Source organism: Pseudomonas sp. JH-2 (genome assembly GCF_036231725.1).
GTDB classification, from domain to species: Bacteria; Pseudomonadota; Gammaproteobacteria; order Pseudomonadales; family Pseudomonadaceae; genus Pseudomonas; species Pseudomonas delhiensis.
This window is the reverse complement of the sequence record NZ_JAZAQP010000001.1, coordinates 224,942-334,686: the sequence shown is the minus strand read 5'-3', so window position 1 is coordinate 334,686 and position 109,745 is coordinate 224,942. Positions and strand designations below refer to the sequence as shown.

At 67.3% G+C, this 109,745-nt stretch carries 100 protein-coding genes, 2 tRNA genes, 1 other RNA gene and 1 riboswitch (1 of these 104 cut by a window edge); of the genes, 45 read left to right on the top strand and 58 right to left on the bottom strand.

Annotation, left to right across the window (positions count from 1 at the left end):
• The 8 genes from VV867_RS01520 to rlmE all read right to left on the bottom strand — a co-directional run bounded on the left by VV867_RS01520 (position 1) and on the right by rlmE (position 6,439).
• A tRNA-Met gene (locus VV867_RS01520) sits at positions 1-77 on the bottom strand.
• A gap of 89 nt (positions 78-166) precedes the next feature.
• Positions 167-252, bottom strand: a tRNA-Leu gene (locus VV867_RS01515).
• A gap of 13 nt (positions 253-265) precedes the next feature.
• Positions 266-658, bottom strand: coding sequence for a preprotein translocase subunit SecG (secG, locus tag VV867_RS01510; protein WP_074981335.1), 393 nt, complete (start codon positions 656-658; stop codon positions 266-268).
• A gap of 2 nt (positions 659-660) precedes the next feature.
• Complete coding sequence (gene tpiA, locus VV867_RS01505) at positions 661-1,416, bottom strand: triose-phosphate isomerase (RefSeq protein WP_109934566.1); 756 nt, start codon at positions 1,414-1,416, stop codon at positions 661-663.
• Positions 1,417-1,481: 65 nt separating this feature from the next.
• The gene (gene glmM / locus VV867_RS01500) at positions 1,482-2,822 is read right to left on the bottom strand and encodes a phosphoglucosamine mutase (RefSeq protein WP_109934565.1); all 1,341 of its coding nucleotides are present in this window, start codon (positions 2,820-2,822) and stop codon (positions 1,482-1,484) included.
• A complete protein-coding gene (gene folP / locus VV867_RS01495) occupies positions 2,819-3,688 on the bottom strand; it encodes a dihydropteroate synthase (protein ID WP_328565455.1) in 870 nt (289 codons plus the stop codon). Before folP ends, glmM begins: the two co-directional genes overlap by 4 nt.
• Positions 3,689-3,697: 9 nt before the next feature.
• Entirely contained in the window at positions 3,698-5,617 is a 1,920-nt protein-coding gene (gene ftsH / locus VV867_RS01490; protein WP_275630412.1) for an ATP-dependent zinc metalloprotease FtsH, read from the bottom strand.
• A 198-nt stretch (positions 5,618-5,815) separates the two neighbouring features.
• Entirely contained in the window at positions 5,816-6,439 is a 624-nt protein-coding gene (rlmE, locus tag VV867_RS01485; RefSeq protein ID WP_089390230.1) for a 23S rRNA (uridine(2552)-2'-O)-methyltransferase RlmE, read from the bottom strand.
• Positions 6,440-6,518: 79 nt separating this feature from the next.
• Between rlmE and VV867_RS01480 the strand changes: the two genes are divergently transcribed.
• A complete protein-coding gene (locus VV867_RS01480; RefSeq protein ID WP_109934562.1) occupies positions 6,519-6,833 on the top strand; it encodes a YhbY family RNA-binding protein in 315 nt (104 codons plus the stop codon).
• 52 nt (positions 6,834-6,885) lie between these two features.
• Here the strand turns inward: VV867_RS01480 and VV867_RS01475 are convergent, their stop codons facing one another.
• The 9 genes from VV867_RS01475 to grpE form a co-directional block, all read right to left on the bottom strand.
• A complete protein-coding gene (locus VV867_RS01475; protein WP_109934692.1) occupies positions 6,886-7,290 on the bottom strand; it encodes a DUF4149 domain-containing protein in 405 nt (134 codons plus the stop codon).
• 10 nt (positions 7,291-7,300) lie between these two features.
• The gene (greA, locus tag VV867_RS01470) at positions 7,301-7,777 is read right to left on the bottom strand and encodes a transcription elongation factor GreA (RefSeq protein ID WP_089390228.1); all 477 of its coding nucleotides are present in this window, start codon (positions 7,775-7,777) and stop codon (positions 7,301-7,303) included.
• Complete coding sequence (carB, locus tag VV867_RS01465; RefSeq protein ID WP_109934561.1) at positions 7,774-10,995, bottom strand: carbamoyl-phosphate synthase large subunit; 3,222 nt, start codon at positions 10,993-10,995, stop codon at positions 7,774-7,776. The genes greA and carB overlap by 4 nt, the downstream gene beginning before the upstream one ends.
• 19 nt (positions 10,996-11,014) lie before the next feature.
• Positions 11,015-11,665 (bottom strand): leucine efflux protein LeuE, encoded by a 651-nt coding sequence (gene leuE / locus VV867_RS01460; protein ID WP_109934691.1) that lies wholly within the window; start codon positions 11,663-11,665, stop codon positions 11,015-11,017.
• 26 nt (positions 11,666-11,691) lie between these two features.
• The gene (carA, locus tag VV867_RS01455) at positions 11,692-12,828 is read right to left on the bottom strand and encodes a glutamine-hydrolyzing carbamoyl-phosphate synthase small subunit (RefSeq protein WP_275628573.1); all 1,137 of its coding nucleotides are present in this window, start codon (positions 12,826-12,828) and stop codon (positions 11,692-11,694) included.
• A 243-nt stretch (positions 12,829-13,071) separates the two neighbouring features.
• A complete protein-coding gene (dapB, locus tag VV867_RS01450) occupies positions 13,072-13,878 on the bottom strand; it encodes a 4-hydroxy-tetrahydrodipicolinate reductase (RefSeq protein WP_009613065.1) in 807 nt (268 codons plus the stop codon).
• A gap of 78 nt (positions 13,879-13,956) precedes the next feature.
• Positions 13,957-15,090 carry a molecular chaperone DnaJ gene (gene dnaJ / locus VV867_RS01445; RefSeq protein WP_089390224.1) on the bottom strand — a complete coding sequence of 378 codons (1,134 nt, stop codon included), beginning with the start codon at positions 15,088-15,090 and terminating at the stop codon, positions 13,957-13,959.
• A gap of 122 nt (positions 15,091-15,212) precedes the next feature.
• A complete protein-coding gene (gene dnaK, locus VV867_RS01440) occupies positions 15,213-17,129 on the bottom strand; it encodes a molecular chaperone DnaK (RefSeq protein WP_109934559.1) in 1,917 nt (638 codons plus the stop codon).
• Between the two features lie 89 nt (positions 17,130-17,218).
• Positions 17,219-17,782, bottom strand: coding sequence for a nucleotide exchange factor GrpE (gene grpE, locus VV867_RS01435; protein ID WP_109934558.1), 564 nt, complete (start codon positions 17,780-17,782; stop codon positions 17,219-17,221).
• Between the two features lie 169 nt (positions 17,783-17,951).
• On the opposite strand from grpE, the gene recN reads away from it, so the two are divergent.
• Complete coding sequence (gene recN, locus VV867_RS01430) at positions 17,952-19,628, top strand: DNA repair protein RecN (protein WP_328565454.1); 1,677 nt, start codon at positions 17,952-17,954, stop codon at positions 19,626-19,628.
• Positions 19,629-19,923: 295 nt separating this feature from the next.
• On the opposite strand, the gene fur is transcribed toward recN, so the two are convergent.
• Positions 19,924-20,328, bottom strand: a complete 405-nt coding sequence (gene fur, locus VV867_RS01425) for a ferric iron uptake transcriptional regulator (protein ID WP_009613072.1) — start codon at positions 20,326-20,328, stop codon at positions 19,924-19,926.
• A gap of 96 nt (positions 20,329-20,424) precedes the next feature.
• On the opposite strand from fur, the gene VV867_RS01420 reads away from it, so the two are divergent.
• A complete protein-coding gene (locus tag VV867_RS01420) occupies positions 20,425-20,958 on the top strand; it encodes an outer membrane protein assembly factor BamE (RefSeq protein ID WP_089390220.1) in 534 nt (177 codons plus the stop codon).
• Positions 20,959-21,018: 60 nt separating this feature from the next.
• Here VV867_RS01420 and VV867_RS01415 read toward each other — a convergent pair whose 3' ends face one another.
• Positions 21,019-21,327: an RnfH family protein gene (locus VV867_RS01415; RefSeq protein ID WP_089390219.1), complete on the bottom strand. Its 309-nt coding sequence runs from the start codon at positions 21,325-21,327 to the stop codon at positions 21,019-21,021.
• Entirely contained in the window at positions 21,320-21,754 is a 435-nt protein-coding gene (locus tag VV867_RS01410; RefSeq protein ID WP_058488394.1) for a type II toxin-antitoxin system RatA family toxin, read from the bottom strand. Before VV867_RS01410 ends, VV867_RS01415 begins: the two co-directional genes overlap by 8 nt.
• Positions 21,755-21,986: 232 nt before the next feature.
• On the opposite strand from VV867_RS01410, the gene smpB reads away from it, so the two are divergent.
• Positions 21,987-22,466, top strand: a complete 480-nt coding sequence (gene smpB, locus VV867_RS01405) for an SsrA-binding protein SmpB (protein WP_089390218.1) — start codon at positions 21,987-21,989, stop codon at positions 22,464-22,466.
• A 90-nt stretch (positions 22,467-22,556) separates the two neighbouring features.
• On the opposite strand, the gene VV867_RS01400 is transcribed toward smpB, so the two are convergent.
• Positions 22,557-23,321, bottom strand: coding sequence for an FCD domain-containing protein (locus VV867_RS01400; RefSeq protein ID WP_089390217.1), 765 nt, complete (start codon positions 23,319-23,321; stop codon positions 22,557-22,559).
• Between the two features lie 319 nt (positions 23,322-23,640).
• On the opposite strand from VV867_RS01400, the gene VV867_RS01395 reads away from it, so the two are divergent.
• From VV867_RS01395 to VV867_RS01335, 13 genes are all read left to right on the top strand, one after another.
• A complete protein-coding gene (locus VV867_RS01395; protein ID WP_328565453.1) occupies positions 23,641-25,317 on the top strand; it encodes a lactate permease LctP family transporter in 1,677 nt (558 codons plus the stop codon).
• 69 nt (positions 25,318-25,386) lie between these two features.
• The gene (lldD, locus tag VV867_RS01390; protein ID WP_089390215.1) at positions 25,387-26,532 is read left to right on the top strand and encodes an FMN-dependent L-lactate dehydrogenase LldD; all 1,146 of its coding nucleotides are present in this window, start codon (positions 25,387-25,389) and stop codon (positions 26,530-26,532) included.
• 169 nt (positions 26,533-26,701) lie between these two features.
• Positions 26,702-29,515 (top strand): FAD-binding and (Fe-S)-binding domain-containing protein, encoded by a 2,814-nt coding sequence (locus tag VV867_RS01385; protein ID WP_328565452.1) that lies wholly within the window; start codon positions 26,702-26,704, stop codon positions 29,513-29,515.
• Positions 29,516-30,530: 1,015 nt separating this feature from the next.
• On the top strand, positions 30,531-31,205 hold the full coding sequence (locus VV867_RS01380; protein WP_089390213.1) for a response regulator: 675 nt from the start codon (positions 30,531-30,533) through the stop codon (positions 31,203-31,205).
• Positions 31,202-32,587, top strand: coding sequence for a sensor histidine kinase (locus tag VV867_RS01375; protein WP_328565451.1), 1,386 nt, complete (start codon positions 31,202-31,204; stop codon positions 32,585-32,587). The genes VV867_RS01380 and VV867_RS01375 overlap by 4 nt, the downstream gene beginning before the upstream one ends.
• A gap of 91 nt (positions 32,588-32,678) precedes the next feature.
• The gene (locus tag VV867_RS01370) at positions 32,679-32,930 is read left to right on the top strand and encodes a hypothetical protein (RefSeq protein ID WP_009613086.1); all 252 of its coding nucleotides are present in this window, start codon (positions 32,679-32,681) and stop codon (positions 32,928-32,930) included.
• A 139-nt stretch (positions 32,931-33,069) separates the two neighbouring features.
• On the top strand, positions 33,070-36,345 hold the full coding sequence (locus VV867_RS01365; RefSeq protein WP_328565450.1) for an acetyl-CoA carboxylase family protein: 3,276 nt from the start codon (positions 33,070-33,072) through the stop codon (positions 36,343-36,345).
• Positions 36,346-36,383: 38 nt separating this feature from the next.
• Positions 36,384-36,559: riboswitch (yybP-ykoY riboswitch) on the top strand.
• Between the two features lie 58 nt (positions 36,560-36,617).
• On the top strand, positions 36,618-37,628 hold the full coding sequence (locus VV867_RS01360) for a sodium:calcium antiporter (RefSeq protein WP_328565449.1): 1,011 nt from the start codon (positions 36,618-36,620) through the stop codon (positions 37,626-37,628).
• Positions 37,629-37,733: 105 nt separating this feature from the next.
• Positions 37,734-38,411 (top strand): type 1 glutamine amidotransferase domain-containing protein, encoded by a 678-nt coding sequence (locus VV867_RS01355; protein WP_328565448.1) that lies wholly within the window; start codon positions 37,734-37,736, stop codon positions 38,409-38,411.
• A 73-nt stretch (positions 38,412-38,484) separates the two neighbouring features.
• Positions 38,485-38,840: a transfer-messenger RNA gene (gene ssrA, locus VV867_RS01350) on the top strand.
• Between the two features lie 476 nt (positions 38,841-39,316).
• Positions 39,317-39,571, top strand: coding sequence for a hypothetical protein (locus VV867_RS01345; protein ID WP_328565447.1), 255 nt, complete (start codon positions 39,317-39,319; stop codon positions 39,569-39,571).
• A gap of 57 nt (positions 39,572-39,628) precedes the next feature.
• Positions 39,629-41,470, top strand: coding sequence for an RNA-directed DNA polymerase (locus VV867_RS01340; protein ID WP_328565446.1), 1,842 nt, complete (start codon positions 39,629-39,631; stop codon positions 41,468-41,470).
• Complete coding sequence (locus tag VV867_RS01335) at positions 41,463-43,013, top strand: DNA polymerase (protein ID WP_328565445.1); 1,551 nt, start codon at positions 41,463-41,465, stop codon at positions 43,011-43,013. Before VV867_RS01340 ends, VV867_RS01335 begins: the two co-directional genes overlap by 8 nt.
• 204 nt (positions 43,014-43,217) lie before the next feature.
• Here the strand turns inward: VV867_RS01335 and VV867_RS01330 are convergent, their stop codons facing one another.
• Positions 43,218-44,060, bottom strand: coding sequence for a hypothetical protein (locus tag VV867_RS01330; protein ID WP_328565444.1), 843 nt, complete (start codon positions 44,058-44,060; stop codon positions 43,218-43,220).
• Between the two features lie 23 nt (positions 44,061-44,083).
• A complete protein-coding gene (locus VV867_RS01325; RefSeq protein WP_328565443.1) occupies positions 44,084-44,335 on the bottom strand; it encodes a hypothetical protein in 252 nt (83 codons plus the stop codon).
• A gap of 701 nt (positions 44,336-45,036) precedes the next feature.
• On the opposite strand from VV867_RS01325, the gene VV867_RS01320 reads away from it, so the two are divergent.
• Positions 45,037-45,468, top strand: a complete 432-nt coding sequence (locus tag VV867_RS01320) for an HMA2 domain-containing protein (protein WP_328565442.1) — start codon at positions 45,037-45,039, stop codon at positions 45,466-45,468.
• Here VV867_RS01320 and VV867_RS01315 read toward each other — a convergent pair.
• The 14 genes from VV867_RS01315 to VV867_RS01250 form a co-directional block, all read right to left on the bottom strand.
• Positions 45,465-46,001 (bottom strand): hypothetical protein, encoded by a 537-nt coding sequence (locus VV867_RS01315; protein ID WP_328565441.1) that lies wholly within the window; start codon positions 45,999-46,001, stop codon positions 45,465-45,467. The genes VV867_RS01320 and VV867_RS01315 overlap by 4 nt on opposite strands.
• A 16-nt stretch (positions 46,002-46,017) precedes the next feature.
• Entirely contained in the window at positions 46,018-46,263 is a 246-nt protein-coding gene (locus tag VV867_RS01310) for a FeoC-like transcriptional regulator (RefSeq protein ID WP_328565440.1), read from the bottom strand.
• A complete protein-coding gene (gene feoB / locus VV867_RS01305; RefSeq protein WP_328565439.1) occupies positions 46,260-48,587 on the bottom strand; it encodes a Fe(2+) transporter permease subunit FeoB in 2,328 nt (775 codons plus the stop codon). Before feoB ends, VV867_RS01310 begins: the two co-directional genes overlap by 4 nt.
• Positions 48,584-48,817, bottom strand: coding sequence for a FeoA family protein (locus VV867_RS01300; protein WP_256595878.1), 234 nt, complete (start codon positions 48,815-48,817; stop codon positions 48,584-48,586). Before VV867_RS01300 ends, feoB begins: the two co-directional genes overlap by 4 nt.
• A 21-nt stretch (positions 48,818-48,838) precedes the next feature.
• Positions 48,839-49,072 carry a FeoA family protein gene (locus VV867_RS01295; RefSeq protein WP_109934533.1) on the bottom strand — a complete coding sequence of 78 codons (234 nt, stop codon included), beginning with the start codon at positions 49,070-49,072 and terminating at the stop codon, positions 48,839-48,841.
• Entirely contained in the window at positions 49,069-51,189 is a 2,121-nt protein-coding gene (locus VV867_RS01290) for a heavy metal translocating P-type ATPase (protein ID WP_328565438.1), read from the bottom strand. Before VV867_RS01290 ends, VV867_RS01295 begins: the two co-directional genes overlap by 4 nt.
• A complete protein-coding gene (locus tag VV867_RS01285) occupies positions 51,189-51,629 on the bottom strand; it encodes a hypothetical protein (RefSeq protein ID WP_328565437.1) in 441 nt (146 codons plus the stop codon). Before VV867_RS01285 ends, VV867_RS01290 begins: the two co-directional genes overlap by 1 nt.
• 2 nt (positions 51,630-51,631) lie before the next feature.
• On the bottom strand, positions 51,632-51,931 hold the full coding sequence (locus tag VV867_RS01280) for a hypothetical protein (RefSeq protein WP_109934530.1): 300 nt from the start codon (positions 51,929-51,931) through the stop codon (positions 51,632-51,634).
• Positions 51,928-52,176, bottom strand: coding sequence for a hypothetical protein (locus VV867_RS01275; RefSeq protein ID WP_328565436.1), 249 nt, complete (start codon positions 52,174-52,176; stop codon positions 51,928-51,930). The genes VV867_RS01280 and VV867_RS01275 overlap by 4 nt, the downstream gene beginning before the upstream one ends.
• 2 nt (positions 52,177-52,178) lie before the next feature.
• Positions 52,179-52,892, bottom strand: coding sequence for a ferritin-like domain-containing protein (locus tag VV867_RS01270; protein ID WP_328565435.1), 714 nt, complete (start codon positions 52,890-52,892; stop codon positions 52,179-52,181).
• Positions 52,879-53,226 (bottom strand): hypothetical protein, encoded by a 348-nt coding sequence (locus tag VV867_RS01265; RefSeq protein ID WP_328565434.1) that lies wholly within the window; start codon positions 53,224-53,226, stop codon positions 52,879-52,881. The genes VV867_RS01270 and VV867_RS01265 overlap by 14 nt, the downstream gene beginning before the upstream one ends.
• Positions 53,227-53,848: 622 nt before the next feature.
• On the bottom strand, positions 53,849-55,180 hold the full coding sequence (locus VV867_RS01260) for an OprD family porin (protein ID WP_328565433.1): 1,332 nt from the start codon (positions 55,178-55,180) through the stop codon (positions 53,849-53,851).
• Positions 55,181-55,464: 284 nt separating this feature from the next.
• Positions 55,465-58,122 carry a bifunctional diguanylate cyclase/phosphodiesterase gene (locus VV867_RS01255; protein WP_328565432.1) on the bottom strand — a complete coding sequence of 886 codons (2,658 nt, stop codon included), beginning with the start codon at positions 58,120-58,122 and terminating at the stop codon, positions 55,465-55,467.
• Between the two features lie 248 nt (positions 58,123-58,370).
• Complete coding sequence (locus VV867_RS01250; RefSeq protein ID WP_109933520.1) at positions 58,371-59,405, bottom strand: LacI family DNA-binding transcriptional regulator; 1,035 nt, start codon at positions 59,403-59,405, stop codon at positions 58,371-58,373.
• A 204-nt stretch (positions 59,406-59,609) separates the two neighbouring features.
• Between VV867_RS01250 and VV867_RS01245 the strand changes: the two genes are divergently transcribed.
• From VV867_RS01245 to VV867_RS01230, 4 genes are all read left to right on the top strand, one after another.
• Complete coding sequence (locus VV867_RS01245) at positions 59,610-60,131, top strand: gluconokinase (protein WP_328565431.1); 522 nt, start codon at positions 59,610-59,612, stop codon at positions 60,129-60,131.
• A 75-nt stretch (positions 60,132-60,206) separates the two neighbouring features.
• Positions 60,207-61,559: a GntP family permease gene (locus tag VV867_RS01240; RefSeq protein ID WP_089390200.1), complete on the top strand. Its 1,353-nt coding sequence runs from the start codon at positions 60,207-60,209 to the stop codon at positions 61,557-61,559.
• Positions 61,560-61,595: 36 nt separating this feature from the next.
• Entirely contained in the window at positions 61,596-61,745 is a 150-nt protein-coding gene (locus tag VV867_RS01235) for a hypothetical protein (protein ID WP_177412117.1), read from the top strand.
• A 126-nt stretch (positions 61,746-61,871) separates the two neighbouring features.
• Positions 61,872-63,491 carry an NADP-dependent glyceraldehyde-3-phosphate dehydrogenase gene (locus VV867_RS01230; protein ID WP_328565430.1) on the top strand — a complete coding sequence of 540 codons (1,620 nt, stop codon included), beginning with the start codon at positions 61,872-61,874 and terminating at the stop codon, positions 63,489-63,491.
• 16 nt (positions 63,492-63,507) lie between these two features.
• Here VV867_RS01230 and VV867_RS01225 read toward each other — a convergent pair whose 3' ends face one another.
• Together VV867_RS01225 and VV867_RS01220 are read right to left on the bottom strand one after the other, a co-directional pair.
• Positions 63,508-63,810 carry a hypothetical protein gene (locus VV867_RS01225; protein ID WP_328565429.1) on the bottom strand — a complete coding sequence of 101 codons (303 nt, stop codon included), beginning with the start codon at positions 63,808-63,810 and terminating at the stop codon, positions 63,508-63,510.
• A 97-nt stretch (positions 63,811-63,907) separates the two neighbouring features.
• A complete protein-coding gene (locus tag VV867_RS01220) occupies positions 63,908-64,585 on the bottom strand; it encodes a YceH family protein (RefSeq protein ID WP_109936430.1) in 678 nt (225 codons plus the stop codon).
• Between the two features lie 231 nt (positions 64,586-64,816).
• Here VV867_RS01220 and VV867_RS01215 point away from each other — a divergent pair, with 231 nt between their 5' ends.
• Positions 64,817-66,310, top strand: coding sequence for an aldehyde dehydrogenase (locus tag VV867_RS01215; RefSeq protein ID WP_328565428.1), 1,494 nt, complete (start codon positions 64,817-64,819; stop codon positions 66,308-66,310).
• 685 nt (positions 66,311-66,995) lie between these two features.
• On the opposite strand, the gene VV867_RS01210 is transcribed toward VV867_RS01215, so the two are convergent.
• Complete coding sequence (locus tag VV867_RS01210) at positions 66,996-67,676, bottom strand: type 1 glutamine amidotransferase (protein WP_328565427.1); 681 nt, start codon at positions 67,674-67,676, stop codon at positions 66,996-66,998.
• Positions 67,677-67,960: 284 nt separating this feature from the next.
• Between VV867_RS01210 and VV867_RS01205 the strand changes: the two genes are divergently transcribed.
• The 9 genes from VV867_RS01205 to VV867_RS01165 all read left to right on the top strand — a co-directional run bounded on the left by VV867_RS01205 (position 67,961) and on the right by VV867_RS01165 (position 77,907).
• The gene (locus tag VV867_RS01205; RefSeq protein ID WP_109934015.1) at positions 67,961-69,181 is read left to right on the top strand and encodes a cytochrome P450; all 1,221 of its coding nucleotides are present in this window, start codon (positions 67,961-67,963) and stop codon (positions 69,179-69,181) included.
• Positions 69,178-70,458: an FAD-dependent oxidoreductase gene (locus VV867_RS01200; protein ID WP_328565426.1), complete on the top strand. Its 1,281-nt coding sequence runs from the start codon at positions 69,178-69,180 to the stop codon at positions 70,456-70,458. Before VV867_RS01205 ends, VV867_RS01200 begins: the two co-directional genes overlap by 4 nt.
• Complete coding sequence (locus tag VV867_RS01195; RefSeq protein ID WP_328565425.1) at positions 70,455-70,895, top strand: flavodoxin domain-containing protein; 441 nt, start codon at positions 70,455-70,457, stop codon at positions 70,893-70,895. Before VV867_RS01200 ends, VV867_RS01195 begins: the two co-directional genes overlap by 4 nt.
• A 10-nt stretch (positions 70,896-70,905) precedes the next feature.
• Positions 70,906-71,628, top strand: coding sequence for a glutamine amidotransferase-related protein (locus VV867_RS01190; RefSeq protein ID WP_328565424.1), 723 nt, complete (start codon positions 70,906-70,908; stop codon positions 71,626-71,628).
• A 121-nt stretch (positions 71,629-71,749) separates the two neighbouring features.
• Positions 71,750-73,123, top strand: coding sequence for a glutamine synthetase family protein (locus VV867_RS01185; protein ID WP_109934019.1), 1,374 nt, complete (start codon positions 71,750-71,752; stop codon positions 73,121-73,123).
• Positions 73,120-73,812 carry a substrate-binding periplasmic protein gene (locus VV867_RS01180; protein ID WP_328565423.1) on the top strand — a complete coding sequence of 231 codons (693 nt, stop codon included), beginning with the start codon at positions 73,120-73,122 and terminating at the stop codon, positions 73,810-73,812. Before VV867_RS01185 ends, VV867_RS01180 begins: the two co-directional genes overlap by 4 nt.
• 152 nt (positions 73,813-73,964) lie before the next feature.
• Complete coding sequence (locus VV867_RS01175) at positions 73,965-74,714, top strand: FadR/GntR family transcriptional regulator (protein ID WP_275628541.1); 750 nt, start codon at positions 73,965-73,967, stop codon at positions 74,712-74,714.
• Positions 74,715-75,323: 609 nt separating this feature from the next.
• Complete coding sequence (locus VV867_RS01170) at positions 75,324-76,067, top strand: cache domain-containing protein (RefSeq protein WP_328565422.1); 744 nt, start codon at positions 75,324-75,326, stop codon at positions 76,065-76,067.
• 352 nt (positions 76,068-76,419) lie between these two features.
• The gene (locus tag VV867_RS01165) at positions 76,420-77,907 is read left to right on the top strand and encodes an APC family permease (protein ID WP_109934023.1); all 1,488 of its coding nucleotides are present in this window, start codon (positions 76,420-76,422) and stop codon (positions 77,905-77,907) included.
• 404 nt (positions 77,908-78,311) lie between these two features.
• Here VV867_RS01165 and yjiA read toward each other — a convergent pair whose 3' ends face one another.
• The 4 genes from yjiA to VV867_RS01145 all read right to left on the bottom strand — a co-directional run bounded on the left by yjiA (position 78,312) and on the right by VV867_RS01145 (position 82,366).
• Positions 78,312-79,301, bottom strand: coding sequence for a GTPase (gene yjiA / locus VV867_RS01160; protein ID WP_275628540.1), 990 nt, complete (start codon positions 79,299-79,301; stop codon positions 78,312-78,314).
• A 73-nt stretch (positions 79,302-79,374) separates the two neighbouring features.
• A complete protein-coding gene (locus VV867_RS01155; RefSeq protein ID WP_089390183.1) occupies positions 79,375-79,578 on the bottom strand; it encodes a YbdD/YjiX family protein in 204 nt (67 codons plus the stop codon).
• A gap of 15 nt (positions 79,579-79,593) precedes the next feature.
• A complete protein-coding gene (locus tag VV867_RS01150; RefSeq protein ID WP_328565421.1) occupies positions 79,594-81,660 on the bottom strand; it encodes a carbon starvation CstA family protein in 2,067 nt (688 codons plus the stop codon).
• Positions 81,661-81,859: 199 nt separating this feature from the next.
• Complete coding sequence (locus VV867_RS01145) at positions 81,860-82,366, bottom strand: DUF3015 domain-containing protein (RefSeq protein WP_328565420.1); 507 nt, start codon at positions 82,364-82,366, stop codon at positions 81,860-81,862.
• A gap of 146 nt (positions 82,367-82,512) precedes the next feature.
• Here VV867_RS01145 and VV867_RS01140 point away from each other — a divergent pair, with 146 nt between their 5' ends.
• Positions 82,513-82,884 carry a PilZ domain-containing protein gene (locus tag VV867_RS01140; protein ID WP_109934027.1) on the top strand — a complete coding sequence of 124 codons (372 nt, stop codon included), beginning with the start codon at positions 82,513-82,515 and terminating at the stop codon, positions 82,882-82,884.
• 490 nt (positions 82,885-83,374) lie between these two features.
• On the opposite strand, the gene radA is transcribed toward VV867_RS01140, so the two are convergent.
• The 3 genes from radA to VV867_RS01125 all read right to left on the bottom strand — a co-directional run bounded on the left by radA (position 83,375) and on the right by VV867_RS01125 (position 85,406).
• Positions 83,375-84,748, bottom strand: a complete 1,374-nt coding sequence (radA, locus tag VV867_RS01135) for a DNA repair protein RadA (RefSeq protein ID WP_328565419.1) — start codon at positions 84,746-84,748, stop codon at positions 83,375-83,377.
• A gap of 95 nt (positions 84,749-84,843) precedes the next feature.
• Positions 84,844-85,086, bottom strand: a complete 243-nt coding sequence (locus VV867_RS01130) for a hypothetical protein (RefSeq protein ID WP_089390178.1) — start codon at positions 85,084-85,086, stop codon at positions 84,844-84,846.
• Positions 85,087-85,163: 77 nt separating this feature from the next.
• Positions 85,164-85,406, bottom strand: a complete 243-nt coding sequence (locus tag VV867_RS01125; RefSeq protein ID WP_009613144.1) for a YdcH family protein — start codon at positions 85,404-85,406, stop codon at positions 85,164-85,166.
• Between the two features lie 191 nt (positions 85,407-85,597).
• Here VV867_RS01125 and mscL point away from each other — a divergent pair, with 191 nt between their 5' ends.
• A complete protein-coding gene (gene mscL, locus VV867_RS01120; protein ID WP_009613146.1) occupies positions 85,598-86,011 on the top strand; it encodes a large-conductance mechanosensitive channel protein MscL in 414 nt (137 codons plus the stop codon).
• A gap of 17 nt (positions 86,012-86,028) precedes the next feature.
• On the opposite strand, the gene VV867_RS01115 is transcribed toward mscL, so the two are convergent.
• Complete coding sequence (locus tag VV867_RS01115; RefSeq protein ID WP_109934029.1) at positions 86,029-87,582, bottom strand: TerC family protein; 1,554 nt, start codon at positions 87,580-87,582, stop codon at positions 86,029-86,031.
• A gap of 188 nt (positions 87,583-87,770) precedes the next feature.
• Complete coding sequence (locus VV867_RS01110; protein WP_328565418.1) at positions 87,771-88,547, bottom strand: ferredoxin--NADP reductase; 777 nt, start codon at positions 88,545-88,547, stop codon at positions 87,771-87,773.
• Between the two features lie 127 nt (positions 88,548-88,674).
• Here VV867_RS01110 and VV867_RS01105 point away from each other — a divergent pair, with 127 nt between their 5' ends.
• From VV867_RS01105 to VV867_RS01095, 3 genes are all read left to right on the top strand, one after another.
• Positions 88,675-89,799, top strand: coding sequence for a class I SAM-dependent methyltransferase (locus VV867_RS01105; RefSeq protein ID WP_328565458.1), 1,125 nt, complete (start codon positions 88,675-88,677; stop codon positions 89,797-89,799).
• 84 nt (positions 89,800-89,883) lie between these two features.
• Complete coding sequence (locus VV867_RS01100) at positions 89,884-90,144, top strand: antitoxin (protein ID WP_328565417.1); 261 nt, start codon at positions 89,884-89,886, stop codon at positions 90,142-90,144.
• Positions 90,141-90,551 (top strand): type II toxin-antitoxin system VapC family toxin, encoded by a 411-nt coding sequence (locus VV867_RS01095; protein ID WP_089390171.1) that lies wholly within the window; start codon positions 90,141-90,143, stop codon positions 90,549-90,551. Before VV867_RS01100 ends, VV867_RS01095 begins: the two co-directional genes overlap by 4 nt.
• Before the next feature lie 498 nt (positions 90,552-91,049).
• Here VV867_RS01095 and VV867_RS01090 read toward each other — a convergent pair whose 3' ends face one another.
• Genes VV867_RS01090 through VV867_RS01070 form a run of 5 tightly spaced genes read right to left on the bottom strand, consistent with a single transcriptional unit; the run spans position 91,050 to position 97,193 of the window.
• Positions 91,050-91,625 (bottom strand): nucleotidyltransferase family protein, encoded by a 576-nt coding sequence (locus VV867_RS01090; protein ID WP_328565416.1) that lies wholly within the window; start codon positions 91,623-91,625, stop codon positions 91,050-91,052.
• Positions 91,622-92,590 carry an XdhC family protein gene (locus VV867_RS01085; RefSeq protein WP_328565415.1) on the bottom strand — a complete coding sequence of 323 codons (969 nt, stop codon included), beginning with the start codon at positions 92,588-92,590 and terminating at the stop codon, positions 91,622-91,624. The genes VV867_RS01090 and VV867_RS01085 overlap by 4 nt, the downstream gene beginning before the upstream one ends.
• A 1-nt stretch (position 92,591) precedes the next feature.
• Complete coding sequence (locus tag VV867_RS01080) at positions 92,592-93,833, bottom strand: c-type cytochrome (RefSeq protein ID WP_328565414.1); 1,242 nt, start codon at positions 93,831-93,833, stop codon at positions 92,592-92,594.
• A 2-nt stretch (positions 93,834-93,835) separates the two neighbouring features.
• Positions 93,836-94,369: a (2Fe-2S)-binding protein gene (locus tag VV867_RS01075; RefSeq protein ID WP_089390167.1), complete on the bottom strand. Its 534-nt coding sequence runs from the start codon at positions 94,367-94,369 to the stop codon at positions 93,836-93,838.
• Complete coding sequence (locus VV867_RS01070; protein WP_328565413.1) at positions 94,362-97,193, bottom strand: xanthine dehydrogenase family protein molybdopterin-binding subunit; 2,832 nt, start codon at positions 97,191-97,193, stop codon at positions 94,362-94,364. Before VV867_RS01070 ends, VV867_RS01075 begins: the two co-directional genes overlap by 8 nt.
• 301 nt (positions 97,194-97,494) lie before the next feature.
• On the opposite strand from VV867_RS01070, the gene VV867_RS01065 reads away from it, so the two are divergent.
• Positions 97,495-98,706, top strand: a complete 1,212-nt coding sequence (locus VV867_RS01065; RefSeq protein WP_328565412.1) for an MFS transporter — start codon at positions 97,495-97,497, stop codon at positions 98,704-98,706.
• A gap of 379 nt (positions 98,707-99,085) precedes the next feature.
• Here the strand turns inward: VV867_RS01065 and VV867_RS01060 are convergent, their stop codons facing one another.
• From VV867_RS01060 to VV867_RS01050, 3 genes are read right to left on the bottom strand one after another with little or no spacing between them, the layout of a single operon-like run.
• Positions 99,086-99,235, bottom strand: coding sequence for a DUF2474 domain-containing protein (locus VV867_RS01060; protein ID WP_109935538.1), 150 nt, complete (start codon positions 99,233-99,235; stop codon positions 99,086-99,088).
• A 10-nt stretch (positions 99,236-99,245) separates the two neighbouring features.
• The gene (cydB, locus tag VV867_RS01055; RefSeq protein ID WP_275628528.1) at positions 99,246-100,253 is read right to left on the bottom strand and encodes a cytochrome d ubiquinol oxidase subunit II; all 1,008 of its coding nucleotides are present in this window, start codon (positions 100,251-100,253) and stop codon (positions 99,246-99,248) included.
• Between the two features lie 2 nt (positions 100,254-100,255).
• Positions 100,256-101,692 carry a cytochrome ubiquinol oxidase subunit I gene (locus VV867_RS01050; protein ID WP_109935536.1) on the bottom strand — a complete coding sequence of 479 codons (1,437 nt, stop codon included), beginning with the start codon at positions 101,690-101,692 and terminating at the stop codon, positions 100,256-100,258.
• 451 nt (positions 101,693-102,143) lie between these two features.
• Between VV867_RS01050 and VV867_RS01045 the strand changes: the two genes are divergently transcribed.
• Entirely contained in the window at positions 102,144-102,923 is a 780-nt protein-coding gene (locus VV867_RS01045) for a MetQ/NlpA family ABC transporter substrate-binding protein (RefSeq protein ID WP_109935535.1), read from the top strand.
• 91 nt (positions 102,924-103,014) lie between these two features.
• Complete coding sequence (locus VV867_RS01040) at positions 103,015-103,911, top strand: sigma-54-dependent transcriptional regulator (protein ID WP_328565411.1); 897 nt, start codon at positions 103,015-103,017, stop codon at positions 103,909-103,911.
• A 588-nt stretch (positions 103,912-104,499) separates the two neighbouring features.
• Here VV867_RS01040 and VV867_RS01035 read toward each other — a convergent pair.
• Complete coding sequence (locus VV867_RS01035; RefSeq protein ID WP_109935533.1) at positions 104,500-104,823, bottom strand: hypothetical protein; 324 nt, start codon at positions 104,821-104,823, stop codon at positions 104,500-104,502.
• A 323-nt stretch (positions 104,824-105,146) separates the two neighbouring features.
• Between VV867_RS01035 and VV867_RS01030 the strand changes: the two genes are divergently transcribed.
• The 5 genes from VV867_RS01030 to VV867_RS01010 form a co-directional block, all read left to right on the top strand.
• Complete coding sequence (locus tag VV867_RS01030; RefSeq protein WP_328565410.1) at positions 105,147-105,308, top strand: hypothetical protein; 162 nt, start codon at positions 105,147-105,149, stop codon at positions 105,306-105,308.
• Between the two features lie 368 nt (positions 105,309-105,676).
• Positions 105,677-107,632 carry a choline BCCT transporter BetT gene (betT, locus tag VV867_RS01025; protein WP_328565409.1) on the top strand — a complete coding sequence of 652 codons (1,956 nt, stop codon included), beginning with the start codon at positions 105,677-105,679 and terminating at the stop codon, positions 107,630-107,632.
• 81 nt (positions 107,633-107,713) lie between these two features.
• The gene (locus tag VV867_RS01020; protein ID WP_089390158.1) at positions 107,714-108,220 is read left to right on the top strand and encodes a sigma-70 family RNA polymerase sigma factor; all 507 of its coding nucleotides are present in this window, start codon (positions 107,714-107,716) and stop codon (positions 108,218-108,220) included.
• The gene (locus tag VV867_RS01015; protein ID WP_328565408.1) at positions 108,217-109,179 is read left to right on the top strand and encodes a FecR domain-containing protein; all 963 of its coding nucleotides are present in this window, start codon (positions 108,217-108,219) and stop codon (positions 109,177-109,179) included. Before VV867_RS01020 ends, VV867_RS01015 begins: the two co-directional genes overlap by 4 nt.
• A 100-nt stretch (positions 109,180-109,279) precedes the next feature.
• Positions 109,280-109,745, top strand: the beginning of a protein-coding gene (locus VV867_RS01010; RefSeq protein WP_328565407.1) for a TonB-dependent receptor. The gene runs 1,955 nt beyond the window's last position; only the first 466 of its 2,421 coding nucleotides appear in the window; it begins with the start codon at positions 109,280-109,282; the stop codon falls past the right edge of the window.

Sequence of the window (109,745 nt, the reverse complement as noted above, 5' to 3'; positions counted from 1 at the left end):
TGGTTGCGGGAGCTGGATTTGAACCAACGACCTTCGGGTTATGAGCCCGACGAGCTACCAGACTGCTCCATCCCGCGTCAAAGCTGGTGCGAAATTATACGGTTACACCTTATCCAGGTCAACCGACGCACCGGAAACGAAAGCCCCGCATGCGGGGCTTCGTATATGGTACCGAGGAGGGGACTCGAACCCCTACAGCCTATGGCCACTACCACCTCAAGGTAGCGTGTCTACCAATTCCACCACCTCGGCAAAAACCTTTGCCTTACTTCTGCTCAGGAGCTGCCGGCACGTCACCGTTGCCAGCTGCCGGGGCTTGTTGCTGCCCCTGGGTCGCCGGCACGTCGGAGGTTGCCGGGACCTTCTCCTGCTTCTGCTCCATCACTGCCGGATCAGGAAGTCCGATGTGACGTATCATATCAGCTTTTTCTTTAGCGAAATACGCTAAACCCAAGCTGGTAATGAAAAAAACTGCAGCCAGTACAGCAGTAAAACGACTGAGGAAGGTCGCGGAGCCCTGGCTACCGAAAACGGTACCCGAGGCACCGGCGCCAAAGGAAGCACCGGCATCCGCACCCTTGCCATGCTGAAGCAGGACCAGTACAACCAGACCCAGCGCCATCAGCAGGTGAATCACGATTACAACTGTTTCCAGCATCTTCAGCTTCCCGCGGCGCGACAGATCGCACCGAACTCATCCGCATTCAGGGAGGCACCACCAATCAGCCCCCCATCGATGTCCGGCATGCCGAACAGCTCGACCGCATTCGCCGCCTTGACGCTACCGCCATACAGCAGGCGAACCCCGCGGGCGACCTCGGCATTTTCCGCCGCCAATTGCGCACGGATGGCCGCATGTACTTCCTGAGCCTGCTCGGGCGAAGCGGTCAGCCCCGTCCCGATGGCCCACACGGGCTCGTAAGCCACTACGGCGCGGGAGAAAGCCCCGACGCCCAAATCCTCTATCACCGAACCCAGCTGGCGCCCCACGACCTCGAGGGTCTTGCCGGCTTCGCGCTGCTCGCGGGTCTCACCCACGCACAACACCGGAACCAGGCCACAGGATTGCGCCGCCGCGAACTTGCGACCGATGACCTCGTCGCTTTCGCCCAGAACCTGGCGGCGCTCGGAGTGCCCCACCAGAACCAGGGAACAACCGGCATCGACCAGCTGGCTGGCTGCAACCTCACCCGTGAGGGCACCTTGCATCGGCTCGACTGCGCAATTCTGCGCACCAACCGCAACCGACTTGCCATCCAGCCCTTGCAGGACCTGGTTGATGTACAGACAGGGCGGCAGAACCGCCACGTCGACACCTGTAGGCAGAGCCAGTTGTCGCAAGCCTTTGATCAGCTCCGCAACACTGGAGCGGGTACCGTGCATTTTCCAGTTCCCGGCCACTAAGGGTCGACGCATGCTGTACCTCGCTGAGCAAAGTGGGCGCAGATGTTACTCGACAAAAAGCAGACTGACAAGAGAAATCAAGCACATACCTCGGTAACGACCTTCGCCAGCTGTTCGGCGTAGGCACGCACCCTGCTCTCTTCGTCGCCCTCGACCATAACCCGCACCAGCGGCTCGGTGCCGGACTTGCGCAACAGCACGCGGCCGCGGCCGGCCATGCTTTCGGTGACGCGCGCGCAGGCTTCCTTGACCGCCGGATGCTCGATGGGATCGACGTCCTTGCCCTGGTAGCGCACGTTGATCAGCACCTGCGGGAACTTGCGGATGCCCTGGCGCGCCTCGGCCAGGGTCTGGCCGCGGCTCTTCAGCGCCATCAGCACCTGCAGCGCGGCGATGATGGCATCCCCGGTGGTGGTGTGCTGGGCGCAGACCACGTGGCCGGAGTTCTCGCCACCCAGTTGCCAGCCGCGCCCCAGCATTTCCGCCATCACGTAGCGGTCACCGACCTTGGCGCGGGTGAAGGGGATCTGCAGGTCGGCCAGGGCCAGCTCCAGGCCCAGGTTGCTCATCAGCGTGCCGACCACGCCGCCCTGCAGGCGGTTGCGCTCCTGCATGTCGCGGGCGATCAGGAAGAGGATCTCGTCGCCGTCCACCACCGCGCCGGTGTGGTCGACCATCATCACGCGGTCGCCGTCGCCGTCGAAGGCGATGCCCATGTCGGCCTGCTCGGCGATGACCGCCGCCTGCACCGCGGCGACGTGGGTGGAACCGCAGTTGTCGTTGATGTTCAGGCCGTTGGGCTGCACGCCGATCACCGAGACCTGGGCACCCAGCTCGCGGAACACACTGGGCGCGACCTTGTAGGTGGCGCCGTGGGCGCAGTCGACGACCAGGCGCAGGCCGGAGAAGTCGGTGCTGGTGGGCACGCTGCTCTTGCAGAACTCGATGTAGCGGCCGGCGGCGTCGTTGATCCGCGAGACCTTGCCCAGGCGCGCGGAATCCACCACGGTCATGGGGGTGTCGATGAGCTCCTCGATCATCAGTTCGACTTCGTCCGGCAGCTTGGTGCCCTGGCCGGAGAAGAACTTGATGCCGTTGTCGTCGTGGGGGTTGTGCGAGGCGCTGATGACGATGCCCGCCTCGGCGTGGAAGGTGCGCGTCAGGTAGGCGATGCCCGGGGTCGGCATGGGGCCGAGCAGCATCACGTCGGCGCCGGCGGCCGACAGGCCGGCCTCCAGGGCCGATTCGAACATGTAGCCGGAAATCCGTGTGTCCTTGCCCACCAGCACGCGGCACTTGCCCTGCTGGCGGAAGGCCATGCCCACCGCCCAGCCCAGCTTGAGCACGAAGTCCGGCGTGATCGGCGGCGTGCCGACGCGGCCACGGATGCCATCGGTACCGAAATATTTCCTGCTCATGCTGTCTGTCCTTCTTCCTTAGCTTGTTCCACCGCATCGATCATGCGGACCACATCCACCGTTTCGGCGACGTCGTGCACGCGGATGATCCGCGCACCCTTGGCCACGGCCAGCGCCGCCAGCGCCAGGCTGCCATACAGGCGGTCACCGACCTCGCGCCCCAGGGCGCGGCCGATCATGCTCTTGCGCGACACTCCGACCAGCAGCGGGCAGCCCAGTTCCAGCAGACGCTCCATGCGCTGGAACAACACCAGGTTGTGCACCTGGGTCTTGGCGAAGCCGAAGCCGGGGTCGAGCACCAGGCGCTCGCGCGCGATCCCCGCCGCCTCGCAGGCAGCGATGCGTTCGGCGAGGAAATCATGCACCTCGGCCAGGATGTCGGGGTAGCGCGGGTCATTCTGCATGGTGCTCGGCTCGCCGCGCATGTGCATCAGGCACACGGCCAGGCCGGCATCCACCGCGGCATCCAGTGCGCCGTCGCGCTGCAGCGAGCGCACGTCGTTGATCAGCCCGGCGCCCAGGCGCGCGGTCTCGCGCATCACGGCGGGCGTCGAGGTATCGACGGAAATCACCACGTCCAGTTCGCGGGCGATGGCTTCCACCACCGGCGCCACGCGCTCCAGTTCCTCGGTCGGCGACACCAGGCGCGCCCCCGGGCGGGTCGACTCGCCGCCCACGTCGATCAGGCTGGCGCCGGCCTCGACCATCTCGGCGGCATGGCGCAACGCGACGTCGCGCTGGCTGAAGCGGCCGCCATCGGAGAAGGAGTCCGGGGTGACGTTGAGGATACCCATGACATGGGTACGCCCTAAATCAAGAACCCGGTTGCCGCAAGGCAACCGGGTCGGGTACAGCTCGAAACTCATCTAGTGCTCTCAGTGCTCGCCGGCGGGGCCCCCGATGGGGTTTTCCTTGCGGCCACCCTCGTCGCGGCTGGCGCTCGCCGAACCGGAGGAACCGGAACCGCCGCCCTGCCAGTCGCGCGGCTCACGCGGCACGCGGCCGGCCATGATGTCCTCGATCTGGTCGGCGTCGATGGTTTCGTACTTCATCAGCGCGTCGGCCATCATGTCCAGCTTGTCGCGGTTCTCGTCCAGCAGGCGCTTGGCGGTGCCGTAGCAGTCGTCGATGATGCGCCGCACTTCCTGGTCGATCAGCTTCGCGGTCTCGCCGGAGACGTTGGCATGCTGGCTGCCGGCGCTGCGGCCGAGGAACACCTCGCCCTCCTCTTCGGCGTACATCAGCGGGCCGAGCTTCTCGGACAGGCCCCACTTGGTGACCATGTTCCGCGCCAGCTGGGTGGCACGCATGATGTCGTTGGAGGCGCCGGTGGTGACGCCTTCGAAACCGAGGGTCATCTCTTCCGCGATACGGCCGCCGAACAGCGAGCAGATCTGGCTTTCCAGGGCGCGCTTGGACAGGCTGTAGCGGTCCTCCTCAGGGAGGAACATGGTCACGCCCAGGGCGCGGCCGCGGGGGATGATGGAGACCTTGTAGACCGGGTCGTGCTCCGGCACCAGGCGGCCGACGATGGCGTGGCCGGCCTCGTGGAAGGCGGTGTTCTTCTTCTCTTTCTCGGACATGACCATGGTCTTGCGCTCGGCGCCCATCATGATCTTGTCCTTGGCCAGCTCGAACTCGCGCATGTCGACGATGCGCTTGTTGGAACGGGCGGCGAACAGCGAGGCCTCGTTGACCAGGTTGGCCAGGTCGGCGCCGGAGAAGCCCGGGGTACCGCGGGCGATCACCGCGGCGTCGACGTTGTCGCCCAGCGGGACCTTGCGCATGTGCACCTTGAGGATCTGCTCGCGGCCGCGGATGTCCGGCAGGCCGACCACCACCTGGCGGTCGAAGCGGCCCGGGCGCAGCAGCGCCGGGTCGAGCACGTCCGGACGGTTGGTCGCGGCGATGACGATGATGCCGTCGTTCATCTCGAAGCCGTCCATCTCCACCAGCAGCTGGTTGAGGGTCTGCTCGCGCTCGTCGTGACCGCCGCCCAGGCCGGCGCCACGATGGCGGCCGACAGCGTCGATCTCGTCGATGAAGATGATGCAGGGTGCGTGTTTCTTGGCCTGGTCGAACATGTCACGCACGCGGGAGGCGCCCACGCCGACGAACATCTCGACGAAGTCGGAACCGGAGATGGTGAAGAACGGCACCTTGGCCTCGCCGGCGATGGCCTTGGCGAGCAGGGTCTTGCCGGTACCGGGCGGGCCGACCATCAGCACGCCACGCGGGATACGGCCGCCCAGGCGCTGGAACTTGCCCGGATCGCGGAGGAACTCGACCAGCTCGCTGACCTCTTCCTTGGCCTCGTCGCAGCCGGCGACGTCAGCGAAGGTGGTCTTGACCTGGTCTTCGGACAGCAGGCGCGCCTTGCTCTTGCCGAAGCTCATCGGGCCACCGCGGCCACCGCCGCCGCCCTGCATCTGGCGCATGAAGAACATGAACACGGCAATGATCACCAGGATCGGGAAGCTCGCCACCAGCAGTTGCGTCCAGATGCTCTGCTGCTCGGGCTGCTTGCCCTCGATGACCACGTTGTTGTTGACCAGGTCGCCGATCAGGCCGTTGTCCTGGATCGCCGGGCGGACGGTCTTGAAGGTATCCCCGTCCTGGCGCTTGCCAGTGATCACGTAGCCGTCGACGGTAACCCGCTCGACCTTGCCTTCCTTCACCTGCTGGATGAAGTCCGAATAGTTGAGCGTCTGCGGCTCGCTCGGACTGGAGAAGTTGTTCATCACGGTGACCAGCACCGCCGCGATGATCAACCACAGGATCAGGTTCTTTGCCATGTCGTTCAATTGATTACCCTCTGAAGCCGGCTCCGCCCTGGAAACCGCTTCACACGACGGCCAGACTCCTTCCGGCCAAATTACTACACAACCCCTAGCGACGTAGGAGGCGTCTGTAACCCTTTATGAACCCCGGCGCAAGCCGGTACAAGCCCTACTTGCGTGGAGTGGACGGGCAGACGGCCCATTCGTCGCAGTCTAGGCTCCGCGGAAGCCCCGCGCGAGCAGATATTGCTCGCGGGAACGGTCGCGGGAGGACAGCGGCTTGCGCATCTGCACCTTCTCGAAATTCTCGCGGACCATCTTCAGGTAAGCGTCGAAGCCCTCGCCCTGGAAGATCTTGATCAGGAAATCGCCACCCGGGCGCAACACCCGGGTGCACAGGTCCAGCGCCAGCTCGCAGAGGAACATGGCCCGGGGCATGTCCACGGCGGGCAGTCCACTCATATTGGGGGCCATATCGGAAATCACAAGGTCCACCGGATTTTCGCCGATGGCCTGGAGCAGTTGGGCGAACACCGCATCCTCGGTGAAGTCGCCCTGGATGAAGGTGACGTCCGGGATGCTGTCCATCGGCAGGATGTCCGAGGCGATCAGCGTGCCCTTGTCGCCGATCACCCGGCTGGTGACCTGCGACCAGCCGCCCGGCGCGGCGCCGAGGTCGACCACGGTCATGCCCGGGCGCAGGATGCGATCCTTCTCCTGGATCTCCAGCAGCTTGTAGCTGGCGCGCGAGCGGTAGCCGTCGCGTTGCGCCATCTTCACGTAAGGATCGTCGAAGTGTTCTTTCAGCCAGCGATGGCTAGTCTTGGAACGGGCCACGTATTACCTCGTCTGAGCGGCACCCGGTCGAACCGTAATTCGGGTAAGATATCCGCCTTTTTTCCCCAGGGGTCTGATTATGGCGCTCACTCAGGAGCAGAAGAAACAGTTCAAATCTATCGGCCACCACCTGAAGCCTGTATTGACCGTTGCCGAAAACGGCCTTACCGAAGGCGTCATGGCCGAGCTTGAGCGTGCGCTCAACGATCACGAACTGATCAAGGTACAGTTCCGCATCACCGAGCGCGACGACCGCCGCGCGCTGATCGACGAACTGTGCAGCAACGGCAGCTGCGAGCTGGTCCAGGCCATCGGCAAGATGGCCCTGGTCTACCGCCGCAATCCCAAGCCGAACCGCAACCTGTCGAACGTCAGCCGCTACAGCGGCCTGTGACAGTGCAGGCCGGGCGCCCAGGCGCCCTGGCCAAGGCCCCGCCGGCCGGCGCTCAGCGCGCCGCGTCCCGCCCCGGCACCGGTTGCAGCACCAGCAGCACGCCGCACAGGGCCAGCACCAGGTAGTTGAACAGCAGCCAGCGCTGGGCATCCGGCGCCAACTGGTTCACCACCAGGTAGCTCGCCACCATCGCCAGCACGGTCAGCAGCAGCTGCCCGCGCATCTCGCGCCAGAGGCTGCCCAGGCCCTGCGCCGTCACCAGCACCAGCGCCTGCAGCAGCGCGCAGAAACCGGCGAAGCCGACCAGCAGCGGCGTCAGCGCATCGGCCACCGACTGCACCAGCAGCGGCGCCAGGCCGACCTTCTGCAGTGCCGGCAGGACCACGAAACGCAACAGCCAGAGGCCGCCGACCCAGAAGGTCTGGGCCAGCAACCAGCTGGCTGCGGCGGCTTTCAGCGGACGCGACTCAGGCGTGGCGGACTTCAACGATCTCGTACTCGACGTCGCCGCCCGGGGTCCTGACCAGCACCGCGTCGCCCTCGGTCTTGCCGATCAGCGCACGGGCGATCGGCGAGTTGACCGAGATCTTGCTGCGCTTGATGTCGGCCTCGTCGTCGCCGACGATCTGGTAGGTCACGGTCTCGTCGGTCTCGACGTTGGCGATGTCCACGGTGGTCCCGAAGATCACCTTCCCGGTATGCGGGATGGTGGTCACGTCGATGATCTGCGCGTTGGACAGCTTGGCCTCGATGTCGCGGATGCGCGCCTCGGACATGCCCTGCTGCTCGCGGGCCGCGTGGTACTCGGCGTTCTCCTTGAGGTCGCCCAGCTCACGCGCCTCGGCGATGGCCTGGGTGATCTGCGGGCGCAGAACGGTCTTCAGGTGTTTCAGTTCTTCTTCCAGGGCGCGGGCGCCCTGGACGGTCATCGGGAATTTGCTCATGCGTTGATTCCTGCATGCAGATCCTGCAGCCGGCGAACGGTCTTCTCGGGACCGAACTTGAGCGCCTCGCAGATCGCCTGCCCCGCCGCGATGGTGGTGGTGCAGTAGATCTTGTGCTGCAGGGCGTTACGACGGATCGAATAGGAGTCGGCGATCGACTGGCGACCTTCGGTGGTGTTGATGATCAGGGTGACTTCGTCGTTCTTGATCATGTCGACCACGTGCGGACGGCCTTCGGTCACCTTGTTCACCCGGCGGACCGGCAGGCCGGCCGCTTCGATCACCTTGGCGGTACCGGCGGTGGCGACCACCTCGAAGCCCAGCGCGACCAGGTCACGGGCGACCTGGACGGCCTGCGGCTTGTCGTCCTCGCGGACGCTGATGAAGGCGCAACCGGCGTTCGGCAGGATTTCGCTGGCGCCCAGCTGGGCCTTGGCGAAAGCCTCGCCGAAGCTGTCGCCCACGCCCATGACCTCGCCGGTGGACTTCATTTCCGGGCCGAGGATGGGGTCGACGCCAGGGAACTTGGCGAACGGGAACACCGCTTCCTTGACGCTATAGTACGGCGGGATCACCTCTTCGGTGAAGCCGACTTCGGCAAGGCTCTTGCCGGCCATGACGCGGGCCGCGATCTTGGCCAGGGACTCGCCGATGCACTTGGAGACGAACGGCACGGTACGCGAGGCGCGCGGGTTCACCTCGATGACGTAGATGTCTTCGCCCTGTACGGCCATCTGCACGTTCATCAGGCCGACCACGCCCAGCTCCAGGGCCATTTTCTTGACCTGCTCGCGGATCTCGTCCTGGATGTGCTTGGGCAGCGAGTACGGCGGCAGCGAGCACGCGGAGTCACCGGAGTGCACGCCGGCCTGCTCGATGTGCTGCATGATGGCGCCGATCACCACGTTCTCGCCGTCGCAGACCGCGTCGATGTCGACTTCGATGGCGCAGTTCAGGAAGCGGTCCAGCAGCACCGGGCTGTCGTTGGAGACCTTCACCGCCTCGCGCATGTAGCGCTTGAGCTCTTCTTCCTGGTAGACGATTTCCATCGCCCGGCCGCCCAGCACGTAGGACGGGCGCACCACCATCGGGTAGCCGATGTTCTTCGACAGGCTCAGGGCCTCGTCTTCGCTGCGCGCGGTGGCGTTGGCCGGCTGGCGCAGGTTCAGGCGCTGGACCATCTGCTGGAAGCGCTCGCGGTCCTCGGCGCGGTCGATGGCGTCGGGGCTGGTGCCGATGATCGGCACGCCGGCTTCTTCCAGGGCGCGGCAGAGTTTCAGCGGGGTCTGGCCGCCGTACTGGACGATCACGCCCTTGGGCTGCTCGACGCGGACGATCTCCAGCACGTCTTCCAGGGTCACCGGCTCGAAGTACAGGCGGTCGGAAGTGTCGTAGTCGGTGGAGACGGTCTCCGGGTTGCAGTTGACCATGATGGTCTCGTAGCCGTCTTCGCGCATCGCCAGCGCGGCGTGCACGCAGCAGTAGTCGAACTCGATGCCCTGGCCGATGCGGTTCGGACCGCCGCCCAGGATCATGATCTTGTCGCGGCCGGACGGGTTGGCCTCGCACTCTTCCTCGTAGGTCGAGTACATGTAGGCGGTGTCGGTGGCGAATTCGGCGGCGCAGGTGTCCACGCGCTTGTAGACCGGCAGCACCTTCAGCTTGTGGCGGTGGTTGCGCAGGTTCTTCTCGGTCACGCCGAGCAGCTTGGCCAGGCGCGCGTCGGAGAAGCCCTTGCGCTTGAGCTTGCGCATCAGGTCGGCGTCGATGCCGGACAGGCCGAGGGTCTTGACCTTCTCTTCTTCCTTGATCAGGTCCTCGATCTGCACCAGGAACCACTCGTCGATCTTGGTCAGGGCGAAGACTTCTTCGATGCTCTTGCCGGCGCGGAAGGCGTCGGCCACGTACCAGATGCGCTCGGCGCCCGGCACGGTCAGCTCGCGGCGCAGGATGCCCTCGGCTTCCGGGTCGGCCAGGTCGAGCTTCGGATCGAAGCCGGCAACGCCCACTTCCAGGCCGCGCAGGGCTTTCTGCACCGACTCCTGGAAGGTACGGCCGATGGCCATGACCTCGCCCACGGACTTCATCTGGGTGGTCAGGCGGGCGTCGGCTTTCGGGAACTTCTCGAAGGCGAAGCGCGGCACCTTGGTCACGACGTAGTCGATGGCCGGCTCGAAGGAGGCCGGGGTACGGCCGCCGGTGATGTCGTTCTGCAGCTCGTCGAGGGTGTAGCCGACGGCCAGCTTGGCGGCGATCTTGGCGATCGGGAAGCCGGTGGCCTTGGAGGCCAGGGCCGAGGAGCGCGACACCCGCGGGTTCATCTCGATCACGACCATGCGCCCGGTGTCCGGGCAGATGCCGAACTGCACGTTGGAACCGCCGGTCTCCACGCCGATCTCGCGCAGCACCGCCAGGGAGGCGTTGCGCATGATCTGGTATTCCTTGTCGGTCAGGGTCTGCGCCGGGGCCACGGTGATGGAGTCACCGGTGTGCACGCCCATGGGGTCGAAGTTCTCGATGGAGCAGACGATGATGCAGTTGTCCTTCTTGTCGCGGACAACCTCCATCTCGTATTCCTTCCAGCCGATCAGCGATTCGTCGATCAGCAGTTCGTTGGTCGGCGACAGGTCCAGGCCGCGGGCGCAGATCTCCTCGAATTCCTCGCGGTTGTAGGCGATGCCGCCACCAGTGCCGCCCATGGTGAAGGATGGACGGATGATACAGGGGAAGCCGACCTGCTCCAGCACGCCGTAGGCTTCTTCCATGCTGTGGGCGATGCCCGAGCGCGGGCAGGCCAGGCCGATGGCCTTCATGGCCTTGTCGAAGCGCGAACGGTCCTCGGCCTTGTCGATGGTGTCGGCGTTGGCGCCGATCATCTCGACGCCGAACTTCTCCAGCACGCCGTGGCGTTCCAGATCCAGCGCGCAGTTCAGCGCGGTCTGGCCGCCCATGGTCGGCAGCAGCGCGTCGGGGCGCTCCTTCTCGATGATCTTGGCCACGGTCTGCCACTTGATCGGCTCGATGTAGGTGGCGTCGGCCATGGCCGGGTCGGTCATGATGGTGGCCGGGTTGGAGTTCACCAGGATGACGCGGAAGCCTTCTTCCTTCAGGGCCTTGCAGGCCTGTGCGCCGGAGTAGTCGAACTCGCACGCCTGGCCGATGACGATGGGGCCGGCACCGAGGATCAGGATGCTCTTGATGTCTGTACGCTTGGGCATGGGACTCTCGTTGCAATATTCAGGAAAGGGTTGCGCTGGCCAGCTTCACGCCGAAGCCGACGAACAGGGCGCCGACGCCACTCGAGGCGCCGGCCGCCAGCCGCTGCCGGCGGCGGAACCAGGCCGCCAGGCGCACACCGGAAAAGATCAGGAAGCTGAGGTAGAGGGCGCTGATGACCTCGAGGATCGTGCCCAGCACCAGGAACGACACGCCGGGGTAGGCATAGCCGGGGTCGACGAACTGGATGAAGAAGGACACGAAGAAGAGGATCGCCTTGGGGTTGGACAGGCTCAGCAGCAGCGCCTTGCGGAACGGCTGGGCGACGTCCACGTCCTTCACCGGGGCGGCCTGTTCCAGCGGCTGGCGCAGCTTCTGCAAGCCGCCGCGGAGCATGCCCAGGCCCAGGTAGAACAGGTAGGCGGCGCCGGCGTACTTCAGGCCGAGGAACAGCATCGGCTCGGCCTTGAGCAGCGAGGCGATGCCCAGCGCCGACAGCAGCATCAGGATGGCATCGCCCAGGAACACCGCGCTGGCCGCCCGGTAGCCGCCGGCGACGCCACGCTGGGCGGCGGTGGCCAGCACGAACAGTGAGTTCGGGCCCGGCAGCAGGACGATGAACAGCGTACCCAGGACGTAGGTCCAGAGGTCGGTGATTCCCAGGGTCGGCATCATCTTCGCTTACCTCTTCGCAGATCTCAGCGACGCTCGGCCATGGCCGAGATGAAACGGTCGAACAGCGGCGCCACGTCGTGCGGGCCGGGGCTGGCTTCCGGGTGGCCCTGGAAGCTGAAGGCCACCTTGTCGGTGCGCTCGATGCCCTGCAGGGTACCGTCGAACAGCGACTTGTGGGTGGCGCGCAGGTTGCCCGGCAGGGTTTCCTCGTCCACCGCGAAGCCGTGGTTCTGGCTGGTGATCATCACCACGCCGGAATCCAGGTCCTGCACCGGGTGGTTGGCACCGTGGTGGCCGTGGCCCATCTTCAGGGTCCTGGCGCCCGAGGCCAGGGCCAGCAACTGGTGGCCGAGGCAGATGCCGAACACCGGGATCTCGGTGTCGAGGAACTCGCGGATGGCCTGGATGGCGTAGTCGCACGGCTCGGGGTCGCCGGGGCCGTTGGAGAGGAAGATGCCGTCCGGGTTCAGCGCCAGCACTTCGCTGGCCGGGGTCTGCGCCGGCACCACGGTCAGGCGGCAGCCGCGGGCGACCAGCATGCGCAGGATGTTCAGCTTGACGCCGAAGTCGTAGGCGACCACGTGGTAGGGCAGCTCGGCGGCGGGAATTTCCGGGTGGCTGTCGGTTTCCAGGTTCCACACGCTGGAGCGCCACTCGTAGCGCTCGGTAGAGGACACCACCTTGGCCAGGTCCATGCCTTTCAGGCCGGGGAAGGAGCGCGCCAGTTCCAGCGCCTTTTCCTCGGTGGCGTCGTCGCCGGCCAGGATACAGCCGTTCTGCGAGCCCTTCTCGCGCAGGATGCGCGTCAGGCGGCGGGTATCGATGCCGGCGATGGCGACGGTACCGTTCTCTTTCAGGTAGTCCGGCAGGGACTGCTTGTCGCGCCAGCTGCTGGCCAGCAGCGGCAGGTCGCGGATGATCAGGCCGGCGGCCCAGACCTTGTTCGACTCGGCGTCTTCCGGGGTGGTCCCGGTGTTGCCGATGTGCGGGTAGGTCAGGGTGACGATCTGTTGGGCATAGGAAGGATCGGTAAGGATTTCCTGGTAGCCGGTCATGGCGGTGTTGAACACCACCTCTCCGACGGTCTGGCCGTCGGCACCGATGGCTTCACCGCGAAAAATGCTGCCGTCGGCAAGTGCAAGTATGGCTGGCTTAGTCAAGAAGACCTCCCGTGAATCAAGCCTGGCTGGGCGTGCGCAGGTTGTAAAAAAGCGGGATGACATCTAGAAGAGGTCATCCCGCTTTTTGTATGGTTCATGCTGCGCTGCTTTTAGTGGACACACTAAATCTGTAGTTTACAGAAACGCGACATATTGGTCCACCTTATGCACGACGTATGGCGCTACCACCGGGTCGGTTCGGACCCCCGCCATGCCGACGCGCAGCATTTCGCCGGCCGGCTCTCAGCGCAGGCCGAGCACGTCCTGCATGTCGTACAGGCCGCTGCCCTGCCCTTCCAGCCACAGCGCCGCGCGCACCGCGCCACGGGCGAAGGTCATGCGGCTGGAGGCCTTGTGGGTGATTTCCACGCGCTCGCCCTCGGCGGCGAACAGCACGGTGTGGTCGCCCACCACGTCGCCGGCGCGCACGGTGGCGAAGCCGATGGTCTCGCGCTCGCGCGCGCCGGTCTGGCCCTCGCGACCGTAGACCGCCACCTTCTCCAAGTCACGCCCCAGGGCATTGGCCACCACCTCGCCCATGCGCAGGGCGGTTCCGGACGGCGCGTCGACCTTGTGCCGGTGGTGGGCCTCGATGATCTCGATGTCCACTTCGTCGCCCAGCACGCGGGCGGCGGTGTCCAACAGCTTCAGGCAGAGATTGACGCCGACGCTGTAGTTGGCGGCGAAGACGATCGGGATGTCCTTCGCGGCCTCGGCCAGCAGGGCCTTCTCTTCCACGGAGAAACCGGTGGTGCCGATGACCATGGCCTTGCCGGCCTTGCGGCAGACTTCCAGGTTCTTCAGCGTCACGGTGGGGTGGGTGAAGTCGATCAGCACGTCGAACTCGTCGACCACCTTCGCCAGGTCGCCCGACAGCGGCACGCCGATGCGGCCCAGGCCGGCCAGCTCACCGGCGTCGGCGCCCACCAGGGTGCTGTCGGGACGATCGATGGCGGCGGTCAGGCCGGCACTGCCGTTGGTCTGCTGCACCGCCTCGATCAGGTTCTTGCCCATGCGCCCGGCGGCGCCCATTACGGCTATACGTCGCATAAAAACAGCTCCAGGCTGCAGGCTACAGGCGGCAGGCGGCAGCTCCTGAAGCCTGCCGCCTCCCGCCTGCCGCCGTGGTTAGAGATCGTCGAAGAAGCGCTTCATGCCTTCGAACCAGCCACTGGCGCGGGGCGAGTGGGAGGTGTCGCCCTGCAGGCTGCTGCGGAACTCCTCGAGCAGTTCGCGCTGGCGCTTGTCCAGGTTCACCGGGGTCTCGACCACCACGCGGCACATCAGGTCGCCGGCACCGCCGCCGCGCACCGGGGCCACGCCCTTGCCGCGCAGGCGGAACAGCTTGCCGGTCTGGGTGCCCTCGGGGATCTTCAGCTTCACCCGGCCATCCAGGGTCGGCACTTCCAGCTCACCGCCCAGGGCGGCATCGGCGAAGCTGATCGGCACTTCGCAGTACAGGTGCTTGCCGTCGCGCTGGAAGATGTCGTGCTCGCGCACGTTGACCACCACGTAGAGGTCGCCCGCCGGGCCGCCATGGGCCCCGGCCTCGCCCTCGCCGGTGAGGCGGATGCGGTCGCCGGTGTCGACGCCGGCCGGTACCTTGACCGACAGCGTCTTCTGCTCTTCCACGCGGCCCTGGCCGTGGCAGGTGCCGCAGGGGTCGCTGATCATCTTGCCGCTGCCGTGGCAGCGCGGGCAGGTCTGCTGCACCGAGAAGAAGCCCTGCTGCATGCGCACCTGGCCGATGCCGCCGCAGGTGGTGCAGGTCACCGGCGAGGTGCCGGGCTTGGCGCCGCTGCCGCTGCAGGTCTTGCAGCCGACCAGGGTCGGTACGCGGATGGTCACGGTGGTGCCGCGGACCGCGTCTTCCAGATCCAGGTCGAGGGTGTAGCGCAGGTCGGCGCCGCGCTGCGGGCCGCCGCGGCCGCCCCGGCCACCGCCGCCACCACCGAAGAAGTCGCTGAAGACGTCGCCGAAGATGTCCGAGAAGCTCGCGCCGCCGAAGCCGGCCCCCGCGCCGCCGCCCATCTGCGGGTCGACACCGGCATGGCCGTACTGGTCGTAGGCCGCGCGCTTGCTGGCGTCGGACAGGATCTCGTACGCCTCGTTGGCCTCCTTGAATTTATCCTCGGCCGCCTTGTCGCCGGGATTGCGGTCCGGGTGGTACTTCATGGCGAGCCGGCGGTAGGCCTTCTTCAGGTCCGCGTCGCTGGCGCCACGCTCGACACCCAGTACCTCATAGAAATCACGTTTGGCCATAAATTCTTTGCACCTTGAAAACCTCTCCCCCAGACACGCCGACGCGGGAGCAAGCCCCCGCGTGACGTTTCATGCGCACCGACACGCTGGTCGGTGCGCCGGAGCGCAAGCTTGCACGAGGCTTACTTGTTCTCCTTGACCTCTTCGAACTCGGCGTCGACCACGTCGTCGCCGGCCTTGTGGTCAGCCTCGCCGGACTGGGCTTCGGCGCCCGGCTGCGGCTGTTCGGCGTACATCTTCTGCGCCAGCGGGGTGGACGCCTGGGACAGCGCGTTCATCTTCGCTTCGATCTCGGCCTTGTCGTCGCCCTTCACGGCGGCTTCCAGGTCGGCCAGCGCCTTCTCGATGGCAGCCTTCTCCTCGGCGGTGGCCTTGTCGCCAGCCTCGGTGACCATCTTGCGGGTCGCGTGGACCAGCGCGTCACCCTGGTTGCGGGCGGCGGCCAGCTCCTCGAACTTGCGGTCTTCCTCGGCGTTGGCCTCGGCGTCACGCACCATCTGCTGGATCTCGTCCTCGGACAGGCCCGAAGAGGCCTTGATCACGATGGACTGCTGCTTGCCGGTGGCCTTGTCCTTCGCGCCCACGTGCAGGATGCCGTTGGCGTCGATGTCGAAGGTCACTTCGATCTGCGGCACGCCGCGCGGGGCCGGCGGGATGTCGGCCAGGTCGAACTTGCCGAGGGACTTGTTCTGCGCAGCCTGCTTGCGCTCCCCCTGCAGCACGTGGATGGTCACGGCGCCCTGGTTGTCGTCGGCGGTGGAGAACACCTGGGACTTCTTGGTCGGGATGGTGGTGTTCTTGTCGATCAGCGCGGTCATCACGCCACCCAGGGTCTCGATGCCCAGGGTCAGCGGGGTGACGTCGAGCAGCAGCACGTCCTTGACGTCACCGGCCAGCACGGCGCCCTGGATGGCAGCACCCATGGCCACGGCTTCGTCCGGGTTGACGTCCTTGCGCGCTTCCTTGCCGAAGAACTCGGCGACGGTCTTCTGCACCAGCGGCATGCGGGTCTGGCCACCGACCAGGATCACCTCGTCGATCTTCGACACGTCCAGGCCGGCGTCCTTCAGGGCCACGCGGCAGGGCTCGATGGTGCGGGTCACCAGGTCTTCGACCAGGGACTCCAGCTTGGCGCGCGACACCTTGACGTTCAGGTGTTTCGGGCCGCTGGCGTCAGCGGTGATGTACGGCAGGTTGACGTCGGTCTGCTGGGTCGAGGACAGCTCGATCTTGGCCTTCTCGGCAGCTTCCTTCAGGCGCTGCATGGCCAGCGGGTCGCCCTTGAGGTCCATGCCGGTTTCTTTCTTGAACTCGTCGACGAGGTAGTCGATCAGGCGCAGGTCGAAGTCTTCGCCGCCGAGGAAGGTGTCACCGTTGGTGGCCAGCACTTCGAACTGGTGCTCGCCGTCGACTTCGGCGATCTCGATCACCGACACGTCGAAGGTACCGCCACCCAGGTCATAGACGATGATGGTGTGGTCGCCCTTGGCCTTGTCCAGGCCGTAGGCCAGCGCGGCCGCGGTCGGCTCGTTGATGATGCGCTTGACGTCCAGGCCGGCGATGCGGCCGGCGTCCTTGGTGGCCTGGCGCTGGCTGTCGTTGAAGTAGGCCGGAACGGTGATGACCGCCTCGGTGACCGGCTCGCCCAGGTAGTCCTCGGCGGTCTTCTTCATCTTCTTCAGGACTTCGGCGGAGACCTGCGGCGGGGCCATCTTCTGGCCTTTCGCTTCGACCCAGGCGTCGCCGTTGTCAGCCTTGACGATGCTGTACGGCACCATCTTGATGTCTTTCTGCACGACGTCTTCTTCGAAGCGACGGCCGATCAGGCGCTTCACCGCGTACAGGGTGTTCTTCGGGTTGGTGACCGCCTGGCGCTTGGCCGGCTGGCCGACCAGGATCTCGCCATCGTTGGCGTAGCCGATGATCGACGGGGTGGTGCGAGCGCCTTCGGCGTTCTCGATCACCTTGACGCTGCCGTTTTCCAGGATGGAGACGCAGGAGTTGGTGGTCCCCAGGTCGATACCAATGATTTTGCCCATATTCACTCTCCAGAAATTAGATTCCGTGCTGATCCCGCTGCGGACCTTGTGCTCGGTTGATTACCCAGATGGGGACCGGGTGGCGGATTTCAAGCCTTCTCGTCGATCGAAGGCGGGGTTTGCTCGGGTGCCTTGCTGACCACGACCATGGCCGGGCGCAGCAGGCGACCGTTGAGCAGGTAGCCCTTCTGGAACACCTTGACCACACTGCCGGGCTCCAGGTGCACGCTCTCCTCCATCGCCATCGCCTGATGGTGCTCGGGGTTGAACGGCTCGCCGTGGGGGTCGACCGGCTCCAGGTTGTAGCGCTTGAGGGTGTCGTGGAACATCTTGAGGGTCAGCTCGATGCCTTCGCGCATCGGCTTGATCGCCTCGTCGTCCGGGCTGGACATCTCCAGCGCGCGCTCCAGGGTGTCGACCACCGGCAGCAGGTCGCCGGAGAACTTCTCCAGGGCGAACTTGTGCGCCTTCTCCACGTCCTGCTCGGCGCGGCGACGCACGTTCTGCAGCTCGGCGGCGACGCGCAGGCTCTGGTCCTTGGCCGCGGCCAGCTGTTCCTCGAGGTCCAGCACGCGGGCGTTCAGGTCGTCGCCGGCAACCGGTTCCGGCTGCTCGTTCAGGTGCGAACCCTGAGTCTGTTGCTCGTCAGACATGCCACTCTCCTAAAAAAGAAAAAGCCTTTGAAAACAAAGCGAACCCAATGGCTCGCGGCTCTGCCGGCTATATGGGGGCCATTTGCGCGGGTTCAAGGGGGTGCGGTGAATTGCCAGCGGCAAAAAATACTGTATAAATAAACAGACCTTTTCACCGGAGCCGCCTTCCATGCTGGTTCATCTCTCCGTGCACAACTACGCCATCGTCGAGCACCTCGATCTCGAGCTCGCCGCCGGCATGACCGTGATCACCGGCGAGACCGGCGCCGGCAAGTCGATCATGCTCGACGCCCTCGGCCTGGCCCTGGGCGACCGCGCCGACAGCGGCGTGGTGCGCCCCGGCGCGGACAAGGCGGACATCCTCGCCAGCTTCGACGTCGGCGCCATCGCCGAGGCCCGCGACTGGCTCGCCGAGCGCGACCTGGAGCAGGACGGCCCGTGCATCCTGCGCCGGGTGATCACCACCGAGGGCCGCTCACGCGGCTACATCAACGGCACGCCCTGCACCCTGGGCGACCTCAAGGCCCTGGGCGAGCTGCTGATCGATATCCACAGCCAGCACGAGCACCAGTCGCTGCTCAAGGCCGACACCCACCGCCGCCTGCTCGATGAATACGCCGGCAGCCAGGACCTGGCGCGCCAGGTACAGCTGGCCGCGCAGCGCTGGAAGCAGACGCGCCACGAACTCGACCGCCTGTCGCGCAGCGGCGACGAGCAGCGCGCCCGCCACCAGTTGCTCAGCTACCAGCTGGACGAACTGGAGAACCTGGCCCTGGGCGAGAACGAACTGGAAGAGCTGGAGGCCGCGCACAAGACCCTGAGCAACGCCGGCGCCCTGCTCGGCGCCTGCCGCCAGGTGGTGGACATGTGCAGCGAAAGCGACGCCGGCAACGTGCTGTCGGTGCTGACCGCCTGCCTCAACCGCCTGACCGCCTTCCAGAGCCAGCCCGCCGCGCTGGCCGAGGCGGTCAACCTGCTGTCCAGCGCGCAGATCCAGGTGGAGGAAGCGGTGGGCGAGCTGAACCGCTTCGTCGACAACTTCGACGCCGACCCCGGCCGCCTGCAGCAACTGGAAGAACGCATGGACGCCATCTACGGCCTGGCCCGCAAGCACCGCGTGCAGCCCCACGACCTGCAGGCCCTGCAACAACGCCTGCTGGAAGAGCTGGAAGCGCTGAATGCCGACGACGAAGCCGCCGAGCGCCTGGCCGAGGAACTGGCCGCCTACCAGCGGCACTACCAGGAAAAGGCGGCGGAACTGAGCACCCTGCGCCGCCAGGCCGCCCCGCAGCTGGCCGCCTCGGTGGAAACCGAGATGCAACGCCTGGGCATGCCCGGCGGGCGCTTCGCCATCGAACTGGACGACACCCCCGCCGCCGAACCCCAGGCCAATGGCCTGGAGCAGTTGGAATTCCTGGTCAGCGCCAACCCCGGGCAGCCGCTCAAGGGCCTGGCGCGGGTGGCCTCCGGCGGCGAACTGTCGCGCATCAGCCTGGCCATCCAGGTGATCACCGCACAGACCTCGCGCGTTCCCACCCTGGTCTTCGACGAAGTCGACGTCGGCATCGGCGGCCCCACCGCGGAAGTGGTCGGCCAACTGCTGCGCCGGCTCGGCGAAGGCGGCCAGGTGCTGACCGTCACCCACCTGCCGCAGGTCGCGGCCCAGGGCCACCAGCACCTGTTCGTGCACAAGGAACGCGACAGCAGCGAAACCCGCACCGCGGTGGCCAACCTGAAGAAGGCCGAACGCATAGAAGAGATCGCCCGCATGCTCGGCGGCGTGGACATGACCAAGGAATCCCTGGCCCACGCCCGCAAGATGGTGGACCGGGCGCTGCACAGTTGACGCGCGCCTACACGGGGAATGGCTTGGCGTAGGGCGAATAACCGTTCGCGGTTATCCGCCACCGGCCAACGCACCGCTGCCCGATGAAAACGGCGGATAACGCCGTAGGCGTTATGCGCCCTACGAGGGCACGGCGTATGGGTAACCTGCAGGAGCGGATCTCATCCGCGAATCGCGCCGGAACCTCCGGCTATCGCGGATGAGATCCGCTCCTACGCGCCAATCTCACCTGAAATCCCCTCTGAAAATGAAAACGGCGACCCCAGGGCCGCCGTTTTCCGTTCGTTGCAAGGCTTTATTTCTTCTTGCGCACGTACAGGACCAGGTTGTGGTCCACCAGCTCGAAGCCGCGTTCCTTGACGATTTCCTTCTGGCGCTTCTCGATCTCGCTGTCCATGAACTCGATGACCTCGCCGGTATCCACGCAGACCATGTGGTCGTGGTGGCCGCTGTCGGCCAGCTCGAACACGGCGTGGCCACCGTCGAAGTTGTGGCGTACCACCAGGCCGGCTGCCTCGAATTGGGTCAGCACGCGGTACACGGTGGCCAGGCCGACATCCTCACCGGCCTCCATCAGCGCCTTGTAGACATCCTCGGCGCTCATGTGGCGTTGCTCGGCGGAATCGAGCATCTGCAGGATCTTGACGCGCGGCAGGGTGACTTTCAGGCCGGCCTTGCGCAGTTCGCTATTTTCAACCATGTGTGCTTTCTCGGCGCGGAATGCTTCGCAGCATCCTTCAATGCGGGTATGATCGGGGTTTCGTCGCCCAGCCAAGATAGTGGAAGTCACCCCCCGATGCAAAACACCAAGCTCATGCTGACCAGTCTCGCATTCGCAATGGGACTAGCCGCACTCGCCGGTTGTTCGTTCCCGGGGGTCTACAAGATCGACATCCAGCAAGGCAACGTCGTAACACAAGACATGATAGACCAACTGAAGCCGGGAATGACCCGTCGGCAGGTGCGTTTCATCATGGGCAACCCGCTGATCGTGGATACCTTCCACCCCGACCGCTGGGACTACCTCTACAGCATCCAGCCCGGCGGCGGCCAGCGCCAGCAGGAGCGCGTCAGCCTGATGTTCAACGGCAACGACCAGTTGATCGGCCTGAACGGCGACTTCCGCCCGGGCGTCAGCCGCGACGAGGCCATCCTCGGCAAGGAAACCACCCCCGCCTCGCCCGAGCAGCCGCAGCAGCAGAAGCCGGAGCAGCCCAGGGAAGAGCCGGCCAAGCCGGGCTCGGTGGAAGAACAGCTGCAGCGCGAAGTCGACGAGGCCAAGCCGGTCGCCGTGCCCACGCCGGAACCGCTGGAAACCAACCCGCAGTAACCCGCGTACCCATGAAAAAGCCCGGCATCGACCGGGCTTTTTCATGTCCACGTGTTTCGCTCAGCCCTTGCTGGCCCTGGCGCGGGCGGCGCGCTGCTTGCGCACCTCCTTGGGGTCGGCGATCAGCGGCCGGTAGATTTCCACCCGCTCGCCCTCTTCCAGCACCCGCCCGTCCGGATCGGCGACCGCCTTGCCGAAGATGCCCAGCGGGCTGTTGAGCACGTCCAGCTCGGGGAACTGCGCGGCGATGCCGGACAGCCTCACCGCCTCGCGCACCCGCGTGCCGCAGGGCACGCTCAGGCGCAGCAGGCGCTGGCGCTCGGGCAGCGCGCAGACCACCTCGATGGCGATGCTGCGCCCTTCAGCCATACAGCTGCTTGGCGCGCTGGCAGAAGGCGTCGACCATGGTGTTGGCCGCCTGGGTGAACAGCGGGCCGAGGGTCGCCTTGACCAGGGCGCCGGCGTAGTCGAAGGTCAGGTCCAGGGTGATCTTGCAGGCCTTGTCGCCCAGGGCCTTGAAGGTCCACACGCCATGCAGCTCGGAGAACGGGCCGTCCTCGAGGTTCATCTCGATGCTCTGCCCGGGCACCAGCACGTTGCGCGTGCTGAAGCGCTGCGACAGGTTGCCCTTGGCCACACTGAGCTCGGCGCGCATCGCCGTTTCGCTTGCTTCCAGCACCTTGCTCGCCGAGCACCAGGGCAGGAACTCCGGGTAGCGCGCCACATCGTTGACCAGGTCGTACAGCGCCTTCGCGGGATAGGGCAGCAGGGCCGAACGCTGGATATGCGTGCTCATAGAGGTCTCGCTTCTTCAGTGGAAGGGCGCCAGCGGCTCCAGGGCGATCCGGCGTCCCTCTGTGCAAAAAAACAGCGCGCATTCTCCGAGATTAGCCACGCCCTCTCAAGCGCGCATCCCGCCGCACCCGCAAATGCGTCCGCGTCGCACACCGACTTCGGCATCGCGGAATCCAAAGACAGCCATTCCCCCGATGGCGGCGCGGCGAGCGACTCCCTATAATGCGCCGCCTATGGCTAAACAGAAGAAACACCCCCAGGGGACCATCGCGCAGAACAAGAAGGCTCTGCACGACTACTTCATCGAGCAACGCTTCGAGGCGGGCATCGCCCTGGCCGGCTGGGAGGTCAAGAGCCTGCGCGCCGGCAAGGCCCAGCTGGTCGACAGCTACGTCCTGCTCAAGGACGGCGAGGCCTGGCTGCTGGGCAGCCACATCACCCCGCTGACCACCGCCAGCACCCACGTGATCGCCGACCCGGTGCGCACGCGCAAGCTGCTGCTGCACAAGCGCGAGCTGGGCAAGCTGTTCGGCGCGGTGCAGCAGAAGGGCTACGCCTGCGTGGCGCTGTCGATGTACTGGAAGAAGCACCTGATCAAGTGCGAGATCGCCCTGGCCAAGGGCAAGAAGGAATACGACAAGCGCGACACCGAGAAGGAACGCGATTCCAATCGCGAGATCCAGCGCGCGATGCGGCACGGCAAGGAAGACTGAAAGCGGCTGCAGGCGGCAGGCTACAGGCGGCAGGTAAGAGCCGCTCTTGCCTGCTGCCTGTAGCCTGTAGCCTGTAGCCTGTAGCCGCTCTTAAACCCCCAGCCTGCGCTGCGCCCGCTGCAGGCGTCGTGCCTCGTCCTGCGCCTCCTCCAGCACTTCCCGCACATAGGAAATGTGCCGGTGGGATATCTCCCGCGCCTCTTCCGCGCGGCCCTGCATGATCGCCTCGTACAGCTCGCGGTGCTGGCTCATCAGTTGCTCGCGGGTTTCCGCGCGCTGGGCGTACATGCCGCCGATGTTGGTCACCACGTTGTGCTTGAGCAGGTCGAACAGGCCGCGGATGGTGTGCAGCAGCACGGTGTTGTGGCTGGCCTCGGCGATGGCCAGGTGGAAGCTGGCGTCGGCCGCCCCCTCCTCGTCGCTGACCTTGTCGTTGTGCTGGTAGCAGGCCTGCAGCGTCTCGAAGGCGCTGGTCAGGCGCTGGTGGTCCACCTCGGTGGCGCGTAGCGCGGCGTAGTAGGCGCAGGAGCCCTCCAGGGTGTGGCGGAACTCCAGCAGGTCGCGCTGCGCCTCGGGATTGGTCTCCAGCAGGTGCAGCAGCGGGTCGCTGAAGGTCGAGCCCAGGGCCTGCGCGACGTAGTTGCCGCCGCCCTGGCGGCTGACCAGCAGCCCCTTGGCCACCAGCTTCTGAATCGCCTCGCGCAGCGACGGCCGCGACACGCCGAACTGCTCCGCCAGCAGGCGCTCGGCCGGCAGGCGCTCGCCCGCCTTGAGCGTGCCCTCGAGGATCATCGCCTCGAGGCGCTCGACGATATCGTCCGACAAGCGGCGCTGCCGTACCTGATTGAAAGCCATCTTTTCCCCACCTCTCGGCCCCCGCCTGGCGGAAGGCCCCGTTCCACAGGCGCGGCAGCCTAACCAGCGGCGCCGGCCACAACAAGCCCGGCGATCGCCTGGATCGCCCGGTCCGACAAAAGTTGTAGCCCCGCAAATTGACAGGCTACAGGGATGCTTTTACTCTGAGCGCTCGCTTTTGTAAATTGGTATTACCAATTTTGCGAGATACGCCGAGACGGTCGTCCGCCTGCCGCCAACCCTCGCCGGGGCGGCGCAAAACCCACGACACGGCGCAACACCAGACTCCAATCAAAAAACAATTAGGAGCCAAAACAGCATGCAAACCTGGCAGCAGATCTATACCCCGCTCGGCAGCCTCGGCCTGTCCGCGCTGGTCGCCGTGATCCCGATCGTCTTCTTCTTCCTCGCCCTCGCCGTGTTCCGCCTCAAGGGCCACGTCGCCGGCACCATCACCCTGATCCTCTCCATCGTCGTCGCCATCGCCGCCTACGGCATGCCGGTCGGCAAGGCCCTGGGCGCCGCGTTCTACGGCTTCCTCTACGGTCTCTGGCCGATCGCCTGGATCATCGTCGCGGCGGTGTTCCTGTACAAACTGACGGTGAAGAGCGGGCAGTTCGAGATCATCCGCAGCTCGGTCCTGTCGATCACCTCCGACCAACGCCTGCAGGTGCTGCTGATCGGTTTCTCGTTCGGCGCCTTCCTCGAAGGCGCGGCCGGCTTCGGCGCCCCGGTGGCGATCACTGCCGCCCTGCTCGTCGGCCTGGGCTTCAACCCGCTGTACGCCGCCGGCCTGTGCCTGATCGCCAACACCGCGCCGGTGGCCTTCGGCGCCCTGGGCATCCCGATCATCGTCGCCGGCCAGGTCTCGGGCATCGACGCCTTCAAGATCGGCGCCATGGCCGGCCGCCAGCTGCCGCTGCTGTCGCTGCTGGTGCCCTTCTGGCTGGTGTTCATGATGGATGGCCTCAAGGGCGTGAAGGAAACCTGGCCGGCCGCCCTGGTCGCCGGCGGCAGCTTCGCCATCAGCCAGTACTTCACCTCCAACTTCATCGGCCCGGAACTGCCGGACATCACCTCCGCGCTCATCAGCCTGGTGTGCCTGACGCTGTTCCTGAAGGTCTGGCAGCCGGCCGGCGCCGCTGAAGTGGTCGGCGTTTCCGGCGGCGCCGCCGTCGCCGGCGGTGGCGGTGCCCCGCGCGCCGAGCCCTCGCCCTACAGCGTCGGCGAGATCGTCAAGGCCTGGTCGCCGTTCCTGGTGCTCACCGTGCTGGTCACCATCTGGACGCTGAAGCCGTTCAAGGCCATGTTCCTGCCCGGCGGCGCGCTCTACAGCCTGGTGTTCAACTTCCCGATCCCCGGCCTTGACCAACTGGTGTTCAAGGGCCCGCCGATCGCCGCGGCCGCCACCGCCCTGCCGGCCGTGTTCAAGTTCGACCCGCTGGCCGCCACCGGCACCGCGATCCTGATCTCCGCGATCGTCTCCATGTTCATCCTGCGCATCGCCGCGAAAACTGGTCTGACCACTTTCAAGGAAACCCTGGTCGAGCTGAAGTGGCCGGTGCTGTCCATCGGCATGGTGCTGGCCTTCGCCTTCGTCACCAACTTCTCCGGCATGTCCACCACCCTGGCCCTGGTACTGGCCGGCACCGGCGCGGCCTTCCCGTTCTTCTCGCCGTTCCTCGGCTGGCTGGGCGTGTTCCTGACCGGCTCGGACACCTCGTCCAACGCGCTGTTCGGCGCCCTGCAGGGCACCACCGCGCACCAGATCGGCGTCAACGACACCCTGCTGGTGGCCGCCAACACCACCGGCGGCGTGACCGGCAAGATGATCTCGCCGCAATCCATCGCCGTGGCCTGCGCCGCCACCGGCATGGTCGGCAAGGAATCCGACCTGTTCCGCTTCACCCTGAAGCACAGCCTGCTGTTCGCCGCGGTGATCGGCGTGATCACCCTGCTGCAGGCCTATGTCTTCACCGGCATGCTCGTTCACTAAGCTGTACCTGCCGGGCCCAGCGCTACGGGGCCCGGCCTTCACCGTCCACCCCAACCGGTGCCCTGCCAGATGATCATTTCCGCCTCCACCGACTACCGCGCCGCGGCCCAACGCAAGATTCCGCCCTTCCTGTTCCACTACGCCGACGGCGGCGCCTACGCCGAGCACACGCTGCGCCGCAACGTGGCGGACCTCTCGGACATCGCCCTGCGCCAGCGCGTGCTGAAGAACATGTCCGAGCTGAGCCTGGAAACCCGGCTGTTCAACGAGACCCTGGCGATGCCGGTGGCCCTGGCCCCGGTCGGCCTGACCGGCATGTACGCCCGCCGCGGCGAGGTGCAGGCGGCGCGCGCCGCGGCCTCCAAGGGCGTGCCCTTCACCCTGTCGACCGTCTCGGTGTGCCCGATCGAGGAAGTGGCGCCGGCCATCGACCGGCCCATGTGGTTCCAGCTCTACGTCCTGAAGGACCGCGGCTTCATGAAGAACGCCCTGGAGCGGGCCAAGGCCGCCGGCTGCTCGACCCTGGTGTTCACCGTGGACATGCCGGTGCCCGGCGCCCGCTACCGCGACGCCCACTCCGGCATGAGCGGCCCGAACGCGCCGCTGCGGCGCATGTGGCAGGCCATGACCCACCCGCAGTGGGCGCTGGACGTCGGCCTGCTGGGCCGCCCCCACGACCTGGGCAACATCTCCAGGTACCGCGGCAACCCCACGGGCCTGGCCGACTACATCGGCTGGCTGGGCGCCAACTTCGACCCGTCGATTTCCTGGAAGGACCTGGAGTGGATCCGCGACTTCTGGGAAGGCCCGATGGTGATCAAGGGCATCCTCGACCCGGAAGACGCCAGGGACGCGGTGAAATTCGGCGCCGACGGCATAGTCGTGTCCAACCACGGCGGCCGCCAGCTCGACGGCGTGCTGTCCAGCGCCCGCGCCCTGCCGGCCATCGCCGACGCGGTGAAGGGCGACCTGACCATCCTCGCCGACTCCGGCATCCGCAACGGCCTGGACGTGGTCCGCATGATCGCCCTGGGCGCCGACAGCGTGCTGCTCGGCCGCGCCTTCCTCTACGCCCTGGCGGTGGATGGCGAGGCCGGCGTGCGCAACCTGCTGGAGCTGATCGAGAAGGAAATGCGCGTGGCCATGGTGCTCACCGGCGCCAAGTCGATCAGCGAAATCACCCGCGACTCGCTGGTACGCGAGCTCGGCGCCTGAAGGCGCCCCTGTAGGAGCGAGCTTGCTCGCGAACCTGCCCGGCTCCGTGCCTGCCGGGTTCGCGAGCAAGCTCGCTCCTACAAAAGAACGTGCCCCCGCGCGTTCGACCCAAAAGAACACCGATGGGCCGTCCAGCGGTCCACGCTCACCGATGATGACTGGAGCCGCCATGAGCCTGCCCGCCGCGTTCCTCGACACGGTCGAACACCTGATCCCCCGCGAGCGCCGCTTCGACGACCCGCTCTCGACCCTGGCCTTCGGCACCGACGCCAGCTTCTACCGGCTGATCCCCAAGCTGGTGATCCGCGTCGAGAGCGAAGACGAGGTGCGCACCCTGCTGCGCGCCGCCCACGCCCAGCAGGTGGCGGTGACCTTCCGCGCCGCTGGCACCAGCCTGTCCGGCCAGGCGGTGAGCGACTCGGTGCTGCTGGTGCTGGGCGACAACTGGAACGGCCGCGACATCCGTGGCGGCGGCGAGCGGATTCGCCTGCAACCCGGGGTGATCGGCGCCCAGGCCAACGCCTGGCTGGCGCCCTTCGGCCGCAAGATCGGCCCCGACCCGGCGTCGATCAATGCCTGCAAGATCGGCGGCATCGTCGCCAACAACGCCAGCGGCATGTGCTGCGGCACCGCGCAGAACAGCTACAACACCCTGGCCGGCCTGCGCCTGGTGCTGGCCGACGGCAGCCTGCTGGACAGCGAGGACCCGGCCAGCGTCGAGGCCTTCCAGGCCAGCCATGGCGAAATCCTCGAAAGCCTGGCCGAACTGGGCCGGCAGACCCGCGCCAACACCGAGCTGGCAGCGAAGATCCGCCACAAGTACCGGCTGAAGAACACCACCGGCTTCTCCCTCAACGCCCTGGTGGACTACGATCAGCCGCTGGACATCCTCACCCACCTGATGGTCGGCTCCGAGGGCACCCTGGGCTTCATCAGCGCGGTGACCTACGACACCGTGCCCGATCACCCGCACAAGGCCAGCGCGCTCATCGTCTTCCCCGACGTGGAAACCTGCTGCAAGGCCGTGCCGGTGCTCAAGCGGCAGCCGGTGTCCGCCGTGGAGCTGCTGGACCGCCGCAGCCTGCGCTCGGTGGAGAACATGCAGGGCATGCCGGCGTGGGTGAAGAGCCTGTCCGCCGGCGCCTGCGCGCTGCTCATCGAATCCCGCGCGGCAACGCAGACGCTGCTGCACGAGCAGTTGGCGCAGATCATGGCCTCCATCGCCGAATTCCCGGTGGAGAAGCAGGTCGACTTCAGCGAAGACCCGCTGGTCTACAACCAGCTCTGGCGCATCCGCAAGGACACCTTCCCGGCGGTGGGCGCAGTGCGCGAGACCGGCACCACGGTGATCATCGAGGACGTCACCTTCCCCGTCGAACAGCTGGCCGAGGGCGTGAACCGGCTGATCGGGCTGTTCGACAGGCACGGCTACGATGAAGCCATCCTGTTCGGCCACGCGCTGGAGGGCAACCTGCACTTCGTCTTCACCCAGGGCTTCGACTCGCCCGAGCAGGTGGCGCGCTACTCGGCCTTCATGGACGACGTGGCGCACCTGGTGGCGGTGGAGTACGGCGGCTCGCTGAAGGCCGAGCACGGCACCGGGCGCAACATGGCGCCCTTCGTCGAGCTGGAATGGGGCCACGACGCCTACCAGCTGATGTGGCAGCTCAAGCGCCTGCTCGACCCGCAGGGCATCCTCAACCCGGGCGTGATCCTCACCGACGACCCGCAGCTGCACCTGAAGAACCTCAAGCCGCTGCCGGCCGCCGACGAGATCGTCGACAAGTGCATCGAATGCGGCTTCTGCGAGCCGGTCTGCCCGTCCAGGGGCCTGACCCTCAGCCCGCGCCAGCGCATCGTCATGTGGCGCGACATCCAGGCTAAACGCCGCAGCGGCGCCGACACCACGCAACTGGAGCGCGACTACCAGTACCAGGGCATCGACACCTGCGCCGCCACCGGTCTGTGCGCCCAGCGCTGCCCGGTGAACATCAACACCGGCGAGCTGGTGAAGAAACTGCGCGGCGAGCAGGCCCGCCACGCCGGCACTGCCACCTGGCTGGCGCGCAACTTCGCCACGGCGATGAAGGGCACGCGCTTCATGCTCCACACGGCCAACGGCGCGCGCATGCTGCTTGGCGCGCCGCGCCTGGCCAGCCTCAGCGCGTCCATCAGCCACGCCAGCAAGGGCCGCGTACCGCAGTGGACGCCGGCCATGCCGCAGCCAGTGCGCTTCACCGCGCCACAGGCCGCCGCCGACGGCGACAAGCCGCGGGTGGTCTACCTGACCGCCTGCGTGTCCCGCGCCATGGGCCCAGCGGCCGGCGACGAGGAGCAGGTGCCGCTGATCGACAAGACCCGCCAGTTGCTGGAGAAGGCCGGCTACCAGGTGGTGTTCCCGGACAACGCCGACAACCTCTGCTGCGGCCAGCCCTTCGCCTCCAAGGGCTACAAGCAGCAGGCCGACGACAAGCGCGACGAACTGCTGGCCGCGCTGTTGCAGGCCAGCCGCGGCGGGCTCGACCCGATCTACTGCGACACCAGCCCCTGCACCCTGCGCCTGGTCCAGGACCTGGCCGACAGCCGGCTGCGGATCTACGACCCGGTGAAGTTCATCCGCACCCACCTGGTCGACCGCCTGGACTTCCAGCCGCTGGACAAGCCGGTGGCGGTGCACGTCACCTGCAGCACCCAGCACCTGGGCGAAAGCCAGGCGCTGATCGACCTGGTGCGCCGCTGCGCCCGGGAAGTGGTGGTCCCCGAGGGCATCCACTGCTGCGGCTTCGCCGGCGACAAGGGCTTCACCACCCCGGAGCTCAACGCCCACTCGCTGCGCAGCCTGAAGGACGCGGTGCAGTACTGCGACGAAGGCGTGTCCACCAGCCGCACCTGCGAGATCGGCCTGAGCGCCCACGGCGGCATCGACTACCACGGGGTGGTCTACCTGGTGGACCGCGTCACCCGCGCCCGCACTGCCCCGTAGGAAGTAGCCGTCTATTGGCTTCCCGCGTTCGCGGGAATGACAAGGATAGCCAGGCGCCCAGGATGACACTGACCCCGCCGCTCACGCCGAACGGCCCCCTCTCCCGCTTGCGGGAGAGGGCTGGGGAGAGGGTACGGAGTCAACCCAAAGCACTGCAGCCGCCGGGTAATCCCGTTCGCGAGCAAGCTCGCTCCTACACAGCTCCACGCATGGTGCTCCCCTGTAGGAGCGCACCCTGCGCGCGAATCGCGGGCAGGGCCCGCTCCTACAGGATGACGTCGGACCTAACGGCCACACCGGACAGCCCCCTCTCCCGCTTGCGGGAGAGGGCTGGGGAGAGGGTGCGGAGTCAACCCAAAGCACTGCAGCCGCCGGGTAATCCCGTTCGCGAGCAAGCTCGCTCCTACACAGCTCCACGCATGGTGCTCCCCTGTAGGAGCGCACCCTGCGCGCGAATCGCGGGCAGGGCCCGCTCCTACAGGATGACGTCGGACCTAACGGCCACGCCGAACGGCCCCCTCTCCCGCTTGCGGGAGAGGGCTGGGGAGAGGGTGCGGAGTCAACCCAAAGCACTACAGCCGCCGGGTAGTCCCGTTCGCAAGCAAGCTCGCTCCTACACAGCTCCACGCATGGTGCCCCCCTGTAGGAGCGCGCCCTGCGCGCGAATCGCGGGCAGGGCCCGCTCCTACAGGATGACGTCGGACCTAACGGCCACGCCGGACGCCCCCTCTCCCGCTTGCGGGAGAGGGCTGGGGAGAGGGTGCGGAGTCAACCCAAAGCACTGCAGCCGCCGGGTAACCCCGTTCGCGAGCAAGCTCGCTCCTGCGATAGCGCTGCCCCGCGTGCACCCATCCTACGAAAAGCGCCTCGGCGCGAAGATACGCAATCGCGCGCAGGAGCCCAGCCCCGCCTTAACCAGGCGTTAAGCCGGCGCTGCCAGCCTCTGCCGCGAAACCGCCGCTGCGGCTATCCTGCTGCGGATGGCCGCGGCGGTACCGCGCGAAAGGGGGCGAACATGAGAATCCTGCTGGCTGAAGACGACCCGCTGCTGGGCGACGGCATCCGCGCCGGGCTGGGCCTGGAAGGCGATACCGTGGACTGGGTGACCGACGGCGTGGCCGCCGACCAGGCCCTGGCCACCGACGAATTCGACCTGCTGGTGCTCGACCTCGGCCTGCCGCGCCGCGACGGCATGGAGGTGCTGCGCGGCCTGCGCCGGCGCGGCGACATGACGCCGGTGCTGATCCTCACCGCCCGCGACAAGGTCGCCGACCGCGTGGCCGGCCTGGACGCTGGCGCCGACGACTACCTGAGCAAGCCCTTCGACCTCGACGAACTGCTGGCCCGCGTGCGCGCCCTCACCCGCCGCCACACCGGCCGCGCCCAGCCGGTGCTGGAACACGGCGAGCTGCGCCTGGACCCGGCCACCCACCAGGTCAGCCTGGGCGGTGAGGCGGTGGAACTGGCCCCACGCGAATACGCCCTGCTGCGCCTGCTGCTGGAACAGCGCGGCAAGGTGCTCTCGCGCACCCGCCTGGTGGAAGCCCTGTACGGCTGGGACGGCGAGCTGGAAAGCAACGCCATCGAAGTCCACGTGCACCACCTGCGGCGCAAGCTGGGCAACGAGCTGATCCGCACCGTGCGCGGCATCGGCTACGGCATCGACCGCCCGGCCAAGGACGCGCCTTGAGCGCCACGCCCGGGCGCACGCGCCGCGCCGGCTCGCTGAGCCGGCGCCTGCTGCTGCTGCTGATCGGCGGCGTGAGCCTGTGCTGGGTGCTGGCCGGCACCCTCACCTACCACCTCGCCTCGCGGCAGGTGGACCGCCTCTACGACGAGGACATGATCGACTTCGGCGAGGCCGCCCTGCGCCTGGTGGACGTCGCCGGCGGCCAGGGCGAGCTGATCGCCCGCAGCCGCAAGGCCATCGAGGGGCTGCCGCTGGTCAGGCGCGAATCCGCCCTGGGCTACAGCCTCTGGTACCAGGGCCAGCCGCTGTTCGCCACGCCCGGACTGCCCACCGGCCTGGAAGCCCTGGAAACCGGCTTCTCCGAAATCAGCCACGGCGGCATCACCTGGCGCGTCCTGCAGTTGAGCACCCGCGACGAGAACGCGCGCATCTGGGTGGTGGAGAACCTCCACCACCGCAGCCACACCCTGCGCCTGCTGCTGCTCAGCGCGCTCTTCCCGCTGCTGCTGGCCCTGCCGCTGCTGGCCCTGCTGGTGTGGTTCGGCGTCAACAACGGCCTGGCGCCGCTGCGCATCCTCACTGCGCAACTGCACCAGCGCGGCGCCCACAGCCTGCAGCCCCTGGCGCTGAACCGGGCGCCGGTGGAAGTGCACAGCCTGGTCAACGAACTCAACCTGCTGCTCGAACGCCTGGGCACCGCCATGGAGGCCGAGCGCCGCCTCACCAGCGACGCCGCCCACGAAATCCGCACGCCCCTGGCCAGCCTGCGCACCCACGCCCAGGTGGCGCTGCGCTCCTCCGACCCGGCGGTGCTCGCCCATGGCCTGCAGCAGGTCAGCCGCAGCGTCGAGCGCATCGGCACGCTGATGGAGCAGATCCTCCTGCTGGCGCGCCTGGACAACGAGGAACTGCACGAAACCTTCACCCGCGTCGACCTCGGCCAGCTCAGCGAGGAAACCATCGCCGAGCTGGCCCCCCAGGCCATCGACAAGGGCATCGAGCTGACCCTGGAGAACCAGGGCGCCGAGGTCATGGGCGTGGCGGTGTGGCTGGGCATCATGCTCGGCAACCTGGTGGGCAACGCCCTGCGCTACACCCCCGAGGGCGGCCACGTGGAAGTGCGCCTGGGCACCGAGGGCCCCCAGGTGCAGCTGTGGGTGCTGGACTCCGGCCCCGGCGTGGCCGCCGCCGAGCAGGCCGCCATCTTCACCCGCTTCTACCGCAGCCCCGGCGTCGCCTCCGGCAGCGGCGGCAGCGGCCTGGGCCTGCCCATCGTCAAGCGCGTGGTGGAAATCCACCAGGGCCGCATCAGCCTGCACCCGGGCCTGGACGGCCGCGGCCTGGGCGTGCGGGTGGAACTGCCGTCCGCGCAACTTTCCTGAACCCGGCACGGCCACCGCAGTCCACCGTACAGGCCCCGCTCGCCTGGCGAGTCGCCGCCTGCGTCATGTTCAGCCGTACAGGTACCGCATCATGAAAACCACCATCCTGTTCATCAGTGCCGCGCTGCTCGCGTCGCCGGTGTTCGCCGCCGACCGCTGCAGCGACAACCTGCAGCGGATCGACGAGAGCATGCAGAGCACCAACAGCAGCGACAGCGTGCAGGAGCAGGCCATGCGTCTTCAGGAGAAAGCTGCCCAGGCCCAGGAACAAGGCAATACCCAGGCCTGCGTCGCCATGACCGAGAAAGCCCTGAAACTGCTGAAGGCCTCGTCCAGCAGCTGACCCGCCCCGTGTTGGGCGCCATGCGTCATAAGCCGGGCTGAGGGCCCGTCATTCGCGAGGCCCCGGTTCGCTCCGGGGCCCCGCTTCATCCCTAAGATGGAGCGATTCCACGCCAGAAGAACGACAAGCGGAATCGCCCATGCCCATCACCTGCCTGCTGATCGCCAACCGTGGCGAGATCGCCATCCGCATCGCCCGCGCCGCCGCCGAACTCGGCATCCGCAGCATCGCCGTCTTCGCCGAGGACGACGCCGCCTCGCTGCACACCCGCCAGGCCGACCAGGCCGTGCCCCTGCGCGGGCGCGGCGCCGCGGCCTACCTGGACGTCGCCCAGCTGATCGAAGTGGCCCTGGCCCAGGGCTGCGATGCCGTGCACCCCGGCTACGGCTTCCTTTCCGAGAACGCCGGGTTCGCCCGCCGCTGCGAAGCGGCCGGCCTGCGCTTCGTCGGCCCCGACGCCGAAGTCCTGGAGCAGTTGGGCGACAAGGCCCGCGCCCGCGAACTGGCCAGCCAGCATGGCGTGGCCCTGGCCGCCGGCACCAACCGCGCCACCAGCCTGGAGGAAGCCGGGCGCTTCTTCGCCCAGCTGCCCAGCGGCGCCGGCATGATGATCAAGGCCCTGGCCGGCGGCGGCGGGCGCGGCATGCGCGCGGTGCGCCGGCGCGAGGACATCGCCGAAGCCTATGCGCGCTGCCAGTCGGAAGCCCGCGCGGCCTTCGGCAACGACGCGCTCTACGTCGAGCGCCTGGTGGAGCGCGCCCGGCACATCGAAATCCAGGTCATCGGCGACGGCAGCGGCCAGGTGAGCCACCTGTGGGAGCGCGACTGCAGCCTGCAGCGGCGCAACCAGAAGCTGCTGGAGATCGCCCCCAGCCCCGGCCTGCACCCGCGCCTGCGCGGCGCCATCGCCAGCGCCGCGGTGCGCCTGGCCGAAGCGGTGCGCTACCGCGGCCTGGGCACCTTCGAATTCCTCCTCGACGAGGACAGCGGCGACTTCCTGTTCATGGAAGCCAACCCGCGCCTGCAGGTGGAGCACACCATCACCGAGGCCATCACCGGCATCGACCTGGTCCAGGCCCAGCTGCGCCTCGCCGCCGGCGCCAGCCTGGCCGAGCTGGGTTTGCAACAGGCAGATATCCCCGCCCCGCGCGGCTTCGCCCTGCAACTGCGGATCAACCTCGAAAGCCTGGCCGCCGACGGCACCCCGCAACCGGCCAGCGGCGTATTGGCCGCCTACCAGCCGCCCAGCGGCCCCGGCCTGCGGGTGGACGGCTACGGCTACCCCGGCTACCGCACCGGCGCCGGCTACGACTCGCTGCTGGCCAAGCTGATCGTCCAGGCGGCGGATTATCCACAGGCCCTGCGCAAGGCCTACCACGCGCTCTGCGAATTCCGCCTCGAAGGCGTGGCCAACAACATCCCGCTGCTGCTCAACCTGCTGCGCCGCCCGGAGCTGGCGGATAACCGGGTGAGCACCCGCTTCATCGAGAGCCACCTGGCGGAGCTGCTGGCCGGCGGCGAACACCCGCACCGCTGGCTGGGCAGCGCCGGCGGCGAACAGGCCGCGCGCAGCCACGCGGCACCGCCCGGCTGCCTCGCCCTGAACGCCCCCGGCGCCGGCGTACTGGTCAGCCTGCTGGCCGCCCCCGGCGACGCCGTGGCCAGCGGCCAGGTGATCGCCATCGTCGAAGCCATGAAGATGGAATTCGAGGTCAAGGCCAGCGCCAGCGGCATCGTCCACAGCCTGGCCGCCGAGCCGGGCGACAGCCTCGACGAAGGCGCGCCGCTGCTGTTCGTCGAACCGGCGGAAGTGGCCGCGCTGGACGAAGGCCAGGCCGGCGAGCTGGACCTCGGACACATCCGCGCCGACCTCGCCGAAGTCCTCGAACGCCATGCCATCGGCCTCGACGCGCGGCGCCCGGAAGCCATCGCCAAGCGCCACGCGGCGGGCAAGCGCAGCGCCCGGGAAAACCTCGCCGACCTGCTGGATGCCGGCAGCTTCATCGAGTACGGCGCCCTGGCCATCGCCGCGCAACGGCGGCGGCGCAGCCTGGAGGAACTGCAGGCGATCAGCCCGGCCGACGGCCTGGTCACCGGCCTGGGCAGCGTCAACGCCGCGCAGTTCGGCGAGGAAGCCGCGCGCTGCCTGGCCATCGCCTACGACTACACGGTGTTCGCCGGCACCCAGGGGGTGATGAACCACAAGAAGAGCGACCGCATGCTGCAACTGGCCGAGCAGTGGCGCATCCCGCTGGTGCTCTACGCCGAAGGCGGCGGCGGGCGCCCCGGCGACAGCGACTACCTGGGCGTGGCCGGGCTGGACTGCGCCACCTTCATGGGCATGGCGAAACTCTCCGGGCTGGTGCCGCTGGTGGGCGTGGTTTCCGGCCGCTGCTTCGCCGGCAACGCCGCGCTGCTGGGTTGCTGCGACGTGATCATCGCCACCCGCGACAGCAGCATCGGCATGGCCGGCCCGGCGATGATCGAAGGCGGCGGCCTGGGCCGCTACGCCGCCGAGGAAGTCGGGCCGAGCAGCGTACAGGGCCCCAACGGCGTGATCGACGTGCTGGTGGAGGACGAGGCCGAAGCCACGCGCATCGCCCGCCAGTACCTGTCCTACTTCCAGGGCGAGGTCGCCGACTGGCAGTGCGCGGACCAGCGCCACCTGCGCCACGCCGTGCCGGAGAACCGCCTGCGCGCCTACGACATGCGCCAGGTCATCGCCACCCTGGCCGACGAAGGCTCGGTGCTGGAGCTGCGCCGGCAGTTCGCCCCGGGCATGATCACCGCGCTGGTGCGCATCGAAGGCAAGCCCTTCGGCCTGATCGCCAACAACCCCGCGCACCTGGGCGGCGCCATCGACGCCGTGGCCGGCGACAAGGCCGCGCGCTTCATGCAACTGTGCGACGCCTTCGACCTGCCGATGCTGTCGCTGTGCGACACCCCCGGCTTCATGGTCGGCCCGGAGGCGGAAAAGCAAGGCACGGTGCGCCACGTCTCGCGCATGTTCGTCACCGCCGCCAGCCTGAGCGTGCCCTTCTTCACCGTGGTGCTGCGCAAGGGCTATGGCCTGGGCGCCATGGCCATGGCCGCCGGCAGCTTCCATGCCTCGCTGTTCACCATCGCCTGGCCCAGCGGCGAGTTCGGCGCCATGGGCCTGGAGGGCGCGGTGCGGCTGGGCTACGCCAAGGAGCTGGCGGCCGTGGAGGACGCCGGGGAGCGGCAGAAGCTGTTCGACAAGATGGTCGCTGCGGCCTATCGCCACGGCAAGGGGCTGAACATGGCCAGCTTCCTGGAGATCGACGACGTCATCGACCCGGCCGAGACGCGCCGCTGGCTGCTGCGTGGCCTGGCGTCGACGCCGAAAGCGGCGAAACGCGCCGGCAAGAAGCGCCCTTTGATCGACACATGGTGAAACAGGCCCTTGAGCGCGCCGGGCAATCCGCTAGAATGCCCGGCGTCATTGGGGAGTAGCCGCCCGCCCGGGAACACCGGCGGGGACCACGTCAACATCCTTGGCCGGCAGGCCATGGCGTGGCCAGCGCACAGCCTGGCAAGACCTTTGACCATGCAACCTCCGCAACGGCCGGGGAGGCGCATGGTCATGGGTACTACACCGGCCGGGAGTTCCACCGTGATGCACCGCCTCCGTCCCGTGTCGCCCTCCACCCGCGAGGAGCGCGCCCCATGCTGACCTTCGCCCTCGAACTGCTCGGCATGCTGCTGCTCATCCTGGTCGCCGCCGAACTCTTCACCAACGCCCTGGAACACCTGGGCGAGCGCCTGGGCATCTCCGAAGGCGTCACCGGCTCGCTGTTCGCCGCCATCGGCACCGCCCTGCCGGAAACCCTGGTGCCGCTGCTGGCGCTGGTGGCCGGCACCAGCAACGTGTCGCTGAACGAAGAAGTGGGCGTGGGCGCCATCCTCGGCGCGCCGCTGATGCTCTCCACCCTGTCCACCTGCCTGATGGCCTGCTTCGTCCTCCGCGGCCGCGGCCTGCGCGGGCGCCTGGTGCCCGAGCGCAGCGGCCTGCTGCGCGACCTCAACTTCTTCCTCCTGGCCTTCAGCCTGGCCACGGTGGCGATGTTCGTGCCCTCGCAGCTGCACAGCTACCGCATCGGCCTGAGCGTGCTGCTGGTGCTCACCTACATCGGCTACATCACCCTCACCCTGCGCGCCTCCCGCGAACTGGTGGAGGACGGCCACGGCACCGCGGCGGAAAACCCCATGTGGCTGTCGCGCATCGGCGTGCCGACCAACATCGTCACCATAGTCGCGCAACTGGCCCTGGGCCTGGCGCTGCTGGTGCTCGGCGCCAAGGGCTTCATCCACGGCGTGGAGGGCCTGTCCAGCCTGCTCGGCATCTCCGCCCTGCTGCTCTCGCTGCTGATCATCCCCATCGCCACCGAGCTGCCGGAGAAGGTCAACAGCATCCTCTGGGTGCGCCGCGGCAAGGACACCCTGGCCTTCGGCAACATCACCGGCGCCATGGTCTTCCAGGGCACCCTGCTGCCGGCCATCGGCATCCTGCTGACGCCCTGGCAGCCACGCATCGAAGTGCTCACCGGCGTGCTGGTGACCCTCGGCGCGGCGCTCTGGCTGCGCCTCAACGCCCGCCACGACGGCATCGCCGCCTGGGTACTGCTGGGCAACGGCGCACTCTACGTCGCCTACCTGGCCATCACCCTCGGCCGCTGAACACCGCGCCGCAGCGTGCAAGCCGCGGCGCAGCGCCTAAACTGACGGTTCCGCCAGGCGCCCGGCCGGCGCCTGCCGTCACACCGCTGCATGCAAGGAGAGGCCATGAAGATCCTGGTAGTGCTCACATCCCACGACCAACTGGGCGACACCGGCAAGAAAACCGGCTTCTGGCTGGAAGAATTCGCCGCGCCCTACTACGTGTTCAAGGACGCCGGCGCCGAGCTGACGCTCGCCTCGCCCAAGGGCGGCCAGCCGCCGCTGGACCCCAAGAGCGACGAGCCCGACGCCCAGACCCCGGCCACCGAGCGCTTCCGCAAGGACCCCGAGGCCCAGGCCGCCCTGGCCAGCACCCGCAGGCTGGCCGAGGTGAACGAAGCCGACTACGACGCCATCTTCTACCCCGGCGGCCACGGCCCCCTGTGGGACCTGGCCGAGGACAAACACTCCATCGCCCTGATCGAGGCCTTCGCCCACGCCGGCAAGCCGGTGGCCACCGTCTGCCACGCCCCCGGCGTGCTGCGCCACGCCAGGAACGGCGACGGCAAGCCGCTGGTCGAGGGCCGCCACGTCACCGGCTTCTCCAACAGCGAGGAAGAAGCCGTGGGCCTGACCGCCGTGGTGCCCTTCCTGGTGCAGACCGAACTCAAGGCCAAGGGCGGCCGCTACAGCAAGGCCGACGACTGGCAGAGCCACGTGGAAGTGGACCGCCTGCTGATCACCGGGCAGAACCCCGCCTCCAGCGAAGCGGTGGCCGAAGCCGTGCTGAAACTCCTGGGCTGACAGGCACTTGCAAGCCCCCCGGTGGACGCGCCGGGGGCTTTGCCGTACACTGGCCGCGACCTTTACGGGTTTTGGGGCCGATTAGGATTCGACGCCGGTAACAAAACTTGAGGGGCATGCCGAGTAGGTGACAGTTCTCGTAAATCCGCTGCCACAATTCATAGTTGCCAACGACGACAACTACGCTCTGGCCGCCTAAGGGCGCCAGCAGACCCTAGGGGATGCCTGTAAACCCGAAGATTAGGTCTGTCAGATAGAACAGGATCGCCGCCAAGTTCGCTGTAGACGTAACGGCTAAAACTCATACAGCTCGCTCCAAGCGCCCTGCCACTCGGGCCGCGCGGAGTTAACTCAGTAGAGATGGCTAAGCATGTAGAACCGATAGCGGAGAGCTGGCGGACGGGGGTTCAAATCCCCCCGGCTCCACCAAACAGACAGATCAGGCACTTGGCGACTCACGCAAGTGCCTTTTTTGTGCCTGCTCGATCGCTGGCAGCCTTCCCCTCCTTCGCCCCAGCGTCTCCCGCCTATTTCCCACACGCCGAAATTCTCTCCTTGCCGCGAGGCTGCGCAGCGAAAAGCCTCCGCAGGTCGACCAGGCAGATACCGGCAATGCTCCGGCTCGGTAGTACGCCAGCCCCGACCCACTCGGCTACTAGGTCATCAGGCAAAACGCACATCCGGCCAAAAGCCTCGATAGTGCATAGATCGAGATTCAGGTCTGGTTGGCTCATAGCACTCCCCCTTGTGGGCTTTCTTCCATCTCCATGGCTTTTTGCTGCACTATTCGGGCGTGATTCAGCGGCGCCGGGCTCCTCAACCCAGAAGGCTTACCTCACCCGTTTTTGTAATATACGAAAGGCACAGGGGTATTTGTATATTACAAATGTAAAATACCATTTCGCATGGATTCGATAGACGACCGAGTAAGAGCGCTTGTCGACAGGACAGGCCTGGACGAACTGGTGAAGCGCACCGAGATCAGCGGCACCCGCTGGCGAACGGTCCGCTACGACAAGCGAACCCGGATCAGCACCCGGGAGGTGGAGGCGCTGGTGCGTTTATATCCGCAATACGCGCTTTGGCTAGCGAGTGGGCAGGTGGCGCCTGAGGTTGGGCAGACGAGGCCGGATGGCAATGAGCTTGAGCGAGACGCTTGAGGGATTAGAGTAGGAAAAATAAATCCGTCCGCTTTTTCGCATATTAAGGAGCTATATATGGCGCAGGATAGCGATGCTGAAGAAATTGAAAACCAACCGCCGACCACCGATGAAGAGTCAGCTCTGAAGCAAATAGAATCACTTATCTCCTTGTTTCAGAGCAGCGCAGAAATCCTTCAAAGCAGAAAAATCAAGAAAAAGATAGGCCAATTAAAGCAACAACTTACCGCCCCCCAAACGGCTAATCAAAAAGAGCCAGAAGCAACTGAATTTCTTGCCTTCAAGATTGAATTAGACGCCGTTCTACAACATCTAAACCAAGACATGCGCGACGACTGGTTCACCGATGCCATCCAACATCGCGATCTCTTCTCAAACAAGAACGACCTGAGAGAAACCTTGCAATGCCTACTGCTAGAAGGAAATGGCAAATACCCAGGATGCAATAGAACAATTTACAACATTCCTAAAAAGGGCATTGGGGTAAGGTACTCTTTAGAAACAGACTTTTACGACCGCTTTATTTACCAATCTATTTGTTCATTCCTGATCCCCTTCTACGACCCTCTCCTCTCCCATAGAGTTCTAGGCCATCGCTACAACAAAACTAGAACCTCGGAAAAGTACATATTCAAGAATCGAATTGACTTATGGCACACCTTCGAAGGTGTTACTAGGACCGCTCTATCCAACAATCAGGCGCTATTGGTCACAGACCTTATAAACTACTTTGAAAACATTACAGTAGATGCCGTCAAATCAGCATTCGAGGATATGCTAGACCATGTATCGGCAAGCGGACCGGAAAAGCTACTTATTCGGAACGCAATTCAAACTCTTTGCGAACTATTAACTCGCTGGGGTTACAGCGAAAAGCATGGCCTCCCTCAAAACAGAGACTCATCATCCTTCATTGCCAATGTTGTACTAAGCTCTGTCGACCATGCTATGGTAAAGCTTGGGTATGACTACTACAGATATGTTGACGACATTAGAATCATTTGCGAAACTCCCCGCATAGCGAAGAAAACATTAACAGAGTTAATCAACCAGCTTCGAACAGTTGGAATGAACATCAACTCTGGCAAAACAAAAATCCTAACAATAGAAAGTACAGCGGCCGATATCAGCGACAGCTTCCCTACAACTGACGACCGTACCCTGACGATTGAGAGCATGTGGCGCTCAAGGAGTAGAAGGGTAATAGCCCGCTCAGCCAAGTATATTCATCAACTATTAAGAGAGTGTATTGAGCAGAAGGAAACCCAATCTAGGCAATTCCGCTTCGCTGTAAACCGACTCATCCAGTTAGCAGAGGCAAAGCTATTCGACATACATACTGACCTAGCAGTCGAACTCAAAGCCCTACTAATTGAAACCTTGGAGGAGCACGCAGCATCCACGGACCAGTATTGCCGGATTCTAGGCGCACTTAGCCTCAACGAGCAGGACCTTGAAACAATCACCGCCTACCTGCAAGACAGTGAAAAATCCATTCACTCATGGCAAAACTTTCATCTCTGGCTTCTGCTGGCAAAGCAAAAGCACAAAAACGAAGCGCTCATCACCCTAGCCCTTATAAAAATTGAAGAGGATCTACTTCAACCAGAGGTCTCTGCAATTTTCATATACTTACGCTGCATAGATGAATCCGCAAAACTAAAGCCTTTAGTTCAGAAGTTCTGCAAAACCTGGCCATACTACCACCAAAGGAACTTTCTACTTGCAACAAGTGAGTTCGAAGCAGAAGAACTAAAGCCGCTGATCCCTGAACTCCACACAAAACTCAAGAGAACCGCCAGCCGTGCGATACCTTACTTTGCGGATGGCGTCCCGCTGCTTGAGAGAGAGCCTAGAAGCGTGCTTGACCTATACGAAGAGATCAGTCCCTATGACTAAACCCAAGAAGTCCATGATGTTCATTCGTGACTATACAGAGCAAAATGGGGACAGATTCTTTTTATGGGACGCGGGAGAGTTATGCGAAGTATCCGCCAAACAGCTAACAGAAGAAGAGTCAGAAATAATATGCCACGACTACTGGCTTATAGCTCCCGCAATACTAAAGCTCACAAAGCAACTGCCAAAACTTGTGACAGACATTGACGAACTGAGAATTTCAACATCTGGAAACAGAGCAGACAGAGAGTCTCGCGAAAAGGTAGACATCTCAAAATCCCTCAGCACGCTCACCGACGACGATACAATTAAAAAATACAAAGACATATTCAACAAGAAATCCCCAATAGCCAATGACGTGCTAATAAAAATTGGCGAAGCTCTATTTAATCTATCAGTACAAATTGAAGAAGAAGCAGTCACCGCTGGAGAGTGGGAACGATTCACTCAAATTGAACGTCCGGTCACCGACTACTTAATTCGCTCAACCGTAGCCGGAATAGCGGTTGACACCGCAAAGCTTAGAAGCCACAAGCAAAAGATTGACTTTGACTACTACATGGCCCTGAAGGACTTTTCAGCCAAGTATAATATGCCCCTAGAAATCCCAACAGACACAGACATCATCAATTACCTGGAGCCAAAAGGATTTGACTTCTCAGGCGTTAACGTCGACTACGTTCTAAAATTTGTCCCTATGCAAGACAATTTTTCAGACGACCTGATCCGCCTTATGAAGACTGCAAACTCTAGAAAAGTCCTAAACGCAATCCCACTAAGTCATAATCGAATATTCCCCATAGTCGACAACTTCGGATCGATCACCTCGAGAATTTACTTCAAGGATCCCTCTCTTCAGAACCTAGCCAAACTTCATAGAGACATCTTAATCCCAGATGAAGGAAAAGCACTTTCCTATGTAGACTATGACCAATATGAGGCGGGAATCATGGCAGCCCTATCCAGAGACCCAATACTCACGGAGCTTTACGCCTCTTTTGATCTTTATGAAAAGGCTTCCGAGGAGATTTTTGGCGATAAAGGCAAGCGCAAACAGGCCAAGAGGCTCTTCCTCTCTTACGCTTATGGAATGAAGAGGAAAAGTTTGTATGACGCCGCCAACAACTATGGCGCTGAAAGGCGGGCCGCAAAGAACTTCTTTAACAAATTCACAGTTTTCGAGGAATGGAAGAACACGATCTACACGGGCTTTAAAGAAAACGGCCGAATAGGTACGTGCCTTGGCAACTATATGAAACGCAACCGCTCAGGAAACCTTACTGAACAAGAAAAGAGATCAGCAGTAAGTCAGCTTGTACAGGGTACGGCGTCGCTAATTTTCAAGAAAGCTCTACTCAGGCTGAGCCACGAAGAAATGGTCGAACTCAAAGTTCCAATGCACGACGCTGTTCTTTTCCAGCACCCGGTAGCCTTCGACGCAAATGTTGTTTCAGAAATATTCAAAGACACGATGTCAGAGCACTTTGAAAATCGGATCACCGGCAAGGCTTCCCTAGGCCAGTTCGTTGTCTCTGTGAGTTGAAGCACCAATGGCTCATTTACGAGGGGCCTCCAAGGGGAGCCGCCTCATGGGGGGTTTGTAGCTATTGCTGAGTACCTGTGGCTACCGCCCTCCTGCAGCAGCCAGGCATACCTCATACATGTTGGAAGTCAGGGGTACAAGTGGCGTTATAGGCGTGCCAATTAGGGTGTCGAAAAAGTGTCGCACCGAGACAACAGGCACAAATCAATCAGGGGTAGTACTAGGCTTGTCTTTCTGGAAGGCCTGATATGCCCTGATGTCGAAGAGATTCACGGATTTCACTTCGCTCAGCGGGAATACCACTTCAAACAGCTCAGGGTTTAGGTGACTGAGCGTCTCATCCTTTGTAAAGCGCTGGTAAACGGTCGTGTACCAGGTCGTGAAGTGCATCTTCAAGCCATCACTGGCACGGTAACCGCTTACGAAAGGCAGAATCCGGAGCATATCGCGCTTGTCACCAGGATCAATTGCCCCAGTGACATAGCCTACGTATACCTTCCCGTGACCCAGCGTCACGCAGATCGGCATGCTCTGCTCCAGAGCCCTCATCAGGATCAAATCCAGGTCGGAATTCAGAAGTTGGATGGCTCGCTTGAGAGCCGCTCGATTGGAGTACTCGTAAATCAACGAGAAGAGACGAGCATCTCTACTTTTGATGCGGCGTACTGCCAGACGGAAGAGCTCTTTCGTCGAAATGCTCTTGAAGGCAAGAAACCAGTTCAGAACATACCCACCAATCAACCCCAGCACGAGTGTGGCGGCAAGCACCAGAACCCAAAAAGCGGTGTCCACCTTCCCGCCCTTTTCCTCGAGCAACCCAGCTTGGCCTACACCAGCACGAAGAAACGCAAGCAGAGACTCAAGATACGGGTTAGCACAGACTGTGAGCGCTAACGCGAGCAAAAAAAGCCAGATACCCCAGAAGGCCGCTCGGATATAAAGCTTCTGGGAGTCTTCGCGCTTTATCAGATACCTGGTCTCGTGCCAGGTGCTAACAAAAAGATAACCCGCCAATAGTGGAACGAAAGCAAGAGCGGCCTTCAGCATTCACCCGTCCTTAGGTCATTGCGTTATATAGATTCGCCAGCCGCTGCTTCTTTCTGATCAGATGCGGAGGCTTTCTTCAGCTCGCTTCTAAGGCTCTCGAACGCACTGAACTGACGCTTAACGACCTTGGCGCGGATTACCTCTTTGGGATCAGAGAACATGACACCATCGCCCGTCACGTAGAAGGGGACGGACTCGGAAGCTTCATGCTCAGCGATCCGGTAGTAACCTTTAAGTCGCTCAATCAAGGTTTTAGGCTTGTGGTGTTTGCTCACGAGACCCTCCAGAAACGCGTACGCCATTCGTTGGCTGCTGCCCTCTTCCCTTGTTTAAGGGTGAGCCTGAGGACCGAAAGCCAGTTCCGTTCCCCTGCGTTTGCCCACATCGACAGGCTGAGGCTCACACAAAAACGTCGCGAAGCGTATAGGCCCTACCCCCATAGGGCAAGAGCCTCGTATCGCCTCACAGCCCGTTTATAAACCTTTTTAAACGGTTTAGCACATTGCGACACTGCTACAGATGTTTTCATGATCAAGCGGTCCAAACCGTACAGCATCAGCCGGTGATCGGGCGAGAGAAATGCCGCAGGGCATGGCTGGCCTGACCTTGCGGTAGCTGGATGATGGTTCGCTCCAGAGCACGGCGGAACGATGTGGTGCACAAGGTGAGTTGGGTTCGGCGGTTGGCATGGTGAGATCGGTGCGCGGCTGTTCGCCTGGCTCCAATTGATTCCCCTGGCCCTGATAGCCTCGTCCTTCTGGCTGTTCCGCGGCCCCAGGTCGCTCCATTGGCTGCAGTTGTTCAATATCCCGGCCACCCTGTGGCTAGTCCTGATCGGGAACATGCTGGTCACTGGGAAATGGCTGTAACAGGCCGGGGCTGAGGGTCTAGAAGCTCCCACCCGACCACCGGCCACTCTGCCCCGGAATACAAATCGCTATGATGCGGCTTCCAATCAGCCTCTCGTCCGCCCCCCATGACCAACATCGTTTCCTCCCTGCCCGGCCGTATCCGCGTTCGGGACGCCCGGCTGCGCAATGCCGAACGCCTGCGCAGGCTGCGTGACACGCTGGCCGCGCTCGATGGCGTGCTTTCCTGCGAGGCCAATGCGAAGTCGGGTTCGCTGCTTTTGCATTTCACTCCGATGCAGGTCGAACTCGCCGCTTTCGAAACGCAGGTCGACGCGCTGGTCGACGCCGAACTGGCCGCCCCGCTGCAGGCCGCCGGCCGGCGGCCGCTGAAGATGCGCGTCAACCGCTATGCCAAGCTGGGGATGATCGCCGGGCTGGGCAGTTCGCTGGCGTTGGTGGGCATGGGTTCCAAGCGCGGGCATGCGGCTTGTGGCGCGGTGTTCGTCGCTTGCCTCGGGGTGCACCTGAGCACGCACCGCCGGCATATCCTGCGCTAGGCGTCCTCGAACGCCTGCGCCTGCAGGCTGACCAGGGCGACCAGTTGCCTGGCCAGCTTCACGGCCTCTTCCTGGTCGCCCTCGGGCAGGTAGACCTCCATGCCGAGGTAGAGGAATTTCGGGTTGTCCCAGATGCGCCGGGGGATCACCGTGGCGACCGCCTCGCCCAGCGGCACCACTTCGATGCCCCGGCCGGCCAGGCCTTCCCGGGCCAGGGCTTCCCCCAGCGCCTGGCAGAAGCGCGGCTGGCCGCAGTAAAGGTCCACGCTCGGGCCGTCGCGGTCGTGGCCGCTGTGCAGGTCGATCAGCACCCGGTAGCGGCCGCTCGCCAGCGGCAGCAGTTGCTCGTACAGGGCGGCATGCAGGAGTTCGTGGTGGAAGCGCTGGTCCGCCCGCGGGTGGCGCCCGGACAGGCCGTCGGGTATGCGCTGCACGTCCGCTTGGTCGGGCGCCACGCCTTCGGCGACGCGTTCGCCGAAGGCCAGTTCCTCGCGGTGGATGCCGATGACCAGCAGCGCCGGCGCCCGCTTCATGGCCCCGTGCCCCGCGTCACGACGCATTGCCGGGCGTGGCCGCGACCCATTCGTAGATGACGATGGTGGCCGGGTCGCACTTGCAGCAGGTGCCCCCGCCGCAGGAGGTGCCACTGGGCAGGCGCCGCACGCGGCCCTTGCGTTCGAGCACCGCGAGCATGCCTTCAAGGGCCTCGGGCGTGGTGTCCAGGTGGTGCTGCATGTCGTGCAGGCTGACCCGCCCGTGCAGCTTCAGGTAGTCACTCAGTTGCGACAGGATCATGGCGAGCCCCCTCCGGAGGGCGAGAGCGGCAGGCCAGCCGCCACCCGTGGCGCGCGCTGGCCGGCGATGCGCAGGGAAGCGAAGGCGGCGGCGAAGGCGAGCAACACGCCGGTGCACCAGGCCAGCGAGCCCAGCGGGTGCGCCGCCCAGTTCGCCAACTGGTAGAACAGCACCGCCACGCCATAGGCCAGGCCGGTGGTCCAGCCCACCACGAAGAGCATCCAGCGGGTGCCGGCCTCCTGGTACACGGCGGCCATGGCGGCCGTGCAGGGCGAGTAGAGCAGGACGAACAGCAGGTAGGCGAAGGCCGCCGAGGCGCTGGCGAAGCGGGTGACCATAGCGCCGAAGATGCTGCTCGACACCTCGTTGGCGGCGGCGACCGCGTCCTGGTCGCCCAGGTCGGCCTCCAGGCCCAGGGGGTCGGTCCAGCGCCCGAAGGCCTCGGCCAGGTTGGCCGGGACGGTGGCGAAGGCGTCGACGATGCCGCCGGCCAGGTCGAAGGGTTTGTCCTCGTCCGCTTCCGCCTGCCCGGCCAGCGCGCCATAGGTGGCGTTGAGCGTGCCCACCACCGCCTCCTTGGCCAGGATGCCGGTAATGATGCCCACCGCCGCCGGCCAGTTCTCCTCGGTCACGCCCATGGGTGCGAAGGCGGGAGAGATGCCGCGGCCCACCTCGGCCAGCACCGAGTGGTCGGGCGCCACGCTGGCGAAGCTGCCGTCGGTGCCGGTGGAGTTCAGCATGTTCAGCACCAGCACGGTGGGCACGATGATGCGCCCGGCCTTGATCACGAAGCCCTTGAGCCGCGACCAGGTGTGCAGCAGCACGCCCTTGACCGTGGGGATGTGGTACGGCGGCAGCTCCATGATGAAGGGCGTGGCCTCGCCCTCCAGCAGGCTGTGCTTGAGCAGCAGGCCGGTCAGCACGGCGGCGCCGATGCCGATCAGGTAGAGGCCGAACACCACGTTCTGGCCGTGCTCCGGGAAGAACGCCGCGGCGAACAGCACGTACACCGGCAGCCGCGCGCCGCAGGACATGAACGGCGCCATGGCGATGGTCAGCAGGCGGTCGCGGCGGTGCTCCAGGGTGCGCGTGGCCATGACCGCCGGCACGGTGCAGCCGAAGCCGACGATCATCGGCACGAAGGACTTGCCGGGCAGCCCGACCCAGCGCATGAAGCGGTCCATGACGAAGGCCGCGCGCGCCATGTAGCCCGAGTCTTCGAGCACCGAGAGGAACAGGAAGAGGAAGCCGATCACCGGGATGAAGGTCGCCACCGTCTGCACGCCGGCGCCGATGCCCTTGGTCAGCAGCGCCACCAGCCAGTCGGGGGTGCCGAAGGCGTCGAGCAGCCGGCCGAGGCCGTCGACGAAGAACAGCGCGCCGAGCTGGTCGAACAGGTCGATGAAGGAGCTGCCGATGTTGATGGTGAACATGAACATCAGGTACATCATCGCGAAGAAGATCGGGATGCCCAGCATGCGGTTGAGCACCACGCGGTCGATGCGGTCGGTCAGGTCGCGGCTGGTGCGGCCGAGGCGCGTCAGGGCCTCGCGGGTGATGGCGTTGGCCAGCCCGTAGCGGGCGTCCGCCACCAGTATGTCGATGTCGTCGCCCAGTTCCTCCGCCAACCGCGACGCCGCCTCCGACGCCCGGGGCCCGGCGATGGCGCGGGCCAGGTCGTCGCCCTCCAGCAGGCGCACCGCCAGCCAGCGCGGCGCCATGCCGGTGCCCGCCTCGGCCAGTTCCGGCAGCAGCTTGCCGATGGCCTGTTCCAGGGCCGCGTCGTAGGTCACTGCCACGGCGGGCCGGCGGGCCTGGCGCAGGGCCTCGCGCAGCGCCACCTTCAGTTCGTCGATGCCGGTGCCTTCCGAGGCCACCACGGGCACCACCGGGCAGCCCAGGCGTTCGGCGAGCTTGCCGGCGTCCACCCGCATGGCCTTTTCCTCGGCCACGTCGACCATGTTCAGCACCACCACCAGCGGCACCTGCATCTCGGCCAGCTGCAGCGTCAGGTAGAGGTTGCGCTCGAGGTTGGAGGCATCGACGATGTTGACCACCAGGCCGGCCTCGTTGGCGTGCACGTAGTCGCGGGCGATCTTCTCGTCCAGCGACACTTCCTGGTCGACCACGTCCAGGGAATAGGTGCCGGGCAGGTCGACCACCTCGTAGCGCTCGCCTTCGAAGCGGTACTCGCCGACCTTGCGCTCCACCGTCACCCCCGGCCAGTTGCCGACGCGCTGGCGCGAACCGGTGAGGGCGTTGAACACCGTGGTCTTGCCGCAATTGGGGTTGCCCACCAGGGCGATGACGCGATGTTCGCTCATGGCAGCCTCTCCACCATCAGCGCATCGGCCTCGGCCTTGCGCAGCGACAGGGAGAAGCCGCGCACGCGGATCTCCACCGGGTCGCCCATCGGCGCCACCCGCGTCACCGACAGCTCGGCGCCGGGGGTCAGCCCCATGGACAGCAGCTTGCGCCGGTAGGCGCTGCCGCCCTGGTTGAAGCCGGTCACCCTGGCCCGGTCACCTACCGCCAGTTCCTTGAGCATTGCCATGGCATGCCTCCCGGTGCGCCATCAGACGGGGCACACCATGATTCTGTGAGCCACTCCGGCCCCCAGGGCGAAACGCGTCTCGCCCCGGGATACCACCAGACCGCCGCCCTGGCTCTGCCGCACGGTGATCTCGCTGCCGACGTTCAGCCCCATCTCGGTCAGCCGGCGGGCCATGCCCGGCCCGCCGAGCAGCGCGACTATGCGCACCCTGGCGTTTTCCCCGGCCATGCTCAGCGGCAGCGCATCCGTGCTCATGGGGCCTCCTGCGGGCGCGGCTGGCCCGGCATCCCGGCGCCGGCCAGGGCGCGCAGGAGGATGCCGATGGTGCAGCCGTTGTGCAGCATCGAGGCCGAGACCGGGCTCAGCAGGCCCAGCGCAGCGGCGCCGAGGATGCTGGAGTTGAGCCCGGCGATGAGCTTGAAGTTGCTGTTGATCAAATCGCGCGCGGCCATGGCGATGGCCCTGGCGTCGGCCACGCCGGCGATGCCGTCTTCCAGCAGAGCGATGTCCGAGGCCAGGCGGGCGATGTCCGAGCCCTGGCGCATGGAGATGCCGACGTGGGCGCCGCTGAGCGCCGGCGCGTCGTTGATGCCGTCGCCGACGAAGGCGATGCGCGCGCCCTGCTCGGCCAGCGCCTGGATCGCCGCGGCCTTCTCGTCCGGCAGCAGCCCGGCGCGGAAGCCGTCCAGGCCCAGTTCGTCGGCCAGCGCCTGGGCGCGTTCGGGGTGGTCGCCGGTGAGCATGACGATGCGCCGGGCGCCCAGCTCGCGCAGGCGGGCGATGGTGGCGGCGCTGTCCGGGTGGACGCTGTCGAGCATGCCCAGCACGCCGAGCAGTTCGCCGCCGTAGCCGATGTAGAGCAGCGTCTTGCCTTCCCGGCGCAGACGTTCGATGTCCTGTGCGTATGCCGCGGTGGAAATGCCCTCGTCCTCTTCGACGAAGTGCCGCGAGCCGACCACGATGCGCTTGCCGTCGATGACGCTGGCCACGCCGTGGGCGACGATGAACTCCACCTCGCCGTGGTTGAAGTGCTGCCGGTGCGGCAGGTGGCTGGCCGCCTCGACCACCGCCATGGCCATGGGGTGGTAGTAGTGTTCCTCCACCGAGGCGGCGATGTTGATCACGTCCTCCGCGCTGTAACCGGCGCTGCACACCAGCGAGTTGGTGACGCGCAGGGCGCCGGTGGTCAGGGTGCCGGTCTTGTCGAAGACGAAGGTGTCCGCCTCGGCCAGGCGCTCCAGCGCATTGGCGCCCTTTACCAGCACGCCGTGGCGGCCGGCCTGGTACATCGAGGCCTTGAAGGCCACCGGGGTGGCCAGCTTGAGGGCGCAGGAATAGTCGGCCTGCAGCACCGCCGAGGCGCGCTGCAGGCTGCCCGACAGCAGCCAGGTGCCGCCGGCCAGGCCGAGCACCATGGGCACCAGGCGGTCGGCCAGGCGCGAGGCCTCCAGCTGGGTGGCGCTCTTCACCGCCAGGGATTGCTCGACGAAGCTGGCGATGCGCGCCGCGGCGGCGTGGCGGCCGACCTTCTCCGCGTAGATGCGCAGGCGCCCCTCCTCCACCAGCGTGCCCGAGAGCACGATGTCGCCGCGGTGGCGCACCACCGGCACGCTCTCGCCGGTCATGGTCGCCTGGTTGACCAGTGCTTCGCCGCCCAGCACGGTGCCATCGACAGGAATCACCGTGCCGGTGGCGACGATCACCGTGTCGCCGAAGGCCACCTCGCGGGCATCGATCAGTTGCTCGACGCCGTCACGCTCCACCCAGACTTCGTTGCTGGCCGGGCGCAGCAGGCTCTTGAGCAGGTTGTCCGAATGGCGCTCGATGGAGCGTTCCAGGTAGTCGCCCAGCGCCAGCAGGAAGGTGGTGATGTTGGCGGTGAGGAAGTCGCGGCGGCCGATGGAGATGGCCACCGCCAGCGCTTCCAGCACGTGGGAGGTGATGCCCCGCTGCACCAGCTCCGCCAGGGCCTTGCCGAACAGCGGCAGCGACACCGCCATGGACAGCGGCCCCTGCAGCTCGGGCTGCAGGCGGCGGTCGGCCAGCAGCGCCGCGCCGGTGGTCAGCACCCCGGCCGGCGACTCGTCGCCACGGCCACCGGCCCGCCCCGCGGCCAGCGGCAGGTCCGGGTACTCCAGGGCGAGGATGTCCTGGCGCAGGCGCTCGGCGTCGGTCAGCGCACCCTCGTATTCGACCACCAGGGCCTGGATCGCCGGGTTGACCCGCACCTTGCGCACCCCGCGCAGGGATTCGACGGCCCACTCGATGCGCTGCAGTTCGCCGCGCCTGCCCTTCTGGCAGCGGTAGCGGTAACGCGCCCGCCCGGCGCTGCCGTGCACCAGGTCGAGGCCGGCGAACCAGGGGCCCGACATCACTTGTCACCGTGCTGCTGCGCGCCCATCTCGGCCTTGAGGTCGGCCATCTGCTCCTTGAACTCCTCCAGGCCGCCGGCCAGGCTGGCATAGAGCTTCACCGCGGACTTCATCAGCTTGCCGCGCAGCTCCTCGTCGCTCATCACCCAGGCCGCCGCGCCGCCGACCAGCAGGCCGAGGAGGAACTGCTCGGTGTGCCGCGAACGCAGGAAGGTCGGCAGCCCCTGGAGGATGCCGGCATCCATCCCGCCGGCCAGGCCGAACAGCCCGGCCGCTTCCTGCATGCCCGGCGTGCCGCCCATCATCTGCGCTGGCGGCATTTGCCAGCCGGGCGGGTTCTGCGGCGCATAGCCGTAAGCACCGTAACCGTTGCCGGCGTAGGCGTCGTCCCCGTAGCCATATCCGGCGGCCTGCTGCCGCCGCTTGCCCTTCTTAGCCATGCTCAGTTCTCCTGGCGGGGCCGTGCCCCGTCGTGCAGCCAACGTTCCACAAGCATCACGCCCACCGCCCCGGCCATGCCGGCGAACAGCGCCCGGGCGTATTCCTGCCGCTGCAGCGCCCGCGCCGCGAGGGTGCCGGCACACAGCGCGGTGCCGCCCTGCAGGGCATGGCGCGCCACCCGCCGCAGGTCCGGCTGCCCGGCCGCATCCTGGAAGGCGGACAGGCAGGCGCTGGTGACGAAACCCTTGGCGAAATTGGCGTCATCCCAGGCCGCCTGTCGAAGTGCCGGATAGGCTTTCATGCTCCAGGCTCCGTGGCGGGCGCAGGCCGGGCGGCCTTGCGTGGGCGGGCGGGGGTTTTCTTCGCCGCGGCGGCCTTGTTCGCGGCGGGCCGGCGCGCTGCCTTGGGCACCACGACGGGCGCCGGCGCAGGTTCGGCTGCCGGTGGTTCTTCGGCGGCGGGCGCCGCCCTCTTGCCACGGCGGATCAGGCGCAGGGCGACGGCCCCGGCCACCACCCCGGCCGCAAAGGAAATCAGTGGCTGCATGGTCAGTTCTCCTCTTCAGGATGTGCAGGGTGTGCAGGACGTGCGCGCTTGTGTTTCCACAGGTAGACCCCGCCACCGCCGACGGCCACGCCGGCCAGCAACACCGGGTTGACCCGCCGCAGCAGCGGCCCGGCCAGGCCCAGCAGGCCACCCTGGCCACTGAGGTGGGCGATCAGGTATTCGGTGAAATCGGAAATCGGGCCGTGGCTGGCGTAGGCCTCCTGCGGTGGAACGCCCTTGCCGGCGTGGTAGCGCTCCTGGTCGAAAGCGTCGATGGCCGCCTCGCGAAATGCCGCCAGGTGGTTGGCGGAGGCGGTGGCCTGCAGGTCGAGGAACACCCGGCGCACCTCCGGTTGGCGCACGTGGGCCAGCAGGTAGTCGTAGAGGCGGACGTTGGCGCTCTCGCCCATCACCGCGCGCATGCAGTTGGCCAGCCAGGTCGGCTCGATGGCGGTCTCCGCCGGGAAGGGGTCCAGCGGCCGAGGGATGCCGAAGCGCGCGGCCAGGGCCGACAGCGCCTGGATGTGCCGCTCCTGGTCCCGCAGCACGTCGGGAAACGGCGGCCGCTCGCCGAAGGCCTCCACCACCCGGGCGTAGAAACTGCGCGCGGCGTATTCGTCGTACAGGGCGATGCGCACCGCCTGGTGCAGCAGCGGGAAGGGCGCGGCGGGCTGCAGTTGGCGCCCGCGCAGGATCGGCTCGTCATAGTTGCGCATCGACGATCTCCCGGTAGCTGTCGAGCAGGATGCCTTCCAGGATGCGCGCCGCGGGCGAGCGCTGGCCGGCCAGGAGATCGGCCCAGGCCTGCTCGGGGATGATCCGCGGGTCGTATTCCACGGCGCAGGAGCGCGCCATCGGGTTGAGCCGCAGCGAGCGCACGCCGGGCGCGCGGGCGGCGATTTCCGAGGCCTTGTGCAGCACGCCGCGCGCCGGCAGGCGGGGGCTGGAAGGCAATTCCAGGTCCACCAGCTTCAGGCGTATGCGGCCGGGAATGTGGTGAACCACGCGGACCTTCGGCAGAAGCGCGAGGAGCGTTTCGAACCCGACCATCCCGATACCTCCCTCAAAGGCGGCTCGAAAATTCCCGAAGACAGTCGGAGATCGCTCTCGAACGATTCGGAAGGGGCTGATCGACAATTCGATGGTGTTTCGAATTGGCCGCCCTCATGGCTCAAGCTAGTTCGGTGCAAATGAGTCGCAATTGACCGCGATCAAATAAGCAGCGAGCCGGCCGGGATTTCGGATGTAAGGGGGTCACGCCCGCAGGAGATGCGTCGTAGGGCGAATAACCGTTCGCGGTTATCCGCCGCCGGCCGGGATGCCGGTGTCCGGGCATGGTGGCGGATAACGCCGTAGGCGTTATGCGCCCTACGGGGATGACGTGGTGCAGGAGCGGGACGGTGTTCTTCTCGGGCAAAAAAAAAACCGCTCCTGGCGGAGCGGCTGGAAGGACGTTGAATTGAGCAATCACGATTTAAATCAACGTCAGGAGCAGGATCCGGGAGAGCCGCCGGGCGGCTGCCGAATCGGATGTCCGCTACGTTAACGGCCAGGGCGGTGTCGGATAAATTCCCTGGGAGGGGAAACACCTTCTGCGAATACGTAACAATCTGCGGGGAACTTTCGGGAAGCTGCTGCGATTGCTCGCGCAACCTCCCGAAGACCGGGCGCGTCAGAGGATCGACAGCGGGTAGTCGACGATCAGCCGCAGTTCGTTGTTGTCGGCCTCGGCCTGGTCGGCGTTGCCGCGGTGGAAGGCCTGGCGCAGGCGCAAGGACAGGTCCTTGGCCGGGCCGGACTGGACCACGTACTTGGCTTCCACGTCGGTCTCGTGGTGGCTGCCGTCGCTGCCGTAGCCGTAGTCGCGGTACGGGCTGTCGCTGGCCATGTGCTCGCCGTCGATGTTGGTGCCGTTGATGTAGCGGGCCATGAAGCTCAGGCCGGGTACGCCGTAGGTATCCATCGCCAGGTCGTAGCGCGCCTGCCAGCTGCGCTCGCCCGGGCCGTTGAAGTCGGAGTACTGCACCGAGTTGGCCAGGAAGATGGAGTCGCCGGCGCCGCCTGCGCCGTTGTCGCCGAAGCCCACGTAGTCGAACGGGGTGTCGCCCTGCACCTTCTGGAAGGCCAGGGTCAGGGTGTGCGCCTGCAGGAAGGAGTAGGCGGTGGCGAACGACCAGGCGGTGTTGTCGATGCGGCCGGCCTTGGCCTGGCCGTAGTCGTTGGTGCGGTAGATGTTGAAGTCGAAGCCCAGCGACTGGTCGCCGCCCAGCGCCAGGGTGTAGTTGGCGTTGCCGTAGTACTGGCGCCAGATGTCTTCCAGCTCGGCGGCGTAGAGCGACACGCTCAGGTCCGGGGTGATGGCGTAGCGGCCGCCGACGAAGTCGGCGCTGTCGGCCTCGACGTTGGCGTAGGTGGCCCAGATGCCGCCGGTGTGGCTGGTGGTCACCGGGCCGGTGGCGGCGGTGTAGTGGCCGGCTTCCAGGTCCAGGCCCTGCAGCTCGCTGCTCATCAGGGCGAAGCCCTTGGCGGTCTGCGGCATCAGGCGGGTGCCGCCGGCGGCGAAGACCGGGGCGGTGGGCTGCATGTCGCCGAATTTCAGCTCGGTTTTGGAGACGCGCACCTTCAGCGCGCCGCCGGCCTTGCCGTAGTCGTCCTCCGGGTTGCCGTGGCGGTCCACCGGCAGGTTGCCGGTGCCGGCGGTGCCGGAGCCACCGTCGAGCTTGATGCCCAGGTAGCCGTAGGCGTCGACGCCGAAGCCGACGGTGCCCTGGGTGTAGCCGGAGCTGTAGGTGGCGAAGATGCCCTGGGTCCAGTCGCGCTGGTCGCTGTAGCCGTTCTTGCCGTCATGGTTGTAGTAGAAGTTGCGCAACAGCAGGTCGAGGTGGCTGTCCTCGAGGAAGCCCTTGGCGTCGGCCTGGTCGCTGACGAAGGGTTCGGCATGGGCCAGTTGCATGGCGGCGGTGGAAACGGCGAGCACGAGCATGCTGCGTTTGAGGTGCTTCATGGAGTTGCCCCTTGAGTCTTGGAGTGCCGGCCAGTGGTAAGCGTGATGGCCAGCTTTTCTTGTAGGCAGGAACAAATGTTCAGCCATGCGTAACAGTCATGGCCGAGCGAATGTATGTTTCTGTAGTGGAAGTACTTCCGCGCCCCGCTCTATTCCCCTGGCGGAGTGGGGACATGATGCCGGATCGAAGGGCTATTTGAATCCGGATATAGGCAAAGGTCTTTTAACAAAAATGTAATAGTGGCAGCGCACTACTGCGTCGAGGCAAGGACCGAGGACCGGTCTCAACCCAGGCCGAAGACTTCCAGTTGCCGCCGCAGGCGCCAGTCCATCACCTGGGCGGCGCCCATCGGGCGGCCGAAGTGGTAGCCCTGGGCGATGTCGCAGCCCAGCCGCGCCAGGGCAGCGGCCGTGGCCGCGTCCTCGACGCCCTCGGCCACCACCTGCATGCCGAAGTTGTGGCCCAGGGCGATGGTCGACTGCACGATCATGGCGTCGGAGAAGTTGCCGGCCATGCCGGAGACGAAGGTGCGGTCGATCTTCAGCACCTGCACCGGCAGGCGCTTGAGGTAGGCCAGGGACGAGTAGCCGGTGCCGAAGTCGTCGATCGACAGCGTCACCCCCAGGTCGCGGATCGCCTGCAGGCTGCGCAGGGCCAGCTCCGGGTCTTCCAGCAGGGTGCCTTCGGTGACTTCCAGCTCGACCATGGAGCCGGCGATGCCGTGGCGCGCCAGCAGGCCCTGCAGCTCGCTGACGAAGTGCGGGTTGCGCAGGTTGTTGGCGCTGATGTTCACCGCCATGCAGGTTTCCAGGCCGTGCTCGCTCCAGGCCCGCAGCTGGCGCAGGGCCTCGTCCAGCACCCAGCGCGTGAGCGGGTGGATCAGCTCGGTGGACTCGGCCATGGGGATGAATTCGCCGGGCGGGATCATGCCGCGCTCGGGGTGCTGCCAGCGCAGCAGGGCCTCGAAGCCGACCACCTGGCCGTCGGCCAGGCGCACCTTGGGCTGGTAGTGCAACTGCAGCCCGCCCTCGCGGATCGCCCGCCCCAGCCAGGTGTGCAGGGCCAGGCGCTCGGGGGTGTAGGTGTCGTCGCAGCGCTGGTACAGGAGGAAGTCGCGGCGACCGTGCTTGGCCTGGTACATGGCGATGTCGGCGCAGCGCAGCAGGTCGCCGGGGGTGTCGCCGTGGTCGGGGTAGAGGGCCACGCCGATGCTGGCCGACAGCTCCAGCTGGATGCCGCCGGCGGACAGCGGCTGGCGCAGGATGCGCGCGATGCCCTGGCACAACCCCGGCACGCCGCCCTCGTCGTCCAGGGCGCAGCTGACCACCGCCATCTCGTCGCCGCCCAGGCGGGCGATCTCCGCCTCCTGGGTCCGCAGCCAGGCGCCCAGGCGCGCGCCGACCTGCTGCAGGACGCTGTCGCCGTGCTGGTGGCCGAGGGTGTCGTTGACTTCCTTGAAGCGGTTCATGTCCAGCAGCAGGATGCCGAAGCGCCCGTCGCCGCGGGCGATGCGCTGCTCGATGTGGCGGCCGAGCCAGTAGCGGTTGGGCAGGCCGGTGAGCGAGTCGTGGTTGGCCAGGTACTCCTGCTCGGCGAGGTAGCGCTTGCGTTCGGTGATGTCGTGCAGCACCAGCAGCAACAGGGTGTTCTGCTGCCAGCTGAAGCGCGTGGCGTGCGCCTCGCAGTCGAACGGCAGGTAGGTATCGCGGCGCAGGAACTGCCACTCGCTGTCCACCTCGTGCAGCTCGCCGCTGAGCAGGCCCTCGAGGTTGGCGCGGCTGGCGACCAGCGACAGGCGCCCGTCCGGCTGGCGCTCCGGCGACAGTTCCGAGGGCAGCAGGCCGACCAGGCGGTCCGGCGTGTCGACGCCGAACATGCGCGCGGCGCACTCGTTGGCGGCGCGCACCCGACCGTCCACGCCGATCAGCAGCACGCCGTCGTTGATGTTGGTGAACAACTGGCGATAGAAGCGTCCGTTCTGGCTGATCTCGCCGATCAGCCGGCGCAGCTGCCAGGCCGACAGGCCCAGGGCCAGGGCGCAGATGGCCAGCAGTACCACACTGAAGCCGGCGCGCTTGAGCCAGGGCAGCAGGTAGCTGGCCGAGGCCTGGCCGACCACGGCGTGGATCGGGAAGCTCGCCGAGGGCGCGTCGGCGAACAGCGACGGCTCGCCGGTGATGCCCAGGCCCTCGACCAGGGCGAAGTCCGGGCGGCCCAGGCGCGGGAACAGCGGCGACCACTCCGGCAGGCGCCGGCCGACCACGTTCAGGGCGTCGGGGGTGCGGTAGAGCACGGTGCCGAAGTTGTCGATCATGCCGGCGTTCATCTGCTCGGCCAGGCCCAGGCGGCGCAGCAGGTCGCCGACGCGGGCGGTGTCGATCAGCGCGCCGACGCGCTGGGTGCGGCCGTCGGCGCCGCGCTGGCCGACGTACATCGGCAGCAGGAAGCCGCCATTGGGGCCGCGCAGCGTGTGGCCGAAGGCCGGGCGCTCGCTGGCCGGCAGGTCGCCCAGGGCGAGCAGCGGGCGCAGGTGTTCCTCGGCCGGCTGGCCGTGGCCGTCCACGGCGTAGAGGTGGCCGTCGCGCAGGACGAACAGGTAGGCCGACACCGGGTCGTAGCGCATCGCCTGCGCCAGCTTCGCGCGCACCTGCCGGGCATCGGCGACCTCGGCCAGGCCCTGCAGGTCCTCCGACACCGCGTAGATGCTGCCGTAGCTCTGCAGCAGCAGCGCGCTGATGTAGCCCTCCAGGGAACGGGCCAGGGCGGACAGGTTCTGCCGCACCTGGTCGGTGCTGCTGCGGTAGTCGCGGTACACGCTCCAGCCGCTCAGCCCGACCAGCAGGGTGAGCACCAGCAGCACGCCGGCATAGAAGAGCACGCCGATGCGCTGTCGGCGCGAGCCTCCCCGGGCATGGGTGAAGACATCGAAGTTGCTGGTCATGTAGATCCGTCTGTGACTGCAGCGGGAGTATCGAACCCGGTTATGGCATTTAGCCACCACCCAATCAACCATCGGCCGGGTACCCGATGCTTATCGGCAGACCGGCGGTATTCCCCAGTACCGGCCGTCGAACGATGGGCGAGGCGCTCTGCGATGCGCCCGGCCAGCCACGGAGCAAGGCGACCGCCGGGCCCGGAAAACGAAGCGCGGCGGCCGCGGACACCGCGAGATCGGCAGAAATACCCTCGTCAGCTGCTCTCGCGCACCATCAGCTCGAAGCCCAGGTCCTGCACCGGCTCGGCGATCGGCCGCCCGGCGATCAGCGCCAGCAGCGTCTCGGCGGCACGCCGGCCGATGGCCTCGCGCGGGGTGCGGATGCTGGACAGGCGCGGCACCATGTAGGCCGAGCTGGGCAGGTCGTTGAAGCCGACCACGGCGATCTGCTCCGGCACTTCGATGCCCTGGCGCAGCGCCTCCAGCAGGGCGCCCTGGGCCAGGTCGTCGTTGCCGAAGAAGATGCCCTCGACGTCCGGCTGCGCGGCCAGCAGCTGGCGGAACAGCTCGCCGCCCAGGCCCACCGAGGATGGCCGCGGGGTCAGCAGCTCCAGCGCCGGGTCGTAGCAACCGGCCTTCTGCAGGGCGCGGCGGAAGCCCTCGCCACGCAGCAGGGTGCGCTGGTCCAGCTGCGCGCCGACATAGGCCAGGCGCTTGCGGCCGCCGGCCAGCAGGTGCTCGGCGGCGGCCATGCCGGCGGCGATCTGCGAGAAGCCCACGCAGTGCAGGCCGGGGCTGTGGTCCAGGTCCATCATGTAGACGCAGGGCACGCCGCTGGCCTCGACCATCCGTCGGGCGCTCTCGGTGCGCTCGAAGCCGGTGAGCAGCAGGCCGCGCGGCTGGTAGGCCAGGTAGTTGCGGATCAGGTCTTCCTCCTCGTCGCGCGAGTAGTGGAAGTTGCCGATCAGCACCTCCAGGCCCTGGGGCCGCAGCACGCCGTGGATGGCTTCGAGGGTATCGACGAACAGCTGGTTGGACAGCGACGGCACCAGCACCACCACGCTGTGGCTCTGCGCCGAGGCCAGCGCCCGCGCCGCGGGGTTGGCCACGTAGCCCAGCTCGGCGGCGGCCTCGCGCACCTTCAGCACCAGCGCCTCGGCGACGCTGCTGACGCCGCGCAGGGCGCGGGAGGCGGTGATGGGGCTGACGCCGGCGCGCTGCGCCACTTCGTTCAGGGTGGGGCGGCCGCTGGCGCGGGAGTGCTTGTCGTTCTTCTTCGGGGAGGGCATCGGCTGGCTTGCCAAACGAAAATCGAGGCACTAAGGTAGCGCTGTCTCGCGAGCCCGGCAATTGCCTGAAAGCCCCGGATCGCGCTACGGCGGAAAAACCGCGGACACCATGCGCAAGCACTAGAATGACAAGAAAGCGGAGGCAGCCCCATGCTTTTGGCTTCGACTTACAAAGACAGCGCTGTCTCCCCACCGAGGTGCGATATGCTCCCCCCCATCCACGCCCTGCTCGTCATGGGTGTCTCCGGCTGCGGGAAGACCAGCGTCAGCCAGGCGCTGTGCCGCGCCAGCGGCGCCCACGAGATCGAGGGCGACACCTTCCACCCGGCCGAGAACATCCGCAAGATGAGCGCCGGCATCCCCCTGACCGACGACGACCGCGCCGGCTGGCTGGCCACCCTGGCCGAGCTGCTGAGCCAGGCCGTGGCCGCCGGCCAGCGCCCGGTGCTGACCTGCTCGGCGCTCAAGCTGGCCTACCGCGAACGCCTGCGCCAGGCCGTGCCGGGCCTGGGCGTGGTGTTCCTCGAACTGCCCCGCGACGAAGCCGCACGCCGCGTCGCCGAGCGCCCCGGGCACTTCATGCCGGCGACCCTGGTGGACAGCCAGTTCGCCGCCCTGGAGCCGCCCCACGACGAACCCCTGACCCTCGCCGTGGATGCCACCCTGCCGGTGGAACGCATCGTCGAACAGGCCCTGGCCTGGTGGCGCGCCCACGAGCCGGCCTGAGCAAGTTCTTTGCCGCGCGCTGAAGACAGCGCTATCCCAAAACGCCCGTAAAAACAACGACAAGGGAGCCCCGCCATGTTCGGTCTGTCCCACGACACCTACCTGCTGCTGGATGCGCTGGTCACCATCATCGGCCTGATCCTGCTGATCACCCGCTTCAAGATCCACCCCTTCCTCGCCCTGATCATCGCCGCCGGCTTCCTCGGCCTGACCTCGGGCATGCCCGTGGCGCAGATCGTCAAGGCCTTCCAGGACGGCTTCGGCGGGGTGCTCGGCTTCGTCGGCATCATCCTCGCCCTGGGCACCATGCTCGGCAAGATGATGGCAGAGTCCGGCGGCGCCGATCAGATCGCCCGCACCCTGATCGACGCCTTCGGCGAGCGCCGGGTGCACTGGGCGATGATGCTGGCGGCCTTCCTGGTGGGCATCCCGCTGTTCTTCGAGATCGGCTTCATCCTGCTGATCCCGCTGGTGTTCATCGTCGCCCGGCGCAGCGGCGTGTCGCTGATCAAGATCGGCATCCCGCTGCTGGCCGGCCTGTCCGCCGTGCACGGCCTGGTGCCGCCGCACCCGGGCCCGCTGCTGGCCATCGGCGTGTTCGGCGCCGACATCGGCAAGACCATCCTCTACGGCCTGATCGTCGCCCTGCCCACCGCGGCCATCGCCGGCCCGCTGTTCGGCGCCTGGATCGCCCGGGTGATCCCCGGCAGCCCCTCCGAGGAGCTGGTGGCGCAGATCGCCCACGAGCCGGAGACCGGCAACCTGCCCAGCTTCGGCATCACCCTGCTGACCGTGCTGCTGCCGGTGTTCCTGATGCTGCTGAAGACCTTCGCCGACGTGCTGCTGCCCGACGGCCACGCCTTCCGCGCCTGGATGGACATGATCGGCCACCCCATCACCGCCCTGCTCCTGGCGCTGCTGCTGGCCCTGTACACCTTCGGCTACGCCCGCGGCTTCGGCTCGCAGAAGATCCTCAAGCTGCTCGACCAGAGCCTGGCGCCCACCGCGGCCATCGTGATGATCATCGGCGCCGGCGGCGGCTTCAAGCAGATGCTGGTGGCCAGCGGCGTGGGCGACGTGATCGGCCACCTGGCCGTGCAGGCGCAGATCTCGCCGATCCTGCTGGCCTGGCTGGTGGCCGCGGTGATCCGCATCGCCACCGGCTCGGCCACGGTCGCCACCATCACCGGCGCCGGCATCGTGGTGCCGGTGGTGGGGATGATCCCCGGGGTGAACCGCGAGCTGCTGGTGCTGGCCACCGGCGCCGGCTCGCTGATCCTCTCCCACGTCAACGACGCCGGGTTCTGGCTGGTCAAGCAGTACTTCAACATGAGCGTCGCCGAGACCTTCAAGACCTGGACGGCCATGGAGACCATCCTCTCCGTGGTCGGCCTGGTGTTCATCCTGCTGCTTTCGCTGGTGGTCTGAGGACCACCGGCTTCCCCCGTGAAAGGAGTACCGCCGATGTCCGCCACGCAACCCCAGCCCAACCCCCGCCCCGCCGAACCGCGCGACTGGCCGCGCGACTTCGACGTGCGCGAGCGCTACGCCGAGCAGCAGGAGCTGCTCGGCGCGCCCCTGGCGCCGCTGCGACCGAACGTCCCCGCCCGCTGAAAAGCCCTTTACCGGGCCTGCCGACATGTGCAAGCTGAAACGATTCACCTTCAGCGCGACACACTGGAACCCCACTTCGGGCGCCCGGCCCTTGACCACCGGGCGCCCCACCCTGAGGGAGGAACCATGAGCCACAACCTCGACACCCTGTTCCCCGCCATCGACGACATCCCCGAGACCTGGCGCCCCGACGCGCCGGTGGAGCAGCGCGACTACCTGGTGAACGGCGAGCTGCGCCGCTGGGACGGCCCGCTGGCGCCGGTGCGCAGTCCGATCTTCCTGAAGACCGCCGAAGGCGAACGGCAGGTGATCCTCGGCAGCACCCCGCTGCTGGACGCCGAGGCCGCGCTGGGCGCCCTCGACGCCGCGGTGGCCGCCTACGACAACGGCCAGGGCCTGTGGCCCAACCTGCGGGTGGCCGAGCGCATCCAGCACGTGGAGACCTTCCTGGCGCGCATGCGCGAGCAGCGCGAGGCGGTGGTGCGCCTGCTGATGTGGGAGATCGGCAAGAACCTCAAGGATTCGGAGAAGGAATTCGACCGCACCTGCGACTACATCGTCGACACCATAGACGCGCTCAAGGAACTGGACCGCCGCTCCAGCCGCTTCGAGCTGGAACAGGGCACCCTCGGCCAGATCCGCCGCGTGCCGCTGGGCGTGGCGCTGTGCATGGGGCCCTACAACTACCCGCTGAACGAGACCTTCACCACCCTGATCCCGGCGCTGATCATGGGCAACACCGTGGTGTTCAAGCCGGCCAAGTTCGGCGTGCTGCTGGTGCGCCCGCTGCTGGAGGCCTTCCGCGACAGCTTCCCGCCGGGGGTGATCAACATCATCTACGGCCGCGGCCGCGAGACCGTCTCGGCGCTGATGGCCAGCGGCAAGGTGGACGTGTTCGCCTTCATCGGCACCCACAAGGGCGCCGCCGACCTCAAGCGCCTGCACCCGCGCCCGCACCGCCTGCGCGCGGCCCTGGGCCTGGACGCGAAGAACCCCGGCATCGTGCTGCCGCAGGTGGACCTGGACAACGCCGTGGAGGAAGCCATCACCGGCGCCCTGTCGTTCAACGGCCAGCGCTGCACCGCGCTGAAGATCCTGTTCGTCCACGACAGCGTGCTGCAGGGCTTCCTCGACAAGTTCAGCGCGCGCCTGGCCCAACTCAAGCCGGGCATGCCCTGGGAGCCGGGCGTGACGCTGACGCCGCTGCCCGAGCCGGGCAAGGTGGACTACCTCGACGGCCTGCTGCAGGACGCCCTGGCCAAGGGCGCCAAGGTGATCAACGCCGGCGGCGGCGAGTCCCGCGAGAGCTTCTTCTACCCGGCCCTGCTCAGCCCGGTGACGGCGCAGATGCGCCTGTACCACGAGGAGCAGTTCGGCCCGCTGGTGCCGGTGGTGCCCTACCGCGAGCTTGAGGAAGTGATCGACTACGTGCTGCAGTCCGACTACGGCCAGCAGTTGAGCCTGTTCGGCGACGACCCCGAGCAGGTCGGCCGGCTGGTGGACGCCTTCGCCAACCAGGTCGGCCGCATCAACCTCAATGCCCAGTGCCAGCGCGGCCCGGACACCTACCCGTTCAACGGCCGCAAGAACTCCGCCGAGGGCACCCTGTCGGTGCACGACGCGCTGCGCACCTTCTCCATCCGCACCCTGGTGGCGACGCGCTTCAATGCCGCCAACAAGGCGCTGATCAGCGAGATCATCCAGGGCCGCGAGTCGAACTTCCTGACCACCGACTACATCTTCTGAAGCCAGGCAGGCGCCGTCAGATGCGGATCAAGCCATCCACCGGCGGCGGCGCCTGCTCCTTCAGCTCCTCCACCTGCAGCGCATAGGGGCGGCGCAGGCGCAGGCGCTCGGCATCGCAGAGCAGCGGGCCCTGGTCGTCCTCAAGGCCGAAGGGATCGTCGCGCAGCACGCCGCTGATGCGCCCCTGGCGGAACAGCTCGCGGATCGCCAGCAGGTTGTTCTCGCGCTGGCCGCTCAGCTCGGCGAGCGAGCGCGGCTGGCTTTCGGACAGCTGGCACAGCACCGACACCAGCAGCGCCTGCGAAGGTCTAGGCCCCATGGAAGCTCCCCTGTGCAGCCATGAAAACGGTCCTGGCACTATGCGGACGAATTCTTAAAGAATCCTTATCCGGCCGTCTCCATGGCCACCGTTCGTGTCAATCCAGACCGTTGTCGCGGTCCTGCTCCAGGCGCGCCAGGCGCTCCTCCAGGGCGGCCACGCGGGCTTCCAGCTCGAGGATGCGCGCCTCGTCCTGCACGCTGTGCTCGCCGCGCGGCGCCGAGGCGCCACGGCTGCTGGCGGCGATGGCGGCCTCGCGGTCGGCGGCGCTGCCCAGCAGGTGCATGTAGCGGTCCTCGCGCTGGCCGCTCTGGCGTTCCAGCTGCATGGCGAAACCGCGCGCGGCCAGGCGTTCCAACTGGTGGCGGACTTCCTCGGTGTCGTCGAAGTCGTGCATGCGCATGCTGCGGGTGAGCAGTTCGTTGAGCGTCTGCGGGCCGCGCAGGAACAGCAGGCCGAGCAGCACCCACTGCGGCTTGACCAGTTCCAGCGCCTTGTCCAGGCGCTGCTCCCAGCGGTCGGCGCGGCTGCCCATCACCAGGCGCACCATCTCCAGGCCCTCCAGGCGGCGCAGGGCCTGGCCGACCTGGCCGGGGTTGAGGTCCATCACCGGCTCGCGGCTGGTCTTCTGGTTGCAGGCGGTGACCAGGGCGTTGAGGGTCAGCGGGTAGGCTTCCGGGGTGGTCAGCTGCTTCTCGATCAGGCTGCCGAGCACGCGGATGTCCACCGCGCCGAGGGGCTCGCGCTCGGGCAGGCTTGTGGCTTCGTCGTTCATGTCGTTTCCAGAGATCGCTTGGAGGGCACTAGCCTAGCCGCCCACGGCGGCTTTGGCACCCTCCGCGGCGTCGCGCCTCACGCCGGGCCGGTCCACAGGCGGCTGGCCGGCAGCGAGTCGCAGGCGACCATTGGCACTGGCGAGCGCTTAAGATATGGTCTCATATGTATTATTCGGCTCGACCACCCGGCAGCCACCCACACCACAACAACGAGCAGGAGCAACCAAGCCATGACCCAAACGACCCGAGCCGACTGGGAAGCCCGCGCCAGCCAACTGCGCATCGAAGGCCGCGCCTTCATCGATGGCCAGTACCTCGACGCCGCCGACGGCGCCACCTTCGACTGCCTGAGCCCGGTGGACGGGCGCCTGCTGGCCAAGGTCGCCAGCTGCGACGCCGCCGACGCCGAGCGCGCCGTGCAGAGCGCCCGCGCCGCCTTCGAATCCGGCGCGTGGTCGCAGCAGGCGCCGGCCGCGCGCAAGGCCGTGCTGGTGCGCTTCGCCGAGCTGCTGGAAGCGCACGCCGAGGAACTGGCCCTGCTGGAAACCCTGGACATGGGCAAGCCCATCGGCGACTCGCTGAACGTCGACCTGCCCGGCGCGGTGGACAGCATCCGCTGGAGCGGCGAGGCCATCGACAAGGTCTACGACGAGGTCGCCGCCACCCCCCGCGACCAACTGGGCCTGGTCACCCGCGAGGCGGTGGGCGTGGTCGCCGCCATCGTGCCGTGGAACTTCCCGCTGATGATGGCCAGCTGGAAACTCGGCCCGGCCCTGGCCACCGGCAACTCGGTGATCCTCAAGCCCTCCGAGCGCTCGCCGCTGACCGCCATCCGCATCGCCCAGCTGGCGCTGGACGCCGGCCTGCCCAAGGGCGTGCTCAACGTGCTGCCGGGCTACGGCCATACCGTGGGCAAGGCCCTGGCCCTGCACATGGACGTGGATACCGTGGTGTTCACCGGCTCGACCAAGATCGCCAAGCAACTGCTGGTCTACGCCGGCGAGTCGAACATGAAGCGCGTGTGGCTGGAGGCCGGCGGCAAGAGCCCGAACATCGTCTTCGGCGATGCCCCGGACCTGCAGGCCGCCGCCGAAGCCGCCGCCGCGGCCATCGCCTTCAACCAGGGCGAAGTGTGCACCGCGGGCTCGCGCCTGCTGGTGGAGAAGTCCATCAAGGCGCAGTTCGTGCCCCTGGTGGTGCAAGCCCTGAAAGGCTGGAAGGCCGGCCACCCGCTGGACCCGCAGACCAACGTCGGCGCCCTGGTGGACGGCCGCCAGCTGGAGCAGGTGCTGGGCTACATCGAGGCCGGCAAGGCCGAGGGCGCCCGCCTGCTCACCGGCGGCCAGCGCGTGCTGGAGGAAACCGGCGGCACCTACGTGGAGCCGACGCTGTTCGACGGCGTGAGCAACGCCATGAAGATCGCCCGCGAGGAAATCTTCGGCCCGGTGCTCTCGGTGATCGAGTTCGAAGGCGCCGAGGAAGCCATCCGCATCGCCAACGACACCCCGTATGGCCTGGGCGCGGCAGTGTGGACCCGCGACATCTCCAAGGCCCACCAGACCGCCCGCGCCCTGCGCGCCGGCAGCGTGTGGGTGAACCAGTACGACGGCGGCGACATGACCGCGCCCTTCGGCGGCTTCAAGCAGTCGGGCAACGGCCGCGACAAGTCGCTGCACGCCTTCGACAAGTACACCGAGCTGAAGGCGACCTGGATCAAGCTCTGACTGTCCCCGCGCCGGCGTCTTTCGTAGGAGCGAGCTTGCTCGCGAACAGGACGCCCGGCTGACTCCACAACCACCCCCGCTACCCAACGGCTCCCTCTCCCGCTTGTGGGGGAGGGCTAGGGAGGGGGAGCGGAGTCAAGTCATGCTCCGGAGTGTCGTCGGAGTCCGTCACCCTCTCCCCAGCCCTCTCCCTGAAGGGAGAGGGGGCCGTTCGGCGTGAAGCGAAGCCAAGCAGTCATCCTGCCCGCTCCCGCTCTCGTAGGAGCGAGCTTGCTCGCGAACAGGACACCCGGCTGACTCCACAACCACCCGTTCTGCCCAACGGTCCCCTCTCCCGCTTGCGGGGGAGGGTTAGGGAGGGGGAGCGGAGTCAAGCCATGCTCCGGAGTGTCGTCGGAGTCCGTCACCCTCTCCCCAGCCCTCTCCCTGAAGGGAGAGGGGGCCGTTCGGCGTGAAGCGAAGCCAAGCAGTCATCCTGCCCGCTCCCGCTCTCGTAGGAGCGAGCTTGCTCGCGAACAGGACACCCGGCTGACTCCACAACCACCCGTTCTGCCCAACGGTCCCCTCTCCCGCTTGCGGGGGAGGGTTAGGGAGGGGGGAGCGGGGCCAGCCCCATACACCGCAGCCGCCGGCAAACGCCCTTCGCGAACAAGCTCGCTCCTACGAAACCCGTGAGCCGCCCCACTCACAACCGCCCAAGAAAGTCCCCCAGCAACGCCCGGCAATTCCCCTTGTTCACCCCCTCCCGCTCGGCGATCTCCGCGCGGATCCGCTCCGGCAGGTCGCCTGCCTCGGCCATGAAGCGCCGGCCTTCCTCGCTGCGCCGCCAGTAGGCGATCCAGGTGTCGAACATCGCCGTGTCGATCTCCGGGTGGAACTGCACGCCCAGGCTGCGGCCGTGGCGGTAGGCCTGGGCCGCCAGCTCGGTGCTGCCCACCAGGGTGGCGCCCGGCGGCGGGGTGAAGGCGTCGAAATGGAAGTTCAGCCAGGGGCCGCGCAGGACCTGGTCCGCCGGCGCGGTCTCGATCGGCGTCCAGCCGATCTCGGCCTGGCGGTTGCGATACACCTCGCCGCCAAGGGCGCGGGCCAGCAGCTGGCTGCCGAAGCAGATGCCCAGGGTCGGCACGCCATGGGCCTGCACGGCCTTCAGCCAGGCCAGCTCGCCACCCAGCCAGGGCACGCGATGGTCGTAGGCCGACTCGGGGCTGCCCAGCACCAGCAGCAGTTCCAGGCTGTCCGGCGGCGGCAGGAAGTCCTCCACGCAGCGCAGCTCCAGGTCGATGCCCTGCTCGGCGAACAGCTCCGGCAGGCAGCCGGCGACGTCGGCGGCGTCGTGCAGCACGGCGATGGCACGGGATGGTTTCATGGTGTTTCCTCCTTAAAAGATTCCAAAACAGATTTTTTATTTCACCCATCCGCAGCGCTGAAGCCCGCATGAAACCTGGACTCTCGCTTTCGCGAGCAGCCAAGGCCCACTCAAAAGACAACGGAAAGGCGAAAAAAGCCTGTTGAAAACTATGAAACCATATTTTAAATTCAAATCCATCCCCCGCCGCCCACCGACGGCGGATGGCGGCGCCGCCCGGCATCGCCCATCACAACAACAGCGCACCGCCCACTGGCGGCAAGCGCCAGAACGGAGGTGTCCGAATGACCACCAGCGCCCCTACCCGCCTCGATGACGCGCCCTACCTGGATGTCAGCGACCCGGCCTTTTCCATCCGCTCCCGGGCGGTGATGGAGGCCCGCGAGAAGAGCTGGTTCGCCCGCACGCCCTACGGCATCGCCGTGCTGCGCTACGACGAGGTGAACAAGCTGCTGCGCGACCAGCGCCTGCGCCAGGGCAGCTACGCCTGGCCCGCGCACAACAACGCCACCGGCAGTTTCGCCGACTGGTGGATGCGCATGCTGCTGAGCAAGGAAGGCGCCGACCATTCGCGCCTGCGCCGCCTGGCCAACCCGGCCTTCGCGCCCAAGCTGGTGAAGCAGATGATGCCGGACTTCCAGCGCCTGGCCGGCGACCTGATCGCCCGGTTCGAAGGGCGCGGCGAATGCGAGTTCGTCAGCGAGTTCGCCGAGCCCTACGCCACCCAGGTGATCTGCCTGCTGCTCGGCCTGCCGATCAGCGAGTGGAAGGGTCTGGCCGAGCTGGCGGTGGAGATGGGCCTGGCCCTGGGCGTGACCTTCAAGCGCGACGAAGCGCGCATCAACGCCGCCACCGACAAGCTCTTCGGCTATGCCCGCCAGGCGGTGGAGGCGCTCAAGCGCAACGGCCTGGGCGAGGACTTCCTCAGCAGCCTGGTGCGCGCCAACGAAGAGGACAAGAACGCCCTCAGCGACCAGGAGCTGTACGACATGATCGTCCTGGCGATCTTCGGCGGCATCGACACCACCCGCAACCAGCTCAGCCTGGCCATGGACACCTTCCTGCAGCACCCCGCGCAATGGGAGCTGCTGGGCAACGACCCCGAGCTGGCCCGCGCCGCCGTGGAAGAAGTGATGCGCGTGCGCCCGACCGTCACCTGGGTCACCCGCGAGGCGCTGGAGGACTTCGAGTACCAGGGCCTGCACATCGCCAAGGGCACCACCCTGCACCTGTTCAGCCAGTCCGCCGGCAGCGACCCGCACGCCTTCGAGGACGCCAGCTTCGACATCACCGCCAAGCGCCTGCCGCACTTCGGCTTCGGCGCCGGCGCGCACCACTGCATTGGCCACTTCATCGCCCGCGGCGACATGACCGCGGCCCTGGCCCTGCTCGCCCAGCACCTGAAGAACCCGGCGCCCAACGGCGAGGCCGAATGGCTGCCGGACAGCGGCAACACCGGCGCCACCCGCCTGCCGATCCGCTTCGACGCGGTGCGCGGCGAATGAACGCGCCCAGCGTCGCCATAGTCGGCAGCGGGCCCTCGGCCTGCTACCTGGCCCAGGCCCTGCGCAAGCACTGGGCGGACGCGCAGATCGTGCTGGTCGAGCGCCTGCCCGTGCCCTTCGGCCTGGTGCGCTACGGCGTGGCGCCGGACCACCAGGGCACCAAGGCGGTGTGCCGGCAGTTCGAGCGGCTGTTCGAGCGCGAGGGCGTGGCCTTCCTCGGCAACCTGGAAGTGGGCCGCGACCTGTCGCTGGAGCAACTGCGCGAAGCCTTCGACCTGGTGGTGCTCGCCACCGGCCTGTACGGCGACCGCCGCCTGGGCATCCCCGGCGACGGGCTGGCTGGCGTCTACGGCTCCGGCCGCGTCACCCGCCTGTTCAACGGCCACCCGGACGAACAGGGCTTCGCCCCGGCGTTCGGCCGCCGCGTGGCCATCGTCGGCAACGGCAACGTGGCCATCGACGTGCTGCGCCTGCTGGCCAAGTCGGCCGGGGACTTCGCCGGCTCCGACATCGCCGACGCCCCGCTGCAGGCGCTGCTGGCCGAAGGCGTGGAACGCATCGACATCGTCGGCCGCTCGCCGGCCGACCAGGCCCGCTTCGACCCGGTGATGCTGCGCGAACTGGGCAAGCTGGCCGGGGTGCGCATCCGCATCGAGGACCTGCCGCCGGAGCCCAGCCCGGGCGCCGACGCCGCCGGGCAGGCGCGCCTGGACGTGCTGCGCGCGCTGGCCGCGCAGGCGCAGCCGGCAACGGGCCGCGAACTGGTGTTCCGCTTCGGCTGGACGCCCCGCGCCATCGACGGCAGCGGGCGCATCGAGGCCCTGCAGCTGCGCCACGCCGATGGCCGCGAGCTGCGCCTGGAAGTGGACAGCCTGGTCAGCGCCATCGGCTTCGAGGAAGCGGCCGATGGCCTGCTGCACCGCGATGCCCTGCTGGGCGCCAGCGCCGACCTCGAGCGCGGCCGCCTGGACGAAGGCCTCTACTGCGTCGGCTGGCTGCGCCGCGGCCCGCGCGGGACCATCCCGGAGAACCGCCAGGACGCCCGCCTCGTCGCCGAAGCCATGTTCGCCGACCAGCAGGCCGCACCGCGCAGCGGCCGCCCCGGCCTCGCCGCCCTGCCCGCCGGGCTGCGCGAACGCGGCGTCGGCTACGCCCAGTGGCAGCGCATCGACCACGCCGAGACCCGGGCCGCCGCCGACGGCCGCGTGCGCCGCAAGATCACCGACCGCGCCGGCATGCTCGCCATCGCCCGCAGCCCCCAGGAGAACCCCGCATGAACATCCTCATCCTCTTCGGCACCGAGACCGGTAACGCCGAGATGGTCGCCGACGACCTCGCCGACGCCCTGGGCGCCGACTACACCACCCAGGTCCGCGACATGGCCGCCTTCGACCCGGCCGAACTGGATGCCGGCGACTTCCACGTCATCGTCTGCTCCACCTACGGCGACGGCGAGCTGCCCAACAGCGCCCAGCCCTTCCACGCCGCGCTGCAGGCCCGGCGCCCGGACCTGGCGGGCCTGCGCTTCGCCACCTTCGGCCTGGGCGACAGCTTCTACGAGACCTTCAACCGCGGCAGCCGGATCATCGCCGACACCCTGGTGGAGCTGGGCGCCACGGCGGTGGGCGAGCACGGCCAGCACGACGCCTCCAGCGGCGAGCTGCCCGGCGACGCCGCCCTGGCCTGGGCCAAGACCCTGCTCGGGCAGATCTGAGGAGAACGCCATGCGCCTATGCATCATCGAGAACGGCCTGGTCCCCGAGGAACTGCAGGACAGCTTCGGCAACTACCCGGCGATGATCGAAAGCTGGCTGGCGCCGGCGCTGCCCGAGGCGGACTTCACCTATGTCTCGGCGGTGCGCGGCGAGGCCCTGCCCGAGGCCACGGCCTTCGACGGCTACCTGCTGACCGGCTCGCGCCACAGCTGCTACGAGCACAGCCCCTGGATGCTGCAGCTGGTGGCCCTGCTACGGCGCCTGCGCAGCCTGCGCCGGCCGGTGTTCGGCATCTGCTTCGGGCACCAGATCATGGCCGACGCCTACGAGGGCCGCACCACCCGTGCCGAGGTCGGCTGGGGCGTCGGCGCCCAGGCCTACCGCTATGCCGCCGAAGGCCTGGAGGATGCCGCCACCCTGGTGTTCCACCAGGACCAGGTCAGCAGCCTGCCGCCACAGGCGCGCGTGGCCGGCGGCTCCGCCCATTGCCCGCACGGGGTGCTGGAATACGCCTTCCCGGCGCGCTCGGTGCAGTTCCACCCGGAGTTCACCGTGGACTACCTGGCCGCCCTGCTCGACCGCTACGGCAATGGCCTGCTGCCGGCGGACGTCACCGCCCGGGCCTGGGAATCGCTGCAGCGGCTGACCCCGGACAACCGGCAGGTCGCCCGCTGGGCCGCCGCCTTCTTCCGCGAACACACCCGAGCGGTCTGTTCCCCATTCATCCCCTAGCCCGGAACCTGGCAGAGAGGTCGCGTTCTTCGCTTAAAAACATATAAACACAGTTTACAAATCTAAATTCATCCGCCATCGCAGCGTGCCTTGCCTGCCGCTGCCCGAGGAGAACCCCGAAATGACAGCGCTCGATCTACACAAGGAATACAACACCAGCTCCGCCGTCGCCCAGGACCTCGCCGCGCGCATCCGCGACGCCGGCGTGGAGTACCTGTACTACCAGGTGGTCACCCTCAGCGGCCGCGTGCTGGCCAAGGTGGTGCCGGCCAAGCACCTGCTGCGCAACCTGGAGAAGGGCGTGCAGTTCCACCGCACCGCGCTCTCCGACCTGCAGAGCACCCGCGCCGGCGTGCTGCTCGGCGGCGGCGCCCAGGCCGCCGAGTTCACCGCCATCCCCGACGTGAGCAGCTTCAACGTGCTGCCCTGGGACAAGTCCATCGGCAGCTTCTTCTGCCGCCTGTACGAGCCCGACCACCGCCAGGAAGTCGCCGGCCAGGTGCTGGCCACCGACGCCCGCGGCCTGCTGATCGACAGCCACAAGGCCTTCACCGCCGACACCGGGCTGAGCCTGAAGACCGGCTGCGAGCCGGAGATGACCTGGTTCGGCGACAAGCTGGAGGTCAAGGTGCGCCCCGGCGCCAGCCCGGCCTACCACCTGGGCAACCTGGAGACCATGCGGCCGATCTTCCAGCGCGTGATGCAGTATGCCGGGGCCATGGGCCTGGACATGATCGAGGGCGACTACGAGGACCCGGGCCAGCTGGAGCTGAACTGGATGTTCGACGACTGCCACCTCACCGCCGACCGCCTGGTGACCTACCGCCTGATCTGCCGCCAGGTGGCCAACGAGTTCGGCGTGCGCGCCAGCTTCATGCCCAAGCCCACCACCGGCAGCATGGGCAGCGGCTGCCACCACAACTTCAGCCTCTGGCGCGGCGAGCAGAACGTGCTGGCCGAAGCCGGCCGCCGCGAACTGCACCTGACCGACACCGGCCGCCACGCCCTCGGCGGCCTGCTGGCCCACGCCCCGGGCTCGATGCTGGTGATGGCCTCCACGGTGAACTCCTACAAGCGCTTCTGGGACGCCGGCCTGTTCGCCCCCAACCGCCTGAACTGGGGCATGGACAACAAGACCTGCACCGTGCGCCTGTCGGCCAACGGCCGCCTGGAATACAAGCTGCCCGACGCCAGCGTGAACCCCTACCTGTCGCACACCCTGCTGCTGGCCGGCATCCGCGACGGCCTGGCCAACCGCACCGACCCGGGCACCCCGGACAACAGCGACAGCATCCCCGCCGCCCGCGAGAACGTGCGCATGCCGATGACCCTCGGCGAAGCCGTGCAGGCCTTCGACGAAGACGCCGTGGTGCGCGGCGCGCTGCCGCCGGCGATGGCCGAGCTGTACCGCGACCTGAAGGCCGACGAGTGGGCGCGCTACTGCTCGGTGGTCACCGAGTGGGAAGCCAAGATGTACATGGACTACCTGCCATGAGCGGCGTATTGCGCGTTCTCTGCGCCGACCTGCCGGCCCCGCCGCTGTTCCACAAGGACGCCGAGGGCTACCGCCACGGCTACGAGTCCGACGTCGCCCGCGCCCTGGCCGCGCGCCTGGGCCGCGAGGCCAAGTTCGTCTACCGCAACTGGGCGGACTTCTACCCGGCGCTGCAGGCCGGCGACGGCGACCTGCTGCTGTGCGGCCAGGGCATCTCCAACTACCGCCTGACCCTCGCCGACTTCACCGCGCCCTACGCGGTGTTCGACGAGGCGGTGATGGTGCTGCGCGGCAGCCTGGTGCGCAGCCCGGCGGACCTGGTCGGGAAGAAGGTCGGGGCGATTGCCAACAGCCTCAACATGGCCCTGGCGGAAACCTTCGAAGGCTGCATCACCGTGCCCTTCGGCGGCGACACCGACGACGTGCTCGGCGACATGGTCCAGGCCCTGCGCGACGGCCGCATCGACGCCCTGGTGGACGACGACGTGGCGCTGGTGCCGCTGGCCGAGGAGCCTGACCTGGCCATCGGCTTCAGCGTGCCCACCCACAATCGCTGGGGCATCGCCGTGAAGCGCGGCCAGGGGCAGTGGCTGGACGAGGTGGACAGCGCCCTGGCGGCGCTGAAGGCCGACGGCGAGCTGCAACGCATCTGGCAGCGCTGGATGCCGAGCCTCGCCTATCCCTTCTGAAACATACCGCGGCAAACGGCCGCCCCGTGGGGCGGCCGCTTTCTACATTGAACTCTGAGTATGAGGTTATACTGCGCCAGCCCTTCACCCCTTCCGGCCCTTACAGGAGTTCTGGCTCCGGCGCGCCCTCCACGCCGCGGCCGTACCGCAGCATGAATGGATCCTCACCCACCGCTCCCGGCCCGTTCATCCGCCTGCGCCAGGAAGGCCGCACCGAAGAGGTCGTGCGCCGGCTGATGGACGCCATCGACCTCGGCCTGTTCGCCGAGGGCCAGCAACTGCCCAGCGAGACCGAGCTGGCCATGCAGTTCGGCGTCGCCACCGTGACCCTGCGCGAAGCCCTGGCCTACCTGCGCCAGCGCGGCGTCATCGAGACCCGCCGCGGGCGCAACGGCGGCAGCTTCATCCGCGCCATCGAGGAAATCCCCGCCGAGATCGTCTTGAGCCGCCTCGACGAGCTGAGCACCATCGACCTGCGCGACCTCTGCGACGAACACATCGCCATTTCCGGCACCGCCGCGCGCCTGGCCGCCCGGCGCGCCTCCCGCGAGCACCACCAGCACCTGGCGCAGTACATCGAAGCCCTGGGCAAGGCCGCCACCCGCCACGAACGCCGCCGCGCCGACGCGCGCTTCCACATCGAGATCGCCGTGGCCTCGCAGTCGGTGCGCCTCACCCACGCGGAAATCCGCCTGCAGGCGGAGATCGGCGAACTGCTCTGGCTGCCGGTGCCCGGCGCCCCCAGTGTGGAAACCATCCAGCAGGAACACACGGCGATCCGCGAGGCGATAGTCGCCGGCGACCCGAACCTGGCCGGCGCCATGGTCGAGGCCCACGTCAACCGCGGCATCAAGCGCCTGATCGACATGAAGCTGGAGCTGCTGGCCCAGGAAGAGCCCTAGCCACCCCAACGGCGTTCCCCATACCTGTAGGGCGCATAACGCCTACGGCGTTATGCGCCGCAGCCCCGGGCACCGGTGCATCGGCCGACGGCGGATAACCGCGAACGGTTATGCGCCCTACGCCCCCCCGGGCATTCCCTTGTAGAAGCAGACCTTGTCCGCGATAGCCGGGACCTCCGGCGCGATTCGCGGATGAGATCCGCTCCTACAGGCCACCACGTATCGCTTCGCTCAACCCATCCTACGCGGCTGCCCCAGGCACCGGTGCATCGGCCGACGGCGGATAACCGCGAACGGTTATGCGCCCTACGCCCCCCGGGCATTCCCTTGTAGGAGCGGACCTTGTCCGCGATAGCCGGGACCTCCGCGCGATTCGCGGATGAGATCCGCTCCTACGCCCCCCCTTGTAGGAGCGCGCCCTGCGCGCGAATCGCGGGCGGGGCCCGCGTGAGGCAGGGCGAACATTCTTCACCGCCATGCCCCCGCGAACGACCAGTTGGCACAGCCCTTGCCCTCATTTTCACCCACAAACCTCTGCTTTAGGATTTTTACCCTCGGCAGGGGCCGGTCCTCCCCCATACAAGCAAGCTATAACAAGAGGCACAGGCCATGGCGTGCGCGCTACGCAACGACGAACTCAATGAATGCGCCCAGCGCATAGACGTATCGATCGGTAACATCTTTGCCCAGATCGACACCCTGGCCAACGCCATCGACAGCATCTGGCGCGATGCCGACGGCAGGCCCGTCGACTCCGCCGACCTGGCCAGCCTGCGGCCGCTGATCGAAGGCTGCCTGACGCAGCCCGGCGCCTGCCTGCAGGGCTGTGGCGTGGTGCTGCAGCCGGGCGTGCTGCGCGACCAGGAAATGTACCTGGAGTGGCGCCAGCTGGGCGCCGGCGGGCGCAGCGTGCCGCTGAGCCTGAACTTCAACCGGCGCAGCGAGAACTTCTACGACTACTGCGCCATGCCCTGGTTCGCCATCCCCCGCGACAGCGGGCGCAGCAGCGTGGTCGGCCCCTACGTCGACCTCTACGGCCAGGACATGTACATCCTCACCTTCTCCCGCCCGCTGCTGCTGGAAGGGCGCTTCCTCGGCGTGGCCGCCGCGGACATCGCGCTGAACCGCTTCGAGCGGGTGGTCACCGCCAAGCTCATGCGCCTGGAGCACGAGGCGCTGATCCTCAGCGGCGAGGGCCGGGTGGTGGCGGCCAACACCGCCAACTTCATCGCCGGCGAGATAGCCAGCCTGGGGCTGGCCACCGACGCCCGCTGCCAGCGCGCCAACCTGGCCGAGCAGTCCGCGCACTGGACCCTGGTGCAGTTGCCGGAGAAGCGCCACCGCGCGGCCTGAGCCCCCGGCGGTGCTCCTTATGGGAGCAGTGCGGCGTTACTCCGCCCCATTTTCGTCCCCCGCCAGGGCGCTGAACTGCCCTGGCGGCCCCGTCACCCAGGTCATAGCGCCCAGGAGCCCACCGCTCTAGCTCCAGCCTTCCCACCTTCCAGAGAAGAGAGCGCAATAAAACATTTTAAATCATATGTAATATGGCATAGGCTGTGCTTGCTCCACGCAGGCGGCCGCCGCTGTTACCCCGGCCCGGCCGCCCCGGTTTTCACCGCTGCTGCCACGCGCCGTGGGCAGCGGGCTCCCAGTCCCGATCCATCTGTTCAATGCCGACGTGCATAGCCATACAGGAACAATAACGATGAACAGTCCGATCCAACCCGGTCTCGCCCCGGTCGACCGCGACGCGGAACAGCTCCGCGCGCTGGGCTATTCCTCCAACTTCGAACGCAGCATGAGCCTGTGGCAGAACTTCGCCCTGGGCTTCACCTACCTTTCGCCGGTGGTCGGCGTGTACAGCATCTTCGGCCTGTGCCTGGCCGCGGGCGGGCCGCCGATGTTCTGGTCGTACCTGCTGGTGGGCCTGGGGCAGATGCTGGTGTGCCTGATCTTCTGCGAGGTGGTCTCGCAGTTCCCGATCTCCGGCGGCGTGTACCCCTGGGCCCGGCGCCTGGTGGGCAAGCGCTGGGCCTGGATGGTCGGCTGGATCTACTCGGTGTCGCTGTGCGTGACCATCGCCGCGGTGGCCCTGGGCGCCGGCCCCTACGTCGCCACGCTGCTCGGCTTCGAGGCGGACCCGGCGACCAACACCCTGATCGGCCTGGGCCTGACCCTGGTCGCCACCCTGCTCAACCTCAGCGGCACCAAGCTGCTGGCGCGGGTGGCCATGTTCGGCTTCCTCTGCGAACTGATCGGCGCCATCGTCATCGGCGGCTACCTGCTGGTCTTCGAACGCCACCAGCCGATCTCGGTGCTGTTCAACACCTTCGACATCCGCATCGACGGCGCCTACTGGCCGGCGTTCCTCACCGCCTCCCTGGCCGGCATGTTCCTCTACTACGGCTTCGAGGCCTGCGGCGACGTCGCCGAGGAAACCCCGAACCCCAGCCGGCGCATTCCCAAGGCCATGCGCATGACCATCTGGATCGGCGGTGGCGCCTCGATGTTCGCCGCCCTGGCGCTGATCCTCGCGGTGCCGGACATAGGCGCGGTGATCTCCGGCGCCGACAAGGACCCGATGACCACCATCTTCGACGGCGCCTTCGGCCCGCTCGGCGCGCGCCTGGTGATGCTGGTGATCCTGGTGTCCTTCGTCTCCTGCGTGCTCAGCCTGCAGGCCGCCGCCAGCCGCCTGCTGTACTCCTATGCCCGTGACGAGATGGTCATGGGCAGCCGCCTGCTGCAGCGACTGTCGCCCAACACCCACGTGCCCACCGCCGCCCTGGTGGTATGCGGGGTGATCCCCTCGATCATCGTGTGCATCGGCTTCTACCTGCAGAACGCCATCGGCACCGTGGTCAGCTTCGCCGCCATCGGCATCTACCTGGCCTTCCAGATGATCGTCGGCGCCGCCCTGTTCGCCCGCCTGCGCGGCTGGAAGCCCAGCGGCGCCTTCACCCTGGGCAAGTGGGGCTGGCCGGTGAACATCGCCGCCCAGGCCTACGGCCTGCTGGCGATCATCAACATGTCCTGGCCGCGCACGCCGGACGCGCCCTGGTACATCAACTACGGGATCATCCTGGTGGGCGCCATCGTGATCGCCGTGGGGCTGGTGTACATGACGGTGTTCAAGCCCTACGACAAGGGCACTGCGCCGGCCGGGGATGCGTGGAAACTGGCGCGGCACTAAGGCTGGATAGTTGAAGGAGAGCGCCCGGTGAATGCCGGGCGTTTCTTTTTGAGGAGGGTGAGGAGCTGAAGAGCGCCCTCTCCCCAGCCCTCTCCCTGAAGGGAGAGGGGGCTTGTCCGTGCCGAGAGGAAGCTTGGTTTCAGCCGGCAGTCACAGTGCTAGCCGGCTGACTCCAGAACATCAGCATCTGCCCAACGGTCCCCTCTCCCTTCAGGGAGAGGGTTAGGGAGAGGGAGCGGAGCCCATCCAACGCACCTACGCCAAAGGTAAACACCCTTCGCGAGCAAGCTCGCGCCTACAAGAGCAGCGACGTAGGGCGCATAACGCCTACAGCGTTATCCGCCGTTGTCCCCGAGCACCGGTGTTCCGGCCGGGCGGCGGATAACCGCGAACGGTTATTCGCCCTACGGTGCGGCGCCGGTGATCGCCTCGAACCCCTGGCGGATCTGCTCCTCCGGCAGGTTGTCGCCGATGAACACGATCACGCTCTCGCGCGCGTCCTCGCCCCAGGGCGTGTCCCAGTCGAAGCCGTACAGGCGCAGCACGCCCTGGAACACCAGGCGGCGTTCCTCGCCCGCGATGTTCAGCACGCCCTTGTAGCGCAGCAGCGAGTTGCCGTGCCATTGCAGCAGGTCGTCCATGAACTCGCTCAGGCGCTCGATGCTCAGCGCCTTGTCGCTGCGCAGCACCAGGGTGCGGATGCGGTCGTCGCTGGCCGTCACCGGGCGCAGCGGCTGCAGCGGACGCAGGCCGACGTCGGCGTTGAGGTTGAAGCCGCGCACGTCGAGCAGGCGCTCGAGGTCGATCACCCCGTGGTCCACCGGGTGCAGCTCGGCGCGGCGGTTGATGCGCTGCAGGCGCTCGGCCAGGGCCTGGTACTGCTCGGCGCTGACCAGGTCGCGCTTGCTCACCAGGATGCGGTCGCCGAAGCCGACCTGGGCCTGGGCGATGGCTTCCTGCAGGTGACGGTCGGCGTTGGCGGCGTCCACCAGGGTGATGATGCCATCGAGCAGGTAGCGCTCGCGCAGCGTCTCGTCGACGAAGAAGGTCTGCGCCACCGGCGCCGGGTCGGCCAGGCCCGTGCATTCGATCACCAGGCGGTCGAAGGCGATCTCGCCGCTGTCGCGCTGCTCCAGCAGCAGGTACAGCGAACGCTCCAGGTCGTTGTTGATGGTGCAGCAGACGCAGCCGTTGGACAGCGTCACGACTTGCGCCGGGGCATCGCCCAGCAGCTGGCCGTCGATGGGGGTGTCGCTGAATTCGTTCTCGATCACCGCGATCTTCAGGCCGTGCTCGGCCTGCAGGATGTGGCGCAGCAGGGTGGTCTTGCCGGCGCCGAGGAAGCCGGTGAGCACGGTCACCGGGATCTGCGCGGGTTGTTGGGAATCACTCATGGGCAGGTTCCAGGCAGGAATGAAAACGGGCCGCCCGCAGGCGGCCCGTCCGTTTATACACCCATCCGCGGCTTCAGCAGCAACGGATCGGCCGCCCCTTGCCGCCGCCGTAGCGTGCCTCCTGGCGTTCGCGGAAGAATTCCTCGTAGCTCATCACCGGCTTGTCCGGGTGCTTGTTGCGCATGTGCTCGACATAGGTGTCGTAGTCGGGCATGCCCACCAGCATCCTGGCGGCCTGCCCGAGGTACTTGCCCATGCGGCTGAGGTCATTGAACACGTGTCACCTCCTGCCTCAGGCCTCGGGAATGGGCTGGAACGGCGCTTCCTTGTCGGTGCGCTCCTTCTTGGTCCAGGCCTTGGCGCCGACCTTGATGGAATACACCAGCACGCTGAACACCACCAGCAGGAACAGCACGGTGAGGCCGGCGTTGATGTAGGCGTTGAGCATCACGGTCTTGACCTGGGCGAGGTCCTTGGCCGGGGCCAGGACCTGGCCGGCGTCCAGCGCCGCGCCGTACTTCTGCGCCAGGGCGACGAAGCCCACCGCCGGGTTGCCGTCGAAGATCTTGATCAGGCCCGCGGCGCTGGTGCAGATCAGCAGCCAGGCCGCCGGCAGCGCGGTGACCCAGACGTACTGCTGGCGCTTCATCTTGATCAGCACCACGGTGGCGAGCATCAGGGCGATGCCGGCGAGCATCTGGTTGGAGATGCCGAACAGCGGCCACAGGGTGTTGATGCCGCCCAGCGGGTCGACCACGCCCTGGTACAGCAGCCAGCCCCACAGCGCCACGCAGCCGCCGGTGCCGACGATGTTGGCGCCCCAGGAGTCGGTCTTCTTCAGCGCCGGGACGAAGTTGCCCAGCAGGTCCTGCAGCATGAAGCGCCCGGCGCGGGTGCCGGCGTCCACCGCGGTGAGGATGAACAGCGCCTCGAAGAGGATCGCGAAGTGGTACCAGAAGGCCATGGTGTTTTCGCCCGGCAGCACCTGGTGGAGGATGTGGGCGATGCCCACGGCCAGGGTCGGGGCGCCACCGGCGCGGGCCAGGATGGTGGTTTCACCGATGTCCTGGGCGGTCTGGGTGAGCATTTCCGGGGTGACGGCGAAGCCCCAGCTGCTGACGGTCGCGGCCACCGCGGCGACGTCGGTGCCGACCACCGCCGGCGGGCTGTTCATGGCGAAGTAGATGCCCGGCTCGATCACCGAGGCGGCGACCATGGCCATGATCGCCACGAAGGATTCCATCAGCATGCCGCCATAGCCGATGTAGCGGGCGTCGGGCTCGCGGTTGAGCAGCTTGGGCGTGGTGCCCGAGGAGATCAGCGCGTGGAAGCCGGACACGGCGCCACAGGCGATGGTGATGAACAGGAAGGGGAACAGGCTGCCCTTCCACACCGGGCCGGTGCCGTCGGTGAACTGGGTCAGGGCCGGCATCTTCAGCTCCGGCATGACGATCAGGATGCCGATGGCCAGCGCGACAATGGTGCCGATCTTCAGGAAGGTCGACAGGTAGTCGCGCGGGGCCAGCAGCAGCCACACCGGCAGTACCGAGGCGATGGCGCCGTAGCCGATCAGCATCCAGACGATCTGCACCCCGTGGAAGGTGAACACCGGCGCCCACTCGGGGCTGGCCGCGACCTGCCCGCCGAGCCAGATGGAGCCCAGCAGCAGGGCCACGCCGACCACCGAGATCTCGCCGATGCGGCCCGGGCGGATGTAGCGCATGTACACGCCCATGAGGATCGCGATCGGGATGGTGGCCATCACCGTGAACATGCCCCAGGGGCTTTCCGCCAGGGCTTTCACCACGATCAGCGCGAGCACCGCGAGGATGATGATCATGATCAGGAAGGCGCCGAACAGGGCGATGGTCCCCGCCACCTGCCCCATTTCCTCGCGCACCAGTTCACCCAGCGAGCGCCCGTTGCGGCGGCTGGAGATGAACAGGATCATGAAGTCCTGCACCGCGCCGGCCAGGACCACCCCGGCGATCAGCCAGAGGGTGCCGGGCAGGTAGCCCATCTGCGCGGCGAGCACCGGGCCCACCAGCGGGCCGGCGCCGGCGATGGCGGCGAAGTGGTGACCGAAGAGGATGTGCTTGTTGGTCGGGACGTAGTCCAAGCCGTCGTTGTGGAGCACCGCGGGGGTGGCTCGGTTGGGGTCCAGTTGCATCACCTTGTCGGCGATGAACAGGCTGTAGTAGCGGTAGGCGACCAGGTAGATGGCGACCGCCGCTACCACGATCCACAAGGCATTGATGGCTTCGCCGCGGCGAAGGGCCACGACTCCTAAGGCACATGCTCCGACTATCGCCACGATCGCCCAGGCGATGTGACGTAGCAGGCTGTTGTTATTGTTCATGGCGATGCTTCCGACTGTTGAAGGGCGAGAATTCGCAGGAAAAATTCTAGTCCTTTCCGGCGAGTCATTTATACGACCTTAGTCTAGAGCCGTTGCAACGATATTGCCGCCTGAAAAGGGGCGGTGCGGTGTCGCGGCCCGCGCGGCGCAAACCGCTCTGCGCCGAGGATTTGCGCGCGGGCCGGCGCGGCTGGGAAGCTCAGGCGGGTTGCCTGGCGTAGCGCGCCAGGGTGGCGTCGCGCTGCATCACCGCCAGGGTGTTGGCGTAGACCTGTTCGCTGGTGGCGTCCTGGCTGGCGAAGATCTCGCCGAAGTGCTGCCGGGTGACCTGGGCGAAGTGGGCGCGGTCCTGCGCCTGCACCCCGAGCAGGGTGGCGTAGGCGTCCAGCGCGTCGCCATGGCCGCGGGCCATGTCCTCGGCGATGTTGTCGAGCATGCCGTTCATGGCCAGGACCGAGCGGCCGCTGTAGCGGATGCGCACGTTGGAATCGCAGCCGTTGGTGCCGGAGGTGAGGCCGAAGGTGGCGTTGCCCGAGGTGCCGTTGGTGGTGGTGGCCAGCAGGTGCGGCAACAGCCCGCGCTGGCCTTCGAAGAGCAACTGGCCCCAGCCGCAGCCCTTGTCGCTCGCGTCATCGGCCTGGGCCAGCAGGCTCGCCGACGCCAGAACCCCGAGGATAAGCCCCTTTCCCAGAATCTTCTTGTCCATGCTCCGCTCCGCCTTGGTTTGATGGGGAACCGCCCTAGCAGCTTTGGCGAGGCCCGGGCGGCTGTCAAACCGCCGGCCGGCGGAGCGACGGGCGACAGGGGCTTGGCTATAGTGAGGCGAACGCAGAACGGCCGGAGAGCCCGCCCATGAGTGACGATCACGCCGAACGACGGCGCTTCAGCCGCATCGCCTTCGATGCCGGCACCGAAGTCGGCCAGGACGGCCAGCGCTGGAAGGCCGACTTGCACGACATCTCCCTGCAGGGCCTGCTGGTGGCGCGCCCGCCGGGCTGGAACGGCGACCCGGGCAAGCCCTTCGACATCCGCATCTACCTGGGCTTCGACGCCAACATCTACATGGAGGCGGACCTGGCCTGGGAACGCGAGGGCCTGCTGGGCTTCATCTGCCGGCACATCGACCTGGAATCCATCAGCCACCTGCGCCGCCTGGTGGAGCTCAACCTGGGCGATACGACGCTGCTGGAGCGAGAGCTGACGGCGCTGGGGGAGCAGGCGTAGGGTGCACCAGGCAGGTATGGCTTCTCGTAGGAGCGGACCTTGTCCGCGATAGCCGGAACCACTGGTGCGATTCGCGGATGAGATCCGCTCCTACGCCGCCCCACCCATGCCATTCCCATGTAGGAGCGCGCCCTGCGCGCGAAATCGCGGGCAGGGCCCGCTCCTACAGTTCGCTGGGTAGCACGGCATTCCTCCCCCGTAGGAGCGGACCTTGTCCGCGATAGCCGGAACCACCGGCGCGATTCGCGGATGAGATCCGCTCCTACGCCACCCCACTACACCATTCCCCTGTAGGAGCGCGCCCTGCGCGCGATTTCGCGGGCAGGGCCCGCTCCTACAGGTTGCCGGCAGGTACGGTATTCCTCCCCGTAGGTGCGGACATGGCTTTTCGTAGGAGCGAGCTTGCTCGCGAACAGATTCCGCTGCTGGGTTCATTCGCGAGCCAGAACCAGGCGCCCCCTCGCGCCTACGAAGAGCACCTCGGCGCCGTCTATTCGAACAACGCATCCAGCGCCTGCTCCAGGCGCGTCACCGGGATCACCTGCAGGCCCGGCGGGGCCTCCTTGGGGGCGTTGCCCTGGGGCACGATGGCGCGCTTGAAGCCGTGCTTGGCCGCTTCCTTCAGGCGCTCCTGGCCGCTGGGCACCGGGCGCACCTCGCCGGACAGGCCGACCTCGCCGAACACCAGCAACTGGTGGTCCAGCGGGCGGTTGCGCAGGCTGGACATCACCGCTGCCATCAAGGCCAGGTCCGACGCGGTTTCCAGCACCTTCACCCCGCCCACCACGTTGAGGAACACGTCCTGGTCGTAGGTGGGGATGCCGCCGTGGCGGTGCAGCACCGCCAGCAGCATGGCCAGGCGGTTCTGGTCCAGGCCCAGGGTGACGCGCCGCGGGTTGGCCAGGTGGCTGGTGTCCACCAGCGCCTGCACCTCCACCAGCATCGGCCGCGAGCCCTCCCAGGTGGCCATGACCACGCTGCCGGGCACCGACTCCTGGGCGCGGGTGAGGAAGATCGCCGAGGGGTTGGAGACTTCCTTCAGGCCGCGGTCGGTCATGGCGAACACGCCCAGCTCGTTGACCGCGCCGAAGCGGTTCTTCACCGCCCGCAGCAGGCGCAGGCGGCCGTCGGACTCGCCCTCGAAATACAGCACGGTGTCGACCATGTGCTCCAGCACCCGCGGGCCGGCCAGGGCGCCTTCCTTGGTGACGTGGCCGACCAGGAAGATCGCCGTGCCGCTCTGCTTGGCGAAGCGCACCAGCAGCGCGGCGCTCTCGCGCACCTGGGAAACGCCGCCGGGGGCCGATTGCAGCTGCTCGGTGAAGATGGTCTGGATGGAGTCGATCACCATCACCTTGGGCTGCTCGTGGCGAGCGGTGGCGATGATGCTTTCGATGCAGGTCTCGGTCATGACCTTGAGCTTGTCTTCCGGCAAACCCAGGCGCCGCGCGCGCATGGCCACCTGCTGCTGCGACTCTTCGCCGGTGACGTAGAGCGCCGGCATGCGGCTGGCGATGCTGCACAGGGTCTGCAGGAGGATGGTCGACTTGCCGATGCCCGGGTCGCCGCCGATCAGCACCACGGAGCCGTCCACCAAGCCGCCGCCAAGCGCGCGGTCGAGTTCGTTGGAAGCGGTGCTGAAGCGCGGCATCTCCTCGACGCTGACTTCCGCCAGGGTCTTGATGTTGGCCTGCTGCCCGGCCCAGCCGCCGCGCCCGGAACTGCCGGAACCGCCGGTGGGCGTGGTGTCGACGACGGTCTCCACCAAGGTGTTCCAGGCGCCGCAGTCGGCGCACTGCCCGGCCCATTTGGGGAAGGTGGCGCCGCACTCGGTGCAGCCGTACATGCGCTTGGCCTTGGCCATGGGCGGACTCCGTCGGAAACAAAGCCCGCATCATAGCGGTTCGCGCCGGGCGCTTCAGCCCGGCGCGGCAATGGCCGACGGGTGCGGCCGGGGAATCAGCCCGCCAGCAGGCGGTACTGGCTCTCCATGTCGTAGCGCAGGCCTTCGCGGCGCATGATCAGCGCGGCCAGGGTGCCATCGGGGCGCTCGATGCCCTCCTCCACCCGGCTGATGCGCTGGTCCAGCAGCTCGTACTGCAGCTTCAGGCGCACCAGGCGCTCCTGCGCCCGGCGCGGGTCGAAGGGGGTCTTGGCCTGTTTGCGGACGGACTTGGCCAGGGGACGCGGCTCTTTACGCATGGCGGATCACCAGCAGTAGAAAAAGTTGTCCGAAGACTACGCCCGACCTCGGCGAGCTCCCTTGATGTCGATCAAGCTCAGCTTGAACGCTGCAGCAGTTCGGCGATCTCGTCCTTCAGGGCGACGCGCTGCAGCTTCAGGTTGTTCAGTGCCAGGTCATCCAGCGGCTCGCGGCCGTCCTCGATGTCGTAGATGCGCCGGTCCAGTTCCTCGTAGGTGCCGGCCAGGCGGGTGAAATGGCTGTTCTCGCCGATGAGCTTGGCGATCTTGGCGCGCTGATCGGGAAACTCACGGGCCAGGGGATGGTGCTCGAGCGGCATGGCGGTCCTCCTTCTGCGTGGGCTGGATGATTTCCTTCAGCCTAGACCACCCCCGAATTTCGCCCAGCGCCGCCGGTCATACCGGAACTTTTGCGCGGGCAACGGTCCATGGCAGCGCGGGGGGTAGTGTTCAACGCGGGCGCGGCCGCTAAACTCCCCCCTGTCCCCTCTTCCCAACAAGGAGTCTTTGCATGAGTCTGCTCAGCGAGTTCAAGGCCTTTGCCGTCAAGGGCAACGTGGTCGACATGGCCGTCGGTATCATCATCGGTGCCGCCTTCGGCAAGATCGTCTCGTCCTTCGTGGGCGATGTGATCATGCCACCGATCGGCCTGCTGATCGGCGGGGTCGACTTCTCCGACCTGGCCATCACCCTCAAGGCCGCCGAGGGCGACGTCCCGGCGGTGGTGCTGGCCTACGGCAAGTTCATCCAGACCTGCCTGGACTTCCTGATCGTGGCCTTCGCCATCTTCATGGGCGTGAAGGCGATCAACCGGCTCAAGCGCGAAGAAGCCGCCGCCCCCGAGGCGCCGCCGGCGCCGACGCCCGAGGAAGTGCTGCTGACCGAGATCCGCGACCTGCTGAAGAACCAGCAGAACCGCAGCTGAGCCAGCCCCGCGCGCCGTCAGGCGGCGCGCGGCGGTTGCAGCAGCAGGCGCTCGACGCGCCGCTCCTTCACCTCCAGCACCCGCAGGCGCCAGCCGCGGTGCTCCAGTTCGTCACCCGCCGCCGGCAGGCGGTCCAGCAGGTGCAGCGCCAGGCCACCCAGGGTGCGGCAATCCTCCGGCGCCTGGCCGCGGAAGCCGATGCGCTCGGCCAGCAGCGCCAGGGTGGTGGCGCCGCGCACGCGCCAGCCGTCGCTGCCCTTCTCGATGTCCGGGCCGGCCATCTCGCTGGCGTCCGGCAGTTCCCCGGCGATCGCCTGGAGAATGTCGGTCAGCGTCAGCAGGCCCTCGAAGCCACCGAACTCGTTGACCACGAAGGCCACGTGGGTCGAGGCCTGGCGCATCTGCTCCAGGGCGCCGAGCACGCTGCAGCTGTCCGGCAGGTTCAGCGGCACCCGCAGCAGGGGCTCGATGTCCGGCTGGCGGCCGGCGAGGATGGCCTTGAGCAGTTCCTTCTTGTGCACGTAGCCCAGCGGCTCGTCCACCTGGCCGGCGCGGATCACCAGCAGGCGCGAGAAGGGCGACTCCAGCAGCACCTGGCGGGTCTGCTCGGCGCCGGCGTCGAGGTCGATGCGGTGCACCTCGGTGCGCTCGGTCATCACCGTGCGGATGGAGCGCTCGGCCAGCTCCAGCACGCCACTGATGAGCACCCGCTCGCGGCGGTCGAAGGGCGCGTCGGCCGGCTCCTCGCCCAGCATGTCGGCGATCTCCTCGCCCACCTCGTCGGCCTCCACCTTGCCGCCCAGCAGGCGCAGCACCGCGTAGCGCGTGCGCTCGCGCGGGCCGCGGCGGCCCTGCAGGCTGCGCCGGCGGCGCCAGCGCACCGCCTGGTTGGCCAGCTCGATGAGGATCGAGAAGCCGATGGCGGCGTACAGGTAGCCCTTCGGGATGTGGAAGCCCAGGCCCTCGGCGGTGAGGCTGAAGCCGATCATCATGAGGAAGCCCAGGCACAGCATGATCACCGTGGGGTGGGCGTTGACGAAGCGCGTCAGCGGCTTGCTGGCGACCATCATCAGGAGCATGGAGAAGACCACGGCGATCATCATCACTTCCAGCTGCTCGACCATGCCCACGGCGGTGATCACCGCGTCCAGGGAGAACACCGCGTCGAGCACCACGATCTGCGCCACCACCGGCCAGAACGCGGCGTAGACCCGCGGGCCACCGGCCTTGTGCACGCGGCCCTCGAGGCGCTCGTGCAATTCCATGGTGGCCTTGAACAGCAGGAACAGGCCGCCGAACAGCATGATCAGGTCACGGCCGGAGAAGGCCTTGCCGAAGACCTCGAACAGCGGTTCGGTGAGGGTCACCAGCCAGGAGATGCTGGCCAGCAGGCCCAGGCGCATCAGCAGCGCCAGCGACAGGCCGATCAGCCGGGCGCGGTCGCGCAGCTGCGGCGGCAGCTTGTCGGCGAGGATGGCGATGAACACCAGGTTGTCGATGCCCAGCACCAGCTCCAGCAGGATCAGGGTGAGCAGGCCGAGCCAGGCCGTAGGGTCCAGGAGCCACTCCATGGTCAGCTCCCGGGCGCGCGCAGGGGCGCGGCGAGGGGGTGGGGGAAGATGCTGGCGAAAAGGTCGTCGGCCGCCGGGGGCGGCTCGGTCGTGTGGCAGTCCATGGGGGTCCAGGGGCTATGAATGGACGGCCATCCTAAGGGCAAAGACGCCCGCCGCTTAAGCGGGCAATCTTTTCCAAATCTTGCCTACCAGTAGTTCTCCACGGCGATCTGCCCGGGCTTGCGCGTCAGCGCCAGGCTCATGCCGCGGGTCTTCAGCACCGCGCGGGTGTCCTCGATCATCTGCGGGTTGCCGCAGAGCATCACCCGCGAGTGCTCGGGGGACAGCTCAAGGCCCGCAGCGCGTTCCAGCTCGCCGTTCTCGATCAGGGTGGTGAGGCGCGCGCCCAGGCAGCCGGGCACCTGCTCACGGGTGACCACCGGGATGAACTGCAGCTTGTGGGCGTGCTCGGCCAGGTAGTCGCGGCGGGCCAGGCCGGTGATGAGCTCGCGGTAGGCCAGCTCCTTTTCCTCGCGGGCGCTGTAGACCAGCTTGATGGTCTCGAAGCGCTCCCACACCTCGAAGTCCTGGAGGATCGACAGGAAGGGCGCAAGCCCGGTGCCGGTGGCCAGCAGCCAGAGGTCGCGGCCGTCGGGGAAGCGGTCGAGGGTGAGGAAGCCGAAGGCCTGGCGGTCGACCAGCAGCTGGTCGCCCTCGCGCAGGCGGCTCAGCTCGCTGGTGAACTCGCCGCCCGGGACCACGATGGAGAAGAACTCCAGGTGCTCGTCGTGGGGCGCCGAGACCATCGAATAGGCGCGCCAGACGATGCTGCCGCTGGGCTTGTACACGCCCAGGCGGGCGAACTGCCCGGCGTGGAAGCGAAAGCCCGCGTCGCGGGTGGTGCGCAGGGTGAACAGGCTGGGGGTCAGCGTCTGCACGTCGAGCAGCGTCTGACGGGTGAACTTCTCTTCGCTGGCGGTCATACTCCGCTCCCGATCCAATCTCTGCCTACAGTTTCTCCCATCGCAACACCGAGAAACACCGTCAGATATCAGGGCCTTTACCGGAAACCCCGGCCGGCCTGACCTGACGCAACAAAAAACGATGCCCATGCCGACCTTCCAGACGCCCTTCGCCGAACTCGACCTGATCCGCCAGCCGGAGCAACGCAACGACCCGCTGCAGGCCTTCGACGCCGCCGACGAATACCTGCTGCGCCAGGTGGCCGCCGACGGCCTGGCCGCAGGCTGCCGGGTACTGGTGCTCAACGACGCCTTTGGCGCCCTGGCCGCGGGCCTGGCCAGCCATGCGCGGGTGACCAGCAGCGGCGACTCCTTCCTCGCCGCCCTGGCCCTGGGCAAGAACCTGGCGCGCAACGGCCTGGCGGAAGACGCCGTGGACTTCGTCCCGGCCAGCGAAACCCCGGCCGGGCCCTTCGACCTGGTGCTGCTGCGGGTGCCCAAGACCCTCGCCCTGCTGGAGGAACAGCTGATCCGCCTGCACGGCCGCCTGGCGCCGGGCGCCCGGGTGATCGCCGGGGCCATGGTCAAGCACCTGCCGCGCGCCGCCGGCGACCTGCTGGAGAAATACGTCGGCCCGGTGCAGGCCTCGCTGGCGGAGAAGAAGGCCCGGCTGCTGTTCGCCACGCCTGTGGACAAAGCGCCGGCCGCCTCGCCCTACCCCACCCGCTACACCCTGGACCCGCCGAAGCTGGAACTGCTCAACCACGCCAACGTGTTCTGCCGCGAAGGCCTGGACATCGGCACCCGCGCCTTCCTCCCGCACCTGCCGCGCGGCCTGGGCCGGGCACGGGTGGCGGACCTGGGCTGCGGCAACGGCGTGCTCGCCATCGCCAGCGCCCTGGCCAACCCGGAGGCCCGCTACACCCTGGTGGACGAGTCCTTCATGGCCGTGCAGTCGGCCCGCGAGAACTGGCGCGCCGCCCTGGGCGAGCGCGAAGCGGAGTTCCACGCCGCCGACGGCCTGGCCGGGCAGCCGGAAAACTCGCTGGACCTGGTGCTGTGCAACCCGCCCTTCCACCAGCAGCAGGTGGTCGGCGACTTCCTCGCCTGGCGCATGTTCCAGCAGGCCCGCCACGCCCTGGTCGCCGGCGGCCAGCTGTGGATAGTCGGCAACCGCCACCTGGGCTACCACGCCAAGCTCAAGCGCCTGTTCCGCGGCGTCGAGCAGGTGGCGGCGAACCCGAAGTTCGTGGTGCTCAAGGCGAGCAAGTGAGACGGGCGGGCATTGCCTTGCAGTGACTGGCGGGAGCAAGATACACACATACCTGTACACACGTCACACAGGGAGGCCCATTGCATGTCCACATCGACGCTTCCCAGCCGCGTCTTCATGAATGGCAACAGCCAGGCGGTGCGCATCCCCCAGGAGTTCCGCCTGGATGCCAGCCGCGTGGAGATCCACCGCCAGCCCAACGGCGACCTGGTCATCCACCCGCTGCCCGAGGACCGCGGCGAGGCCCTGCTGCAGGCGCTCGCCGGCTTCGACGAGGACTTCGTCGAGGCCCTGGAGGAAGGCCAGCGCGAGCAGCCGCCGATGCAGGAGCGTGAAGAGCTGTGAAATACCTGCTCGACACCAACATCCTCATCTACCTGCTGAAGAACCGCCCGGAATCCGTGGCCCGACGGGTCAACGCCCTGCCCGCCGACGCCGGGCTATGCATGTCCTTCATCACCTACGCCGAGCTGCTCAAGGGCGCCGAGCGCAGCACCCGGCGCGGCGAGGTCCTGCGCCAGCTGGAGCGCCTGACGCGCCAGGTGCCGGTGGTCTACGACGGCACCCCGCGCCTGTGCGAGCACTACGCGGCGCAATTCACCCGCCTCAAGCTGGCCGGCACGCCGATCGGCGCCAACGACCTGTGGATCGCCTGCCACGCCCTGGCACTGGAGGCGACCCTGGTGACGCACAACACCCGCGAGTTCGAACGCATCGACGGGCTGCGCCTGGAGGATTGGGCAGCCGAGTAGGGCATCGCGGACGGAGTCCGCTCCTACGCGGCCCCAGCCACACTGCTCCCCTGTAGGAGCGCGCCCTGCGCGCGAATCGCGGGCAGGGCCCGCTCCTACAAGTTAGCGGGAAGCACGGTATTCCTCTCCGTGCGGACCTTGTCCGCGATAGCCGGACGTATCGGCGCGATTCGCGGATGAGAGCCGCTCCGCCATTCCGGTGTAGGAGCGAGCTTGCTCGCGAACGGAGCTCCCCGGCGGCGACTGTGCGTCGGGTTGATTCCGCGCCCTCTCCCCAACCCTCTCCCGCAAGCGGGAGAGGGGGCTGTTCGGCAGCGCCGGGAGGTTCGGAGCCAACCTGCAGGAGCGGACTCCGTCCGCGATAGCCGCAGGCTCCGGCAGTCCCTACGCCATGCCTACCCTGGGCGTAGGGCGAATAACCGTTCGCGGTTATCCGCCGTTGGCCAATGCGCCAAGGCCTGCCAACGACGGCGGATAACGCCTGTGGCGTTATGCGCCCTACAGTCGGGCGTCGTTCAGGGCTGCGGGGGTGTCCACGTCGCGCAGCACGCCCGGGTCGTCCACTTCCACGGGGTGCCAGGCCTCGCGGTGGGCCTGCAGCACCGTGCGGGCGCCTTCGTCGCCGTGCAGGATGCGCAGGGCGGGCCAGAAGGTTCGGCCGAAGAAGACCGGGTGGCCGCGCTGGCCTTCGTACAGGGGGAAGACGATACGTCGCTCGTCGGCCTCGGCGGCCAGGCGCCGCAAGGTCTGCGGCGCTATCCAGGGCATGTCGGCGAGCAGGATCGCCACGCTGGTGGCCGGGTTGTCAGCCAGTGCGGCGACGCCGGCGGCCAGGCTGTGGCCCATGCCGGCCGCCGCTTCCGCGCAGCGCACGGTGGCGATATCCACAGGCACGCCGAGCGCGGCCGCGTCGTCTTCCGGGCGCAGCACCACCAGCACTTCGTCGAACGCCTCGCGGGCATTGGCCAGGCTCGCCGCCAGCAGGCCGCGGCCGTCGGCCAGGCGCGCCTGGCGCTTGTCGGCGCCGAAGCGGTGGCCGCAGCCGGCGGCCAGCAGCAGGGCGACGGTGCTCACAGGCTCTCGCGGGCGATGCCGCTGCGGGTGCGGAGGATGTCGGCGAGCACCGCCAGGGCGATTTCCGCCGGCGTCTTGCTGCCCAGATTGAGGCCGATGGGCGCGTGGATGCGCGCCAGTTCGCGCTCGCCCAGGCCGCCGACGCGCTGCAGGCGCTCCCTGCGCCGGGCCGAGGTGGTGCGCGAGCCCATCACGCCGATGTAGAAGGCCTCGGTGCGCACCGCTTCGAGCATCGCCAGGTCGTCGATCTTCGGGTCGTGGGTCAGCGCCACCACCGCCGTGTCGGCGTGGCAGCCGCCGTTGGCGATGAAGATCGACGGCAGTTCGCGGCGGACCTCGATGCCGTCCAGCTCCACGCCATCCAGCGCCTCGTCGCGCGGATCGCAGAGGATCACTTCGAAGCCCAGGCCCTTGCCGAACTCGGCGCAGGCATGGGCCACGCTGGAATAGCCGGCCAGCAGCAGGCGCTGGGCGGCGCCGACGCGCAGTTGCACTTCGCCTTCGTCGCGCTCCACCCGAGGGCCATGCTCATGGTCGTCGTTCAGGCGGCGCGCGCCGCTGGCCAGGTCCACCCGGCGCAGCAGGCGGCGCTGGCCGAGCAGCGCCGCCTCCAGCTCGCGCAGGTGCGCCTGCACCTCGCAGTCCGGCGCCAGGTTCTCCACCAGCACGTCGAGGATGCCGCCGCAGGGCAGGCGGATGTTGCTGCGCGCGTCGCCATCGCCGTAGCGCACCACCTTCACCGGCTCGGCGAACTCGCCGCTGGCCACGCGTTCGAGGAAGTCGTCCTCGACGCAGCCGCCGGACAGCGAGCCCACCCATTGCCCGCGCGAGTTCACCGCCAGCAGCGAGCCCGGCGCGCGGGGCGCCGAGCCGTAGGTGAAGAGCACGGTGCAGAGCCAGACGCGCTGGCCCTCGCCGGACCAGCGCAGCGCCTGGCGAACCACTTGCAGATCGAGATGTTGCACTTCACATCGCCTTGCCGGCATGGGCCGGCACGCCATCGGACTTCAGTCGCGCGACCGCCTGGGCGTCGAGGTCGCCGGGCAGGCCGCCCCAGCTCTGGCGCAGGTAGTTGAGCAGATCGGTGAGTTGCGCGTCATCCAGTTTATCCGCGAAGCCGGGCATCGGCTGCATGCGCTCGTAGCCGCCGAACTGCTGTTCGCCGATGCCGTCGACTATCACCCGCAGCAGGTTGCGCGAGTCGACCAGGCGCAGGGTGGTGTTGCCCTGCATGGCCACGGCGATGTGCGGCTTGCCCTCGCCTTCGGTGCCGTGGCAGCCGGCGCAGACGTTCAGGTACTGCTGGCGGCCGCGCTTGGCGCTGGCGGAGAGCTGTGGATAAGCCACCGCCTGCACCACCTTGGCCGCCGGCGGCTGGTCGCCCAGCAGGTAGCTGGCCATGGCCTGCAGGTCGCCGCTGTCCAGGTGCTGGGTGCTGTGGTGCAGCACCGGGAACATCTCGTTGAACATGCTGCCCTGGGCGCTCATGCCGTGCTCAAGGAAGGCCGACAGGTCGGCGTGGTTCCAGCCGCGCGCGGCCAGGTCCCCGGGCAGCAGGCTGGGCGCCAGGTAGCCGTTGAGCAGCGCGCCGGACAGGCGCTTGTCCTGCTGCAGCGCGCCGATGGCGTTGCGCGGGGTGTGGCACTCGCCGCAGTGGCCGAGCACTTCCACCAGGTACTGGCCGCGCTGCCAGGGCTCGCTCCGGCCCTCGGCGCTCTGCAGCTGGACGCTCTTGCCGTACAGCAGGTTCCAGCCGGACAGCCCCGCGCGCACGTTGAACGGGAAGCTCAGCGCGGTCTCGGGCGCGGCGCGGTGCACGGGCTCGACGGTCATCAGGTAGGCGTGGATGGCATCGGCGTCCTCGCGCCGGATCAGGTGGTACGAGGTGTAGGGCATCGCCGGGTAGAGGTTGGCGCCGTCCTTGCGCTTGCCCTCGGTGAGGGCGGCGAAGAAGTCGTCGGCGCTGTAGTTGCCGATGCCGTATTCCTTGTCCGGGGTGATGTTGCTGCCGTAGATGGTGCCGAACGGCGAGGCGATCGGCAGGCCACCGGCGAAGGGCGCGCCGCCCGCCGCGGTGTGGCAGGCCATGCAGTCGGCGGCGCGGGCCAGGTATTCGCCGCGCTTGACCAGGTCGGCATCGGCGGCCTGGGCGCCGGCGGCCAGGCCCAGCCCGGCGGCCAGCAGCAGGCCGGTTAGCGATCGAGCCATGCTCAGCCCTCCTTGACCAGGCCGAGGTCGGCGAGGACCTCCGCGGTAGCGTTGTAGTAGCGCACGTAGCCGGTGCAGCGGCAGATGTGGTGGCCCAGGCTGGCCTCGATCACCGACTCCAGCTCGCTCTTCTTCAGCGGCTGGCGCTGGGCCTTTTCCACCAGCACGGTGGCGGCGTTGACGAAGCCCGGCGCGCAGTAGCTGCACTGGAAGGCGAAGCGCTCGACGAATTTCTGCTGGATCGGGTTGAGTTCGCTCACCTGGCCCTGCGCGTCGCGCTTGGCGTGGCCTTCGATGGTGCGCACCTGCTTGCCGTCGAACCAGTTGGCGCCGGTGATGCAGGTGCGCACTTCCTCGCTGGTGCCGTCGGGGTTGTCGACGATCACCACGCAGGCGTGGCAGATGCCCTGGCCGCAGCCCAGGCGCGAGCCGGTGAGGTTCTGGTATTCGTGCAGGTAGTCGATCATCGGCAGGTCTTCGGGGACCTCTACCGGGCCGACGCCTTGACCGTTGAGGGTCAGCTGGAGCTTAGCCATCGAGGGCCTCCTTGATGCGGGCGGGGGTGGCGGGCAGGTCGCGGACGCGCTTGCCGATGGCGTGGGCGATGGCGTTGCCCACGGCGCCGGCGATGGGGATCATCACCACTTCGGCGATGCCCTTGGACGGGTCGCTGGGCGACAGCGGCGGGAGGATTTCCGAGGTCTGCTGCCACACCGCCACGTCCTTGGCGCGCGGCAGGCGGTAGCGGTTGAAGTTCCAGTCGCCCTCGGCCGGGCCGCCCTCGTGCAGCGGCATTTCCTCCAGCAGCGCGTGGCCCAGGCCCATGGCGGTGCCGCCCTCGATCTGGCCCTTGACCAGTTCCGGCACCAGTACCCGGCCGCACTCCACCCAGGAGTGGTGGTTGAGCACCTGCACCTCGTGGCTGCCCTTGTTGACCTTCAGCTCCACCAGGGTGGCCACCGGGCTGTAGTAGGTGACCGCGGCGTTGTTCAGCTGCACCGGCGGGTAGTTCACGTTGCTGCGCTCCAGCAGGTGGAAGCCGGCGCTGGTCATCTGCGCCTTCTTCGCCTGGGGCGCGCCCTCGCCGTACTTCACCGCCAGGCCGTCCAGCGGCAGGCGCTCGCTGACGCCGTCGATGCTGAACTCGCACTCGGCCCAGCTCCAGCGGTTGAAGGCGTGCACCGTGGCGCCGGTGACCAGGCCGCGCTCGTGGGCGCGCTTGGCCAGCACGGCGAAGGGCAGCGGCTGCATGCCGTTGGCGGTGAGTTCGCCGTTCACCCAGTGGGCGTCTTCGCGGCGCACTACGTAGGGGTTGGCCTGGCCGCCGAACGGGCCCTGGCGCCAGATTTCCAGGGCCGCCGGCCACAGGCCGTGGTTGAACAGCACGCGCGCCGCCTCGCGGGTGGCGTGGCTGAAATAGTAGGCCGAGTTGGTGGCCGAGGACGCCGAGGCGTACTTGCCCACCCAGCGCGGGTTGCGCAGCTTCTCGTCCTGGGTGGCCTGGCTCATGGTGTAGGGGTCTTCGCCGCTGAGCAGCTGCAGCTCCGGCCACTGCGTCTCGGCGGTCTTCACTTCGTCCGCCGGGCGGCCGAGGAAGTCGGCGGCGACCAGGGCCTGGGAGGTGGACATGCCGGTGCCGATCTCGATGCCGATGTGGCGCAGCTGGATGCGCCCCTCGGCGTCGAACTCCAGGCTGGCCATGGGCGCCTCGGAGCCGGTGCCGAAGTCCTTCTGGCAGATGGCGAAGCCGACGCCGTACCAGTTGTCCGGGTCCTGCGCGTCGAACTGCTGCTTGCGCTCGGCGCGGTTCTTCCACACCTCGTGGGCGGCGGCCTTGTCGAGGATCTCGTGCAGGCGCAGGGCGCCGGCGGGCACCGCGCCCTGGGTGTTCTTCATGCCCGAGACCAGGGCGTTGCGCCGGCGCAGCTCAATGGGGTCGACGCCCAGGCGCCCGGCGATCTCGTCCACCATCATCTCGGTGGAGGCCATGCTCTGCAGGGTGCCATAGCCGCGCATGGAGCCGGCCTCGACGCCGCGCGAATGGTAGGCGGTGGCCTGCAGGTCGCTCTGCGGCATGTAGTAGATGGACTGCGCGGCGGTGGCGCCAACCGCGGCCACCGAGGCGCTGTAGTTGGCGCGGCCGCCGCCGTCCAGGCTCATCTCGGCGCGGAAGATGCGGAAGCCCAGGTCCTTCTTGTCCACCGCCAGTTGGTAGCGGATGTCGAAGGCGTGGCGCTTGATGCCGCTCTGGAACTGCTCGTAGCGGTCGTTGGCCAGGCGCACCGGCACGCCTTCGCCGTACAGCGCCGCCAGGGCCGCGTAGAAGACGAAGATGTTGTGGTCCTTGGAGCCGTAGCCGACGGTGTAGCCGGGGTGGATGTTCAGCGTGGCCAGGCCGAAGCGCGACGGCGCGATCATGTGCACCGTCTCGTAGGCGGCCTCGAACGGGCACTGGGTGGCGACCACGAAGTGCAGGGTCTTGCTGGCCGGGTCGTACCAGCCGTTGCCGTTGTCCGGCTCCAGGGCCGCGGGCTCGATGGACGGCGTCCTGTAGCGCTCGTCGAAGACCAGCCAGTCGGCCGGCGGGTTGTCGACCTGGTCCTTGATCTTCTGCGCGTAGAACAGGCCCTGCTCGGTGAGGTTGCCGTGCTGGCTGGGCTGCTGGTCCCACACCGGCTTGCGGTTGCGGATCAGCGGGAACAGGATCGAGGCCTTGAGGCTGGAGAACTCGTCCTCGTCGGCCGAGGTCTTCCCGCCCACCCGCACGTAGCGGAAGCTGCCGTAGGGATCGCCCTGGTACAGCGGCGCCTGGGCGCCGTAGCGGATGGCCTTGTCGTTGAACTTCAGCTTGAGCTTGGCTCGGCGGAAGCGCTCGAAGTCGTGCCAGATGAGGATCGCCACCGGGTGGCCGATGAACATCGGCACCTTGCCGGTGGGCAGCAGCGGGTCCGGCCCGTGGGCCTCGGGGAAGGCGATGCCGTCCTTCGCCAGGTCGTCGGCGGTGACGATGCGGTCCGGCTGCAGGTCGTCGCCCAGCCAGGCGAGGTCGTAGCCTTCGTAGAGGCGGTCGGCCTTGAGCGTCTTCAGCAGCATGGCGTGGCCCTGCTGCTGCGGCCAGCCGGGCATGTCTTTCGCGCGGATGTCGCGGGCGAACACCTTGTTGCCGCAGACCTTGGAAATGGCGTCGTTGCGGAAGCGCACCTTGCCGTCGTGGCCGAGCCACTGCTCGGCCGGCACCGTCACGCTCTTCTCCATCAAGGCAGCGAAGGCCCGGCTGCCCAGCGGCGCCAGGGTGACGCTCACGCCGGCGATCAGACCGCCCTGGAGGAAGGCGCGCCGGGAGATATCACGGTTGGACATGGATCATCCTCTGGGCGGTGCACTACCCGCCCATGTCGTTATGGAGTTCTGGAACCGGCGGAACCGAGGCATGGAACGGCGCGACGACGGCATTGCGAGCCGCGTCGTCCTACGGAAAATCCTGACCGATACGTCAACTTTACCCAAATCGCACGCCTCAGGCAAAAGTTAAGCAGGGCGGTCAGCGAACCGAATGCGTCGGCGCCGTCCGCTCGTCTGAAGGAAAATGCCTACCGAATTTGTTACGGCGTGCTACGCTCACCGGCCTTTGCTTAGCTCCCTAACCAGTCGCCCGCGCACCATGTCCGCCGAAGCCACCTCGCTGCTCCGCCACCGCCCCTTCCTCGCCTTCTGGCTCGCCCGCGTGTGCACCGCCAGCGGTTTCCAGATGCTCACCGTGGCCATCGGCTGGCACATGTACGAGCTGACCCACAACGTGCTCGACCTCGGCCTGGTGGGCCTGGTGGAGTTCCTCCCGCGGGTGCTGTTCATGCTGCACACCGGGCACGTCGCCGACCGCTACGACCGGCGCAAGGTCGCCGCGCTGTGCCAGGTGGCCCAGGGCCTGGTGGCGCTGGCCCTGGTGCTGGGCGCCAGCACCGGCAGCGTGACCCGCGAGATGATCTTCGTGCTGGCCTTCCTGCTCGGCAGCGCGCGCTCCTTCGAGATGCCGACCACCCAGGCGCTGCTGCCGAACCTAGTGCCCACCGCCCTCTTCCCCCGCGCGGTGGCCGCCTCGGCCTCGGCCATGCAGGCGGCGACCATCGCCGCGCCGGCCCTGGGCGGCCTGCTCTACGCCTTCGGCGCCTTCTGGGTGTACGCGCCGACCACGCTGCTCTACTTCATGGCCTGCGCGCTGTCGCTGAGCCTGCAGGTGCGCCGGCAGAACGGCATCCAGGGCAAGGCCAGCCTGCAGTCGCTGATGGCCGGCATCCACTTCATCCGCAGCCGCCCGGACATCTTCGGCGCCATCTCCCTGGACCTGTTCGCCGTGCTGCTGGGCGGCGCCACCGCGCTGCTGCCGGTGTTCGCCAAGGACATCCTGCTCACCGGCCCCTGGGGCCTGGGCCTGCTGCGCTCAGCACCGGCGCTGGGCGCGCTGCTGATGTCGTTCTGGCTGGCGCGCTTCCCCATCGAGCGCAACGTCGGGCGCATCATGTTCCTGGCGGTGGGCATCTTCGGCGTGGCGACCATCGCCTTCGGCCTGTCCACCTCCTTCTGGCTGTCCCTGGGCGTGCTGGTGGTGCTGGGCGCGGCGGACATGATCAGCATGGTGATCCGCGGCGCCTTCGTGCAGCTGGAAACCCCGGACGAGATGCGCGGCCGCGTCAGCGCGGTGAACGGCCTGTTCATCGGCGCCAGCAACCAGCTCGGCGAGTTCGAGTCGGGGCTGACGGCGCACTGGTTCGGCACGGTGCCGGCGGTGGTTATTGGTGGCGTGGGGACGCTGGTTGTTACTGGGGCGTGGATGAGGCTGTTTCCGACGTTGGCGAAGAGGGACAAGCTGCATTGAGGCTTCGCCGCTTCTCGTAGGAGCGAGCTTGCTCGCGAACCGAGTCTCCCGGCGACGCTGGTGTCTCGGTTTGAGTTCGTTCCCTCTCCCTAACCCTCTCCCTGAAGGGAGAGGGGACCGTTGGGCAGAGTCGGGTGTTCTGGAGTTAGCCGGCAGGCATGGTGTTCCCGGCGGAAACCGTATCGTTCTCGGCACGGACAAGCCCCCTCTCCCTTCAGGGAGAGGGCTGGGGAGAGGGTGCTCTGCAACCCAGGTCGCAAAGTCGCCGGGAAGCTCTGTTCGCGAGCAAGCTCCTACGAAAAGCCGGAAAGCACCCGCCATAAAAAAGCCCCCGCCAAAGCAGGGGCTACAGGCCCCCGAAGGCGCCCAGATGGGAGTCTCAGTGCGGCGTCCCCAACCCCGCCGCATTCATCAGCAGGCGCATCAGCCAGGCCGCCACGCCCAGGGCGGCGACGCTGGCCGCCCAGATCAGCACCAGCCAGCCCAGCCGCTTGCGCAGCGGCGCCTTGCCCTGTTCGTCCGGTGTCATGCCGCGGCCCTCAGTGGTAGCCATCGCCGTGCTTCACCTTGCCGCGGAACACGTAGTAGCTCCAGGCGGTGTAGCCGAGGATGAAGGGGATGATGAACAGCGCGCCCACCAGCATGAAGCCCTGGCTCTGCGGCGGCGCCGAGGCAGCCTGGATGCTCACCCCCGGCGGGATGATGTTCGGCCACAGGCTGATGCCCAGGCCGCTGTAGCCGAGGAAGATCAGCACCAGGGTGAGCACGAAGGGCAGCGCGTTGTCGTTGCGCGCCACCGAGCGCAGCAGGGCGTAGAAGCTCAGCAGCACCAGCAGCGGCACCGGCAGGAACCAGAACAGGTTGGGCAGGCTGAACCAGCGCTGGGCGATGGCCTCGTGGGCCAGCGGCGTCCACAGGCTGACGATGCCGATCACCGCCAGCAGTACCAGCGCCAGCGGGCGCGCCAGGTCGTGCATGCGCTCCTGCAGCTTGCCTTCGGTCTTCATGATCAGCCAGGTGCAGCCGAGCAGGCTGTAAGCGACGATCAGCGCCAGGCCGCAAAACAGCGGGAAGGGCGCCAGCCAGTCCAGCGAGCCGCCGGCGTACTGGCCGTCGACCACCGGCAGGCCCTCGATGAAGGCGCCCAGGGCCACGCCCTGGAAGAAGGTCGCCGCCAGCGAGCCGCCGATGAAGGCCTTGTCCCAGATGTGCCGCTTGTGCGCCTTGGCCTTGAAGCGGAACTCGAAGGCCACGCCGCGGAAGATCAGCCCCACCAGCATCAGCACCAGCGGCAGGTACAGCGCCGAAAGCACCACCGAGTAGGCCATCGGGAAGGCGCCGAACAGCGCTGCGCCGCCGAGCACCAGCCAGGTCTCGTTGCCGTCCCACACCGGCGCCACCGTGTTCATCATCACGTCGCGATCGCGCTCGTCCTTGAAGAACGGGTAGAGCATGCCGATCCCCAGGTCGAAGCCGTCCATCACCACGTACATCATCACGCCGAAGATGATGATGATCGCCCAGATCAGCGGAAGGTCGATGCCCATCGTCAGTTCCTCCCTTCCCGGTCGTCGTCATCGTCGTCGAAGCCCTCGGCGGTGGCCGACAACGGCCGCGCCGCGGTGCGCTGGCGACCGGCGCCGCCCTCGTTGTGCTCGCGCCCCTCGTGGGTGACCGGGCCCTTGCGCACCAGGCGCATCATGTAGCCGATGCCCACGCCGAACAGCGAGAAGTACACCAGCACGAACATCACCAGGGTCAGGCTCATCTGCAGGGTGCTGTGGTTGGACACCGCGTCCGCGGTGCGCATCAGCCCGTAGACCACCCAGGGCTGGCGGCCGACCTCGGTGGTGAACCAGCCGGCGAGGATCGCCAGCAGCCCCGAGGGGCCCATCCACAGCGCCAGGCGCAGGAAGGCGCGGTTGCTGAACAGCCCCCCACGCCAGCGCAGCCACAGGCTCCAGACGCCGACCAGGATCATCAGCATGCCCAGGCCGGCCATGATGCGGAACGACCAGAAGACGACGGTGGAGTTGGGCCGGTCCTCGCGCGGGAAGTCCTTCAGCGCCGGGATCGGCTCGCTCAGGCTGTGCTTGAGGATCAGGCTGCCGAGCACCGGGATTTCCACCTTGAAGCGGGTTTCCTCGCGCTGCATGTCCGGCCAGCCGAAGAGGATCAGCGGCGTCGGGCCGCCCTCGGCGTTGTCCCAGTGGCCCTCGATGGCGGCGATCTTCGCCGGCTGGTGCTCCAGGGTGTTCAGGCCGTGGGCGTCGCCGATCATGGCCTGGATGGGCGCCACCAGCAGCGCCATCCACATGGCCATGGAAAGCATCTTGCGGATCGCCGGGTTGTCGCGCCCGCGCAGCAGGTGCCAGGCCGCCGAGGCGCCGACGAAGAAGGCCGTGGCGAGGAAGGCGGCGATGCTCATGTGCAGCAGGCGGTAGGGGAAGGACGGGTTGAAGATCACCGCGAACCAGTCCACTGGGATCACCCGCCCGTCGACCACCTCGAAGCCCTGCGGAGTCTGCATCCAGCTGTTGGAGGCGAGGATCCAGAAGGTCGACATCAGGGTGCCCAGGGCCACCATCACCGTGGCGAAGAAGTGCAGCCCCGGGCCGACGCGGTTCCAGCCGAACAGCATCACACCGAGGAAGCCGGCCTCGAGGAAGAAGGCGGTGAGCACCTCGTAGGTCAGCAAGGGCCCGGTGATGCTCCCGGCGTAGGCGGAGAAGTGGCTCCAGTTGGTGCCGAACTGGTAGGCCATCACCAGGCCGGAGACCACGCCCATGCCGAAGTTCACCGCGAATATCTTCGACCAGAAGTGGTAGAGGTCGCGGTAGACCTCCTGGCCGCTCTTCAGCCACAGCCCTTCGAGCACCGCCAGGTAACTGGCCAGGCCGATGGTGATGGCGGGGAAGATGATGTGGAAGGAGACGGTAAAGGCGAACTGGATACGCGCCAGTTCCAACGCCTCGAGACCCAACATGACGTTTCCTCTTCAGGGTGACGCCCGTCGTCGCACGCAGCGGGCAGCTCGCCGGCGCACGGACGCCGGGGTTTCAGCAGTGATCCTGGAATCGGATTCTTGTTCGGGCCGGCGGACCGGAGGTCTGCGGCGGTACGCCAAGCAAAGACTAGCAGGGCGTGCATTGATGCAGCTCAAGAAAGCGTATCGATGTTACGCCGCACGCCGCGGCTTGCCGCCGTGGTGGGTTGCCGCGCGGCAGGCTGTCGCGCGGCAGCCTGTCTCAGCGGTCATTCATTATGAAAACAAGTCATATGCAGATGAATAAATAATATTTTAATGGAATAAAAAATCCCGGTAGCTTTCGCTCCAACGGCCTCCGCAGAGGGGCCGGAGCCAACCCCCGCCGCCCTGCGCCGCCGCCACGAGCCGCGGCCTGATCGCCGGCACGCTGCCCTACAAGGACATCGCCATGAAGAAACTGCTGCTCCTGACTGCCCTCGCCGCCGCCTTCAGCGCCTCGGTCAACGCCAACGAGAAACTGGTGGTGGCCGCCACCCCGGTCCCCCATGCCGAGATCCTCGAGCTGATCAAGCCGACCCTGGCCAAGGAAGGCGTGGACCTGGAGATCAAGGTCTTCACCGACTACGTGCAGCCCAACGTGCAGGTGGCCGAGAAGCGCCTGGACGCCAACTACTTCCAGACCAAGCCGTACCTGGACAACTTCAACAAGGGCAAGGGCACCAACCTGGTCACCGTGACCGGCGTGCACGTCGAACCCTTCGGCGGCTATTCGAAGAAGTACAAGTCCCTGAGCGAGCTGCCCGACGGCGCCACCGTCGCCCTGCCCAACGAGGGCAGCAACAGCGGCCGCGCCCTGCTCCTGCTGCAGAAGGCCGGCGTGATCAAGCTGAAGGACCCGAGCAACGCCCTGGCCACCCCGAAAGACATCGCCGAGAACCCCAAGCACCTGAAGTTCAAGGAGCTGGAATCGGCCCTGCTGCCCCGCGTGCTGGACCAGGTCGACCTGGACCTGATCAACACCAACTACGCCCTGGAGGCCAAGCTCAACCCGGTGAAGGACGCCCTGATCCTCGAGGACCGCAACTCGCCCTACGTGAACTACCTGGTGGCGCGCCCGGACAACAAGGACAGCGACGCCCTGAAGAAACTCTCCGCGGCGCTGACCAGCCCGGAAGTGAAGGCCTTCATCGAGAAGAAATACGACGGCGCGGTGATCCCCGCCTTCTGATCGATGGGCGCGCCCCGGCCAAGGGGCGCGCCGTCTTCACACGCACGCGCCGGTGCCCGCCACCGGCGTTTTCATTTCGAGAGCCGTGCCGATGAAAACTCCCCAACCGCTGCTGACCTTCCCCGACGCCGACAAGAGCCCGCTGAGCATCCGCGCCAAGGCGCTGGTGTTCTTCGACCCGCGTTCGCACCAGGTGCGCGACGAGGTCGAGCGCCTGGCCCCGGGCCTGCATCCGGTGCTGATCCGTGGCGAGACCGGCACCGGCAAGGAACTGCTGGCCCGGCACATCCACCGCGCCAGCGAGCGCCCCGGGCTGTTCGTCGCGGTGAGCTGCAGCGCGCTGAGCCGCAACTTCGCCGAGGCCGAGCTGTTCGGCTACGCCCCCGGCGCGCACAACGGCCCGGTGGGCAGCCGCGCCGGCTGGCTGGGCTCGGCCAACGGCGGCACCCTGTACCTGGACGAGATCGCCGACCTGCCGCTGGGGTTGCAGGAAAAACTCCTGCGCGTGCTGCAGGAGCGCGAGGTGCTGCGCGTCGGCGCCCGCGAGCCGATCCCGGTGGACGTGCGCCTGGTGGTGGCCACCAGCATCGACCTGGGCCAGGCGGTGGCCGCCGGCAAGTTCCTCGAACCGCTGCGGCAATACCTGGTGGACGGCGACCTGGAGCTGCCGCCGCTGCGCCAGCGCATCGGCGACATCCTGCCGCTGGCCGAATACTTCCTCGGCATCCACGCCCAGCGCCTGGACCTGCCGGTGCCGCACATCGGCGAAGCAGCCCAGGCGGCGCTGGAGGCCTACCCCTGGCCGGGCAACATCCGCGAGCTGGAGAACGTCATCCACTTCGCCCTGCTGGTCAGCCCGGGCGAGGAAATCCAGCCGCAGCACCTCAACCTGCCGGACAGCGCGCCAGCGGACCTGCGCCGGCTGCTGCGCCAGCCCGGCGTGCGCGAGCAGTTGCTCGCGTTATTGGAAGAAGCCCCTCTTCCGTAGGACCGCGCCGGAACCTGAGGCTATCGCGGACGGAGTCCGCTCCTACGGGGAAACCCCATGCCCACGGCCAATTGCAGGAGCAACTGTCTTGCGGCTGCGCCGAGGGGCTCTTCGTAGGATGGGTTGAGCCTGCGAAACCCATGCTGCCATGGTGATGGGTATCGCTTCGCTCAACCCATCCTACGGTTGCCGTAGGGACCACCGGAGCCTGTGGCTACCGCGGACGGAGTCCTACAGGCTGACTCCGAACCTCCCAGCGCTGCCGAACAGCCCCCTCTCCCGCTTGCGGGAGAGGGCTGGGGAGAGGGTGCGGAATCAACCCGACGCACAGCTGCCGCCGGGGAACACCGTTCGCGAGCAAGCTCGCTCCTACGAGAAGCCATGCTCGCCAGCAACGTAGGAGCAACTGTCTTGCAGGCTGCGCCGCCTCTTTCCAACCCGTAGGGCGCATAACGCCTATGGCGTTATCCGCCGCGGCCGTCGGGCACCGGCGTTCCGGCCAACGGCGGATAACCGCGAACGGTTATTCGCCCTACGGTCGAGCACGGACGTAGGAGCGGACTCCGTCCGCGATCCGCTCGGCCAGCCTCAGTTGGAATGGGCGACCACCGGCGTGCAGGAAGGGGTGGACAGCGTCGCCGGGCTGATCAGCAGGCCGGGCATCATTCGCGAGGTGCAGTTGAATACGCGCCCCTTGGTGGTCCTGGCGGTATAGGAAAGCTCCTGGGTGCCCAGGGGATCGGGTTGCCCCGCCTTGACGTCGCGGATGACGAGTTCGTCGGAAGAGGCGAGGCCGATCATCTGGGCGGTGGCTGCCTGCAGGGGGACTATCGCCTGGTTGGGCGTCATGGTGGTGCAGGCGGCCAGGGGAGCCACCAGGGCGAAGACGAGGCAGATGCGGGTGAGGTTCATGCGACGGGTGTCCTGATCAAGGGTTGGTGTATTGCCGGCAACGACACTAACCAAACGCCCGACGACCCGAAGTCGGACCTTTCCGAGTAAACCCCAAGCCATGTATGAAACCGCCCTGGCCTGCCTACAGACCATGGCGGAGGACATCCGCCGGCAGGGCCGGCGGTCAATCGCGGACGGAGTCCTACAGGGATGCCGAGCCATCCACCGAACCGTAGGAGCGAACTCCGTCCGCGATCAGCGGCATGCGCCGCCCTCCCAGGCGCATCGCACACCTACGAAAACGCAGCCCCCACGCTTCGAACGTCCACGAAAAGCGACGAATGGTCGCAGCGAAACGATTCGCCTATCCCCATGCCCGGCAGCAGGGAATCCTGATGAAAAGGTCAAAAACAGGAATTTCTCTGACGCCAACGGCAAAAGGCAGTCCCATCGACCACATCAATACCGATCATCAGGCACATCAACTTCAATTTGTCATGTGAATCAGGGAAAATGGCTACCAGGCAGTCGGGACCCAATTTCCCCGGCGCCCTTGGAGACTATCGTGACCAGCTTTGCCGCTCTTGCCAGCTTTTTCGCCGCCACCGCTTTCCTGAACGTACCGCAGCAGGTCGATCCGGAACGCCGTGAAGTCCGCCGCGCGAAGCCCCGCCGCAAGTAAAGCAGTACCCGCTCCGCTCGGCCCCCGCACGGGGCCGGCGGCGGGACCATCGGTCCCGAGGATTGGCCCTGGCAAGGCCTTTCGTGTTTATATTGACTGATTGTTCAATTAAAAACACGAGGAACCCCGCCCGTTTTGTCCGTTCCCCAGCCCCCCTCGTCCACCGCTCCACCCTCCCCCGCCATGCGCATGAACCCACCGGCCTTCTACGGTGCGGCGGCGCTGATCCTGCTGTTCGTCGCCCTGGTCATCGGCTTCCCCGTCGAGGCCGGCCAATGGCTGCTCGACGCCCAGGCCTGGGCCGCCGCCAACGTCGGCTGGTACTACCTGCTGGCGATGACGCTGTACCTGATCTTCGTGGTGGTCACCGCGCTTTCCGGCTACGGGAAGATCAAGCTCGGTGCCGACCACGACGAGCCGGAATTCAGCTACCTGTCCTGGGCCGGCATGCTGTTCGCCGCGGGCATCAGCATCACCCTGTTCTTCTTCTGCGTGTCCGAGCCACTGACGCACTTCCTGCAGCCGCCCCAGGGCGCGGCCGGCACCGCCGAGGCGGCGCGCCAGGCCATGCAGCTGCTGTTCCTGCACTGGGGCCTGCACGGCTGGGGCGTGTTCGCCCTGGTGGCCATGGCCCTGGCCTACTTCGCCTACCGCCACAACCTGCCGCTGGCGTTGCGCTCGGCGCTGTACCCGCTGATCGGCAAGCGCATCAACGGGCCCATCGGCTACACCGTGGACTGTTTCGGCATAGTCGCCACCGTGTTCGGCCTGGGCGCCGACATGGGCTTCGGCGTGCTGCAGCTCAACGCCGGGCTCGACTACCTGTTCGGCGTCGCCCACAGCCACCCGGTGCAGATGACCCTGATCGCGCTGATGATGGGCGCGGCCATCGCCGTGGCGGTGTCCGGCGTGGACAAGGGCATCCGCCTGCTCTCCGACATCAACATGCTGCTGGCCTGCGCCCTGCTGCTGTTCGTGCTGTTCACCGGGCCCACCCAGCACCTGCTCAACACCCTGGTGCAGAACATCGGCGACTACCTCGGCGCGCTACCGACCAAGAGCTTCGACCTCTACGCCTATGGCGAGGGCGGTGACTGGCTGGGCGGCTGGACGGTGTTCTACTGGGCCTGGTGGATCGCCTGGGCGCCCTTCGTCGGCCTGTTCATCGCGCGCATCTCCCGCGGGCGGACCATCCGCGAATTCGTCTTCGGCGTGCTCTTCATCCCCCTGGGCTTCACCCTGGCGTGGATGTCCATCTTCGGCAACAGCGCCCTGGAACAGGTGCTGAACCACGGCGCCGTCGAACTGGGCCGGGTGGCCGTGGCGGAGCCGTCGATGGCGCTCTACCAGCTGCTGCAGAACTACCCCGGCAGCCGCGCGCTGATCGCCGTGACCGTGCTGGTCAGCTTCGTGTTCTTCGTCACCTCGGCGGACTCCGGCACCGTGGTGCTCTCCACCCTCTCCGCCCGCGGCGGCAGCGCCGACGACGACGGCCCGAAGTGGCTGCGGGTGTTCTGGGGCCTGGCCACCGCGCTGGTCACCGGCGGCCTGCTGTTCGCCGGCAGCATCGACGCGCTGAAGTCGGCGGTGGTGCTGACCTCGCTGCCCTTCTCGCTGATCCTGCTGCTGATGATGTGGGGCCTGCACAAGGCCTTCTACCTGGAATCCCAGCGCCAGCGCGCGCGCAGCCACTCCCTGGCGCCGCCGCTGGCGGCCAAGGCCGGCGGCTGGAAGCGGCGCATCTCCCAGGCGGTGCACTTCCCCACCCGCGACGAGGTGTACCGCTTCCTGGCGGACGTGGTCGGCCCGGCCATGGCCGAGGTGGCGGAAGTGTTCCGCGACAAGGGCCTGCAGGTAGACGCCGACCTCGACCCGGGCAACCTGGAGCTGAGCCTGGAGATCGGCCACGGCGAGCAGCACCCGTTCTACTACCAGGTATCGATGCGCGGCTACTTCACGCCGTCCTTCGCCCGTGCCGGCATGGGCGGCCTGCACCTGAAGAACCGCCGCTACTTCCGCGCCGAGGTGCACCTGGCCGAGGGCAGCCAGGACTACGACCTGATGGGCTACGGCAGGGAACAGATCATCAACGACATGCTCGACCAGTACGAGCGCCACCTGCAGTTCCTGCACCTGGTGCGTTGAACGGCGCGCCGGTGACGAGGGGCCTGGCAATTGTCAATTGATAGTGATTATCATTGGCACACCTTCCTTCAGGCCCTTCCCATGCCGGCGACCGCTCTCGACCCGCAGCACGCCCTGCACCATCTCTACAACGAACACCACGGCTGGCTGCACGGCTGGCTGCGGCGCCGCCTGGGCAACGCCTGCGATGCCGCCGACCTGGCCCAGGACACCTTCGTCCGCGTGCTGCGCGCGCGCAACGCCGGCGAGATCCGCGAGCCGCGGGACTACCTGGCGACCATCGCCAAGGGCCTGATGATCGACCATTTCCGCCGCCGCTCGCTGGAGCAGGCCTACCTGGAGGCCCTGGCCAGCCTGCCGGAAGACGAGCAGCCCTCGCCGGAAACCCAGGCCCTGCTGTTCGAGGCATTGATGGAGATCGACCGCCTGCTCGACGGCCTGGGCGCCAAGGTCAAGCGCAGCTTCCTGCTGGCCCAGGTCGAGGGCCTGACCTACGCCGAGATCGCCGAGCGCCAGGGCATTTCCCTGCGCACGGTGAACAACCACATGGCCAAGGCCATGGAACACTGCTGCCTGATGCTGCCATGAGCGCCCTCAGCGAGGCCGAACGCCAGGCCATCCGCGCCGCCGCCCAGTGGTACGCGCGCCTCTACTCCGGCCACGCCAACGACGCCGACCAGAGCGCCTGGCAGCACTGGTACGCCGCCAGCGCCGAGCACCAGCGCGCCTGGGCCCGGGTGGAACAGGTGCGCCAGCAGTTCGCCCGGGTGCCGGGCCAACTGGCCGGGCCGACCCTGGGCACCCGCGGGCTGTCGCGCCGCCAACTGCTCGGCGGCCTGGGCAGCCTCGGGCTGGGCCTGCCGCTGGCCTGGCTGGCCTGGCGCGACACGCCCTGGCAGGCCTGGCTGGCCGACTACCGCAGCGCGGTGGGCGAGCGCCGCGAAGTCACCCTGGCCGACGGCTCCTCGCTGACGCTGAACACCGACAGCGCGGTGGACGTGCTCTTCGACCCCGAACAACGCCTGTTGCGCCTGCTGCGCGGGGAAATCTTCGTCAGCACCGCGCCGGACCCCAGCGGCAGCGCCCGCCCCTTCCGCGTGGAGACGCCCCAGGGCCGCATCCTCGCCCTGGGCACCCGCTTCAGCGTGCGCCTGCTCGACGGCCGCACCCGCGTCGCCGTGCTCGACAAGGCCGTGGAAGTCCGCCCCCGGGCCGCGCCGCAGCGCAGCCGCATCCTCCACGGCGGCGAGCAGCTCGACCTCGACGCGCTGGAACTCGGCCAACTGCGGCACAACGACGCCAACACCGCCGCCTGGCTGGCCGGCAGCCTGATCGCCGTGGACCGCCCACTGGGCGAGCTGCTGGAGGAACTGGGGCGCTACCGCAGCGGCGTGCTGCACTGCGACCCGCGGATCGCCGGGCTGAAGGTCTCCGGCAACTTCCCCATCGGCGATACCGAGCTGGCCCTGGCCGCCCTGGAATCCGCCTTCGGGCTGCGCATCGTGCGCCACACGCGCTTCTGGGTCAGCGTGCAGCCGCAGGCCTGAGGCCAGGGCCGAAAAAAACTTCCCCGGCCTTGCACTTTTTTCCGCCCTCGCCCGGCCCCCTCGTATTCCGGGCCATCTGGCCCAACTTGGGGGAGTCCGCATGAACCGCAACACCGTCGACCCGGCACCGGCCACTGCCAGCCGTTCACTCCACAAACCGCTGGCCCTGGCCCTGGCCATCGCCCTGGCCCTGGGCGCCGGCGCGCTCGCCGCCGCTAGCGCCCAGGCCGCCGAAGCCGTGCGCTACGACATCGCCGGCGGGCCCCTGGCAGAAGTGCTCGGGCGCTTCGCCAGCGCCGCCGGGGTGGCCCTGTCGTTCGACGCCACGCAACTGCGCGGCCGCCAGTCCGCCGGATTGCACGGCAGCTACGACGTCACCGGCGGCTTCGGTGCGCTGCTCGTCGGCAGCGGCCTGCAGGCCGAGCCCCAGGCCAACGGCAGCTACGTGCTGCGCCCGGTGCCCACCGACGGCGCCGTGGCCCTGTCGGCCAGCACCATCACCGCCAGCCTCGGCGCCGAGGCCCTGCCCCCCGCCTACGCCGGCGGCCAGGTGGCCAGCGGCGCGC

Bases quoted from the DNA above. Each gene is read 5' to 3' on its own strand.
- greA (WP_089390228.1), bottom strand. From the start codon at position 7,777: ATGAGCAAATTCCCGATGACCGTCCAGGGCGCCCGCGCCCTGGAAGAA.
- VV867_RS01070 (WP_328565413.1), bottom strand. From the start codon at position 97,193: ATGTCCAACCGTGATATCTCCCGGCGCGCCTTCCTCCAGGGCGGTCTG.
- VV867_RS01030 (WP_328565410.1), top strand. From the start codon at position 105,147: ATGGTCGCAGCGAAACGATTCGCCTATCCCCATGCCCGGCAGCAGGGA.
- VV867_RS01180 (WP_328565423.1), top strand. From the start codon at position 73,120: ATGAGCGGCGTATTGCGCGTTCTCTGCGCCGACCTGCCGGCCCCGCCG.
- VV867_RS01145 (WP_328565420.1), bottom strand. From the start codon at position 82,366: ATGGACAAGAAGATTCTGGGAAAGGGGCTTATCCTCGGGGTTCTGGCG.
- VV867_RS01280 (WP_109934530.1), bottom strand. From the start codon at position 51,931: ATGAAAGCCTATCCGGCACTTCGACAGGCGGCCTGGGATGACGCCAAT.
- ftsH (WP_275630412.1), bottom strand. From the start codon at position 5,617: ATGGCAAAGAACCTGATCCTGTGGTTGATCATCGCGGCGGTGCTGGTC.
- VV867_RS01260 (WP_328565433.1), bottom strand. From the start codon at position 55,180: ATGAAGCACCTCAAACGCAGCATGCTCGTGCTCGCCGTTTCCACCGCC.
- VV867_RS01270 (WP_328565435.1), bottom strand. From the start codon at position 52,892: ATGCGCAACTATGACGAGCCGATCCTGCGCGGGCGCCAACTGCAGCCC.
- VV867_RS01290 (WP_328565438.1), bottom strand. From the start codon at position 51,189: ATGTCGGGCCCCTGGTTCGCCGGCCTCGACCTGGTGCACGGCAGCGCC.
- VV867_RS01075 (WP_089390167.1), bottom strand. From the start codon at position 94,369: ATGGCTAAGCTCCAGCTGACCCTCAACGGTCAAGGCGTCGGCCCGGTA.
- VV867_RS01080 (WP_328565414.1), bottom strand. From the start codon at position 93,833: ATGGCTCGATCGCTAACCGGCCTGCTGCTGGCCGCCGGGCTGGGCCTG.
- VV867_RS01185 (WP_109934019.1), top strand. From the start codon at position 71,750: ATGACAGCGCTCGATCTACACAAGGAATACAACACCAGCTCCGCCGTC.
- VV867_RS01225 (WP_328565429.1), bottom strand. From the start codon at position 63,810: ATGGGGCCTAGACCTTCGCAGGCGCTGCTGGTGTCGGTGCTGTGCCAG.
- VV867_RS01245 (WP_328565431.1), top strand. From the start codon at position 59,610: ATGCTCCCCCCCATCCACGCCCTGCTCGTCATGGGTGTCTCCGGCTGC.
- VV867_RS01420 (WP_089390220.1), top strand. From the start codon at position 20,425: ATGCAAAACACCAAGCTCATGCTGACCAGTCTCGCATTCGCAATGGGA.
- VV867_RS01215 (WP_328565428.1), top strand. From the start codon at position 64,817: ATGACCCAAACGACCCGAGCCGACTGGGAAGCCCGCGCCAGCCAACTG.
- secG (WP_074981335.1), bottom strand. From the start codon at position 658: ATGCTGGAAACAGTTGTAATCGTGATTCACCTGCTGATGGCGCTGGGT.
- VV867_RS01235 (WP_177412117.1), top strand. From the start codon at position 61,596: ATGTCCGCCACGCAACCCCAGCCCAACCCCCGCCCCGCCGAACCGCGC.
- radA (WP_328565419.1), bottom strand. From the start codon at position 84,748: ATGGCCAAGGCCAAGCGCATGTACGGCTGCACCGAGTGCGGCGCCACC.
- VV867_RS01035 (WP_109935533.1), bottom strand. From the start codon at position 104,823: ATGAACCTCACCCGCATCTGCCTCGTCTTCGCCCTGGTGGCTCCCCTG.
- VV867_RS01195 (WP_328565425.1), top strand. From the start codon at position 70,455: ATGAACATCCTCATCCTCTTCGGCACCGAGACCGGTAACGCCGAGATG.
- VV867_RS01230 (WP_328565430.1), top strand. From the start codon at position 61,872: ATGAGCCACAACCTCGACACCCTGTTCCCCGCCATCGACGACATCCCC.
- VV867_RS01205 (WP_109934015.1), top strand. From the start codon at position 67,961: ATGACCACCAGCGCCCCTACCCGCCTCGATGACGCGCCCTACCTGGAT.
- VV867_RS01140 (WP_109934027.1), top strand. From the start codon at position 82,513: ATGAGTGACGATCACGCCGAACGACGGCGCTTCAGCCGCATCGCCTTC.
- VV867_RS01330 (WP_328565444.1), bottom strand. From the start codon at position 44,060: ATGCTGAAGGCCGCTCTTGCTTTCGTTCCACTATTGGCGGGTTATCTT.
- VV867_RS01045 (WP_109935535.1), top strand. From the start codon at position 102,144: ATGAAGAAACTGCTGCTCCTGACTGCCCTCGCCGCCGCCTTCAGCGCC.
- VV867_RS01170 (WP_328565422.1), top strand. From the start codon at position 75,324: ATGGCGTGCGCGCTACGCAACGACGAACTCAATGAATGCGCCCAGCGC.
- VV867_RS01175 (WP_275628541.1), top strand. From the start codon at position 73,965: ATGAATGGATCCTCACCCACCGCTCCCGGCCCGTTCATCCGCCTGCGC.
- VV867_RS01240 (WP_089390200.1), top strand. From the start codon at position 60,207: ATGTTCGGTCTGTCCCACGACACCTACCTGCTGCTGGATGCGCTGGTC.
- VV867_RS01340 (WP_328565446.1), top strand. From the start codon at position 39,629: ATGGCGCAGGATAGCGATGCTGAAGAAATTGAAAACCAACCGCCGACC.
- grpE (WP_109934558.1), bottom strand. From the start codon at position 17,782: ATGTCTGACGAGCAACAGACTCAGGGTTCGCACCTGAACGAGCAGCCG.
- VV867_RS01220 (WP_109936430.1), bottom strand. From the start codon at position 64,585: ATGAACGACGAAGCCACAAGCCTGCCCGAGCGCGAGCCCCTCGGCGCG.
- VV867_RS01300 (WP_256595878.1), bottom strand. From the start codon at position 48,817: ATGGCAATGCTCAAGGAACTGGCGGTAGGTGACCGGGCCAGGGTGACC.
- lldD (WP_089390215.1), top strand. From the start codon at position 25,387: ATGATCATTTCCGCCTCCACCGACTACCGCGCCGCGGCCCAACGCAAG.
- VV867_RS01360 (WP_328565449.1), top strand. From the start codon at position 36,618: ATGCTGACCTTCGCCCTCGAACTGCTCGGCATGCTGCTGCTCATCCTG.
- tpiA (WP_109934566.1), bottom strand. From the start codon at position 1,416: ATGCGTCGACCCTTAGTGGCCGGGAACTGGAAAATGCACGGTACCCGC.
- VV867_RS01395 (WP_328565453.1), top strand. From the start codon at position 23,641: ATGCAAACCTGGCAGCAGATCTATACCCCGCTCGGCAGCCTCGGCCTG.
- VV867_RS01315 (WP_328565441.1), bottom strand. From the start codon at position 46,001: ATGAAGCGGGCGCCGGCGCTGCTGGTCATCGGCATCCACCGCGAGGAA.
- carB (WP_109934561.1), bottom strand. From the start codon at position 10,995: ATGCCCAAGCGTACAGACATCAAGAGCATCCTGATCCTCGGTGCCGGC.
- fur (WP_009613072.1), bottom strand. From the start codon at position 20,328: ATGGTTGAAAATAGCGAACTGCGCAAGGCCGGCCTGAAAGTCACCCTG.
- VV867_RS01040 (WP_328565411.1), top strand. From the start codon at position 103,015: ATGAAAACTCCCCAACCGCTGCTGACCTTCCCCGACGCCGACAAGAGC.
- VV867_RS01415 (WP_089390219.1), bottom strand. From the start codon at position 21,327: ATGGCTGAAGGGCGCAGCATCGCCATCGAGGTGGTCTGCGCGCTGCCC.
- VV867_RS01200 (WP_328565426.1), top strand. From the start codon at position 69,178: ATGAACGCGCCCAGCGTCGCCATAGTCGGCAGCGGGCCCTCGGCCTGC.
- VV867_RS01110 (WP_328565418.1), bottom strand. From the start codon at position 88,547: ATGACCGCCAGCGAAGAGAAGTTCACCCGTCAGACGCTGCTCGACGTG.
- VV867_RS01065 (WP_328565412.1), top strand. From the start codon at position 97,495: ATGTCCGCCGAAGCCACCTCGCTGCTCCGCCACCGCCCCTTCCTCGCC.
- VV867_RS01105 (WP_328565458.1), top strand. From the start codon at position 88,675: ATGCCGACCTTCCAGACGCCCTTCGCCGAACTCGACCTGATCCGCCAG.
- VV867_RS01320 (WP_328565442.1), top strand. From the start codon at position 45,037: ATGACCAACATCGTTTCCTCCCTGCCCGGCCGTATCCGCGTTCGGGAC.
- VV867_RS01100 (WP_328565417.1), top strand. From the start codon at position 89,884: ATGTCCACATCGACGCTTCCCAGCCGCGTCTTCATGAATGGCAACAGC.
- folP (WP_328565455.1), bottom strand. From the start codon at position 3,688: ATGAGTTTCGAGCTGTACCCGACCCGGTTGCCTTGCGGCAACCGGGTT.
- VV867_RS01480 (WP_109934562.1), top strand. From the start codon at position 6,519: ATGGCGCTCACTCAGGAGCAGAAGAAACAGTTCAAATCTATCGGCCAC.
- VV867_RS01125 (WP_009613144.1), bottom strand. From the start codon at position 85,406: ATGCCGCTCGAGCACCATCCCCTGGCCCGTGAGTTTCCCGATCAGCGC.
- VV867_RS01165 (WP_109934023.1), top strand. From the start codon at position 76,420: ATGAACAGTCCGATCCAACCCGGTCTCGCCCCGGTCGACCGCGACGCG.
- VV867_RS01275 (WP_328565436.1), bottom strand. From the start codon at position 52,176: ATGCAGCCACTGATTTCCTTTGCGGCCGGGGTGGTGGCCGGGGCCGTC.
- dnaK (WP_109934559.1), bottom strand. From the start codon at position 17,129: ATGGGCAAAATCATTGGTATCGACCTGGGGACCACCAACTCCTGCGTC.
- VV867_RS01380 (WP_089390213.1), top strand. From the start codon at position 30,531: ATGAGAATCCTGCTGGCTGAAGACGACCCGCTGCTGGGCGACGGCATC.
- yjiA (WP_275628540.1), bottom strand. From the start codon at position 79,301: ATGAGTGATTCCCAACAACCCGCGCAGATCCCGGTGACCGTGCTCACC.
- VV867_RS01345 (WP_328565447.1), top strand. From the start codon at position 39,317: ATGGATTCGATAGACGACCGAGTAAGAGCGCTTGTCGACAGGACAGGC.
- VV867_RS01015 (WP_328565408.1), top strand. From the start codon at position 108,217: ATGAGCGCCCTCAGCGAGGCCGAACGCCAGGCCATCCGCGCCGCCGCC.
- VV867_RS01255 (WP_328565432.1), bottom strand. From the start codon at position 58,122: ATGACCAGCAACTTCGATGTCTTCACCCATGCCCGGGGAGGCTCGCGC.
- mscL (WP_009613146.1), top strand. From the start codon at position 85,598: ATGAGTCTGCTCAGCGAGTTCAAGGCCTTTGCCGTCAAGGGCAACGTG.
- VV867_RS01210 (WP_328565427.1), bottom strand. From the start codon at position 67,676: ATGAAACCATCCCGTGCCATCGCCGTGCTGCACGACGCCGCCGACGTC.
- VV867_RS01130 (WP_089390178.1), bottom strand. From the start codon at position 85,086: ATGCGTAAAGAGCCGCGTCCCCTGGCCAAGTCCGTCCGCAAACAGGCC.
- glmM (WP_109934565.1), bottom strand. From the start codon at position 2,822: ATGAGCAGGAAATATTTCGGTACCGATGGCATCCGTGGCCGCGTCGGC.
- VV867_RS01400 (WP_089390217.1), bottom strand. From the start codon at position 23,321: ATGGCTTTCAATCAGGTACGGCAGCGCCGCTTGTCGGACGATATCGTC.
- VV867_RS01365 (WP_328565450.1), top strand. From the start codon at position 33,070: ATGCCCATCACCTGCCTGCTGATCGCCAACCGTGGCGAGATCGCCATC.
- leuE (WP_109934691.1), bottom strand. From the start codon at position 11,665: ATGCCGACCCTGGGAATCACCGACCTCTGGACCTACGTCCTGGGTACG.
- VV867_RS01285 (WP_328565437.1), bottom strand. From the start codon at position 51,629: ATGGCTAAGAAGGGCAAGCGGCGGCAGCAGGCCGCCGGATATGGCTAC.
- VV867_RS01295 (WP_109934533.1), bottom strand. From the start codon at position 49,072: ATGAGCACGGATGCGCTGCCGCTGAGCATGGCCGGGGAAAACGCCAGG.
- cydB (WP_275628528.1), bottom strand. From the start codon at position 100,253: ATGGGCATCGACCTTCCGCTGATCTGGGCGATCATCATCATCTTCGGC.
- VV867_RS01385 (WP_328565452.1), top strand. From the start codon at position 26,702: ATGAGCCTGCCCGCCGCGTTCCTCGACACGGTCGAACACCTGATCCCC.
- VV867_RS01335 (WP_328565445.1), top strand. From the start codon at position 41,463: ATGACTAAACCCAAGAAGTCCATGATGTTCATTCGTGACTATACAGAG.
- VV867_RS01250 (WP_109933520.1), bottom strand. From the start codon at position 59,405: ATGCCCTCCCCGAAGAAGAACGACAAGCACTCCCGCGCCAGCGGCCGC.
- VV867_RS01060 (WP_109935538.1), bottom strand. From the start codon at position 99,235: ATGACACCGGACGAACAGGGCAAGGCGCCGCTGCGCAAGCGGCTGGGC.
- VV867_RS01265 (WP_328565434.1), bottom strand. From the start codon at position 53,226: ATGGTCGGGTTCGAAACGCTCCTCGCGCTTCTGCCGAAGGTCCGCGTG.
- VV867_RS01150 (WP_328565421.1), bottom strand. From the start codon at position 81,660: ATGAACAATAACAACAGCCTGCTACGTCACATCGCCTGGGCGATCGTG.
- VV867_RS01190 (WP_328565424.1), top strand. From the start codon at position 70,906: ATGCGCCTATGCATCATCGAGAACGGCCTGGTCCCCGAGGAACTGCAG.
- VV867_RS01115 (WP_109934029.1), bottom strand. From the start codon at position 87,582: ATGGAGTGGCTCCTGGACCCTACGGCCTGGCTCGGCCTGCTCACCCTG.
- VV867_RS01410 (WP_058488394.1), bottom strand. From the start codon at position 21,754: ATGAGCACGCATATCCAGCGTTCGGCCCTGCTGCCCTATCCCGCGAAG.
- betT (WP_328565409.1), top strand. From the start codon at position 105,677: ATGAACCCACCGGCCTTCTACGGTGCGGCGGCGCTGATCCTGCTGTTC.
- recN (WP_328565454.1), top strand. From the start codon at position 17,952: ATGCTGGTTCATCTCTCCGTGCACAACTACGCCATCGTCGAGCACCTC.
- VV867_RS01310 (WP_328565440.1), bottom strand. From the start codon at position 46,263: ATGATCCTGTCGCAACTGAGTGACTACCTGAAGCTGCACGGGCGGGTC.
- feoB (WP_328565439.1), bottom strand. From the start codon at position 48,587: ATGAGCGAACATCGCGTCATCGCCCTGGTGGGCAACCCCAATTGCGGC.
- VV867_RS01355 (WP_328565448.1), top strand. From the start codon at position 37,734: ATGAAGATCCTGGTAGTGCTCACATCCCACGACCAACTGGGCGACACC.
- VV867_RS01370 (WP_009613086.1), top strand. From the start codon at position 32,679: ATGAAAACCACCATCCTGTTCATCAGTGCCGCGCTGCTCGCGTCGCCG.
- VV867_RS01050 (WP_109935536.1), bottom strand. From the start codon at position 101,692: ATGTTGGGTCTCGAGGCGTTGGAACTGGCGCGTATCCAGTTCGCCTTT.
- dapB (WP_009613065.1), bottom strand. From the start codon at position 13,878: ATGCGACGTATAGCCGTAATGGGCGCCGCCGGGCGCATGGGCAAGAAC.
- smpB (WP_089390218.1), top strand. From the start codon at position 21,987: ATGGCTAAACAGAAGAAACACCCCCAGGGGACCATCGCGCAGAACAAG.
- VV867_RS01020 (WP_089390158.1), top strand. From the start codon at position 107,714: ATGCCGGCGACCGCTCTCGACCCGCAGCACGCCCTGCACCATCTCTAC.
- dnaJ (WP_089390224.1), bottom strand. From the start codon at position 15,090: ATGGCCAAACGTGATTTCTATGAGGTACTGGGTGTCGAGCGTGGCGCC.